Origin of the sequence: Brucella daejeonensis (assembly GCF_014199265.1) — a bacterium.
GTDB lineage: Bacteria > Pseudomonadota > Alphaproteobacteria > Rhizobiales > Rhizobiaceae > Brucella > Brucella daejeonensis.
In genome coordinates, this window is record NZ_JACIJG010000009.1 from 1 (window position 1) to 115,343 (window position 115,343).

The following is a 115,343-nucleotide window of genomic DNA, read 5'->3' on the forward strand; positions in this document are numbered from 1 at the left end:
ATCCACTAGATACATAAACTTACTAGTGGTCTGATTCCGACATTTGCTCGGCGCCTGTATCAGAGGGATGCAAATGTCGGAATCAGACCACTAGCAACATGGTTTCGCAGAAAACGCCATGTTCAGCTACTTCGGAATTATCTTCTTATTCACATATTTCCCCCACCAATCGCTCTCCCTTTCGTTTTTTTTCGATTTGGGTAATATCGTTTTCGGATTTATTCTGCCATTGGAGGATTCGAAGGTTGATCCTTCGATAAAAATTGCATTCATATAAGTGCAAGGAACAGACTGCAGATGCCGGGGCTTTCGGTCCATCGGAAGATGGGCTCCAATGGTCCGGCAATCTTACACCTGAGGAGGAAACATGCTTATCCGTCTGATCACGACTTCGGCGCTGACCAGCGCCCTCGCCCTCACCATCGGTTCGCAGGCATTCGCCCAGACGGAACTGGCGTGGTGGCACGGAATGACCGGCGCCAACAATGAAATGGTCGATGAACTCTCGAAGGAATTCAACGAAAGCCAGAGCGAATACAAGGTGGTTCCCGTTTATAAGGGCAGCTACCCTGAAACTTTGAATGCGGGCATTGCCGCTTTCCGCTCAAAGCAGCCTCCAGCGATCCTTCAGGTCTTCGATGCAGGCAGCGGCGTGATGATGGCTGCCGAAGGCGCCGTAGTTCCGGCCGCCGAAGTGCTTGAAAACGGCGGTTTCAAGTTCGACAAGTCCCAGTATCTTCCCGGCATCGTGGCCTATTACTCCAAGCCCGACGGCACGATGCTGTCTTTCCCCTACAATTCCTCATCGCCGATCCTGTATTACAACAAGGACGCCTTCAAGAAGGCTGGCTTGGACGAAAACAACCCGCCGAAAACCTGGCCGGAAGTTTTCGAAGCCGCCAAGAAGATCAAGTCCAGCGACGCTGCTGCGTGTGGCTTTACCTCGACCTGGTTGACCTGGATTCAGACTGAAAACTTCGCCGCATGGAACAACGTGCCCTACGGTACGAACGAGAACGGCCTGGGCGGCGCTGATGTAAAGCTTGAAATCAATTCACCGCTTTACATCGAGCACTTTCAGGCAATTGCCGATCTCGCCAAGGACGGTGCCTTCCGTTATGGCGGTCGCACATCGGAAGCCAAGCAGCTCTTCACCTCCGGCGAGTGCGCCATGCTGACGGAGTCCTCCGGCGGTCTGGGTGACGTCATCAAGTCAGGCCTCAACTACGGTATCGGCCAGCTTCCCTACTACGAAGGCCATGGCCCGCAGAATACCATCCCCGGTGGCGCGGCGCTTTGGGTTTTCGCCGGACTTAGCGACGAGCAATACAAGGGCGTCGCCCAGTTTTTCAATTTCCTTTCCCAGACCAAGATTCAGGTGAAGCTGCACGAAAAATCCGGCTATCTGCCGGTAACCATGGCGGCTTACGAAGAGACGAAAAAGTCGGGCTTCTATGAAAAGAACCCCGGCCGCGAAACGCCGATTCTGCAGATGATGGGCAAAGCGCCTACCGAAAATTCCAAGGGCGTTCGTCTCGTCAACCTGCCTCAGGTTCGCGACATCCTCAATGAAGAGTTCGAAGCGATGCTCGGCGGCAAGCAGGATGCCAAGACTGCACTGGATAACGCCGTAAAACGTGCCAACGAAGCCATCGCCGCAGCCCAGTAATTTATTGCATTAGCGCGACGCCGCCCGTCCTCATGGGCGGCGTCGCCCCCACGAGGAAGCTCCCCGTGCAGAAAGTCACCTTTCCGAATAAAATTCTGCCCTACCTTCTACTCGCGCCACAGATCGTTCTGACCGTAGTGTTTTTCTTCTGGCCAGCCAGCCAGGCGATCTATCAATCCTTCCTGCGGGAAGATGCATTCGGGCTCAAGTCAACCTTTGTCGGGTTTGCGAATTTCACTGCGGTTCTTTCCGACCCGAATTATCTTCATTCCTTCAAAGTCACGATCGTTTTCAACATCCTGACGGCCTTGCTCGCCATGGGCGTCGCCCTGTTGCTTGCAACCGCGGCCGACCGTGTCATCCGCGGCAAGACCTTCTACCGGACATTGCTGATCTGGCCCTATGCTGTCGCGCCCGCTGTCGCGGGTATGCTCTGGCTCTTCATGTTCAATCCGGCGATGGGCACAGTCGCCTATCTATTACGCCGTAACGGCATTGCGTGGGATCCTTTGCTCGACGGCAATCAGGCCATGGGACTTGTCGTTGTCGCGGCTGCATGGAAGCAGATTTCCTATAACTTCCTGTTTTTTGTCGCAGGCTTGCAGGCAATTCCCAAATCATTGATCGAAGCGGCGGCCATTGACGGTGCGCGAGGTGCGCGGCGTTTCTGGACCATAGTATTCCCGCTTCTGGCTCCGACGTCATTCTTCCTGCTCGTGGTCAATACGGTCTACGCCTTCTTTGACACTTTCGGCATCATCCACGCCGTTACCGGCGGCGGCCCGGCCAAGGCGACGGAGACGCTGGTCTACAAGGTTTACAATGACGGCTTCGTCAATCTGAATCTCGGCTCGTCTTCGGCGCAGTCCGTCATTTTGATGGCCATTGTGATCGCCCTGACCGCATTCCAGTTCCGCTTCGTCGAGAAGCGCGTGCATTATTCGTGAGCGAGGCGACCATGATCGAAAAACGCCCAGTCTCAAATCTGATCGGCCATCTGATCCTGATCCTCGGGATCGTCATCGTTGCCTTTCCGATCTATTACACCTTTGTCGCCTCGACGATGACCTCTTCGCAGATCATCCGTCCGCCGATCTCGCTTCTGCCCGGTGGCCATATGATGGAGAATTACAACGACGCCATTTTCGGCGGTGTCGAGCGCGTGGTAGGTGTCAGCCTCGAGCGACTGCTCTGGAATTCCTTCGTCGTTGCCATGGCAATCGCCATCGGCAAAATCATCATCTCGTTCATGTCCGCCTTCGCGATCGTGTTCTTCCGCTTTCCGTTGCGCATGTTTTTCTTCTGGATGATCTTCGTGACGCTGATGCTGCCGGTCGAGGTGCGCATTCTGCCAACCTATAAGGTGGTCGTCGATCTCGGCCTTATCGACACCTATGCGGGACTGACCCTGCCCCTGATGGCCTCTGCAACGGCAACCTTCCTGTTCCGCCAGTTCTTCCTCACCATTCCCGGAGAATTGGTGGAAGCCGCGCGCATCGACAATGCCGGACCGTTTCGCTTCATGCGCGATATCCTGCTGCCGCTTTCGAAAACGAACATCGCGGCACTCTTCGTCATTCTCTTCATTTATGGATGGACCCAGTATCTGTGGCCTCTCCTCGTTACCAATGACGCCAAGATGAACACCATCATCATAGGTCTACGCCGCATGGTTGACTGGGCCGATGCATCCACACCGTGGAACTACGTCATGGTAACGGCGATCCTCGCCATCATCCCACCGATCATTGTGGTCGTGCTGATGCAGCGCTGGTTCGTCAAAGGTCTCGTTGAAACGGAAAAGTAATGAGCAAAATCGTTCTTGATAACGTCCGCAAGAGCTATGGCGGCAATGTTGAAGTCATCAAAGGCGTTTCGCTGGAGATTGAAGACGGTGAATTCGTCGTTCTGGTCGGCCCATCCGGCTGTGGCAAGTCCACCTTGCTGCGTATGATAGCGGGGCTCGAAAGCATCACGTCCGGCGCCATTGCCATCGGCGACCGTGTGGTAAACGACGTCGAGCCTGCCGAGCGCGACATTGCCATGGTGTTCCAGAATTACGCGCTCTACCCGCATATGACAGTGCGCGAAAACCTGGCCTATGGTCTGAAAAACCGCAGAACGCCGAAAGATGAAATAGAACGCCGCATTGCAAAAGCGGCCAAAGCTCTCGAAATTGAACAGTTTCTGGATCGCAAGCCGCGCCAGCTTTCAGGCGGGCAGCGCCAGCGCGTCGCCATGGGGCGTGCTATCGTGCGCGAACCGGCCGCCTTTCTTTTCGACGAGCCGCTTTCCAATCTTGACGCCAAACTGCGCGTTCAGATGCGCGTTGAGATCAAGCGCCTGCAGCGTTCACTTGGCACCACAAGCGTCTATGTGACTCACGATCAGATGGAAGCCATGACCATGGCGGATCGTCTCGTTGTGTTGAACGCAGGTCATATCGAACAGGTCGGCACGCCGATCGAACTTTATGAAAAGCCGGCATCGACCTTCGTGGCGACATTCATTGGCTCACCTTCGATGAACCTGCTCCAGAGCGCGCAAGACACCGTCTGGCAACCGGGCACCGCAGTGAATCTGCCATCTGAAGGTTTCACTATCGGCGTGCGTCCCGAAGACATCCGCATCCTCGAAGATCGGGAGCCGGACAGCGATGGCTTCAACGCCAAAGTGCGTATCGAGGCAGTCGAACTTGTCGGAGCAGAAAGCTATATTCACGGTGCATTGTCAGATGGCAAGCCGCTCATATTCCGCGTCGCCGGGCGTTCCACACACAATGTCGATGAAACCGTCAGAGTGGGGTCCAGCGCCAAAAACGTGCACATCTTTAATGCCAATGGACGACGCGTGAACGACTGAACCTGCAAGTGATTGCGCGCCAACGAAAGTGCGCGGTCACTATAATATTCAATTTCTGTTTTGGAATTTATCGGATACACAAGGTGGATTGTTTTTTCCGCCCGTGAGGAACTTCCGATAGATGACTCATCCGCAGATTCTGTCCTTCACTGTCATTGCGCTTATGATGGGGGCATTTATCTGGGGGAAGTTTCGCTATGACGTGGTCGCGCTTTGCGCCCTGCTTCTGGCCATAGCAGTCGGAATAGTCCCCTTCGATCAAGCCTTTTCCGGCTTCAGCGACGATATCGTCATCATCGTGGGCAGTGCTCTCGTCGTCAGCGCGGGGGTAGCGCGCTCCGGGCTTATGCAGGTGGCGATTCAGCGTTTTCTGCCGGAACTGAACAGTGTACGCTTGCAGTTGGCGGTACTGGTAGCCCTCGTCACGATTCTTTCAGCCTTCGTGAAAAATGTCGGTGCGCTGGCGATCATGATACCGGTCGCCTTCCAGTTCGCGCGCCGCTCGAATGTTTCGCCCTCCACCTTTCTCATGCCGATGGCATTCGGCGCGTTGCTCGGCGGATTGATGACGCAGGTGGGCACCTCGCCCAATATCGTGGTTTCGCGCATACGCGGCGAAATGGTCGGTGAGCCTTTCACGATGTTCGACTTCACACCGGTCGGCGCCGTGCTGTCTGCCGTCGGAATCGTTTATCTCGTATCGTTCTACTGGCTCGTGCCGCAACGCACCCGCGAAAATATCTCGCTCGATGATGCGATTAAGATCAAGAACTACGCATCCGAAGCCCGTATAACGAAAAACTCCACCATAATCGGCAAACGTGTCACCGATCTTGTCAAGGCAGCTGAGGGCGAAGCGATGGTAACGTCCATCGTACGCAATGATCAGAGACTGACACCTCTCCCCGACACCGTACTGAACGAAGGCGACGTTGTATTGCTCGAGGGCGATCCCAAGGCCCTCGATACTGTTATCAGTACCGGAAAGCTGACCCTGTCGGAAAATCGCAATCCCTCAGAGACCAGCGGCTCCACCGACATTGAAGTGGTCGAGGCGGTGATCGGCAAGAATTCGAGACTGATCGGCCTCACGGCGCAACGGCTCGCTCTCTTTGCACGGTACGATCTCAATATGCTGGCAGTAAGCCGCCCGGGCGAACGCATTACAGAACGCCTCAGCGAGGTTATCCTCCGTTTTGGCGATGTGATCGTCCTGCAAGGCAGGCAGGCAAATCTTTCGACTTTCCTGCCCGAATTTGAGTTGCTGCCGCTCGCCCGCCGCAAACTGATGCTCGGTAGCGTCCGGCGCGGTTTGATCCCGCTTGCCATTTTGATCGCCGCCATTGGAGCAACCGCTTTCAGTCTGGTTCCCGTTGCAGTGGCATTTTTTGCGGCAGCTGTCGCAATGCTTCTGTTCAGGGTAATACCCCTCAACGAGGTCTATGACGAAATTGACGGTCCGATTCTCGTCATGCTGGCAGCACTCATTCCTGTATCGGATGCGCTCAGGACCACCGGAGGTACGGAACTCATCGCCACCGGGCTTGCCTCGATAGGTCACCAACTGCCACCAGCGGGTGCGCTGGCACTAATGCTCGTCGCAGCCATGATGGTCACACCGTTTCTCAACAATGCAGCGACCGTTCTTGTCATGGCCCCCATTGCAACCAGCTTTGCGTCGGGACTGGGGTTCAAGCCTGAAGCATTTTTGATGGCAGTCGCCATTGGCGCAGGCTGCGATTTCCTGACGCCGATCGGCCATCAATGCAATACGCTCGTCATGGGACCCGGAGGATACAAGTTCAGCGACTATCCGCGCCTGGGCCTACCACTTTCGATCATTATCGCCATTGTAACGGTGCCGACCCTGATGTTCTTCTGGCCGCTGAGATAAAGCGCCGATCTGATTCAATCAGCTCGAAACGCGCTCCAAGATCTAGGGTCAGGACCTATTAATTTGGTGGAAATGGTGTGAGGCCATCCGTCTGGATACGAGGAGAAAAGGCGAAGGAAATGTGGTTCATTTTCAAGCCTTTTCGACAAAGTAGCCGAGCGGATGGACCACATCCTTCGGACACCGAAATGACTGGTGATCTGCGGCGTCAAGCCGCTCAACCGGGGGAACCACCCCGTTTTTCGCGTCTTTCCTTGCAGCTCTTGTCATTTCAGGTGCCATTTTCATCAAATTAATAGGTCCTGACCCTAGACCTGAACCGAAGAAATCCAGTCGAGACTATCCGATACGATCTTCTCGACAGGCTCCGCAATATCCGCACGAAATACCAGCGGTTCGCCGACCGGGCTTTCGAGGGTTGCGATCTGACTTTCAAGCATCGATAGCGGCATGAAATGACCGGTGCGGTGTCCCATATGCTCATGCAGCACATCGAAACTGCCATCCAGAAAAACGATAAGCACCGGCGCTCCTGCAGCACTGCGCAGACGGTCACGATAGCTCTTCTTGAGTGCCGAACAGGAAATGATGATACCATCACTTGTCCCAGCCAGACGCTCGCCAATCTCGTCAAGCCATGGCCAGCGGTCGTCATCCCGCAAGGGAATACCCGCCGACATTTTATCTACATTGGCTTTGGGATGCAGGGAATCGCCTTCCAGAAAAGGAAGCGTCAGTGCCTCGGCAATTTTCTCACCTACAGTTGATTTACCGGACCCCGAAACACCCATTACGATAATACGCAGCATCAATTCCTCATACACTCGCGGTCATGCCGCCATCGACGTGCAGAACCTGTCCATTGACGAAAGAAGAGGCATCGCTGCTCAGGAACACCGCCGCGCCAACCAGTTCTTCGACATCGCCCCAGCGACCTGCCGGAGTTCGCTTTTCCAGCCATGCCGTAAATTCGGGACTTTCCACCAATGCCTGATTCAGCGGCGTCTTGAAATAGCCGGGCGCAATCGCGTTTATCTGTAATCCGTGACCAGCCCAGTCGGTCGCCATGCCACGCGTCAGGTTGCGGATCGCTCCCTTGGTCGCAGTGTAGGGTGCGATGGACGGTCGCGCGAGTTCGCTTTGAACCGAAGCAATATTGATGATCTTCCCGCGTCCGCGCGGGATCATGTGACGGGCGACCGCCTGCCCGGCATAGAATGCGCTGGAAACATTTGTTTCCAGAAGCTGCTGCCATTTCTCGATTGGAAAATCCTCAAGCGGCGCGCGATATTGCATACCCGCATTGTTTATCAGAATATCCAGTGGACCGATTTCTTCCTCAATTGCATCGACAGCCGCGCGGACTTCTTCAGCATCCGTGACGTCAAACACCGACGCGAAGACTGAAAAACCATCCTGTTCCAGAACAGTTACCGCAGAATCGACCTTGTTCCGGTCACGCCCGTTGATGATGACCGTCGCGCCGTGTTCGGCAAGCCCTCTGGCAAGAGCGAAGCCAATCCCCTGGCTTGAACCGGTTATCAGGGCGATACGCCCTTCCAGATTGAAAAGTTCGAAAGAGCGAGCCATCAGAAAGTTTCCAGTTTGAGACCGACGCGGCTTGCGGCCTCGACGATGTGGTGGCGCATTACTTCGCGGGCGCGAAGCGGATCACGGGAAAAAATTGCGTCTCTGATCGCGGTATGCTCATCAATGGTCACCGCAACGATCTGCTCCAGTACGGCACGCGCACGTGCAGCCTTTATGGCCTGATTGATGCGCTCAGCGATAAAGCCGAGAACGGAGGGGAAATACTCATTATGCGTAGCTGCGGCAAGCGCGCGGTGAAACGCCAGGTCGGCGGCAATACCCGCATCCGTCCATTTTCGCGCGCCGCTCATTTCATCGAGCGCTTCGTCCATTCGCGTCATGTCAGCAGCGTCGTGATGCACGGCGGCAAGGCCCGCCGCCTCAATCTCAAGCGCCATTCGCAATTGAAAGAGGCTTCTGAAATTATCGACATTGACGAGCGTCTCAGGCTCTATGCGGATTGCATGACGCCTGTCAGGCTCTGTCACGAAAGCCCCGACGCCTTGCCGGGTTTCGATAAGCCCCTCATTACGCAACTGCGCAATCGCTTCACGCACGACGGAACGACTTACCGCGAAGCTCTGCGCGAGATTGTGTTCGGTCGGCAATTTTTGCCCCGGGAGGAGACTCCCTTCGTTGATCTGCCGTGTGATTTCGGAAGCAATACGGCCGGGAAGCTGCTCATTGCGCCTGATTTCTCCAAACAAAATGATGAAGCCTCCCTGTTTCTCCGCGGAAAGGTGTGTCGTTAGCCTTTTGAAGAGTCAAGCAAAAGCTGGCAACCAGGGTTCATGATATTGTCAGGATCGATCACCTGCTTGATGCCTTCAAGGAGCTTCCTGCGCACAGGATCGAGACGTTTCTCGAAATCCTCCCGCTTCAACCGGCCGATGCCATGTTCAGCGCTGATGCTACCGGCGTAGCGATCCAGCACGGCATTGATCGTTTCCTTGGCGAGCTTGATTTTCTTGTCTTTGACAACCGTATCGATATCGCTTTCCGGAATGACATTGAGGTGCACATTACCGTCGCCGACGTGACCGTAGGAAACGGCAAGGCAATCCGGCAGTATCCTGGTCAGTTCGGCTTCCGCCTCCAGAACAAAGGACGACAGCTTCGAGAGCGGAACGGATATGTCCGTGCGCAGATGTTTGCCGCGCAATGCCTGGCCTTCATTCATTGCCTCCCGGAACATCCAGAGATTCTGTCCCTGAGCCCGCGACGACGCTATAGCCCCATCCAGAACAAGACCGTCTTCCATGGCGCTGCCAAGAAACCGCTCCATCAAAGAGGCTATATCCACCAATCCCGAACCTGAAATCTCCATCAGGACATAGGCGGGGTATTGTCCAAGCGGCATAGCGAGGTCGGGCATGGCTTCTTGTGCCAGCGTGAAAGCCATGGGCGGCATGAATTCGAACGCCGACATCAGATCGCAACATTGAACGCGGGCACGGCGATAAAGCGCTATGGCGTCCTCAAGGGAATCAAGGCCCAGCAGCGCCGTCTCCACCCTGTCAGGCAAGGGCATTAGCTTGATCGAAACGGCAGTCACGACCCCCAAAATACCTTCCGCACCGATGAACAACTGCTTCAGGTCGATACCGCGATTGTCTTTTCGCAGTGTGGACAAGCCATTGAATATGGTGCCATCAGGCAGCACGACCTCCAGCCCCAGCACCAGTTCGCGGGTCATGCCATAACGCAACACATTTACGCCGCCCGCATTGGTGCTGACATTTCCGCCGATCCGGCAACTCCCTTGCGCTCCGAGAGCCAAGGGAAAGAACATGCCTTCGGCCACAAGTTTGTCCTTCAGTTCCGACAGAATGCAACCGGCCTCGACAACCGCTGAAAAATCGTCTGGATCGATATGTCGAATGCGATTCATCCGTTCGAGACTCAAAATGACGAGATTATCGCGCCCATCCGGAACGCCGCCTTGAACGAGACCGGTGTTGCCGCCTTGGGGAATAATTGCCAAGCCCAGCGAGCCACAGGCTTTAACGGCAGCGGCCACTTCTTCCGTCGAACGTGGGCGAACAACAGCAACCGCACTATTTTCCACATCGCCGGGCCAGTCGCGACAATAGCGAAGCATGTCGGGCCTCTGGACCAGCACCATATTCTTCCCCAACATTGCGATAAGCTGCGCCAACCTGGCGTCAACCGAATCCCCCGAAACCTGCATTCTTGCCCTCCGGTCATGTTCTGGACGTCTGCTGCGTGCATCACGCAACTGTCCAACTAAAATTTTGACTGCAATCAGACTTACCCGGTCATTCTTGTGATTGGCCGGAGAAAACTGTTTTCAACGCCTACATATAAGGTTATCAGACAACCCTACAACATAAAATCTGTTGTCGGGCTGGGTCGGCGTCGCAAGAGGAACTGACAACGCCCGCAAATGAGCGGTTTCGAAACGGGGAGGATCAACCTGAAATGCATATCGCGATCATCGGCGCTGCTGGCATGGTGGGCCGCAAGCTCACGCAACGTCTGTCAAAAGAAGGAACGTTGGGCGGCAAACCTGTTGAAAAACTAACGCTCATCGACATTGTTGCAGCAGAAACGCCGGCAGATTTTGCAGGGGCCGCCGATATCGTTGCGACAGATATTTCCGCCGCAAAGACCGCAGAAGAGATCGTGTCGGGGCGACCTGATGTCATTTTCCATCTCGCCGCAATCGTCTCCGGCGAAGCAGAGCTCGATTTCGACAAGGGCTACCGAATCAATCTGGATGGAACGCGGCATCTTTTCGATGCGATCCGGCTCGCGCACGTCACCGATGGTTATAAGCCGCGTGTGGTTTTCACGTCTTCCATCGCAGTCTTCGGCGCGCCTCTCCCTTACCCGATCCCGGACGAGTTTCACACGACGCCACTGACAAGCTATGGCACGCAAAAAGCGATCAGCGAACTGCTATTGTCGGATTACACCCGGCGCGGTTTCTTCGACGGGATTGGCATTCGTCTGCCAACGATCTGCATACGGCCGGGCAAGCCGAATAAAGCGGCATCGGGCTTTTTCTCCAACATCCTGCGTGAACCACTATCCGGTCAGGAAGCTATCTTACCAGTTCCTGAAAGCGTTCGGCACTGGCACGCGTCCCCACGATCCGCCGTTGGATTTCTCGTCCATGCCGCGACGTTCGATACTGAATCCGTCGGACCACGTCGTAATCTTTCCATGCCCGGTCTCAGCGCCACCGTGGGAGAGCAGATAGATGCTTTGAGACGCATGGCCGGCGAAAAGGCCGTGAAGCTGATCCGCCACGAACCTGACGAAATGATCATGGGCATGGTTGCAGGCTGGGCACCCGGTTTTGAGGCCAAGCGCGCGCGCGCCCTCGGCTTCGTTGCAGAAACATCCTTTGATGAGATCATTCGCGTGCACATCGAGGATGAAATGGGGGGCAAGCTTTGACACGCAAGATCGCTTTTCTCGGAACCGGGCTGATGGGGACTCCGATGGCTACCCGTCTTCTGGATGCAGGCCTCGACGTCACAGTCTGGAACCGTGACAGCGCCAAGGCAGTTCCGCTCGTGGAGAAAGGCGCCAAGCTGGCCAAAACCGCCGCCGAAGCAGCCGAAAATGCCGATGTCGTCATTACCATGCTGACCGATGGTCCCGCAGTACGCGATGTTCTTTTTGAGCAAGGGGGAGCAAAGGCTTTGAACAAGGGCTGCGCGGTTATCGACATGAGTTCGATTTCGCCCGACTTCGCACGGGAACATGCCGAGCGTCTCAAAGCCGCAGGCGTCGGTCACGTGGACGCTCCAGTTTCAGGCGGTGTCGTCGGGGCTCAGCAAGGCACTCTTGCGATCATGGCCGGGGGTGACGAAGAGGTTGTAGCCCGCCTCGCAGATGTGTTCAAACCGATGGGACGCCTCACCCGTGTCGGCCCTTCGGGTGCTGGGCAATTGGCAAAGCTCGCCAATCAGCAGATTGTCGCCGTCACCATCGGAGCCATAGCCGAAGCGATGGTTCTGGTTGAAAGAGGCGGCGGCTCACGCGCCGCTTTCCGCGATGCCATTCGGGGCGGCTTTTGTGAAAGCCGCATTCTGGAACTTCATGGCAAGCGTATGATCGACCGGAATTTCCAGCCGGGCGGCAAGTCGCGCATTCAACTCAAGGATCTCGACGCCATCCTCAAAGCGGCAGGCGACTTGTCCCTGAACCTTCCCCTGACCGAAACGGTGCGGGAAGCCTTTGCCGCTTTCGTCGGCGAAGGTGGCGGAGACGCGGATCACAGCGCCCTGCTTCTTCATATCGAGAAACTGAACGAAGGTCGAAAAATCTAGCCATTACTGCATTCGAATTGCATTGGGAGGTGCAATGAAGATCACCGCTATCGAGACGATCCGGATCGCCGAACGGCCCAATCTGTTGTGGGTCGAGGTCCATTCGGATGAAGGTATTACCGGACTCGGTGAGACTTTCTTCATGTCGGAGACCGTCGAAACCTATCTGCATGAGTATGTTGCGCCACGTGTTATCGGTCGCGATCCGCTGCAGATCGATCTTCTGGCTTCCGATCTTGTCGGATACCTCGGATTCCGTTCGACAGGTGCGGAAGTGCGTGGCAATTCCGCATTCGACATTGCACTCTGGGACCTCTACGGCAAGGCTGCAAACCTTCCGATTGCCCAACTGCTTGGCGGGTTCAGCCGCCAGTCCATCCGGACCTACAATACCTGCGCCGGAACGGAATACATCAAAAAGGCCACCGGGCAGCGGTCGGCCAATTACGGGCTTGTGAATACCGGCGCTGATTATGACGACCTCAACGGCTTTTTGCACCGCGCCGACGAGCTCGCACTTTCGTTGTTGGATGAAGGCATTACCGCGATGAAGATCTGGCCATTCGATATGGCTGCCGAAAAGACGCGCGGACAATATATCTCGCAAACAGACCTGAAAGCGGCGCTCAGGCCTTTCGAGAAGATTCGCAGCGCGGTCGGCGACCGCATGGACATCATGGTCGAATTCCATTCCATGTGGCAGCTTTTGCCAGCCATGCAGATCGCCCGCGAACTTGCTCCGTTCAAGACATTCTGGCACGAAGACCCTATAAGGATGGACAGTCTGGGTAGTCTGAAACGCTACGCGGAAGCAAGCATTGCCCCGATCTGTGCATCGGAAACACTGGGAAGCCGCTGGGCGTTTCGCGATTTGCTTGAGACTGGTGCGGCAGGCGTCGTCATGCTCGACTTGAGTTGGTGTGGTGGATTGTCGGAGGCGCGCAAGATCGCGGCGATGGCTGAAGCATGGCACCTGCCGGTAGCGCCTCACGACTGTACCGGCCCCGTGGTCCTGTGCGCTTCGACGCATTTGTCGCTCAATGCGCCGAACGCCCTGATTCAGGAGAGCGTGCGCGCATTCTACAAGACCTGGTATCGCGATCTCGTCACGGCCCTCCCCAGAGTGACCGACGGCATGATCACGGTTCCACCCGGCGCAGGTCTTGGCATGGAGCTGAACCCCGAGATAGACAGAGCCTATACGGTCAGTCGTCGAAAAACAGATCGATCTAAATTTTGAGGAAAGCCGCATTCCGAAGGCTGGACTCAACCCCGGTCTGCTAATAACAATAGCGCCGCATTGTCAGACATCCTGACAATGCTGGTCGTGGGAACGGCCATAAAATGGGAGAATATTTGTGCAAAGTAAGCGTGAACTCACTGCGTCGGCGATTCTGCCCGAAGACAGCCAATCTGCAGTTTTGATCGGCCGTGTGTGGTCGAAAGCAGAAAACGGCCCCTGCCCCGTACTGGTTAAAGACGGCCATTTGCACGATATTTCCAGCCTGTCGGCCAGCGTCTCCGGCCTTCTGGAACGCAAATCGTTGGTGAACGAATTACGGGATACGCAGGATTTCGCGGATCTGGGTTCTCTTGACAGTTTTCTTTCCGGTGAGCCTGGCGAACTGCTGGCTCCCATCGATTTACAATCGATCAAAGCTGCGGGCGTCACGTTTGCCGATAGTATGCTCGAGCGCGTTATTGAAGAGCAGGCAAAGGGCGACCCGTCGCGCGCTCGTGAAATTCGTGAGCGTCTTGCCCCCGTGATCGGCGATAATCTCCGTGGTGTTGCAGCTGGCTCCGAAAAGGCGGCGAACGTCAAGGCGCTTCTTCAGGAGATGGGTCTCTGGTCCCAGTATCTGGAAGTGGGCATCGGCCCCGACGCCGAGATATTCACCAAATCTCAACCCATGTCCGCCGTTGGATGCGGCGCGACTGTTGGCATTTTGCCGATCTCGCAATGGAACAATCCGGAACCGGAAGTCGTGTTGGCCGTCGCTTCGGACGGTCGCATCGTCGGCGCCACGCTCGGCAATGACGTCAACCTGCGCGACGTTGAAGGCCGCTCGGCCCTCCTGCTGGGCAAGGCCAAGGATAACAACGCCTCCTGTGCCATTGGCCCGTTCATCCGGTTGTTCGACAACGACTTCACTATGGATGTGTTGCGCAAACTCAAACTGTCGTTGACCGTCCACGGAGCCGATGGCTTTGAAATGACCGGCGAAAGCCCGATGGAAGCTATCAGCCGCGATCCCGAGAACCTCGCGGCGCAGATGATGAACCGCAATCATCAGTATCCCGATGGTGCAGTGCTTTTCCTTGGCACGATGTTCGCACCGGTCAAGGATCGTCGCGGTGCCGGTCAGGGGTTTACTCATGAGATCGGGGATCGGGTGGAAATATCCACTCCCAAGCTCGGCAAGCTCGTAAACTGGGTTGATCGCACGGATAATTGTCCCGAATGGACCTTCGGCATCAGGGCATTGATTCAGAACCTGCAAGCCCGCAATCTGCTCCATAAGATTTGAGGTAGATGTATGACGAAAGCCATAGATTTCCTCTATAAGATACTTGGTGCAATTCTCGTCTTTCTGCTCGCCGGTATGGCGCTCATGGTATTTGTCAATGTGGTTTTGCGTTATGCGGCAAATTCCGGACTGACGGTATCGGAAGAGCTTGCCCGGTACTTTTTCGTCTGGATAACGTTTCTCGGCGCCGTCCTCACTTTCCGTGAAAACAGCCACCTTGGGATCGAGACTCTCGTCGCTCGCTTCGGAAAGCGAGGGCGCGTGAACTGCATGGCAACCAGCTATCTGATCATTATGTTGTGTTCCGGAATTTTCTTCTGGGGCACCTGGAAACAGTTCGATATCAACGCCAGCATGGTGGCGCCCGTCACCGGCATTTCCATGATCTGGGTATATGGCATCGGCCTGTTTACCGGCGCGGCAATGTTCATCATCGCTGCCGAACGCTTTCTCCGGGCTGTCACCGGTCGCCTGACCGATGAAGAGATTGCCATTTTTTCGGGCGAACATTCGCTCGACCACCTGATGGAGTAGAAGACATGACACTTGTCGTATTTGTCGGATCGCTCCTCAGCGCCATGGCAATTGGAGTGCCAATCGCATTCTCGCTTATGTTCTGCGGCGTGGTTCTCATGTGGTACATGGGAATATTCAACACGCAGATTATTGCTCAAAATATGATCGCGGGAGTCGATTCATTCACACTTCTGGCGATCCCCTTCTTCGTTCTGGCAGGCGAACTGATGAATTCAGGCGGTCTCTCCCGCCGCATCATCGATTTCGCCATAGCCTGCGTCGGTCATATTCGCGGCGGTCTTGGCGTCGTTGCCATTCTCGCTGCAATCATCATGGCCAGTGTATCGGGTTCTGCAGCCGCCGATACCGCTGCGTTGGCAACGATCCTCGTTCCTATGATGGCCAAGGCAGGATACAATATTCCGCGTTCAGCCGGACTTATGGCTGCCGGCGGTATTATCGCTCCGATCATTCCGCCGTCGATGGCAATGATCGTGTTCGGCGTGGCCGCCAATGTATCCATTACACAGCTTTTCATGGCGGGTATCGTGCCCGGATTGATGATGGGTGTAGCCCTTCTCATCACCTGGCAGATGGTCGTCAGGAAAGACAACCTGAAAGTGCTGCCGAAACGATCGGGGAAAGAACGCCTCCACGCAACGGGGCGTGCACTCTGGGCGCTCGGTATGCCGGCCATTATTCTGGGCGGCATTCGAATGGGCGTGATGACCCCGACCGAGGCGGCGGTTGTCGCAGCCGCTTATGCCCTGTTCGTCGGCATGGTCATCTATCGCGAACTGAAATTTGCCGATCTGTATGGCGTTTTCCTGCAAGCAGCCAAGATAACGTCCGCGATCATGTTCCTGGTCGCTTCGGCACTCGTTTCTTCGTGGTTGATAACGGCTGCAAACATTCCGGCAGAAGTCAGCAGTTACATCACGCCACTCATCGACAATCCAAAACTGCTGATGTTTGCGATCATGATCCTGGTGCTGATTGTCGGGACTGCGTTGGATCTTACTCCGACGATCCTGATCCTGACACCGGTTCTGATGCCGATCATCAAGCAGGCGGGAATCGACCCGGCCTATTTCGGCGTCCTGTTCATCATGAACACCTGTATCGGTCTTATCACTCCGCCAGTCGGCGTAGTGCTCAATGTGGTGAGCGGCGTTTCCAAAGTGCCGCTCGGCAAGGTAGTCACAGGCATAAGTCCGTTCCTGCTTTCACAGGTACTGGTGCTGCTGTTGCTAGTCCTGTTCCCGAACCTCGTTCTGGTGCCCATGCACTGGCTTCATTAGAACTGTATTAGGGTTTCGATCCGGTGAGAGCCGGTCGGAACGTTAATCCTCAACGTAACCGCATTCTGTCACGTCAAATGTTCTGGTTTGACGGCAAGTATTTTAACTTTGGGAGGAGATTTCTATGAGAAAACTGATCATGCTGGCAACGACCGCCCTCGTGGCGGGAGCGCTGACCGTACCCGCATTTGCCGAGTTTCAGGAACGCAACATCCGCGTTTCAAACGGCATCAACGAAGACCACCCCGTCGGCAACGGCATCAAGGCAATGAATGAATGCCTGGCCGAAAAGTCCGGCGGGAAAATGAAGATAACTGCCTTTTGGGGCGGAGCGCTCGGAGGCGATCTACAAGCAACGCAGGCTCTGCGTTCCGGCGTACAGGAAGGTGTCGTGACCTCGTCGTCGCCACTTGTGGGCATTGTTCCGGCGCTCGGCGTCTTCGACCTGCCTTTCCTGTTTGCAAACGATGAAGAGGCAGACAAGGTTGTCGACGGCTCATTCGGCAAAATGATGGACGAAAAGCTCGCCGCTGTCGGCCTCGTCAATCTCGCCTATTGGGAAAACGGGTTCCGCAATCTCTCCAACTCGAAGCGTCCGGTAAACAAGTGGGAAGACTTCAGCGGCATGAAAGTCCGCGTGATGCAGAACAACATCTTCCTTGATACGTTCCAGAATTTTGGCGCCAACGCCACGCCGATGGCTTTTGGCGAAGTGTTCTCGGCACTGGAAACCAAGGCTATCGACGCTCAGGAAAACCCTTACGTCACGATCGACACGTCCAAATTCTACGAAGTACAGAAATACGTTACCGAAACGAAACATGCTTACACGCCGTTTCTGTTCCTGTTCTCGAAGCCGATCTTCGACACCTATTCGCCGGAAGAACAGACCGCCCTGCGTGAATGCGCAGTCGTTGGCCGTGATGTCGAGCGCAAGGTCATTCGCGAACTGAACCAGAAATCGTTGGAAAAAATCAAGGAAGCGGGCCTTGAGGTAAACACTCTCTCGCCAGAGGAACATGCTCGCATACTGGAGAAATCCCAGCCCATCTACGAGAAGTACAAGTCCCAGATCGGCGAGGACGTCGTCGATGCGGTGCAAAAGCAGCTTGCCGAAATCCGCAAGTAATCGAAATTGAACATGATAAAAGGCCGCGCGAAATGCGCGGCCTTTTTAAATCATTGCGACGCGCGAACTGACTGCGGCAGAATGAAGGGCACGCCTTTTTCTGGCGACACGCCGACGCGCAGCGAACATTCATAGATGCGCTCAAGCCGCTCGTCGGTCAATGTATCCTGCGGCGATCCCATCGTATCAAGGCGGCCCTTGTTCATGACCGCGATACGATCGGCAAACATGGCGGTCAGATTGAGATCATGCAGGACCGCGACGACCCCGCCTCCAGCCATGGCGAAATCTCTTGCAATCTCCATCACGACAATCTGGTGACGGATATCGAGACTTGAAATGGGCTCATCGAGGAAGAGATAACGTGCTTCGCCGTCCACGACGGGTTTCCATACCTGACAAAGAACGCGGGCAAGCTGCACGCGTTGCTGTTCACCGCCCGACAGTTCCTGATAGAGCCGCCCACCGAAACCGTCGAGATCGACCTTGTGCAAGGCCATATCGGGCAGGTCTTTCTCTTCCTGGCGGGATACGCCGCTATAGCCGCCCGTAAGCCCGATCTTCACGATCTCGCGGACCGTAAAGGGGAAGGACAAAGCGCTTGCCTGCGGAAGAACCGCCCGACGCGACGCCATTTCCCATGGTTTGATCGCAGCAAAAGACCGACCATCGAGATAAGCCGATCCGGTGAACGGAATATCGCCCGACAATGCCCGCAGCAAAGTGGTCTTGCCCGAACCGTTTGGCCCGACGATTGCCGTCACCTCGCCACGCCGCGCGGAAAACGCGATATCACGAATGATGGTTTTCCCGGAAAGACTGACGCTCAATGCCTTCGTTTCGATCATGGCAGTCTCACAAGTCCAGAAGGCCGCGCTGGCGCAGCAATATCCAGAGGAAGAACGGCGCCCCGAAAAGCGCGGTGATGATGCCGATCGGCAATTCCGCCGGAGCCACAATTGTGCGGCTCACCGCATCGGCCAGAAGCAGGAGGGTTCCGCCAAGCAGCGCTGCCGCCGGCAAGAGATAGCGGTGATCCGGCCCGATGCTGAGGCGCAACATATGCGGCACCACTATGCCGATGAAGCCTATCCCACCCGCCACGGCCACTGTCGCGCCGGTTGCCGCCGCAACAGCCACGATAGCAACATTCTTGATGTATTGTACCTGAATGCCGAGATGTCCGGCAGCCGCCTCGCCGAGCGCCAGAGCATTGAGGCCCCGCGCCAGCAATGGCGAGACGACAAGCACGATGGCGATGACCGGCCCGGCTGCGGCGAACTTGGTCCACGTAGACCCCGCAAGCGACCCCAACCCCCAAAAGGTCAGATCGCGTAACTGCCGGTCATCGGCGATATAGATAAGTCCGCCCGTCGCCGCACCGGCCAAGGCTGCCAGCGCAATGCCCGCAAGCAGCATGGTTGCGACAGATGTTCGTCCGCGACGTGTTGCGATGCGATAAAGCAGTGAAGTCGTGGCAAGCCCGCCGGAGAAAGCGGCAAGCGGCAAGGCATAGACGCCAAGAAACGCAATGACCGGTGCGAGTAAGGTGCTGCCGCCCAGGACAATCATGGATACTGCCCCGAGTCCTGCTCCGGTTGAAACCCCGACGAGGGCCGGATCGGCAAGCGGATTGCGGAACAGGCCCTGCATAACAGCACCCGACACGGCAAGTCCTGCCCCGATCAACATGCCCATCACAACTCTGGGCAGTCGAATTTCCATGATGATCAGATGATCGCGACGAAACACCTCCGCGCCCTCCTCCGTCCCGGAGGTCAGGGAGTGCAATACGGAAAGCATAGACGCATCCGAGGCGCCAGCCGTGAGGCTGAATATTGCCGCGACACAGAGCGCAGCCACAAGAGACGCAATTGTCAGCCTGGCACGGGAAGCGCGATCCCCTGCTGCCTTGTTGCTCATCGCCTCGCTTTTTGCAATCTTCGTTTCGTCTGGTGAATGAGGCGCTGCTAAACGTTCTTCGCGCGCAGCCCGGCCCTGACTGGTCATTTCCAACTATCCTTGCGATCAGGCTTCGCGGCTGTTCCGCCCGGGAACCTGCCCATGCTAATGCTCTGCGGGAGCGGCATAGAGTTTTGCTGAAAGCTCCCGGATGGCCGATCCGGTACGCGGGCCGAAGCCAAGCAGATAGATCGCATCCATGGAGACGATATTTTTGCTTCGTCCGGCCGGGGTTGCAGCGATAACGGGATTCTTCAACAGCGCTTCGGGTGTAAGACCGTCAGCTCCGGTATCCATCGTCAGGATCATGTCGGGTGCGGTTTTCTCGATAGCTTCATCGGTCAACTGCTTGTATCCATGATATTCGCTGACAACGTTCACACCACCGGCCAGTTCGATCATGCCGTTAGCCGCTGTTCCGGCGCCCGAGGCCATCAGGCGACCACCTGGAGCCGACAGGATGAAGAGGATGCCCTTGCGCGGGTTTCTGTCGGCAGCGGCTTTTTTCGCCGCCTCGATATCCTGCGCGATGTTGTCCGCGAGTATTTTCGCCTTATCGTCGAGACCAAGCGCCTTGCCAACAATCTCGATTTTGCGGATCACGCCCTCACCGGTATAGGTTTCAGGAACCTCGACCATTGGCACGGAAGCTTTTTTCAGGACGTCCAGCGCATCTGGCGGGCCGCTGCCGTCAAGCAGCAGGATGCCGGTTGAATTGACCGACAGTACGCCTTCAGGCGCGAGCTGGCGCATATAGCCAATGTCGGGAAGCTTCTTTGCTTCTTCCGGATAGGTGCTTGTCTGATCGCGCGCGGCGAGCATCTTCCCGGCACCGAGAGCATAGACTATTTCCGTCAGCGAACCGCCAACCGATACAATCCGCGACGTATCGGCGAACCTTTCTACGGTCTCCGCACGTGCAAGGCCACCCGCGACAAGCGACAGAACAACTGTCGCCAGAACAACGCCACGTCCGCAGCGCATGGAAAGGAACGACATTGCGGTCATCCTTACGCAGCAGTCGATTGCGGCAGGCGTGGAAGATTTTCCACGATCATGCGCCAGTCAGCCAGTTCCGTCTCTCCTTCGTGACGCTCTCCAAAGAACTGAACGATCAGCTCACCCCGCGCGTCATAGGCCTCCAGAGAGGTCACGTGCCCGTCACTGGTCGGCTTGCGCACAACCCAGACGTCGGCAATGTGATCGGTACGCAGATGCATGTGGAAGGTCGGGTCAAGCACATTCAGCCACGGCCCCATCATCTTGATCTCGCGAATTCGGCCAGTGTGAATCTGGATGCAGCCGCAGCTTCCAACAAAACACATGATCGGAAGCTGTTCCTGCACGGCATGATTCATCATCGCTTCGACGGACGACCTATCGACCCGCCAGGCAAAATCACGTCCCGCGAGACTGACCGCCTGATGACGATCCACGCCGAAATCCTTCAGAAGACCGACGAACTGATGCACATCCGTAAGCGCGCTCCAGCGTTCCCGGAACGCGTCGATATCGAGAAGCGATGTGTCCGCCTTAGGACCTTTCGATGCTACAGTTTCTGTCTCGATGACGGGGGACTGATCGTCCAGAAGCAAATCCGCGACAAGCGTTTCATAGGCTTCCACATCCGACGCAAGGCGCAGGTGAATCTTGTGGACCGCCTCGCCGGTCGCATCGAAAAACTGCAGGCTGCGTCGCGTGGCTTCGCCATCCTGTTTGGTTACTGCAAAACCATGAATCCAATGCTTTGGGAAAATGCGGAGATCGATTTCCTTGCCAAGCGCCAGCGAAGCATGTGGCCCCCAGACAGTCTTCTCGAAAGGTCCGATCTTTTCGTGGACGACGCTTTCATTGCGTGTCAACGCCATGATCTCGCCGACCGCAGCGATGCGTTTCAGCAGTACTTCGACGTCGGCCCGAATACGACGCGCCGAAATCGACGCCCCATTATCGAGCCCGCAGTGCGCCGCAATGAAATCGGCTTCCGATATACCCAGGCTCTGAGCAAAATCCCGCTCGCGCATTTTCGGACTATCGGCCCGTGCCTTGAGAATCTGTTCCGCGGAAGGTCTGGTCTGGATCGTCATGAGAGATGCCTATTTGTTTAGGATGAGCTTGCCTTGGCGAGTAATTCTGAGACGATAGAGCGAGCCGCCGTGCTCTATACCGACCTCGCGCGAACCGTCGAAGAGTTCGCGACTGCCATAGGTTTTAAGCAGTGCTTCATGCGCATTCGCATCAAGCCGAGGCTGAGGCCGGACAGCGGTGACCGCGTCAGTTTTGCTGTTGGGAACGGGATTTTCGGCTCGTTCGCAAACCTCACGTCGGGGTAACCGCACCTGCATGTCGATATGGATCCGCCTGTTCATAACCTCGCCTCAGCGCCGACGTTTCACATGGCCACGTCTGCCAATTTGTTTGTTGACATAATTTGTCATGTTTACTAATCACTGCATTACTGGAATAAACGAGTCAAGTTTAAATCTCGTTTTTTCGACGCCAGCCAGAAAGAATGTTTTCTTCCCAGCCAGCACGCGGCCTTCGGTGAAGGCCGAAATCATAAACAGCTGAAAAATATAGGTTTCCCGTTGTTCTCAAACCAACAGGTTACGTATTGGCACGAAGGAAATATCTGAAATGCGGGCGACTGGTGGGGTTAGTAAGCGGTCATTCCAGGCGAGCACAGGGCTTGCTGTGATATTGATGGCCATGACATCGAATTCATTCGCGCAGGAGCAGAAAGCGTCGGAAGACGATGCCGGAGTTGCACTGAAGACAATCACGATTCGCCGGGCCGGAGGTGCACAGGATCCGACTGCCATCCCGGCTCCGGTCGGCAAGGTGGATCGCAACGCGATTGACCGCTTCGGCGGAGCGAAACTGGACGACGCTCTGCGGGGCACGGCAGGCGTTTTCACCCTGCAAAGTGCGTCCAACCCCGGTGTCGCCGTCAATATTCGCGGTTTTGAAGGCTCTGGCCGCATCAACATGATGATTGACGGTGTGCCGCAGAGTTATCGTAATACCGCGCATGACGCGCAGGGCTATGCCTATATCGACCCGAATCTGCTGTCCGAAATTGACATAGCGCGCGGCGCGGTCACAACGGAAGGCGGCACAGGACTCGCGGGAAGCGTCAATTTCCGCACATTGGGTGTGGATGACGTTATTCTCGATGGCAAGGACAAGGGCGTCCTCGGTCGCGCCTCCTGGGGCAGTAATGGAACCGGCTTCTCTGAAATGCTGGCTGGAGCGACGCGGGTGAATTCCATCGGCATTGTTGCAGCCATCAGCCGCCATGATGCCGATAATTACGAAAACGGCGATGGTGTCACGGTTCAAAAGTCCGGCGAAGAACTGACTTCCGGGCTATTCAAGGCCGAGTTCGGTCTTGGCGAGGACCAGAAGCTGACGCTTGGCGGTGTGCTCTACAACAACCACTACGGAACGTATGCTGTCGGCTATCGCCCCGGAACCTATACCACATACGATATGTTCCTGCAGAACCGCACCTTCTTCGCACAGTATAATTATAACCCGTCCGACAACGAGCTGATCGGGCTCGACGTCAATATCTACCACAATAGTACGCTACAGAACTGGGAAGACGGCAATGGCAGCTTTGTCGGCCGCCAGATATCAACCGAAACCACCGGCATGACGGCATCGAACACATCACGTTTCAATTTTGGGGATGTGGCAGTCGCGTGGAAAAACGGTTTCGAAATCAATCGTGACAATGCGAGCGGCAACAATACCGGCGTAAATCCGGCCGACGCCAAATCAAATCGCGGCGCGGTATTCTCGGAAGCGATCTGGAATTATCAGGCACTACAGGTCGTCACCGGCTTGCGCTATGATTATTTCAAGCTGGAAAATGAAGATGGGACGGTTTCCAATGACGACAGCACATTCAATCCCAAGGTCACCGTCGCCTATAATGTGACCGATTGGTTGCAGCCCTATGTCACCTACGCCCATTCCATGCGCTCTCCCAGCTTGCAGGAAACTTTTCTCGGCGGTGTCGCCCATTCCGGCCAGCAGCCAATGCACGGAAACCCCGATCTTCGACCCGAAAAACAACGCGGCTGGGAGTTCGGCGTGAACATCGCTCGCGACGGTATCTTCACGATGGAAGACGGCCTGCGCATCAAGGCGAATTACTACACGATGCGCGTCGAAGACTATATCACCGCCGCATCCGACTACAGCCAGTTCGTGAATATTGAAGGCACCTCCACGGTCAAGGGTTTTGAACTCGAAGCCAGATATGATGCCGGATTTGCTTTTGGTGGCCTCGCCTACACGCATTCGACCTCTGAATTGCCGGAACAGACAGCCGGTCTCGGCGCAAACCAGTACCTGCCGGAAGATGTGGTGACAATTACCGCCGGAGGACGCTTCTTCGAGCGTAAACTCGAAAGTGGTCTGCGCGTTCAACACGTTTCGAGCGGCAAGGCACTTGGAGGCGGAGAAAGTACCGATCCCTATACGCTCGTCGATCTCTTCGCGAAGTACAAGTTCACCGACACCGTCGACCTTTCGCTTCAGGTGCTGAACATCGCGGACAAGACCTATACACCTGCTCTGAGCAGCTACGGTTCGGGTCGCGGGCGGACCTTCCTCGTATCGACGCAGTTCCAGTTCTAAAACTTCGGGAGGCGACAAACCTCCCGGTCTTATCGTCACGTCTTCGAGGACCGACTATCCTGACCGCAGCGGCCTTCGAACCCCATGATGTGACGCGGCGAGTGCGGCCCTACCACCGCACTCGCCGGAAATTATATATAGTGGCGTCGGAACCCGATGAAAAAGGATCAGCAATGTTCATAGCCATGAATCGCTTCAAAGTTCGTGTTGGCAGCGAAGCCGATTTCGAAACCGTCTGGAAAAACCGCGATTCCAAGCTGTCGGAGCTCCCCGGCTTCGAAAGCTTTCATCTCCTGCGGGGCGCAACCAATGAAGAAGAAGGCTATACGCTCTACGCTTCTCATACCGTGTGGCGCGACCGCGACGATTTTCTTGCTTGGACCAGATCGGAACAATTCCGCGACGCCCATCGCAACGCCGGTCATAACAAACCTCTTTATCTTGGTCCGCCGCAATTCGAAGGTTTCAGCGCGGTTCTCGGTTCCTGATCGATCCAGTGAACGCTTATCCACATCATGCGGCGAAATAACGCATAGAGCGACGGCGGTCGTTTTGGCGACCGCTGTCGCCATGTGGAATAGTAATTGTCTTTTAAAGATGGGCAGTTAACTCATATTTAGAATAATTCCAAGCTATTGATTCTTAGAACATTTCAAAAACATAGAATTTGACAGATCCGAGCCTCAGCGGCCATAACCTGACCTAGTTTGACGGGTTTTGAAAACCCCGTCGTAGTAACGCCTTTAATGTTTGGGCCTTTAACCCTTGCAATTGGAGGAACCTTTGACCGGTTCAGTTCGGCCTCGTGCCACCAGTGTAGTAGTTCCGTCCTCGTCTGCAAGTAAACCGACAGCTAAAGCACAGAGCGCGCCGGTTGAAAATTTCCTTCTGACGGCAGTCTCTTCTGATATTTTTCTTGCACGCATGGGAGTTTCCTTCTCATGCTAGTCTGTAGTTGCAACGTTATTACCGATAAGGATATCGAGGCTGTTGTGATTGAGCTTCTCGATCAGGATTGCTGGCAACTTATTGTTCCGGGCACCGTTTATAATGTCATGTCAAAGCGCGGCCGCTGCTGTGGCTGCTTCCCAAACGTCATAGAAACCATCATAAGGGTGACTGAAGAGTATCATCTTCGTCATAACCAAATGGACGAAAACGTGGTCCAGTTCATGGATCGTGTACGTTCTCTACGTGACAAATTCGGGAGTTCATGGAATGAAAGGCGAACCAAAGGTCATCGAGCGGCTTAACGAGGCACTGTTTCTCGAGCTTGGCGCGGTAAACCAGTACTGGCTTCATTACCGCCTGCTCAACGATTGGGGATTCACGCGTCTTGCCAAGAAGGAACGTGAAGAATCGGTCGAAGAGATGCATCACGCAGACAAGCTGATCGACCGCATCATCTTCCTCGAAGGTCACCCAAACCTTCAGACCGTTGCTCCATTGCGCATCGGCCAAAACGTCAAGGAAGTTCTGGAAGCCGACCTTGCCGGCGAATACGACGCTCGCGCTTCCTACAAGAAATCCCGCGAAATCTGTGACGATCTTGGCGATTATGTTTCCAAGCAGCTTTTCGACGAACTTCTGGCCGATGAAGAAGGCCATATCGACTTCCTCGAAACCCAGCTCGACCTCCTCTCCAAGATCGGTGAAGAGCGTTACGGCCAGCTTAATGCTGCTCCGGCCGACCAGGCCGAGTAATAAAATCAGCGTTGCGAATAAAAGCCGGGGTCTTGCGCTCCGGCTTTTTTATTATCCCAACTTTACCGTTGCCCCTTTCTCGTGATATTGCGCGCCCAATTTTCCGAAATTCGCAGGTATTACCATGAGCGCACCGCGCGTCAGTTTCGTTTCACTTGGCTGCCCGAAGGCGCTTGTGGATTCCGAACGCATCATCACCAGCCTTCGCTCCGAAGGCTATGATATCTCCCGCAAGCATGACGGTGCCGATCTGGTGATCGTCAATACCTGCGGTTTTCTCGATTCTGCCCGCGATGAATCGCTCGACGCTATCGGTCTGGCGCTCAATGAAAACGGCAAGGTGATCGTAACGGGTTGCCTGGGGGCGGAACCCGACGTCATCCGTGAACGCCATCCAAACGTGCTCGCCATCACCGGCCCGCAGGCCTATGAAAGTGTGATGAGCGCGGTACACGAAGCAGCACCGCCCGCCCATGACCCATTTGTGGACCTTGTGCCGCCACAGGGCGTGAAACTCACCCCTCGCCACTACGCCTATCTGAAGATTTCCGAAGGTTGTTCGAATCGTTGCTCGTTCTGCATCATCCCCGCACTACGCGGCGATCTTGTCTCGCGTCCGATTGATCAGGTGCTGCGCGAGGCAGAAAAACTGGTCAATGCCGGGGTCAAGGAACTTCTCGTCATCTCGCAGGATACGAGCGCTTACGGCCTCGATCTCAAATATCAGGAAGCAATGTGGCAGGACCGGGCGGTTCGCACCAAGTTCCTCGACCTTTCACGGGAATTGGGCCAGATGGGTATCTGGGTGCGGATGCATTATGTTTATCCCTACCCCCATGTCGATGAGGTTATCCCACTGATGGCTGAAGGCAAGATCCTGCCTTATCTCGACATCCCCTTCCAGCACGCTTCACCAGCCGTCCTGAAAAACATGCGACGCCCAGCACATCAGGAAAAAACGTCGCGCCGCATTCAGGCATGGCGCGAAACCTGCCCCGATCTCGCCGTTCGCTCCACCTTCATCGTCGGCTATCCGGGTGAAACGGAAGAAGATTTCGAGATGCTGCTCGACTGGCTCGATGAAGCCAGGATTGAGCGCGCCGGTTGCTTCAAGTATGAACCGGTCAAGGGAGCGAAAGCCAATGATCTCGGCCTGGAACAGGTTCCGGAAGAAGTCAAGGAAGCCCGCTGGCATCGTTTTATGGCCAAGCAGCAGCAGATTTCCACCAATCTTCTCAAGAAAAAGGTCGGCAAGCGTCTGCCAGTCATCATCGATGAAGCGAATGGCACAGTCGGCAAGGGCCGCACCCGTTACGACGCGCCGGAAATCGATGGAAGCGTTCATATCCAGTCGCGTCGCCCGTTGCGTGTCGGCGACATCGTAACGGTAAAAATCGAAGCGAGTGATGCCTACGACCTGCACGGGATCGCGGTCTGATGGAGAAAGATGCAGCCATATTCATAAGAAAAGCCGGGCTCGCGGATGTGACGGTAATCGTCGCCATGCTTGCCGACGACGCACTTGGGGCGCAACGCGAAGACACACGCTTTCCGCTGCGCGATGAATATCGCAACGCCTTCGCCGCTATCGACGCGGACCCGAACCAGTTGCTTGCGGTCGTCGAGCGTGACCGTGAGATAATCGGCTGCATGCAGATCAGCTTCATTCCGGGCCTCTCCCGGCTGGGCCTGTGGCGCGGTCAGATTGAAAGTGTGCGCATTGCAAGCACGGTGCGCGGGGGTGGCATCGGCCGTCAAATGATCGACTGGGCGATCGCGCAATGCCGCGAACGCGGTTGCGGCCTCGTGCAACTGACCACTGACAAGTCCCGCGCCGATGCACTGCGCTTTTATCGCTCACTCGGCTTTGTCGATAGTCATGAAGGGCTTAAGCTGACACTTTAACAAGCGTTGCAATCATATTGTTAGACAAGAAAAAGGGCGCTTCAAGCGCCCTTCTCTCTATCGTGGCACGCGGCTTATTATTGCGGCAGCCTGTCGTCAACGCCTGCAACGTAGAAGTTCATGCCGAGCAGCGTCTTGTCATCGGCCTGTTCGCCGGCCTTCAGCCATTCCGATCCGTCCTGCTTCTTGATCGGGCCGGTAAACGGCTTCAGTTCCCCGGATTTGATCTTGGCTTCGGTTTCCTCAGCCAGCTTCTTCACGTCATCGGGCATATTCGTGTAGGGTGCCATCTTCACGAGGCCTTCCTTCATGCCCCACCAGATATTCTGGCTCTTCCAGGTTCCCTCGAGAACGGCCTTGGCACGGTCGATATAGTACGGACCCCATTCGTCCACGACAGCGGTCAGCTGCGTGTCCGGCGCGAACTTGATCATGTCCGAGGCCTGACCGAAGGCCTTGATTCCGCGATCATGCGCTACCTGAATAGCGGCGGTGGAATCGGTATGCTGCGTGATGATATCCACGCCCTGGTCGATCAACGCTTTGGCTGCATCGGCTTCCTTGCCCGGGTCGAACCAGGAATTGGCCCAGATCACCTTGACCTTGAAATCGGGATTGACGGACTGGGCTCCCAGCATGAAGGAGTTGATGCCCTGCACGACTTCCGGAACCGGTACGGAAGCGATATAGCCGGCCACGCCCTTGGTGGACATCTTGGCGGCGATCACGCCCTGCACATAACGGCCTTCATAAAAGCGCGCATTATAAGCGGACATGTTATCGGCGGTCTTGTAGCCCGTCGCATGTTCAAACTTCACGTCCGGGAACTTCTTGGCGACTTTCAGCGTCGGGTCCATATAACCGAAGGACGTCGTGAAAATCAGCTTGTTGCCGGCCCGGGCAAGACGCTCGATGGAACGCTCGGCATCCGCACCTTCCGGCACGTTTTCCAGAAAGGTGGTTTCAATCTTGTCGCCGAGCGCCTCGACCAGCTCTTTTCGGGCCTGATCGTGCTGGTAGGTCCAGCCAAAATCGCCCGGAGGGCCGATATAGATGAAGCCGATCTTCAGTTTTTCTTCCGCATGAGCGGCGTTACCGAGCATAAAGCTCGCCGCTGTGGCAATTGCCATAAGCGTCTTATTCATGATCCCTGCACTCCTTGTTGCACCCACTATTCCTTTGTTAACACAGCATTATCCTGTGCAAAGCGCCTCGCGCCTCCGCCAGAAATTTGCTGTGCGAAACACAAACCGTTGGGAGCCGGTCCGCGTTTACCCCTTACCCGCCTCATCGATCCGGCACGAACGGCTTGCCGAGTGATGCCGGTGTATTCATCATCGTCAGGCGCTTGTTGCGCGAGATGATGACCAGCACCGCGATTGTCGCAATATAAGGCAATGCAGACAGGAATTGCGATGGCAACCCGAAGCCAAGCGCCTGCGCGTGAAGCTGGCCAATGGTAACGGCGCCAAACAGATATGCGCCGATCAGCACCCGCCATGGTCGCCACGAGGCGAAAACGACAAGCGCCAGAGCTATCCAGCCACGTCCCGCCGTCATGTTTTCCACCCATTGCGGCACATAGACCAGCGATAACTGGGCACCGGCAAGACCAGCGCAGGCACCGCCGAACAGCACAGCCAGATAACGCGTACGTACCACATGCACGCCAAGCGCATGAGCCGAACCGTGGCTGTCGCCGATAGCACGCAAAGTGAGCCCCGCACGGGTGCGAAACAGGAACCATGCCACGCCTGCGACAAGTAGAATGGACATGTAGAAGATGGGGTCCTGGCCGAACAGAAACCGGCCCACCAAGGGAATGTCGGTCAGATAGGGAATGTGGATCGCGTTCAGCCGCACACCGGGAAGTCCGACGAAACTTTCACCCAGCAGAGCCGAGCCACCGACGCCAAGAATGGTAAGCGCAAGACCGGTCGCCACCTGATTGGTGACGAGCGTCAGGGTGAGAAAGCCAAAAACGGCCGCAAACATCATGCCGACCAGAATCGCCGCGAGAAGGCCAAGCCAGGCCGATCCCGTCATCTGCGCGATGGCGAAACCCGAAACAGCACCCATCAGCATCATGCCCTCGACACCGAGGTTGAGGACACCGGAACGCTCCACCACCAATTCGCCGATGGCCGCAATCAAGAGCGGCGTCGCTGCGGTAGCAATCGTGAGAATGATGGCCTGCGTCAAATCCATAAGATCAGGCCTTTCCTGTCTGGCGGTTCATTACCAATCGAACGCGATAGAGAATGAGCGTGTCGCAGGCGAGCACGAAGAACAGGATCATGCCCTGAAATACACGCGCGGACTTTTCCGAAATGCCGATGGCGACCTGCGCCGCTTCGCCGCCAAGATATGAAAGCGCCAGCACAAGCCCCGCCGCAATCGCTCCAAGTGGATTGAGACGCCCCAGAAAGGCAACGATGATCGCCGTGAAGCCATAGCCGGGCGAAATAACGGGACGCAATTGACCGATAGCGCCAGACGTTTCCGCAATGCCTGCAAGTCCTGCGAGCGCGCCGGACAGGGCGAAAACGAAAAAAACCATCCTGCCCGAACTGAAACCGGCAAAGCGCCCCGCCCTCGGACTTTGACCGATTACCTTGACCTCGAAACCTTTCAGCGTGTGCTTGAGCAGAAACCAGACTACAATCGCCGCCACGATCGCGAAGATAAAGCCCCAGTGAGCACGACCGGACGCGCTCCAGATTTCAGGCAGGACAGCGCTGTCGTTAAACTGGCGCGTTTCCGGAAAATTATAGCCTTCAGGGTTACGCCACGGCCCGCGCACCAGCCAGTCGAGAAAAAGCTGCGCGACGTAGACGAGCATCAGGCTGGTGAGGATTTCATTGGTGTTGAGGCGCACTTTTAATAGCGCCGGGATCGACGCATAGGCTGCTCCACCTGCCATGCCCATCAGCATCATCAGGGGCAGCACGATCCATGATTCAAGATCGGGGAACATGACCGGCAGGACCGAGCCGGCAATTGCCCCCATGATGAATTGGCCTTCAGCCCCGATATTCCAGTTATTGGAAACAAAGCAGACGCAAAGGCCAACGGCGATCAGGATGAGCGGAGCCGCCTTCACCAGAAGCTCGTGCCACGACCAGATGTCCAAAAGCGGCTCGATGAAGAAAACGTAAAGCGCGTGGAGCGGGTCCTTACCCATAATTGCGAAGGCGAGGCCACCAAAGACCAGCGTCAGCGCCAGCGCCAGTAAAGGGGAAAGTGTGCTGAACAATCTTGAAGGCTGGGGCCTTTTTACAAGCTCGATCCGCATTATGCCGCCCCCGCCTGCGTTTCGTTCGAGATGCCACCCATAAGCAACCCGATCTTTTCGAGCGTCACTTCGGCAATGGGCATCGGATCGGAGAGATGACCATGGTTCATGACGGCAATACGGTCGCTGATTTCAAGAAGCTCATCCAGATCTTGACTGATGACGAGAACGGCGGAACCCGAACGGGCAAGATCAACGAGCGCCTGACGGATATGCGCCGCAGCCCCCGCATCCACACCCCATGTCGGCTGATTGACCATCATGACGGACGGGGCTCGATCAAGCTCGCGACCAATGATGAACTTCTGCAGATTGCCGCCGGAAAGCGCTGAAGCGGGTGGATTTTCCACGCTTTTTCGCACATCCATCCGCTCGACGATACGCTTTGCGGCGAAGCGCAACGCACTTTCGGCAACAAGTTTCAGCTTACCGCCCCGAAGGAAGGCCCGCGCATCGGTCCTGTAGCGTGAGAGAAACAGATTGTCGGTGAGTGTCATGCCGGGCACGGCACCATGGCCGAGCCGTTCTTCCGGCACAAAGGCGGCCCCCATCATACGCCGCTCACTGATGCCGAGCCTGCCTGCATCCTTGCCGCGAATGCGTAGCGCTGATGGCGCCGATTGCAGCACCTCGCCGGAGATGGCTTCGAAAAATTCGCCCTGACCATTGCCTGCGACACCGGCAATGCCGACGACCTCGCCCGAGGCAACCGAGAGCGAGATATCCTTCAACGCCGTCGAAAAAGGCCCGCGCGGCGGTTGCGAGAGGCCCTTGATCTCGAAAAGCGGCGCGCCTGCCACATTCGCTGCAATCGGCGCGCGCGCGACGACATTGATGTCGTTGCCCACCATCATGCGGGCGAGCGACGCCGCCGTTTCCTGACGCGGGTCGCAATGCCCTACGACCTTACCGTGACGCAACACCGTTGCGCAGTCGCAGAGCCGCTTCACCTCTTCCAGACGATGGCTGATATAGAGAATGGACTTGCCCTCGGCCTTCAAACGCTCCAACGTTTCAAAAAGCCTGTCGGCTTCCTGCGGCGTCAGCACGGAAGTCGGTTCATCGAGAATGATGAGGTCGGGTTCCTGAAGGAGGCAGCGCACGATTTCAATGCGCTGGCGCTCACCCACCGAAAGATCCCCGACATGCGCTTGCGGATCCACTGGAAGGCCATAAGTCTTGCCCACTTCCCGCGCACGTTTGGCCACCTCCGCCAAAGACAGTGAGCGATCCAGCGAAAGCGCAATGTTTTCGGCTGCGGTCAGAGAATCGAATAACGAAAAATGCTGAAAAACCATGCCTATGCCAAGTTTTCTTGCCACGGCAGGTTCATGAATGACGACGCTTTGCCCTTTCCAGACGATTTCACCATCAAGCGGCTGCAAGGCACCGAACAGCATTTTTACGAAAGTGGATTTGCCTGCGCCGTTTTCACCCAGGAGCGCATGAATCTCGCCCTCGGCGATGGTAAGATCGACCCCATCGCAGGCTTTAAGCTGACCAAAAGCTTTCGTGAGCCGGCGGACATCCAGAAGAGGCCGGTCGGTTGAGCGCGCTGACATTGTTCCCCAACGTATTTTTGAGCGACCTTATCCAGCAAGTCTGCTCTTGAAAAGTCCAAAAGCAAGCTGCGGTGGATATATGCACACCGCCGCAACCTTTTCCCCATTTACGGCAGCAGGATACTCGTGCCCGTCGTCTTCCGCGCTTCCAGTTCCTCATGCGCCTTGCGCGCATCCTTGAGGGCATAGGTCTGATTGATTTCGATCTTCACGACACCGCTTGTCACCACATCGAAGAGTTCAGCCGCCGACTTTTCCAGATCGGCACGCTTGGCGATGTAATTGAAAAGTGTCGGGCGCGTCGCGAAAAGCGACCCCTTCTGTGCCAGAATACCGAGATCGAAAGGCGGAATGATACCAGACGACTGGCCGAAGCAGGCAAACATGCCAAGTGGCTTCAGGACGTCAAGCGAACCCATATAAGTGTCGCGACCGACCGAGTCGTAGACCACGTCCACGCCTTCACCGTTGGTAAGTTCACGCACCCGTTCGGCGAAGTTTTCCGTGCGGTAATTGATCACGTGATCGTAGCCATGTTTTTTGGCGAGTGCGATTTTCTCGTCCGAACCCGCCGTACCGATAACGGTTGCGCCAAGACGCCGGGCCCATTGCCCCGCAATGAGGCCCACGCCGCCCGCCGCCGCGTGAAACAGGATCGTCTGGCCGGGTTCTACACGGAAAGTACGGCGCAGGAGATATTGCGCGGTCATGCCTTTCAGCATCATCGAGGCGGCGGTTCTGAGATCGATTGCGTCAGGTACCCTCACCAGCCTGTCCGCCGGCAGGATACGTTCGTCCGCATAGGAACCGGGCGTTGCGACGTAGGCAACGCGGTCGCCCACATGCACATTTTCAACGCCTGCACCGACAGCGGTTACCGTGCCCGCACCCTCATTGCCGGGCGTGAACGGCATTTGCGCAGCTTTATAAAGCCCGCTGCGGAAATAGACATCGATGAAGTTCAGACCTATCGCCTCGTGACGAACCCTGGCTTCACCCGGCCCCGGCTCACCGATTTCGACGGTTTCATATTGGAGGACTTCAGGCCCGCCAGTCTGATGAACACGAATGGCATTTATCATGGTGCTTCTCCGGTCTTCTGCTTCTTCTCGACAACTTTTCTGGCCTTGGCGAGCGCCGCTTCACGGCCGAGGCTCGGGAAAAGCTGCATGATCGCGCCAATGAAATAGATGTATAGTCCGGTGACGGAAATGCCGATGCGAACCCAGAGCGGCGCATCAAGCATGTAATAAAGCGCGATGATGCCGGATGCACACCACAGCAGGAAAATCGTCAGATTAAGCGGGCGCAGCCGCACGACACGCACCGGATGGAGGAAATTGATCGGCAGGAAAGACAGGATCGCCGAGATCACAACCGTTGCAAAAGCGACCCATTCGCCCGGCTTGACGATAAAGAGCGTGAACACCACCATGTTCCAGACGACGGGAAAACCCTTGAAGAAGTTTTCCTTCGTCTTCATGCCCGTATCGGCATAATAGATCGCGCTGGAAACCACGATGATCGCACCGGATAAGAAGGACAGATTCGTCCCCATGAACCCGCTCTGATAGAGAGCGAAAGCCGGGATCAGAACATAGGTGACATAATCGATGATATTGTCGAGCATTTCGCCGGACCAGTTCGGCAAAACGTATTTGACTTCGAGCTTGCGTGCGATGGGCCCGTCGATGCCGTCCACGAACAGCGCCAGCCCGAGCCACCACCACATGGCCGTATAGCGCCCGTCGCTGGCTGCCACGATGGACAGAAACGCCAGAAACGAACCCGATGCCGTGAGAAGATGAACCGAAAACGCCTTGGCTTGCGGCGCGGTGACTTTCTTGGCTTTTAGTTTTCCGGTCAGTCTGGTTTTCACGCTGTCCGCCATTTCAAGTTGTCGCCGTGTAGATTCCGCCCAAATTGCTCCTAGAGACGGCGAATAGATACAATCTGTTGGACACGCATACACCAAACAATCCGACGTCCCCAATCTTCAAGACCAGTCATGTGCTTTTTTCCCTGAAAAAAGTCACCGATCTTGCAGAAGCTTTCACTGAATAAGAGCAAAAGAGCAAGTAAGGCATGAGGCAAATCCGCCATAATCCCACGGAAGAATGGCCTTTTGGCCGCAATTTGGTTTAAGTGCCGGTCAAAACTATCCGGCAGGAATCATCTCACCGCAGACAAGCGACCGCGAGTGATCACGGGACCGCCATTCTGGATCAGGGACGCAACACGATGAACGATCTGATTGTGAACAAGCCTCTTACCGATATTATCATCAGCGGCAGTGGACCAGCCGGAATGATGGCGGCTCTGGCGCTCGGCGAGAAGGGTTATCGAATCGTGTTGATCGGACCCGAAACGGACAAGGGAGACCGGCGCACGACCGCGCTCATGATGCCTGCGATCCGGTTTCTGGAAGGATTGGGCGTCTGGTCTGAGATAGAACCCGAAGCAGCACCACTGGCCTCCATGCGTATCGTCGATGCCACACGGCGCCTCGTAAGAAGCCCCGTCGTGACTTTCCGGGCCGGTGAGATCGACGAAACAGCTTTCGGCTATAATATTCCAAACGCCATCCTGAACGAGAAACTGGCCGAGGCTGTGGCGCGCAATGCGAATATCCAGCGCGTCAACAATACGGTCATCGAATACCGCCACAATGACGACCATGTGAGTATCACGCTTTCAGGTGGAGATACGCTGCACACGCGACTGGTTGTGGCGGCGGATGGGCGTAACTCCATGGCACGTGAAGCTGCGGGCATTCGTACGCGCCGCTGGAGCTATCCGCAAACGGCGGTCGTACTATCCTTCTCGCACACGATCGACCACGAAAACGTCTCGACGGAATTCCACACCGAAGAAGGCCCCTTCACCCAGGTACCGCTGAAAGGCAAGCGTTCCAGTCTTGTATGGGTGGTCAATCCCGACCGGGCCAAAAAGCTTCTGGCGCTTGACGATGCCGCGCTTGCCGCGCACATCGAGGACATGATGCAATCCATGCTGGGCAAGATCGAACTGGAAATCAGACCGCAGGCATGGCCCCTTTCCGGCCTCGTGCCGCATGTCTTTGCGGCAAAGCGCACGCTCCTGATCGGTGAAGCCGCGCACGTATTTCCGCCGATTGGCGCTCAGGGACTCAACCTCGGTTCGCGCGACGTCGAAACGCTGGTCAAGGCTGTCGAAAGCGACCCCGTCGACCCCGGATCGGATCGCGTCATTCGCGCCTATGATCGCGCGCGGCGCCCCGACATTCTTGCGCGCACCGGCTCCGTCGACGCACTCAATCGCTCGCTTCTTTCTTCGATGCTTCCTGCCCAGATCGTGCGTGGGGTCGGACTAGAAATGCTGCGTTCATTCGCGCCGCTACGCGCCTTCTTCATGCGTGAGGGTCTTCGTCCGGGTAGCGGTTTTGCCAATCTCATTCCGAAACTGCCGAGTCTGCCCGACCGGCGCGGCGGAAAACATACCGGCTAAGCGCGCCGCCTTCCAGAACCGGATACCGCGACCCGACAGGAATACTGGGGCCTGCCGACTTTAATTTGTCGTGCGGTGGACTACATTAGCTTGCATGGGCATGACACAAATAAAGCACGCGAAATTCCAGATCGGTCAGGTCGTCAGACACCGATTATTCCCGTTTCGCGGGATCATTTTCGATGTCGACCCGGAATTTGCAAACACGGAAGAATGGTATGCTTCCATTCCGGAGGAAGCGCGTCCGCGCCGAGATCAACCATTCTATCATCTTCTCGCCGAAAACGAGGAATCCGAATATGTCGCCTATGTCTCGGAGCAAAACCTCGTACCGGATATGAGCGGCGAACCCTTGCGTCATTCTCAGATCGACGAGATATTCGAGCGGCTGGATAATGGAACCTATCGCGTGAAATCGCAACATTCCAATTAGGCTGTGTTCTCAAGCGGTAGATTAAACAAAAAAGGGCGCTCAGGGCGCCCTTTTTTATAACATGCCGGACAGCGGATTAGTTGGCTGCGCCCTTGGCCTTGTCCTGTTCAGCCTTCATCTTGGCTTCAAAATCCTTCTGGCGCTTCTGGACCGCATCCTGAAGTTCCTTCTGGCGTTCTTCCAGTTCGGACTGCTTGAGAGCCGGACCGGTCAGCGCGTTGGAGAATCCCGTGAGAGCAACCGGAATCGGGTTCGGCTTGTTCTGATAGTTGACAGACGTCAGGGTCAGCTTGCCGCCCTTCTTGAGCGCATTGATGAGATCATCGGTCAGCGGAGCTTCCGCGATGCAGCGATCCGGGAAGCAGATGCCGTATTCGAGCTTGACCGGCTTGTTGCTGTCGATCTGGAGGCCGACACCGGCCGGAATCAGACGGCCGATGGGAACCGTCACCTGAAAGATCTTGCGGTTGATCTTGCCCTTGATCTCAATGAGGTTGACGGCCGTAAGGAGCTGGCCGGAATCGGCCGTGACGATGTTCTGCGTGTTGCAGATGTCATTGTCTTCCTGCTTCGAGCAGACCTTGAACCAGCCCTGCGGTGGCTGCTGCTGCGCAGATGCAGGCATCGTCGCGGTGGCAAGCAGGGCGAACGCGCCAGCAATGGCAGATGCGGCAGCGATTGTCTTCGTGCTGGACATGATCAACAGGTTCCTTTCAACGCTCTGATCTATAGTTCCCGTTCTGTGTTTTAAGTCAGCGATAGACCGTCACTGATTTGAAAATGCGGCAACAGCGTGACCTTTGAGGACTTCCGTCCCCATCCAGACCTAATTCGAAGCCGTGTTACAACGACTAGGGCCATGAATCCAGACAAGTTTCGACATTCACGTCCAGGAATCCGCCAGAATCTCTATTTTGGTCTCCACTGTCACGTGCCGGACACGCCCTAATTCCGCACATAATGTACGATCATGCTAGTTTCCTGTTTCGAATCGCCGCTGCTCAGCGACGACCATCAAACTTATTTACACTGGGCGACTGAAGTTGAACGGATTGATTGCCATTTTCCGCAGAGCTGTGTTTGCGAGTCTTGTCGGATCGGTCATCGGCATGACGGCAGCGCGGGCCGTTGCCCAGACGCAGCCAGATTACGCGCTCTCGATGCACGGAGACGTGGCGCTACCGGCGGACTTCAGCCATTTCCCTTATGCCAATCCCGACGCACCAAAGGGTGGCGCGCTCACGATGGGTGTTGTCGGCACCTTCGATAGCCTCAACCCGTTTGTGCTGAAAAGCATGCGCACGACGGCGCGCGGGCTGTTTCTCGACGGCGAATTGGGCAATCTGGTTTTTGAACCATTGATGCAGCGCTCCCGCGACGAGCCTTTCACACTCTATCCTCTGCTAGCTGAGAAAATCTCCATCGACCCGGATCGCAAGTGGGTCGAGTTCACACTGAACCCGAAAGCGAAATGGTCGGACGGCGAGCCGGTTACAGTGGACGACGTACTCTTTACCTATGACATTCTGACCGAAAAGGGACGCCCTCCCTACAACAACCGGGTGAGCCGCATCGAAAAGATCGAGAAGACTGGAGATCGTTCTGTCCGCTTCATCTTCAACGACAAGTCGGACCGTGAGTTTCCGATGCTCATCGCGTCCATCACGCCCGTGCTTCCAAAGCACGCCATCGATCGCGAAACATTCGGCAATTCCTCGCTGAAACCGCCTGTCGGAAGCGGTCCCTATATCGTGTCCGACGTGCAGCCCGGCCAGCGCATTATCTACAAGCGTAATCCCGATTATTGGGGCAAGGATCTGCCGACACAGACTGGCCTCAACAATTTCGATACGTTGAGCATCGAATATTATCGAAACGAGACGTCATTGTTCGAATCGTTCAAGAAGGGCCTGCTCGATGTTTTCATCGAAGCCAACCCTACCCGTTGGGAAAAGCTCTACGACTTCCCGGCGGTAATGCAGGGCAACGTCGTCAAGGACAGCTTTGAAAAAGGCACGCCCGTCAACATGCTGGGCTTCGTATTCAACACGCGGCGACCGATTTTTGCCGACCGTCGGGTGCGCCAGGCTCTCGGTTTGCTGTTCGATTTCGAATGGGCCAACCGCAATCTTTTTGCCGATCAATATCGCCGAACCCAGAGTTTCTGGGAAGGTTCGGAGCTTTCATCGGTCGGCAAACCAGCGGATGCACGTGAAAAGGAACTGCTTGCCCCCTTCCCGGATGTCGTTCGGGAAGATGTGATGAATGGCACCTGGCACCCGCCCGTGACGGACGGGAGCGGCCATGACCGGGCGCCCGCCAAGAAGGCCTATGATCTCTTGACAGAAGCCGGCTTCCGTTTCGAACGCGGTCTTGCGATCGATCCATCTGGCAAGCCATTCTCATTCGAGATCATGACGCGCTCGCCCGATGAGGAAAAAGTCGCGCTTGCCTATAAGCGCAATCTTGCACGTCTCGGCATTACTGCGGAGATTCGTACAGCGGATGACGCTCAATACCAGCAACGCCTCCAGACTTTCGATTACGACATGATCCTCGGCGCTCTGACAGGCTCGCTTTCGCCCGGCAACGAACAATGGATGCGATGGGGGGCTGCATCACGCGATATTCAGGGCAGTTTCAACTATGCGGGTGTTGCCGATCCCGCCGTCGATGCAATGATCGAAGCGCTGCTGGCCGCAAAAAGTCGCGTCGATTTCGTTAGTGCGGTACACGCGCTCGATCGCGTGTTGATATCCGGCGATTATTATATACCGCTTTATCATCTCCCTTATCAGTGGGTGGCAAGATGGAGCCAGATCGAACATCCCCGGAAGACACCGCTTTACGGTTACCAATTGCCGACATGGTGGCGCGCAAAGCAATGACTTGTCTTTAAGACAGCTGTAATCCACCCTACATGCTTCAACTATATTATGAATCTCATGCGGGAGTTGCGCTCTCGCACTCTGCTGCACGGAGACACCGCCATGGCTATCAGAAAGATTACAATCGATGTCGTTTCGGATGTCGTCTGCCCGTGGTGTTTCCTCGGGCGAAAGCGGCTGGAGGCAGCGTTGGCCATGGTGCCGGAGGTGGACGCCGAGGTTCGCTGGCGTCCGTTCCAGCTTGACCCGACCTTGCCGCCGCAGGGTAAGGATCGCAGAACCTACATGCGCGAGAAATTTGGCAGCGGCTCGAAGATTGACGATATCCATAAGCAACTGACCGATCTTGGCGAAGAGAATGATATCGTCTTCGATTTCGATGCGATCGCCCGAGCACCAAACACACTCGATGCGCATCGCTTGATCCATTGGGCGGCGCAGGCGGCTCCCGACACACAGGACCGTATGGTCGGACTGCTATTCTCGCTCTATTTCGAGCAGGGACAGGATATTGGCGATCATGAAGTGCTGGTCGATGCGGCTGCAAGTACAGGAATGGACGCAGCAGTCGTTGCGAGATTGCTCCAGAGCGATGCCGACAAGGCGACTGTCCGCGAGGAAATAGACACCGCCAGCCGTATCAGCGTGCGCGGTGTGCCCTGCTTCATCATCGATCAGAAATATGCCGTCATGGGCGCGCAAACCGCCGATGTTCTGGCCGACGCCATCCGCCAGACGGCCGAAGGTTTTGAGCCGGGAATTTCCGAAGATCGGTAAGATTCACTCCGCCGCGATTTTAGCAAGCTGTGTCATAATGACGGCTGAACCGTTGAGGCGCTTTTCCGGCGTCGGCCAATCGCGGATGAAAACGATGCTCTGATCCGGTCTGATCTTGGCCAGGGAACCCTGTTCGCCTATCATCTTCACCAGTCCAACCGGATTGTTGAAAGTCGCCTGACGGAACTGGATCACCACGCCCTTCGGCCCGGCATCGAGTTTTTCGACATTGGCGCGGCGGCACAACGCCTTGATATAGACGATCTTGAGCAAGTGCTGCACTTCGTCCGGCATCGGGCCAAAACGGTCGATGAGTTCAGCGCCGAAGGCGTCAATGTCCTGCGGTTCTTGCAGATCGGCCAGACGGCGATAAAGACCGAGGCGCAATTGCAGATCGGGCACGTAAGCTTCCGGGATCATGACCGCCGTGCCAATCGCAATCTGCGGCGACCACTGGCTGTCTTCGACCTCGATTGTGCCCTTGAGCGTCGCCACCGCTTCTTCCAACATTTGCTGGTAAAGCTCGAAACCGACTTCCTTGATATGACCGGACTGTTCTTCGCCCAAAAGATTGCCCGCGCCGCGAATATCCATATCGTGGCTGGCAAGCTGGAAGCCCGCGCCAAGCGTATCGAGCGATTGCAGAACCTTCAGGCGACGTTCCGCCATCTGGGTCAGCATTTTGCCGGCCGGTAGCGTGAACAGGGCAAAAGCGCGCTGCTTGGAACGCCCGACGCGACCACGCAACTGGTACAATTGCGCCAGACCGAACATATCGGCGCGATGCACGATCATCGTATTGGCGGTCGGAATATCAAGCCCCGATTCCACGATGGTCGTGGACAACAGCACGTCATATTGCCCGTCATAGAAGGCGTTCATAATGTCATCAAGCACCCCCGGCGCCATCTGCCCGTGAGCGGTCGCCACTTTCAACTCCGGCACATGGTCTTTCAGAAATTCCTCAATGTCAGTGAGGTCGGAAATGCGCGGGACGACATAGAAACTCTGGCCACCGCGATAGCGTTCGCGCAACAGCGTCTCGCGGATGACAAGCGGATCGAAGGGCGAAACGAATGTGCGCACCGCCATGCGATCCACCGGCGGCGTGGTAATCAGCGACAATTCGCGCACGCCGGTCAGCGCAAGCTGCAAGGTGCGTGGGATTGGCGTCGCGGACAGGGTCAGCACATGCACGTCGGATTTGAGTTCCTTCAGACGTTCCTTGTGCTTGACACCGAAATGCTGCTCTTCATCAATGATGAGCAGGCCGAGATTCTTGAACTTGATGGAAGAGCCCAGCAGCGCATGGGTGCCGACGACAATATCGACAGTCCCCTCTTCCAGCCCTTTTTTGGTAGCCGCCAGCTCCTTCGCGCCAACCAGTCGCGAGGCATGGGCAACATTGAGCGGCAGACCGTGGAAACGCTTGGAGAAAGTCTTGAAATGCTGGCGTGACAGAAGCGTTGTCGGCACGACAATCGCCACCTGAACGCCGCACATCGCAGCGATGAAGGCAGCGCGTAAGGCTACTTCTGTCTTGCCGAAACCGACATCGCCGCAAATCAGGCGATCCATCGGCTTGCCCAAGGCAAGATCATCGGCCACCGCCTCAATAGCATTGAGCTGGTCTTCGGTTTCGTCATAGGGGAAGCGCGCGGCAAATTCAGCATAAAGCCCATCCGGTGGCGTCATCACCGGCGCGCCGCGCATCTGGCGTTCGGCGGCAATCTGTATCAGATGACCGGCGATTTCCAGCAGGCGTTTCTTGAGCTTGGCCTTTCGTGCCTGCCATGCGCCACCGCCAAGCTTGTCCAGAACGGCATCGGAGCCTTCCGAACCATAGCGCGACAAAAGCTCGATATTTTCGACCGGTAGGAACAGCCGGTCATCGCCTGCATAATGAATTTCAAGGCAATCATGCGGCGCACCTGCCGCAGTGATTGTCTTGAGGCCGATGAAACGTCCGATACCGTGATCGACATGGACGACGATATCGCCAGCCGTCAGCGATGCGGCTTCGGCAATGAAATTCTGGTCGCGCTTGCGCCGTTTCGAGCGGCGAATGAGACGGTCGCCCAGAATATCCTGTTCGGCCACCACGACCAGATCGCCTGCGTCAAAACCGCTTTCGACAGCCAGTACCGCTGCGGTAACCTTGTCGCGCGACAGAGCCTTGACTGTCGAAAGACGATCCACTGTCTCGATCTTTTCCAGCCCATGCTCGTCGAGCACCTGTAGCAGACGGTCTAGCGAGCCTTCACTCCAGGCCGCGACCAACACCTTCTTGCCGGATGCACGCAAATCAGCGATGTGCTTTACTGCGGCTTCGAACAGATTTACGTCGGTGGCAGCACGTTCCTCGGCAAAATTGCGTCCCTTATGCGCGTCCGCATGGATGATCGTGCGTCCCGCCACATCCGGCACGCCAAAGGGCGTCAGATCGATACGCCGACCGACAATCGCATCCTCCACCGCCTTCGGCGTCAGATAGAGCGTTTCCGGCTTGACCGGCTTATAAGGAACCGCATCGCTGCCCGCCTCCTTGCCTTCGGCCTGACGCAGCCGCGCTTCATAATGATCGACCACCATCGTGTGGCGTTCGGCCAGTGCTTCCAGCACCAGATGATCGAACACCACCGGCATGTTGCCTGCATGGTCGAACACGGTTTCCAGATGATCGTAGAAGAGCGGTAGCCAATGCTCCATGCCTGCAAAACGGCGGCCTTCGCTGATCGCCTGATAAAGCGCATCGTCGCGCTGCGGCGCGCCGAATATGGCGACATAATTCTTGCGAAACCGGCTAATCATATCCGGCGTGAGCGTGATTTCGCTCATCGGCTGGAGCACGAATTCCTTGCGTGTGCCGATGGTGCGCTGCGATGCGGGATCGAAAGCGCGGATGGTCTCCAGCGTATCGCCGAAGAAGTCGAGCCTCAGCGGTTCTTCCGCGCCCGGCGCATAAAGATCGAGAATGCCGCCGCGCACCGCGAATTCGCCAATATCGCGCACGGTAGAAACGCGCTCGAAACCGTTGCGCTCCAGTCGTGCCGCCAGTTCGTTCATATCGAGCTGGTTACCCGGACGAGCTGAAATAACCTGTTCGGCGATAGCCGCCTGTGGCGGCAGTTTTTGCAGTACCGCATTGGCCGTGGTGAGCACGACTGCGCGATGCGGTGCTTTTTTGAGCGCCGCCAGCGCACCAAGTGCCGTGAGCCTGCGCGCCGCTGCATCCGCGCCCGGTGACACGCGGTCATAGGGCAGGCAGTCCCATGCGGGCAGATGCAGAACCGGCAGATCGGGAGCGACAAACCCCAGCACTTGCTCCAGATCTGCAATGCGTTGTCCGTCACGCACCACATACATGATAGGCCCGTTTTCACCGATCTCCTCCACCAGTCGTGCGAGACAGAACGCCTCGAAACCGTCGGCAACGCCGTCGATCACGGTATGGCGTCCAGTGGTGGATTTAAGACCGAGCTTGCTGAAAACGGGCATGGGTAATTTAAAACTCTATGCGGTCGCGGAAGGCAACAATATCGCGGAACAGCGGCGTATCATGTTCAGACGGGATTGGGCTTTCGCCGGTCACCCATTTAAGAAGGTCGCGGTCCAGCACTTCGAGAATCTGCTCGAACTCGTCAAGCTGGGCGTCTGTGAAACCGACAATATACTGATCGGCATATTGCCCCAGAATCAGATCCATCTCGCGCATGCCACGATGCCAGGCGCGAAACAGGAGCTTGCGCCGCCGCACGTCGAGAGTTTCAGTCGCAAGGGTGCTGCCAGTCATGTCGGAATTGCTCCATTATATAGATTGCAGCCGCTATATAGCATCTCTGCACCCTGTGGGAACCTCTTTTACACCTAGAACAAAAAGAGTACATAAATTGCTTTCCGGGCTTGCGTGCGGCTGCGAAGCAGTTAATGCTTATTATATGCGTCCATCCCAGCTCGACCCGTTTTTTGCGTCTGTTCGTTCACTTTCCGGCATTGGCCCGAAAGTATCGGTTCTGCTTGGCAAATTGCTCGGAACCGATGTGCCGGGCGCGGAGCCGAAAGTCGGCCAGCTTCTGTTTCTGCCACCGAGTAGCGTTATCGACCGACGCAATCGCCCCGGCATCGCTTTTGCGCAGGAAGGCGCCATCGTCACGCTGGAAGTCACCGTTGATCAACACCAACCGGCACCGCGCGGCGGCAATGTTCCCCATCGCGTCTTCGCTCATGACGATACCGGCGAAATCGCGCTGACCTTTTTCCATGCACAATTACCATGGCTGGAAAAAATGCTCCCGGAAGGCGAAACGGTGATCGTGTCGGGCAAAGTGGAATGGTTCAACGGACGCGCCTCAATGGTGCATCCCGACTATATTGCCAGCCTTGAAGATGCCGCCAGTCTGCCGCTGGTGGAGCCCGTCTATCCGCTGACGGCGGGCCTGTCGCCCAAAACGCTGGCGCGTGCCGTGCGCGAAGCACTGACCCGCGTGCCCGTGTTGCCGGAATGGATCGACGGCCCCTTGCTGACGCGGGAACGCTTTCCAGCCTTTCGCGATGCGCTTTCTACCCTGCATCAGCCGCAGGATCCGTCCGATATCGCGCTGGAAAGCATCACACGGCGCAGGCTTGCTTATGACGAGTTTCTGGCCGGACAACTGGCACTGGCTCTGGTGCGCGCCAAGACACGGCGGCTGTCCGGGAGACCGTTGGAAGGCACGGGGCGCATCGTTACTGAGATCATGCACCACCTGCCCTACCGCCTGACCAAAAGTCAGGAACAGGCGGTGCGCGAGATCATCACCGACCTCAAATCGCCGGAGCGCATGTTGCGGCTTCTCCAAGGCGATGTCGGGTCTGGCAAGACGGTGGTGGGGCTTTTATCCATGGCACATGCAGCCGAATCCGGCGGTCAGTCGGCGCTTATGGCCCCGACGGAAGTGCTGGCGCGTCAGCATTTTGCGACCATTGCGCCGCTGGCCGAAAAGGCCGGTTTAAAAGCCGCCCTTTTGACCGGACGCGAAAAGGGCAAGGAACGCGTTGCCGTCCTGGAGGGGCTGAAGAATGGTGAAGTCAATATCGTCATCGGCACCCATGCGCTGTTTCAGGAAAAGGTCGAATATCACGATCTGGTTTTCGTCATCATCGATGAACAGCACCGTTTTGGCGTGCATCAGCGTCTGATGCTGACCGCCAAGGGCGCGGCACCCGATATGCTGGTGATGACGGCAACACCAATTCCGCGCACCTTGGTGCTGACTGCCTTTGGTGATATGGACGTGTCAAAACTCACCGAAAAACCTGCCGGTCGCCAGCCGATTACCACGGCCATTCTCCCAATGGAGCGCATGGGCGAACTGGTGGAGAGAATTCGTAAAGCAGTCAACGAAGGGCAGAAAATCTATTGGATTTGCCCCTTGGTGGAGGAATCCGAGCATGTCGAACTGACCTCCGCCGAAGAGCGTTTTGAAAGCCTCAAATCCGTTTTTGGTGACCGGATCGGTCTTATTCATGGCCGCATGAGCGGCGCGGAAAAAGACGAGACCATGCACGCTTTCAAGCAAGGCGAAACGCGGCTTCTGGTGGCAACAACAGTGATCGAAGTTGGCGTGGATGTGCCCGACGCCACCATCATAGTCATCGAACATGCAGAACGTTTCGGCCTGGCGCAATTGCACCAGTTGCGCGGGCGTGTTGGGCGCGGCGACAAACCATCGACCTGTATGCTGCTTTATAAAGGCCCGCTTGGCGAAGTTGCGCAAGCACGGCTGAAAGTGATGCGCGAGACGGAAGACGGTTTCCGCATCGCCGAAGAAGACCTGAAACTGCGCGGCGAAGGTGAACTGCTCGGCACGCGCCAGTCCGGCTCGCCGGGTTTTCGTCTGGCTTCCATTGAAGCCCATGGCGATCTCTTGGAAATCGCCCGCAAGGATGCGCGCTATATTCTGGCAAGCGATACCGATCTTGAATCCGAACGTGGACAGGCATTGCGCGTACTGCTTTACCTCTTCGGACGCGACGAAGCGATCAGGCTTCTCAGAGCAGGATAGCAAAATGGCCGCATTCGCGGCCATCTCGATTAACATATCAGAAAAATTACATAATTATATGATTTTACTCAACAGTTACCGATTTCGCCAGATTGCGTGGCTGATCGACATCCGTGCCCATCAGGATAGCCGTGTGATAGGCCAGCATCTGGATCGGCAGCGCATAAACCAGCGGCGTGATGAATTCCGGCACGTCCGGCAGAACAATGGTCGCCATCGTATCGATGCTGGCGGATGCAGCACCCTTTTTGTCGGTAATCAGGATGATGCGACCGCCACGAGCAGCCACTTCCTGCATGTTCGACACAGTCTTTTCATAGAGCCGATCGGACGGTGCGATGACGATAACCGGCATGGTTTCGTCGATCAGTGCAATCGGGCCATGCTTCAATTCGCCGGCGGCATAGCCTTCGGCGTGAATATAAGAGATTTCCTTAAGCTTCAGCGCGCCTTCCAGAGCCAGCGGGAAGGACGTGCCACGACCCAGATAAAGCACATGATTGACCTTGGCGAGATCCGCGCAAACGGCCGCGATCTGGTCTTCCAGCTTCAGCACCTGATTGATGAAACGCGGCGCTTCGGAAAGCTCACGCACCAGTTCCTGCTCACGCTTGTCATCAATCGCGCCGCGTGCCTTGGCCGCAGCAATCGCCAGCGAGGCCATGGCCGAAAGCTGGCAGGTGAAAGCCTTGGTCGAAGCCACGCCGATTTCGGGTCCGGCAAGCGTCGGGAAAACGGCATCGGATTCACGCGCAATGGTCGAGCCAGTAACATTGACCACAGAGGCAATTTTCAACCCTTGCGACTTGCAATAGCGCAGCGATGCCAGCGTATCCGCCGTTTCGCCCGACTGCGACACGAACATCGCCAGCGAATCTTTTGATAGCGGCATTTCGCGATAGCGGAATTCCGACGCGATATCGCTATCGACCGGCAGGCGAGCAATCTGCTCGAACCAGTATTTGCCGACCGAAGCCGCATAGAAAGCCGTACCGCAAGCCGAAATCGTCAGGCGGTCGATCTTGCTGAAATCAACGTCGATGGCGTCCTGGCGCACTTTGCCAGTCGTGAAATCGAGATAATTGGCGAGCGTGTGGGAAATGACTTCCGGCTGCTCGAACATCTCTTTCTGCATGAAGTGGCGGTGATTGCCCTTGGAGACGAGCATATTGGCGGTCTGCGTCTTTTGAACGGGACGCTCGACCTGATTGTTGTTCTCGTCATAGACTGTCACGCCCTTGCGGGTCAGGACCGCCCAGTCGCCATCTTCCAGATAGGCGATGGTATCGGTGAAAGGCGACAGCGCAATCGCATCAGAACCGAGGAACATTTCGTCATCGCCGTATCCGACGGCCAGCGGAGGCCCCTGACGTGCGCCGATCAACAGTTCCTCATCACCCTCGAACAGGAAGGCGAGCGCGAAAGCGCCGTGCAATTGCGGCAGGCTATCGCGCACGGCTTCAACCGGCGATTTACCCTTTTCCAGTTCGCGCGTCACCAGATGCGCGACGGCTTCCGTATCCGTTTCTGTGACAAAGGTGCGGCCTTCGGCTTCAAGCATGGCACGCAATTCGGCAAAATTCTCGATGATGCCATTATGAACAACGGCAAGACGCGTCGTGATATGCGGATGCGCATTACGCTCCACCGGCTTGCCGTGGGTGGCCCAGCGCGTATGGCCAATGCCGATCACGCCCGGAAGTGGTTCGCCCGCAAGGCGCTTTTCCAGATTGACCAGCTTGCCTTCGGCGCGGCGGCGATCAAGTCCGCCGTTTTGCAAGGTGGCAATACCGGCGGAATCATAGCCGCGATATTCAAGCCTTTTCAGCGCATCGACCAGACGCGGGGCGACCTCGTCCTTGCCGATAATACCGATAATTCCACACATGCGCTTGCTCCAGATCCGTATGCCTGCTCTTGCCGGCCGGTTTAAATTTTTCAGCGCGAGACGGCAAGCCTGCTTGCCGTCTCGCGCATTAGCTGTTGGTTGAATTTATTTCGATGAGGTTTTTGCCGCTTTGATGGCAGCGTATTTTTCGCGCAGGACTTTTCCCCGACCTTCTTTCGTGTCCTGTCGTGCGCGACCAAAGGCCAGGGCGTCGGCAGGAACATTGGCGGTGATCGTGCTGCCCGAAGCAACATAGGCATTGTCGCCGATTTCCACAGGAGCCACGAGCGAGGAATTCGAACCGATGAAAGCGTTTTCGCCGATCACGGTCTTGTATTTGTTATAGCCGTCATAATTGCAGGTGATCGTGCCTGCGCCGATGTTGCTTCCCGCACCCACCGTCGCATCGCCGATATAGGTCAGATGGTTGATCTTGGCGCCCTTGCCGACTTCGGCATTCTTCACTTCACAGAAATTGCCGACCTTGGATTTTTCGCCAAGATTTGCGCCCGGTCGCAGCCGCGCAAAAGGCCCGATTTCGGCATTGAGCCCGACCTGCGCGCCTTCAATATGCGAGAAGGCACGGATCACCGCACCGGATGAAACATGGGCTTTCGGGCCAAAGAAAACGTTCGGCTCAACAACGACATCCGCCTCGATCAGCGTGTCATGGCTGAAAAACACGGTTTCCGGCGCAATCAGCGTCACGCCTGAAAGCATCATGTTGTGGCGCTTGCGGTTCTGCCAGATGGCTTCCGCCTCGGCCAGTTCAGCGCGATTGTTGATGCCGATGACGTTATCGACCGGCACTTCAAGTGCCGTCACATTGAGGCCCTTGCCATGCGCGATGGCAACAATATCGGTCAGGTAGTATTCACCCTTGGCGTTCTCATTGCCAACGGCATCCAGCAACGCCAGCGCGGGCTGCCCACGCACTGCCATCAGGCCGCCATTGCAGAAACCGATCTGCTTTTGCGCGTCCGTTGCTTCCTTTTCTTCGACAATGGCCACCAGCCTGTCGCCCTCCTCGACAAGGCGGCCATAGCCGTGCGGATTGGCAGGGCGAAAACCGATCACCACAATATCCGCACCATCCGCCAGCTTTGCGCGAGCTGCCTGCAGCGCCTCGGCCTCAATCAGCGGCGTATCGCCGAAGACAATCAAAAGATCGTCGTAACCACGCACGATAGCCTCGCGCGCCGCAAGCACCGCATGGGCCGTGCCAAGCCGCTCCTTCTGCTCATAGGCGGAAACAGAACCGGAAATTTTCTCGACCGCCGCCTGCACCGCATCCGCGCCGCGCCCGACCACCAGAGCCACATCGCTTTGGCCCGTGCCTTGCACAGCCTTGACCACATGACAAACCAGCGGCAGACCAGCGATCTGGTGCAGCACTTTCGGCTGGTTCGATTTCATACGTGTGCCTTCGCCAGCAGCAAGCACGATGGAAAGGCAGGTACGGTCAGTCATAACGTCATCCAAAATTTCGTGTGTTCGTCCGCTTTAGCACCAAAGCGTATATGGAAACTTACGAGGCTTTTATCCCAGTCGCCCCAGCGCTGGAAAGGTTTCCAGCAGCCAGAAGGAGAAGGATTGCATGCCGCCGGTCAGGAAAAGCACGCCAGCGATAATCAGCAGCACGCCCATGGTCTTTTCGACTTTTCCCAGATGCACCCGGAAGCGGGACAGAAAGCGCATGAATGCGCCGGAAAAAAGTGCCGCGATCAGGAACGGAATGCCAAGCCCCAGCGAATAGACGGCCAGAAGCAGCGCACCCTCGCCCACCGTGCTGCTGCCGCCAGCAAGCGTAAGGATCGGCCCTAGCACCGGGCCGATGCAGGGCGTCCAGCCAAAGGCAAAGGCCAGTCCCATGATATAGGCGCCAAGCGGCGAAGCGGGAGCATTACGTGCCTGAAACCGCGCCTCACGCGACAGGAAGGACAGACGCAGAACCCCAAGAAAATTAAGCCCCATCAGGATGATGACGATACCGGCTACAATGGCGATTTCCTGCTGCCATGCGCGCAAAAATGCGCCGATGGATGAGGCTCCAGCGCCAAGCGCCACGAAAACCGTGGTGAAGCCAAGCACGAAACAGACCGCTGCGAAAGCAAGCGAACGCCGTGCCGAAGGAGCTGCCTGAGCGACGAACTGCCTGTCCGCGCGAAAATCCTCCACGCTGACACCAGCCATATAACACAGATAAGGTGGCACCAGCGGCAGAACACAAGGGGAAAGGAAAGATAGAGCACCGGCACCAGCCGCTGTCATGTAGGAAATATCAAGCACCAATACCTCTTTCGTCAACCAAATCGTTTACGCCCAACCCAACCACAGGCTTATATAGACCAACTTCGGCTCTACTCAGAATATTTTCAATGCGGCATCTCGCTCGAACACAAGTTCGCTCCAAAGCGAGACCGTGGCGCATTTCATAATATATTGCTCCAATCAGGCGACGTGCCATAAGCCTACTTGATGATAATGCGCGCCCGCCCCACAGGAAACGCCGACGCGATGTTTCGATCTGTTCAGACACTACCGGCATCTAGAGCGCCAGACCGTTTCAATCAGATCGAAACGCGTTCTAACGATCCGTTCCAAGGAAACCATTTACCACCTTGCGCGTTAAAACAATAAGGCCTGAAAACAAGCAGTCTGGCCTGAATGAGTCAGCAACGGAGCGAGGGCCGTATAACAATAATTCGGGAGGAACTTATGTGCAGGGACTATAATCTGCAGCAGTGTGGAGACGGTACGTGGTCAATCGTAAGCAAGGCAACGCAAACCCCGATCACGTTCAAGGGCCGGATGCAGATTGCGCTGACTGAAGAGGCCGCCCAGAAAGCGTTCGCGATACTCGAAAGGATAGAGGTCGAAAACGACCAGCAATCAAAAGACGGACGACAGTATTGAGACTCTCTGTCCTGAAACGTAAAACAATACCGTTTAATGAGAGAGCGAAGTTCAAGCGCTCCTGATAGAACATACGCAAAATGTGTCTGTAAAATAGCACAGTTTGTTCCGCTTCTCCTAAGCGGGCATTCGTGAATGATGTTACCTAGCGTAAAGTGACATATAATAGAGTGGCGCTAAGTCATTGATTTTGGTGAGCGCGCAGGGGTTCGAACCCTGGACCTACTGATTAAAAGTCAGTTGCTCTACCGGCTGAGCTACGCGCTCCCAATTGGAGCAAATCGCCCCGGAAGTGCGGCGGAACATAAGGGCGACTTACGAATTGGTCAACACCATAAAATCACGTTTATCCAACATAAAACCAAAAAATGACGGTGCTGGGACACTCTGAGACATGCCCTGCTCCGCCATCGCGGGGCAACGCATGTTTTCGCGTGTCTCATCAAACACCGAAAGCACTTGGAACTGTTACCGATTCTCCGGAAGCCAGAATCGTTTCTGTGCTGCATCTCACACAGAAACCAGGGCTCATCTGATCATAGCGGGAGCGGAAGTCAGCCCCTTGAGCTGACTTCTTCGCATAGACGTTCCACATTTTCCGGGACGCACCCTGATAGCCAAATGCCTTCTACTGTGATTGAGAGCCATTGAGGTTCAGCATCGGAACTGCCCCATTAGGCACCATCGTGGTCGGCAATTGGCCATCCCATTTCTCCGCTTGCGTGAGCGCAACAAGAGCCGGATTGCTACGGAGCGCATCACCGCGTGCCTTGATGGCGGCGGCTTCCGCCTCACCCTTGATCCGGATGGCTTCGGCATCGGCTTCAGCCTGAAGGCGAACGGCGTCCGCCTGCGCCCGTGCTTCCGCACGGCGCGCATCGGCCTGAGCATTTGCCTGTGTCACAGTGATTTCGGCCTGCACCTTTTCACGCTCTGCATTCTGGCGAAGACGCTGCACTTCGACCTCGGCCAACATGCGCTGCTCGATGGACTGCTCGTAGGCGTCCGAAAAGTCGATATTCTCAATCTGTACCGTATCGATGATGACGGGACCATGGACACTGTTCTGAATGGCTTCGGCAATTTCCTGATTGAGACGGCTACGCTCCTGTATGGCAGTAACCGCATTGAATTTACCAAAAACCGTTTTACTTTCCTCGAACACACGCCGCTCCACAAGACGCGAAAGCAGGCCTGCCTCTCCACCATAAGTCGCGTAAACCTCCTCCACCCTGTCGGGCGGAATACGGTAGTTTACGGAAAGGTTCATCGTCGCGGGCTGCTGATCGCGGCTGTAAGCTTCCATGCTGTCGTAAATTGCCGCCTTGGATTGCACCGATATCCGGACAATGGAATCGATGACGGGAATTTTGAACCCGAGACCCGGCTGGGCTACGCCAGCGACCGCACCATAGCGCAAAACAACACCACGCTCACCCTCGTCAATCGTATACCAGGAGCCAAGCACTACGCTTAGTATTGCGAGGATGGCGATACCAGCCAACATTCTAGGTAAAATCTGGCGCATCTCGTCTCCTTCAGCCCTAAAAACCGTGAAGTTATTTTGATCACGCGGCCATTTATCAACGACCGCGACGAGGGGCTTCTAGAAGGTGGCGACTAAAATGACAATTACTCACTTCTGCGCTTAACAGAACTTATACATATCCAGCGCAATCGCGCTTTATTACACTCCAATATTTTATAGTAGCGCTCACAGGCCAAGCCTGGATATCGATCCAAAACGAAAGCCGCCCATAAAGGGCGGCTCGTCGGCTTCGACCATCATTGGTTTTCAGTAGGGCGAATAGCACTGTTGGCGCGGGCCATTATAGGGTTGGAACGTATTGTCCGACGCGCGGTAGGAACGGTAGCGATTATAGCACCACTGAACATGTGCGTTACTGTAGGCAGGCGCGCGGTACACAGGTCTTGCGGGAGCAGCGAGTGCACCGCCAACGATTGCGCCAGCACCAAAGGCTGCCAGCGGGTACCACCAGCCATCATTGTAGCGACGATAGCCGGGGCGGTAATACCGGTAGCCGCGATGGCCGTTCCAATAACCCGGTCTGTGACGATACGGACGATGTCCCCAGCCGGGACGCGGTCCCGGACGATAGCCGCCCCAATGACGCGATCCCCGGTGGCGATCACGCACGTTTTGGATATTCTCATTTGTCGCAGTGGGAGCGTCGGGCACAATGGGTGCCGCCGAGACCGGAACCATTGCGCCGATCAGAAAGCTCGCACCAACAAGGCCGACCATCATCTTTTTGAAGGTGTTCATCCTGTGCATCTCCATTTCTATGCTGCCATCATTGCCGAACGATTATGAATGCACGCTGAATATTGCTGCCAATTTACATATATGAATAAATTTCAAATATCTAGCATCCCTAACCGTCTCTAAACAACAAGAAGAGTATTTGATTTATCAAAAGACGTATCTTTTACTTTCATCATATAAATATTACAAAAGAGCGGCGACAACGTTCACCACTCTTCGTTTTGGCTTTGACGCCTCCGAAATCGGCGGCGCGGCGTGCACCCCATGCCGCGACCGCAACGATAATCTACCTGAACGACCTTTCCAGCATCGGAAATATCCACCCGCAATAGGTAGAGAATAGCGGTTACGGGTAAAGTCACTTAATTTTACGCAGATCTATCAATCTCGATCGGGCATCGGAGCAAACTCTCCTCGCGATACCTTGAACGTAGAGGCATTTTGACATCTGGCGGCGGCGAGGGAAAAACGCCATATCGTACATCATGACGAACAGCCCTGCCTCCTCCCTCCCCGATACTGCAACGCCAAAGCCTCGCGAGCGCGATGCGCTTGAAGCGAACTTTTTTCCCACATCAGCGAATGCGTCGCCGGTGGAATGGATCGTGGCAGACGGCCTGACAGACTATGAAGAGGCGCTTGCCTTCATGGAAACGCGTGTGCAGGCCATTCGGGACGGCACGGCCAACGAACTCGTCTGGCTGGTCGAGCACCCGCCCCTGTATACCGCTGGCACGAGCGCGCGGGCGGAAGACCTGCTTGCGCCCGATAGCCTGCCGGTTTTCAACACAGGACGCGGTGGAGAATATACCTATCACGGTCCCGGTCAGCGCGTGGCCTATGTCATGCTGGACCTCAAGCGCAGACGCGAAGACGTGCGCGCCTTCGTGGCCGCCCTGGAACAATGGATTATCGAAAGCCTCGCCGAATTCAATGTGAAGGGTGAACGCCGTGAAGACCGTGTCGGCGTATGGGTCGTGCGCCCGGAAAAGCCGCGTCTGGCCAATGGCGGCACGTGCGAGGACAAGATCGCGGCCATCGGTATCCGGCTTCGCCGCTGGGTCAGTTTTCATGGCATCGCCATCAATGTAGAACCCGATCTCAGCCATTATGGCGGCATCGTTCCCTGTGGCATTTCCGAACACGGCGTCACCAGCCTTGTGGATCTCGGGCTTCCGGTCACGATGGGCGACGTGGATGTCGCGCTTGGCAAGACATTTGAGAATATATTCGGCCCTCGGCAGGCCAGATAACGTCAGGACGACGCCTGCTCGGCCTTTATCTTGCTCTCGCGCATGAAAACGTAAAAGCCCGAACCTATGATAATCGCAATACCGAGCCATTTGGACGGCGTCGGGAAATCGCCGAAGACGATCAGGCCGACGAGAACGGCATTTACGATTTCGAGATATTGAAACGGCGCCAGCACGGATGCGGGTGCAAGCTTGAACGCCTGCACCACCATCAGATGGCTGACTGTGCCGATCGTTCCCAGCAACACGAGAAGCAGCCACGGCTGCACGCCGGTTGGCAGGCCGAAGCGCATGTCCTCAAGTCCCGTGTTCGCGGCAAGCAGCATCGCGACACCAACGAACAGCCAGCCGCCCAGCCCGGCATAAAGCTGCATGGCAAGCGGACTTTCCTTCGCTCCGTATTTGCGGTTGAGGATCAGATAGATCGCGAAAGTGACGGCAGTAGCCAGTGGCAGAAGCGAAACCGCGCCGAAAATCTCAAAACTCGGCTGAATGACGATCATCGTTCCGATCAAACCGATAGCGACCGCGCTAAAGCGCCTCCACCCCACCTTTTCCTTCAAAAAAAGAGCCGAAAAGAGCGTGAGGATCAACGGCTCGGCGAAAAAGACCGCCATGGCGTCCGCGAGCGGCATATATTTGACGGCCGTAAAGAAACACAAACCGCCGAAGCCCATCAACGCACCACGCACCAGGTTGCCTGTCAGATGTGATGTGGCGAGCGCCCTGAAGCCGCCGACGGCGAGAATGATGAAAAACATCAACCAGGATTGCACGAAAAACCGCATGAAGGTGACGGTTGCGGGCGGCATGTCGTCCATCATGGCGAGCCACTTTCCGATCGCGTCCATTAGCGGCAGCATGAGAACGGAAAGGACCATGATGCCCATCCCTTTTACGTGTGCTTCCACACCAACCGCCGCTGTCTTCTGCATAGTCGCATATTCCCACAGGGGACAGTCTTCGCCCCTCAAGAAGCTCTATTCCAAGCCCGGATCGCTTTCCATCGACCTTTTGTAAAGAAAGCACCGCCAGTTTGACTTTCGCCTTCTTTCTGGTGCAAATCCTGCTCGCTGAGAGCGAAATCCTTTGATAAAGCTGGCCAAGCGCGGAACGTAAAGCGAACTTCTGTCGCCTTTCAGTTTGTGGCATGGCATCATCTATGTGATTCGCAGGCGCGTTAATTTGGGGCCGTATCGTGCTTCTGGCCGTACATTCCCTTGAAGAATTCTGACAGAAAGCTTTTCGGACACGATGGACGACAGCAACGATCTCTTTTCAAGAGTAGTGAACAATGCAAGGGAACGGCAGATTGAGCGGCAAACGGTTGAAAGCACCGCGCCACAGCCTGTCGGCCAGCTCGCAGCAGTGCCGTTGCCATCCACACCGAAACCCGCACCCGTTGCCGCCAAGGCACCGCCGGCGTCAACGGGTGGCGACGATTATAATGCCTCTTCGATCCGCGTCCTTGAAGGGCTGGAGCCGGTGCGTCTGCGTCCCGGTATGTATATCGGCGGTACGGACGAAAAGGCCCTGCACCATCTCTTTGCCGAAGTCATCGACAATTCGATGGACGAGGCCGTAGCAGGACATGCCAATTTCATCGAGGTCAGCCTCAACGCCGAAGGCTTTATCACCGTCACGGATAATGGACGCGGCATTCCCGTGGACGAACATCCGCAGGTACCCGGAAAATCCACGCTCGAAGTCATCATGACCAAGCTTCATGCGGGTGGCAAATTCGATGGCAAGGCCTATGAAACATCCGGTGGTCTGCACGGCGTCGGTGTTTCGGTCGTCAATGCGCTGTCCGACGTGCTGGAAGTGGAAGTGGCGCGTAACCGTCGGCTCTATCGTCAGCGTTTTTCGCGTGGTATCCCGCAGGGCGGTCTGGAAGATGCGGGCGAAGTGCATAATCGCCGCGGCACGCGCGTTCGTTTTCACCCCGACCCGGATATTTTCGGCAAGACGGCCCGTTTCGATCCGCACCGGCTTTATCGCATGGCGCGGTCCAAGGCCTATCTGTTCGGCGGCGTTGAGATTCGCTGGAATTGCGATCCGGCTCTACTCGATCCGAAGAAGGAAACGCCGGAAAAGGCTGTTTTCCATTTTCCCGGCGGGTTGAAGGACTACCTTGCTGCTTCACTGGGCAAGGAACATCAGGTTACGCGTGAGATTTTCTCTGGCAAAACCGAAAAACAGGGCGGACATGGTGCGGTCGAATGGGCGGTATCATGGTTCGGCGGCGACGGTTTTGTTCATTCCTACTGTAACACCATTCCAACCGGCGACGGCGGCACACATGAAGCAGGCCTGCGCATTGCGCTGACACGCGGCCTCAAGGCTTACGCCGAACTGACAAATAACAAGCGCGCTTCGATTATCACCACGGATGACGTGATGGTGTCGGCAGCGGGCATGTTGTCCGTCTTCATCCGCGAGCCGGAATTTGTCGGACAGACCAAGGACAAGCTGGCGACTGTGGAAGCGCAGCGCATCGTGGAAAACGTGATCCGCGATCCATTCGACCACTGGCTGGCGGCATCGCCGCAGGAGGCCTCGCGTCTCCTTGACTGGGTAGTGGATCGCGCCGAGGAACGCCTGCGTCGCCGTCAGGAAAAGGAAACTGTCCGCAAGAGTGCGACACGCAAGCTGCGCCTGCCCGGCAAACTCGCCGACTGCACGCAGAATGCGGCAGCGGGCGCGGAACTGTTCATCGTCGAAGGCGATTCGGCAGGCGGCTCAGCCAAGCAGGCGCGCAATCGCGCCATGCAGGCTATTTTGCCATTGCGCGGCAAGATTTTGAACGTCGCCAGTGCGGGACGTGACAAGCTGACCGCCAACCAGCAGATCGCCGATCTCATTCAGGCGCTGGGCTGCGGCACGCGCAAGAATTATCGCGAAGACGATCTGCGCTATGACCGCGTGATCGTCATGACCGATGCCGACGTGGACGGTGCGCATATCGCGTCGCTGCTTATCACCTTCTTCTATCAGGAAATGCCGGAACTGATCCGCAACGGCCACCTCTATCTGGCCGTACCGCCGCTTTATCGCCTGAGCCAGGGCGGCAAGACCGCCTATGCACGCGACGATGCGCATAAGGACGAATTGTTGCGCACGCTATTCACCGGTCGCGGCAAGGTGGAAATCGGGCGTTTCAAAGGTCTTGGTGAAATGCGCGCCGATCAGCTCAAGGAAACCACGATGGACCCGGCCAAGCGCACGCTTTTGCGGGTACAGGTGGACGAGGACTATATCGACGAAACACGCAACACGGTCGATGAATTGATGGGTACCAAGCCGGAAGCCCGTTTCCGCTTCATCTCGGATCGTGCGGCTTTCGTGGAAGAGCTGGATATCTAATCAGGCTGAAACACTATAGCGCGGCGGTGAGGCTGATGCCCGCCGCCGTTTGTTTTATTTATAAACAAGACTCTCTATCTATATGAAAAGATAAGGTTTCAGGCCTTCACATCAATCCCCAGTTTCGTCTCGATTTCTTCAATCGACTCTTTCACGAAAAAAGTCTGATCGGTACTCAGGGTCACGATGCGAGTGCCCGTCCCATAGGCATTATAGGACAAGACGTGATTGAAATTGACCGCGAGCTTTTCGCCGCCCACATCCGTCAGCATGATCCACATGGCTTGCCCTCCTCATGAAAACCGGGTTTCCTACAAAGGATAGGCACATCTCATGAACTGGCAATAGCGTCTCAAAGCTTTGCTTGCATCCTGACTTTTTCGACGTCACGGCCAAGACTGACAGACATTTCAGAACCGCGCCATTCGATCCGAAAACCCATTTTTTCATAGAGCCTGATGGCGCGAAAATTATCGGCATGGGTGCCGATTTCTGCTTCACTAAAACCATCTAGCAGAATTTGCGCCATCAGCGCATCGAGAAGACCTGTGCCAATCCCCTGCCCCTGATAAGGCGGATCAATCCATAGATCTGCAATATAATTGCTTTTGGGAATTCGTGCGCCCCAGCCACAGGCAATTCCATCCCTTTCAGCAACCAGAACACCGTCGGCATTCTCATGCAAATAACCCAGAAAATTTTCTTCCATGGCGGAGCGGCGTTCGTCGCTTAAAAAATCGATGCCAACAGAGGTTTCCCACGCCCTGACTGAAAGCGCGGCTATCGATACAAATTCGCCGGGGAGACCCCGGCGAACAAGATAATCAAATTTTACCACCACTTTGCCGGGGTAAAGCGCCCGGCAGCCTGTTCGATGGCATGAGCCGCCTGAAACAGCGTCTCTTCCTCGAACGGGCGTCCGATCAGTTGCAGACCGAGCGGCAAGCCTTGCGCATTGATGCCAGCAGGCACGGAAATGCCCGGAAGACCGGCCATATTGACCGTAACCGTGAAGATGTCGTTGAGATACATCTTGACCGGATCGTTGGCGAGCTCTTCATCCGCCAGACCGAAAGCCGCCGACGGTGTCGCAGGCGTCAGGATCGCGTGAACGCCCTTGGCGAAAACGTCCTCGAAATCCTTCTTGATCAGCGTGCGGACCTTCTGGGCGCGCAGGTAGTAGGCGTCATAATAACCAGCCGACAGAACATAGGTGCCGATGACGATGCGGCGCTTCACTTCTTTGCCGAAACCGGCAGCGCGGGTCTGCTCGTACATGTCGGCAATGTCCTTGCCCGGCACACGCAGACCATAACGCACGCCGTCATAGCGGGCGAGGTTCGATGACGCTTCGGCAGGCGCGACAATATAATAAGCAGGCAGTGCGTACTTCGTATGCGGCAGCGAAATATCGACAATTTCCGCACCGGCATCCTTCAGATACTGAATGCCCTTCTGCCAGAGTTCCTCGATTTCACCCGGCATGCCATCAACGCGATACTCCTTCGGAATACCGATCTTCATGCCCTTGAGCGACTTGCCGATGGCAGCTTCATAATCCGGCACCGGCAGATCGACCGACGTGGTGTCTTTCAGGTCGAGCGAGGCCATGGATTTCAGCATAATAGCGGCATCGCGCACGTCGCGGGCAATCGGGCCAGCCTGATCGAGCGACGAAGCGAAGGCGACCGTGCCCCAGCGCGAAACGCGGCCATAGGTCGGCTTGATACCGACCGTGCCGGTAAAGGCTGCTGGCTGGCGGATGGAGCCGCCCGTGTCGGTTGCGGTTGCGCCCGCGCAAAGCTGTGCGGCAACGGCAGCGGCGGAACCGCCCGACGAGCCGCCCGGCACCAGATCGGCATTAGAGCCATTGGCGCGCCACGGATTTTTCACCGAACCGTAAAAGGAAGTCTCGTTGGACGAGCCCATGGCGAATTCGTCCATGTTGAGCTTGCCCAGCATGACCGCGCCATCGGCCCACAGATTGGCGGTGACGGTCGATTCATATTCCGGCTTGAAGCCGTCGAGAATATGCGAACAAGCCTGCGTATGCACGCCCTTGGTCGCGAACAGATCCTTCACGCCCAGCGGAATGCCTTCCAGTGCGCCCGCTTCGCCCTTGGCGATGCGTTCATCCGACGCTTTCGCCGTGTCCCGCGCCTGATCGTGGGTCACAGTCACATAGGCATTGATGGCTTCATTGGCGCTATCGATAGCGCTGAGATAGGCTTCTGTCAGCTCGGTCGCGGTGATGGCTTTGGCCTTCAGCTTGTCACGCGCCTCGGCAATGGTCAGTGCGGTCAATTCGCTCATCGTCTAATCCTGTCAATGCGCCTCTGTGAGACGCTTTTCAAAAAAGGCGCTGTATTCAGAGTCCGGATAATCCAGGACCACACCGCAGCGCGTAAAACCCGAATTCTCATAAAGTCGCCACGCCCCAGCAAAACTGGAACCGATCCCCGTTTCCAGAACGAGATGAGAAACACCCTTGGCTTTCGCGAGGTCCTCAATCGCATCCACGAGAGCCGAGCCAACGCGATTGCCGCGCACTTCGGGACGCGTGAACATACGTTTCAACTCGCCGACGCCATCGTCGTGCATTTTCAGGGCGCCGCAGCCGACAGCCTTGCCTGCTTCGTCACGGGCCACGAGAACTGTAGTATGAGGTTCGGCCATTTGCTCGACGGTCATCCTGAACTGAAACTCCCGCGGGGAAAGCGGCTGTAGATGCGCGTTCAGTTGTTCGATCAACTCACGCACATCGTCCTGCAATGGGGTCTCGATCGAAACCCGAACAGCCATGACTTACTCCACGACCTTCGGCACGACAAAAAAATCCTCTTCCGTCACCGGCGCATTGGCGACCACGGCGGCAGCGATTCCGCCGTCGGTCACCTTGTCTTCGCGCAGACGCATCGTCATCGGCGTCACCGAGGTCATCGGCTCGACGCCATCGACATTGACTTCATTCAATTGCTCGACGAAGCCCAGAATTGCATTGAGCTCACCGGTCATGCGTTCGGCATCGTCCTCGCTGACGGCAATGCGCGCAAGATGCGCAACCCGCTTGACGGTGGAAATATCGACGGACATCCTGTTCTCCGCAAAAACTAAATCAATGAACGCTGGACAGGGGCGGCAAACTGCCACCCCAGAGGTTCTTTGTTATGGCTATAACGGTGCGCTTGTTGAAGCGCAACATTTCTTCAATCAGAAGCTATGAACGGTCCCTACCGGATCGGCCAGCACTTTTGTGCCCGGATGATCAGCCATGCCTGCAATGAATTTATCTGCTGTCTGGTCGATGATCGGGAACGAACCGTAATGGCAGGGCAGCACGGCCTTGAAGTTGAAATAGCGCTGGCATGCGAGCGCTGCAACCGCGCCGCCCATGGTGAAGCGGTCGCCAATCGGCACGATGCCGATTTCCGGCTGATGCAATTCGTTGATCAGCGCCATATCGGAGAAAATATCGGTATCACCCATATGATAAAGCGTCGGCGCATCCTCGAAATGGAACACCAGACCGTTCGGGTTACCCAGCGAATGCGACACGCCATCTTCCGTCTGCGTGGCGGAAGAATGCAGCGCATTAACGAAAGTGACCGTAAAGCCGTCATGCGCCTGCGTGCCGCCTGTATTGCCGGGATCGACTTTTTCCACGCCCCGGCGGGCAAGCCAGCTTGCCAGATCGGCATTGGCGATGACCGTCGCGCCCGTTTCCTTGGCAATGGCAATTGTATCGCCGGTATGATCGCCATGACCGTGGGTCAGCGCGACATGGGTGATGCCTCTGGTCGCTTCCTTGAGGTCGATCCCTTTCGCGCCCGGATTACCATTGATAAAGGGATCGATCAAAATAACTGCTTTGTCGGTTTCGACACGAAAGGCGGAATGGCCGAGCCAGGTGATTTTCATGAGCGTGCTCCTTACGTCTCGATTTCCATGTTCGGAACAGATATGACGCTTGCATATTTATAAGCAAGGTTGGATCACTTCAAAATCCGATGAGGACCAATGGCCGTTGTAGAAATCGATGAAATTCCGGCGCTCCTGAAGCCGGGGCAAACAATCGCAGGTCTGGATCTGGGCACCAAGACCATTGGGTTTGCCATTTCCGACCTTGGCCTTTCCTTCGCGCATCCCCGCCCGGTTATTAAACGCACCAAATTCACAATCGATGCACAGGTTCTGCTCAAAGCGCTGCAAGCCGACCGGGTGGGCGTCATTGTGATCGGTCTGCCGATGAATATGGACGGCAGTTCCGGTCCCCGCGTTCAGGCGACGCGGGCCTTCGTGCGCACCATGCAGCCGCTGACCGACCTGCCCTTCGTCTTCTGGGATGAGCGGCTTTCGACGGTCGCCGCCGAACGCGCATTGATCGGCATGGACGTATCGCGCGGCAAGCGCGCCGAACGCATCGATTCGGCTGCTGCCGCTTTTATCCTGCAAGGCGCGCTCGACCGGCTGCACGCGCTGCGTCGGCAGAGTGATTACGACGCCGGATAAAGCTGATCGAGAATGCGCACCGCATCGTGGCGCGCATCCAACATGCCATAGGTGCTGCGCCACTGACCACCGAGCCGCGTTTCGATGAAGGCGTCGGCAACATCATCCGCGCCAAGCTGGCGCAGTTCGGCAGCAGCCGCCGCATAAGCAAGCTGCTCCGTCAAAAGCCGCGCCACGCCCTGATCGCTTTCGGTCAATTGCAAGGCCGCACGCAACACGTCGATGGTGCCCTGCCCGCGAGGCCCAAGCTGTCCACCGATCCATTCCAGCACATCATCGAATAGCGACGGCGCACGCGACAGAACGCGTGCCACGTCCAGCGCCATGACATTGCCGGAACCTTCCCAGATGGCATTGACCGGCGCTTCACGATAGGCTCGCGCCAGATTTCCGTCCTCGATATAGCCATTGCCGCCAAGACATTCCATGGCTTCATAAAGCAGCGCGGGCGCTGTCTTGCAGACCCAGTATTTGACCACCGGTGTCATGGTGCGGGCAAAGGCCGCCTCGGCACGGTCGCTCGCGGCCATATCAAAGGCACGGGCGAGCCTCATCGAAAGTGCGGTCGCGCCGGCTACATCGAGCGCCATATCGGCCAGAACGCGGTTCATTAGCGGCTGTTCGATGAGCGGTTTCCCGAATACCTGACGGTGACGGCTGTGATGCACCGCCTCGGCGAGCCCCACCCGCATCAATCCGGCAGAGGCCACCGCACAATCGAGCCGCGTCAGCGTCACCATATCCATGATAGTCTTCACGCCATCGCCCGGATTGCCGATCATATGGCCGAGCGCGCCGTCGAATTCGACTTCCGACGAGGCATTCGATCTATTGCCGAGCTTGTCTTTCAGGCGCAGGAGTAGAAAACCGTTGCCAGTTCCTTTCTCCGTCATGCGCGGCACGAGAAAGCAGGATAAGCCCTCTTTCACTTGCGCCAGCACCAGAAAAGCGTCTGACATCGGCGCAGACATGAACCATTTATGGCCGGTCAGCCGCCATGCGCCGCCAATAGCCGGTTCGGCGCGAGTCGTGTTGGCACGCAAATCCGTACCGCCCTGCTTTTCCGTCATCGCCATGCCGAGCGTCACGCCATGCTTGGCGAGTGCCGGCTTCTGCGCAAAATCATATCTGCGCGACATCACCGCAGGCGACCATTGCTTATAAAGCTCCGGCGAGGCCATGAGAGCCGCAAGCGATGCGCTTGTCATGGTCAGTGGGCACAGGTGCCCTGCCTCCAGTTGCGCAGTCAGGTAAAAACGTGCGGCGCGGGCCTGATGGCGGCGACCGCTTTCCAGCGGGTTGTCTTCCCAGATCGAGCAATGCAACCCCTGCGCAATCGAGCGGCGCATCAGCGCATGATAGGCCGGGTGGTATTCGACCACATCAATGCGGTTGCCCTGCCGGTCATGCGTGCGCAACTTCGGCAATTCCGTATTGGCCAGACGCGCCATGTCCTGCGCTTCCACCGAAAGGACGAAACGCCCGGTCTGCTCCAGTTCGCCATGCAGTTCCTTCGGAAAACGGGCTGCCATCTGCATCAGAAGCGGATCGCCCAGATATGCATTGGTGCCGGTCATCGGCGGCGTCTGGTTGGTAACTTCGTGCGTTTTCAAAGGTTCGTCCCGTCCGTCTTGAATCAAATCGTTGCAAGCTTCTTGCATCTAATCGCTAAAATTACGTCATTCCAATCTCGATTCCGACCTCAAAGGCGCAGCTTTTTCTTGGGGAATCGCTCATCGCCGTTATAAGGGGAGTTGCGGGGCCTGTCTCATGGTCCTATAGGGGTGACTTGCCATGATAAAAGAACCGGCCTCTCCGCTTTTCCTTCACCGCCACCTGCTTGGCATCAAGGGCCTATCGCCCCTGGACATTCTCTGCCTTCTTGATCTCGCCGATCAGGAAATTGCCGTTTCCCGGCAACCGGAGAAGAAAAAGTCCGTGCTGCGCGGTCGCACGCAAATCAACCTTTTCTTCGAAGCATCGACGCGAACGCAATCCTCGTTCGAACTGGCCGGAAAACGGCTGGGCGCTGATGTGATGAATATGTCGGTCGGCAATTCGTCGGTCAAGAAGGGCGAAACCCTGATCGACACCGCCATGACGCTGAACGCGATGCAGCCGGATATTCTGGTGATCCGCCATGCCTCGGCAGGCGCTGCCGCACTTCTGGCGCAAAAAGTCGGCTGCTCGGTGGTCAATGCCGGCGACGGCGCGCATGAACATCCAACTCAGGCCCTTCTCGATGCGTTGACCATCCGTCGCGCCAAGGGGCAAATCGAAAATCTGGTCGTCGCCATCTGCGGTGACGTGCTGCATTCTCGCGTGGCGCGCTCCAACATCATTCTCCTTAACGCGCTGGGCGCAAGGGTGCGGGTAGTTGCGCCTTCCACGCTTCTGCCCTCCGGCATGGCCGATATGAGCGTCGAGGTCTTCAATTCCATGGAAGAAGGGCTGAAAGACGCCGATGTCGTCATGATGCTGCGCCTTCAGCGTGAGCGTATGGCTGGCTCCTTCGTGCCTTCGGTACGCGAATATTTCCACTTCTATGGGCTTGATAAGGAAAAGCTCAAAATCGCCAAACCTGACGCACTCGTCATGCATCCCGGCCCGATGAATCGTGGCGTCGAAATCGCTTCCGACGTCGCCGACGGACCGCAGAGCATGATCCAGCAACAGGTGGAAATGGGCGTCGCCGTGCGCATGGCCGTAATGGAAGCGCTGCTCGACCCGCGCCGCAATGGAGAACAGTCATGAGCGCCATCCTGTTTGAAAATGCGCGTATCGTTGATCCCTCGCGTGGTCTCGATGAAACCGGTAGCCTGCTGATCCGCGACGGCAAAATCGTGGCCGCTGGCAGCGATGCTCGTAATCAGGGCGCGCCGGAAGGTGCCGAAATCGTCGATCTCAATGGCATGGCCATCCTGCCCGGTCTGGTCGATGCACGGGTTTTTGTCGGCGAACCCGGTGCCGAGCACCGCGAAACCATCGCCTCGGCCAGCCAGGCGGCGGCGGCAGGCGGCGTCACCTCCATTATTATGATGCCCGATACCGATCCGGTCATTGATGATGTTGCATTAGTGGAATTCGTCAAGCGCACCGCACGTGACACCGCTATCGTCAATGTGCATCCCGCAGCGGCCATTACCAAGGGCCTGCACGGCGAGGAAATGACCGAATTCGGCCTGCTGCGTGAAGCAGGTGCGGTTGCCTTCACCGATGGCCGTCATACGATTGCCAACACTCAAATCATGCGTCGTGCACTGACCTATGCGCGCGATTTCGGCGCTGTCCTCGCTTGTGAGGCGCGCGATCCTTATCTCGGCGCAAACGGCGTCATGAATGAAGGGCTGTTTGCAAGCTGGCTCGGACTTTCGGGAAGCCCGCGTGAGGCGGAAGTCATTCCGTTGGAGCGCGATTTGCGACTCGCCGCGCTGACCAACAGCAATTATCACGCCGCGCAACTTTCCTGCGCCATGTCGGCGGATGCCATGCGCCGCGCCAAAGAACGAGGCGGACAAGTCACGGCAGGTGTTTCCATCAATCACCTGTCGCTCAACGAGAACGATATCGGTGAATTCCGCACCTTCTTCCGTCTGTCACCGCCATTGCGCAGCGAGGAAGATCGGCTTGCCATGGTCGAGGCGGTGAAAAATGGCACCATCGACATCGTGGTTTCCGCGCATGATCCGCAGGATGTCGACACCAAGCGCCTGCCGTTTTCGGACGCGGAAGCGGGTGCCATCGGACTGGAAACCCTGCTTGCCGCAGCGCTCCGCCTTTACCACAATGACAGCATTCCGTTGTTGCGTCTCGCAGAAGTGTTATCCACCGCGCCTGCAAAAATCTTCGGTCTCGATGCCGGTACGCTGAAACCCGGCGCAAGCGCCGATCTCGCCATCGTCGATCTGGACGAACCGTGGGTCGTGCGGGAGGAGGACCTGCATTCGCGCTCGAAGAACAGTTGTTTTGAAAACGCACGCTTTCAAGGACGGGTTGTCCGCACGATAGTCGCTGGCAAAACCGTTTACTCAGCTTGAAAAACACCGCATAACCCGAAACAATCAATCGTGAATTCCGGGCAGCGGAATCAAAATAACAGGGGACGTTCATGGCAGAACCAGGATTCCTAAGCGTGGCGCTCTTGGGCGCATTCGTCTTTGGCTATTTTCTTGGCTCCATTCCGTTCGGGTTGATTTTGACGCGACTTGCGGGTCTAGGCGATGTGCGGTCCATAGGTTCGGGCAATATTGGCGCAACCAATGTGCTGCGCACCGGAAACAAGAAACTCGCCGCAGCAACGCTGCTTCTCGATGCGCTCAAGGGAACCGCCGCAGTTCTCATCGCTTCGCGATTCGGCCCCTATGCAGCCATCTGCGCGGGCTTTGGCGCCTTTATCGGTCATCTTTTCCCGGTCTGGATCGGGTTCAAGGGCGGCAAGGGTGTCGCTACATATCTGGGTATCCTGATCGGGCTGGCCTGGCCCGGCGCGCTGGTTTTCGCGGCTGCATGGATCGTAACCGCACTCCTGACGCGCTACTCGTCTCTGGCCGCGCTCATCGCCAGCGTCATCGTTCCGGCGGCTCTTTTTCTCAGGGGCGACCACGCGATTGCAGCCTTGTTCGCGCTTATGACCGTGCTCATTTTCATCAAGCATCGGACTAATATTTCCCGGCTTTTAAGCGGCGCCGAAAGTAAAATCGGAGCCAAGGGATGAAGGAAGGTGCGAATTCAAAAGCAGGAATTCGCCTTTCCCATCGTCAGCGGCTCAACTGGCTGCGCCTCATCCGGACCGACAATATCGGCCCAGTCACTTTCCGTGATCTGATCCTGTTTTGCGGATCGGCGTCCAGCGCGATCGAAATGCTGCCGGATTTGAATATTCGTGGTGGCAGCGCTCGTCCCATCCGGGTCGTGTCCATGGATGATGCGGAACGGGAACTCGAAGCCATCGAACGCGCGGGCGCCCGCCTTGTCGGGATGGGCGAACCGGATTATCCGCCACAACTCAAAAACTGCGAAGCGCCGCCGCCCCTTGTCATCATCAAGGGAAATGCTTCCGTTTTTCACAAGCCTCCCGTGGCCATAGTCGGTTCACGCAACGCGTCCGTGGTAGGCGCGCGATTTACAGAACAACTGGCGCACGATCTGGGCGAATCAGGGTTTGCCATTATCTCCGGCCTTGCACGGGGTATCGATGCTGCCGCCCATCGCGCAAGCATCGATACCGGAACCGTGGCCGTACTTGCAGGGGGGCTTGATCGCCCTTATCCGCCTGAAAATCTTTCACTCTATCATGCCATCGCGGAACAGGGCGGCGCCCTGATAACCGAAATGCCCATGGGGGCCGAACCGCGTTCGCGCGATTTCCCGCGTCGCAATCGCATTATCGCTGCGCTTTCACTCGGACTGGTGGTCGTCGAGGCCGCCGAACGTTCGGGATCACTGATCAGCGCACGAATGGCCGGAGAAATGGGGCGTACAGTGTTTGCCGTTCCCGGATCGCCGCTCGATCCACGAGCCAAGGGGACGAACCTGCTCCTCAAACAGGGCGCGACACTCGTGACCGGGGCCGCCGACATTATCGAGACGGTGATGCCGCTCACAGGGGCTTACGACAAGACCTCCCATCTGTGCGAACAACCCGCTCTACCGATCCAACTTGCACCAGAGCCGGAACAGTTCCAGGCAGTTGCCAGCGAGAACGAGCGCGACATCATCGTGGATGCGTTGGGACCGGTTCCGACAGATATCGATTCACTGGTGCGCCATACAGGAATAGAAACCGGCACAATCCAGCTGGTTTTGCTTGAACTGGATCTCGCGGGACGGCTGAACCGCTATCCCGGCAATCGGATTGCCCTGGTTCCGATTACAGAGAACCATTAGCACCAAATTAACAGGTCCTGATCCTAATGCTGGTTTCTGTGTTGCGCGTCTCCCGCGCTTCGAGCAGCGCCATTTCGATCATATATGCCAGCAACGGTTGGTCGGCATTCTTTGCCATATCCCCAAGCTGCTCCAGCATTTGCTCTATATATAGCAAAGTGTCATAGTGAGTCGTTGTTCCGATTTTTCCATCGTTCTCGGCATTGGGTGTGCCAGCCATTTCATTCATGAAAATCTCCGACGGATCGATTCAGGCATACTTTATCGCGTGTAAAACTACCACTGGTTACATATGTCGTAATAGCAATCATAAGTTGTATTTGCTGAATTTTGTCCTCTCGCTCTTGACCAAACGCCGCCCGCTGTTCATGTGATGGCAACGAATTTCTCGCGGGAAGGAGGTATTTTATCTCCATGGGACGCGAATCTGGGTTGCTTTAAATGAACGTCGTTGTTGTCGAATCGCCTGCCAAGGCTAAAACCATCAATAAGTATCTGGGCTCGGACTATAAAGTCCTGGCCTCGTTCGGTCATGTCCGCGACCTGCCGGCCAAGGACGGCTCCGTACGGCCCGACGAAGATTTTGCCATGTCGTGGGAGGTCGATAGCAATTCGTCCAAGCGGCTTGCCGACATTGTCAGAGCGCTGAAAGACAGTGACGGCATCATTCTCGCAACCGACCCGGATCGCGAAGGTGAAGCCATCTCATGGCATGTGCTCGAAGTGCTCAACCAGAAGAAGGCGCTCAAGGGCAAGACGGTAAAGCGTGTGGCTTTCAACGCCATCACCAAGAAAGCCGTTCTGGACGCCATTGCCAATCCGCGTGATATTGACGAGCCCTTGGTGGATGCCTATCTGGCCCGCCGCGCCCTCGACTATCTCGTCGGCTTCACGCTCTCTCCCGTTTTGTGGCGCAAGCTTCCCGGCGCTCGCTCGGCTGGCCGTGTTCAATCCGTTGCGCTGCGACTGGTAGCCGACCGTGAGGCGGAAATCGAACGCTTTATCCGCGAGGAATACTGGAATATCGCCGCGCTTTTGAAAACGCCGCGCAACGACAGTTTTACCGCCCGCCTCACCGTCGTTGACGGCAAGAAGCTCGGCAAGCTCGACATCAAGAACGGCGAGCAGGCGACTGCGATCCGTACCATGCTTGAAGGCGCGAGCTTCAACGCCCTTTCCGTTGAAGCAAAGCCGACCAAGCGCAATCCCGGCCCTCCTTTCACCACCTCGACGCTGCAACAGGCAGCATCCGGGCAGCTTGGCTTTACGGCATCGCGCACAATGCAGGTCGCGCAGCGTCTTTACGAAGGCGTCGACATTGGCGGCGAAACAGCCGGCCTCATTACCTATATGCGTACGGATGGCGTGCAGATGGCGCCGGAAGCCATCAGTGCGGCCCGCGACGCCATCGGCAAGAGTTTCGGTGCGAAATACGTACCTGAAAAGCCGCGCTATTATTCCAGCAAGGCGAAAAACGCGCAGGAAGCCCACGAAGCCATCCGCCCAACGGACTTCTTACGCCATCCGAAGGATGTGCGCCGCTATCTCGATGATGATCAGGCCCGGCTTTACGAACTGGTCTGGAAACGCGCCATCGCCAGCCAGATGCAGGCAGCCGATATCGAACGCACGACCGTCGATATCGAAGCCGTCAACGGCTCGCGTTCCGCGATGCTGCGCGCCAATGGTTCGGTGACGAAATTCGACGGCTTCCTCGCTGCTTATATGGACCATCGCGAGGAAGAGGACGACGACGAGGATAGCGCAAAGCTGCCGGAAATCCGCTCCGGCGAAGCTGTGGCGCGGGAAAAAATCGATGCGACCCAGCATTCGACAGAACCGCCTCCGCGTTATTCCGAAGCCTCGCTCATCAAGAAAATGGAAGAGCTGGGCATCGGTCGCCCTTCGACCTATGCGGCAACGCTGGCAACCTTGCGTGACCGTGAATATATCACGATAGACAAGCGCAAGCTTATTCCCGAGCCGAAGGGGCGACTGGTCACGGCGTTTCTCGAGAGCTTCTTCGAACGCTATGTGGAATATGACTTCACGGCGGATCTCGAGGAAAAGCTCGACCTGATTTCCGATGGCAAGCTTTCCTGGAAAGACGTGTTGCGTGACTTCTGGCGCGATTTCTCCGGCTCGGTCGATGATATCAAGGAGCTGCGTGTCACCAATGTTCTGGACGCGCTGAACGAAGAGCTTGCACCGCTTGTGTTCCCGGCACGCGAAGACGGCAGCGATCCCCGCTCCTGCCCGACTTGCGGTACAGGCACACTGTCGCTGAAGCTTGGCAAATACGGCGCATTCGTTGGCTGCTCCAACTATCCGGAGTGTAAATATACGCGTCAGCTCGGCGGTGACGCCAACGGTGAGGCGTCGGCTTCCGACGAGCCAAAATCTCTCGGCAAGGACCCGTTCACGGGCGAAGAAATCACTGCGCGGACGGGACGTTTTGGTCCTTATGTCCAGCGTGGCGAAGGCAAGGAAGCCAAGCGCGCAAGCCTGCCGAAAGGCTGGACGCCGGATTCGCTCAATCACGAAAAAGCCGTAGCGCTTCTGTCGTTGCCGCGCGATATCGGCGCACACCCGGAAACCGGCAAGATGATCTCCGCGGGCATCGGGCGCTATGGTCCCTATGTCAGCCACGATGGCACCTTCGCCAATCTGGAAAATGCAGAGGAAGTCTTTTCGGTTGGCCTCAACCGCGCTGTCTCCGTGCTCGCCGACAAACAGGCGAAGGGCGGCGGTCGCGGCCGGTCGACACCCGCCGCTCTTGCCACGCTCGGCGATCACCCGGATGGTGGTGCCATCACTGTGCGCGACGGTCGTTACGGACTCTATGTCAATTGGGGCAAGGTGAACGCCACTCTGCCGAAGGGCAAGGACCCGGCCAGCGTGACATTGGAAGAAGCGCTGGAACTGATCGTGGCAAAGGCAGGCTCGAGCAAGAAAAAGGCTCCCGCACGCAAAGCTGCGGCAAGTTCGGAAAAGAAAAGCACCGCGAAAAAACCGGCTGCGAAAAAGGCGCCCGCAAAGGCCAAATCGAAAGTCAAGGCCAAGGCTGGAGCCGAGGCAGCAGAGGAGTAGCAATTGGCACGCCGCTTTCCCAAATCCGATACCGGCCGGTCCGCACGGACCGAACGGCGTGCTACCAAGGCAAGGTCGGGCGACGTCAGGAACGATCCAACCGCGTTTCTGCCGACCCGTGAAGAGGTCCTTAAATATATTGAGGAAAATCCAGATCGAGCAGGCAAGCGCGAACTGGCGAAAGCCTTCAACATCAAGGGCGATGCGCGGGTCTATCTCAAGGATCTTCTACGCGAACTGGCCTATGAGGGGCTCGTTGAAAAGCGTGCGCGCAAGCTTTCGCGTCCTGGCTCACTGCCTTCCGTCACGGTTCTCGACATCACTGGTCGCGACGAGGATGGTGGCCTGCTTGCCCGCCCGTCCGAATGGGACGAAGCCGGACACGGCAAGCCTCCGCTCGTTCTGATCCGCCGCACCCGGCTCAACAAGGCTTCCGATGGCGGCCCCGCGGTTGGTGTCGGCGATCGCGTACTGGCAAAAATATTTCGCAATGAGGACCGTGAAGGACCCGACTATACCGCCCGCGTGATGAAGCGCCTCGAACATCGCACGAATGCGGTGCTCGGCATTGTGCGCAAGCTTGACAGCGGTGAATGGCGTCTGGAGCCTGCGGACCGAAAGCAGGCGGAAGTGCAACTTGATCCAGCACAGCTCGCCAACGCCGAGAGCGGCGATCTGGTCGAGGTGGAGCTGCTTTCTTCCCGCCGCTACGGTCTGCCGCGCGGCAAGGTCCTGCAGGTGATCGGCTCGATCGACAGCGAGAAGGCTCTGTCGATGATTGCGATCCACGAGCATGAAATCCCGCATATTTTTCCGAACGAGGCGATCAGCGAAGCAGAATCGGCGAAACCCGCGACACTCGAAGGACGGGAAGACTGGCGCGACATTCCGCTCCTTACCATCGACCCTGCGGACGCGAAGGACCACGACGACGCCGTCTATGCCGAGCCGGATAAAGACCCCGAAAATCCCGGCGGGCAAATCGTGATCGTGGCGATTGCCGATGTCGCTGCCTATGTCCGTTCCGGTTCCGCGCTAGATCGTGAAGCACGAAAGCGCGGCAATTCCGTCTATTTCCCCGACCGCGTCGTGCCGATGCTGCCGGAGCGGATTTCGAACAATCTCTGTTCGCTGCGTGAACAGGAAGAACGCCCCGCTCTCGCGGTGCGTATGGTTTTCGCCGCCGATGGACGCAAGAGATCGCATAAATTCCACCGCGTCATGATGAAATCGTCGGCAAAGCTTAGCTATACGCAGGCGCAAGCCGCGATTGATGGCGCACCTGACGAGAAGACGTCTCCGATTCTCGACGGCATCCTGAAACCGCTGTGGGACGCCTATGCCGTACTGAAACGCGGACGGGAAAAACGGGAACCGCTTGAACTCGATCTGCCCGAAAAGAAGATACTTCTGACACCAGAAGGCAAGGTAGACAAGGTCATTGTGCCCGAACGGCTCGATGCGCATAAGCTTATCGAAGAGTTCATGATTCAGGCCAATGTTGCCGCCGCCGAAACACTGGAAGCGCGTCGCCAACCACTGGTTTTCCGCATTCACGACGCCCCTGCGCTCGCCAAGCAGGAGACCCTGCGCGAGTTCCTGCGCACCCTCGATCTGAGCCTCGCCAAGGGCGCGGAGCTGCAGCCCGCGCAATTCAACCGGATTCTTGAGGCTGTGGAAGGTTCCGACCATCAGGAACTGGTCAATCAGGTGGTGCTGCGCACACAGAGCCAGGCTGAATACAGCCCCGATAATATCGGGCATTTCGGCCTTCATTTGCACCGCTACGCACATTTCACTTCACCTATCCGACGCTATGCGGACTTGATCGTGCACCGGGCCTTGATCAAGGCCCTGAACCTCGGAAACGACGGTCTGACCACGGACGAGGAAGCCAACCTGGAAGAAATTTCAGCGTTGATCTCGTCAACGGAGCGCCGCGCCATGCTGGCCGAACGCGAAACAGTGGACCGCCTGATTGCGCATTTTCTCGCTTCGCATCTCGGCGACGAATATGAAGGGCGCGTTACAGGCGTTACAAGAGCCGGTCTTTTCGTCAACCTTGCGACATATGGCGCGGATGGTCTGGTACCCATTTCAACTTTGGGACAAGAATACTATCTATATGATGAAGCGAACCATGCGATCGCCGGGGAGCGGAGCGGCAAAGGCTTCCGGCTTGGCGATACGGTTACGGTTCGGCTTGTTGAGGCGCTCCCCGTTGCGGGCGCGCTTCGTTTTGAGATGGTTTCGGAACCGCACCCTCTGCCAATGTCGACGCGCTCGCACCACAAGGCCAGCCGGACGATGCGTGGGAGAAGGGGCAAACCCGCGGGCATACCGCGTCAGAAGAGAAGAGGTCGCTGATGAGCACGCTAGAGGCCAATTCCACCCAGAACGTTCAGGTGTTTGGCATGGAAAGCTCCAAGGCAGCGCATCCAAAGCGCGCTTTGGGCGAAGCCATGTGGCGCGGTTTCCGCAGCCGCTGCCCCCATTGCGGCGAAGGAAAGCTTTTCCGCGCATTCGTAAAGCCGGTGGCGCAGTGTTCGGTCTGCAATGAAGACTATACAGAACAGCGTGCCGACGATCTTCCCGCCTATCTTACCATTCTGATCGTCGGACACATAGTCGTGGGCGCGTTCATGGGCGTGGAAGCGACGACCAACCTGCCCCTCTGGGCCCATATGGCGATCTGGGGTCCGCTGACCGTTATCATGTCGCTGCTGCTGTTGCAGCCGATCAAGGGGGCGACCATAGGTCTGCAATGGGCGCTGTACATGCATGGGTTCGGGGGCAAGGGCGAAGGCGAATACGGCGACGTGACCTGAACGCCGCCATGGTTCAGTCATCATCTACCCCAGCCGGTCCCGCAAAGACGCTGCGCCCTCGTGACGCGGCATCCCTGCTTCTCGTGGACAGATCCGGGAAGACGCCGCGTATCCTCATGGGACGACGTCATCCAAGCCTGGTCTTCATGCCGGGGAAGTTCGTTTTTCCCGGCGGACGGACAGACCGGGCCGACGGCACGATCAGGGCTGCGACCGAATTGTGTCCCCCCGACGCCGAAAAGCTTCTGGCCGGGATGGGCGTTCGGGCATCCATGCGCCGGGCGCGAGCGCTCGGTCTTTGCGCCATTCGCGAGACATTCGAGGAAACCGGGCTTCGTCTCGGCTACGCAGCCCCGGAGCCGATTACGCCTCCGGGGCAAACCGACTGGCGAGCCTTTTTCGATAACGGCATGTTGCCGGCGCTGGATAGCTTGCGATATTTCGCGCGAGCGGTAACTCCGCCTGACAATGTCCGCCGCTTCGATACGCGCTTTTTCATGGCTTTTCGTGATGATATCCCGGAACTGGACCGGCAGCCCCTTGTTCCCAGTGGCGAACTGGAAGATCTGGACTGGGTTTCCATCGACGATACCGATAAACTCGACGTTGTACACATTACTCAGGCGATCCTGAAAGAGGCCCGCGCGCTCCTGACGGATAACAGCCTTCAACTACCAGCCATTTTACCCGTGACACAATATAGCAAGCGACATGGCCGCTTTGTTCGCGAAGTGATCTGAACCCGATGAATAAAGAAATTCACCCCGCCGATCTTGTCCCGCAGGAGCCAGTTGGCGGGCCGGCGCAGGGCCAGATGCATTGGCGTTCACTTGCGGCCGCGATCGCAACGATCAGTGCCGTGGGAGCCGCAATCGGCCTGGGCATCCCCCTGTTGAGCGTTCTCCTGGAAAGCCGCGGCCATACGGCAAGCCTGATCGGTGCCAATACGGCGGTAGCAGGCCTGGCGTCCATTGCCGCCGCGCCCCTTGCCGCCCCGATTGCCGCGCGACTGGGCGTGGTCAAAGCGATATTTCTGATGCTTCTCATCGGGAGCGCGGCCTTTCTCGGCTTTCACTTCTTTCAGCCGCTCTGGGCATGGTTTGCGCTGCGCATCGTCCTGCATTTTGCGTTAACGGTGCTTTTCGTGCTCTCCGAATACTGGATCAATGCCTCCGCGCCGCCAGAAAAGCGTGGGCTGGTGCTCGGAATCTATTCCACATCGCTCTCGCTTGGCTTTGCACTTGGCCCCTGGCTTTTCTCGAAAATCGGAAGTACCGGTGGCCTGCCTTTCTATGTCGGCTTTGCCATCATCATGATCGCCCTCATACCGGTCGCAATCGCATGGCGTGACAGCCCGGATTTCGAGGAGGGCGAACACGTCCCGTTCCTCCCCTTCATATTTGCCGTCCCGACGGCGACAATGGCGGTCTTCGTCTTCGGCGCGGTGGAGACTGGCGGCTTCGCGCTCTTTCCGGTTTTCGGTGCGCGCATCGGCTATCCCGAGGCCGACGCTGCCCTGCTGTTGACCATGATCGGCCTTGGCAATGTGTTGTTGCAGATTCCTCTCGGTATCGTCAGCGACCGCATTTCCGATCGCCGCAAACTTCTGTTTTTCTGCGCAGCGACCGGGTTGATCGGTATGATCGCCCTGCCTTATCTCATGCAGCACTGGTATCTGATGGCCGGCATCCTGTTCCTGTGGGGCGGTGTGGTCGCCGGTCTCTATACGGTCGGTCTCGCCCATCTCGGTTCGGAACTGACGGGACGTGAACTTGCGTCGGCCAATGCGGCCTTTGTTTTCTGCTACGCCATCGGTATGCTTGCAGGACCGCAGGCAGTCGGTGTTGGAATGGATATGCTGGGGCCGAAAGGTTTCCCCATGACGCTCAGCATATTTTTTGCGGCATATGCGCTCTTTGCAGCGGTAAGGTTGCTTTTGCGGAAGAAGCGGACTTGACTTTTCGCCACCAATACGTAGTGTCGCGCAAAATTTCCGCTGCCGGATGAGATTACCGGAATCGCTGGAGGTTTCCATCCATTGAGCATGATCCCGAAAACTGGGAACCGGTCTTCGGTAAGGTCATGCTCCGGCAAAGATACAGAGCAGGTAATTCGATATGGCCAAGGCTACGACGATCAAGATCAAGCTTTTGTCGACCGCTGACACCGGCTTCTTCTACGTAACGAAGAAGAACAGCCGCACGATGACGGAAAAGATGACAAAGACCAAGTACGACCCGATTGCGCGCAAGCACGTCGAGTTCAAGGAAACGAAGATCAAGTAATCCGTTTCCGGTCGTCATCCACGACGATTGAATGGAAAAAGCCATCCCTTTGGGATGGCTTTTTCGTTTCATACGGGTTGGGTTAACGTCTGGAACGCGTTACTCGAGTACAATTCAGCGTAATACGCTTCAGGCAGCGGAGGCCACAATGCAATTGCGGCCATTTTTCTTTGCCTGATAGAGGGCTGCGTCGGCCCGTGAGAGAAGAGCGTCCGGGCTATCTCCGACCAGCCTCAGCCCGCCAATCCCGACACTGATCGTCAGATTAACCTTGTGCTTGCCGTTTGCGATCACGAAAGGCATATCCGATACGGCGGAGCGAACGCGCTCTGCAACGGCCCTGGCGGCCTCCACATCCGTATCCGGAAGGACAACCACGAACTCCTCACCGCCATAACGACACATCAGATCCATGCCGCGGATGTTCTTGCGCAGCCGTGTTGCAAATTCTCGCAACACATCGTCGCCGGCCTCGTGCCCGAATTGATCGTTCACGCGCTTGAAATGATCGAAGTCGAGCATGATGATCGACAATGGCCGTTCGCGGCCCGTCGCACGAGCCAGAAAAATCGGCATATGCGTGTCGAGATAGCGGCGGTTATGGAGTCCGGTAAGACTGTCCGTCACGGCCATGGCTATGCTGCGATTGAGGCTCTGCCGCAGGAGATCGTTGTAGCACTTGCGTTTGATCTGCGTACGCAGACGCGCGAAAAGTTCGAGCTTTTCGAGTGGCCGCATCAAATAATCATTGACGCCAAGCTCAAGCGCGCGGACGACCAGAGCGCCCTCGTCCTCACGCACGACAAGAATGATCGGCACTAGGCGCGTGCGTTCGATTGTACGCAGCTGCGAGCAAAGGCGAAGCGGGTCGTAATAGGTAAAATTGGCGGAAACGACGATGCTGTCATAATCCGTTTCTATGGCCCGTATGAGTGCAGTATTGGGATCGCAGGCAATATCGACGCGATAATACTCGCCAAGGATCAAGCGGAGACGGGCTGCCGCCAGTTCATCTTCGTCAATAACGAGGACACGCGCCGCCTCGTCCTTATCTCCATAGTCCTGCCCCATCTTGCTCGCCAGCAATGCCTCGACATCCGCCTCGGCCACGGTACCCGTTCTCTGGAAAAGCTCATCGGAGACAAGCTTCAGCCGTGCCAGGCTTTTCACGCGGGACATGAGTTGGAGATCGCTGACGGGTTTCGACAGAAAATCGTCTGCACCGGCTTCCAGCCCGCGAATCTTGTCTTCCGGACCGTCGAGCGAAGTCACCATGACGATCGGTATATTCGAAGTATGGGGATCGGCCTTCAATCGCCGGCACACTTCGAACCCATCAATATCCGGCATCAATATGTCGAGCAGAACCACATCGATTTGCCCTCCCTGGCAAATCTCGATGGCCTCCAGCCCGTTATAGGCAACAACGACCTCGTAATATTCCGAAAGAAGTCGGGCTTCGAGGAGCTTTACGTTGGAATCCACATCGTCAACGACGAGAATTCGTGCTGTCATAATGCCCCTCCCCGCCCAACCATCACATACTGGGACCAAACACCTAATGGTCTGATTCCGACATTTGCATCCCTCTGATACAGGCGCCGAGCAAATGTCGGAATCAAAAAGACCACTAGTAAGTTTATGTATCTAGTGGATTTTTCGAATTTGACGTTTGAAACAGCATCTCATTCAGTCGGCATTCAAACGTCAAATTCAATCCACTAGTGGTCTGATTCCGACATTTGCATCCCTCTGATACAAGCGCCGAGCAAATGTCGGAATCGAAAAGACCACTAATCACTTTATGTATCTAGTGGATTTTTCGAATTTGACGTTTGAAACAGCATCTCATTCAGTCGGCATTCAAACGTCAAATTCAATCCACTAGGCGTCGCCCAAATAGGATTTTATCGTCTCTATGAAGCGAGGAACAGAAATCGGTTTGGATATATAAGCCTCGCAACCACCCTGCCTGATACGTTCCTCGTCACCCTTCATCGCAAATGCAGTCACCGCGATGACCGGAATATGCCGCAATTCGTCGTCGTCTTTCAGCCATTTCGTGACCTCAAGGCCGGATACCTCGGGAAGCTGTATATCCATCAGAATCAGATCGGGCCGATGTTCGCGCGCAAGGTCCAGCGCTTCAAGCCCGTTTCTTGTCCGGATCGTCTCGTATCCGCTGGCTTCAATCAGATCGCGAAACAACTTCATATTGAGCTCGTTGTCCTCGACGATCATTACGCTTTTCGGCATCGGATGTTCCTTGGCATCGTTTCCTGTGGCAGCTCGGCATTGCCTTGTTTTCACGCGAGCCGGAAGGTCCCCCAATTCTCAGGTTGCACCAGCTTAACCTCATTTCATTGATGAAACGCAAATAATTCCGTTGTTCCTCGGCATGACGACCGTTACATAATCGCCCAAATCTATACAATAAATGGAGAATCCGCATGAAGACGCTCATGAGCCAGACAGATGCGGAAGCTGTCGCAATCGAAGCGCTGGCATGGCTCGCACAGGACAAGGATCTCCTGCCGCGCTTTCTTGCCCTGACGGGAATCGAAGCAAGCTCCATCCGGCAGGCAGCCCGCGAGCCTGGCTTTCTGGCGGGCGTCTTGCAGTTCTATCTGGCACACGAACCGACATTGCTGCGATATTGCGAGGATATGGGCCGCGATCCCGCAACGATCGAGAAAGCTTTGGCGCTCCTGCCCGGAGGATTGAACCAGCATCTCTGAAACACGTCTGCTGTTAAAAGACAAAAGAGCCCGGAATTGCCGGGCTCTTTTCCGATTATTCGGCCGCAGGGCTCACAACGGGTGTTTCGGCGTCGTTCGAGACCGTCAGAACGTTCAACTCATGCGGCTTGCCGTCCCGTGCCGTCCATGAAATGGACTGACCGGGAGCAAGACCGATCAGGGCCGTGCCGATCGGGGTCAGGATCGAAATCTTTCCCTGAGCAATGTCGGCTTCGCCCGGATAGACCAGTGTTACGCGGCGCTCCTGCCCGTCATTGGAGCGGAACTCCACCGTGGAGCCCATATGAATCACGTTCTGCGGCAAGCGTTTCGCCGGAACCACCTTGGCGCGATCAAGCTCCCGCATCAGTTCTTCGGCTATTTCCTCGAACCGTTCCGAAACACTGGTGGCCAGCCCCATAAGGCGTTCGTAGTCGACTTCGCTGACGACGATATTGGGCTTCTTGCGATTCTTTCCGCTCATGGCGCGTGCTCACTATTGACAGATAATAAATCTTCGCACCTCTCAGGCACGAAGCTGTTCCAGATTGAATGTTGGTGAAAGCGCTTTCTCTAAATCCGCTTTCGGGAAAGCGGCATCCCATCCCCCAGAGTCCCCCTGCGCCAGGCAGAACTCGAGGGTCGCTATCCCGTGATCGGGTAAATCCGATGGAGTATTGAAGCGAAACGGTTGTTCATGACATTAAACTTGGTGATATTCCCGCTAATGTCAAGTGTAAGGCGGACAGGTAGCACACTCCCCGTGGCGCTTCGCCTGAATGATGCTATAAGAGGATGTTCCTTATATGTTCATTGGACGACGCGCTTCCCATGGCAGACTCGATTGCAGCAAACAGTCCGGAAAAAGGCATTTGCCGCGATTGTCTTGCGCTGCAAAAATCTGTCTCGATCAGGCGCTGCCACGCATGCGGCAGCCCACGCCTTCTCCGTCACCGGGAACTTTACAGCCTTACCCTCGCACATATCGATTGCGATGCTTTCTATGCGTCGGTCGAGAAGCGCGACAATCCCGAATTGCGGGACAAACCGCTGATTATCGGCGGCGGAAAACGTGGTGTCGTGTCGACAGCATGTTATCTCGCCCGTATTCACGGCGTCCGATCTGCCATGCCGATGTTCAAGGCGCTGGAAGCCTGCCCCGATGCCGTCGTGGTCAAGCCCGACATGGAAAAATATGTCCGTGTGGGCCGCGAAGTCCGACAAATGATGCGCGAACTGACGCCGCTGGTCGAGCCTTTGTCCATTGACGAAGCCTTCCTCGACCTTAGCGGGACAGAGCGCCTGCACAAAGCACCGCCAGCGATAGTGCTCGCCCGCTTTGCCAAGCGCGTGGAGGAGGAAATCGGCATCTCCGCCTCGATCGGCCTCTCCTACTGCAAATTCCTGGCCAAGGTGGCTTCGGACATTGAAAAGCCGCGCGGTTTTTCCGTCATCGGCGAAGCAGAAGCCCTGACCTTTTTGAAGGAACAACCCGTCAGCACGATCTGGGGTGTCGGGAAAGCTTTCGCGAGCAAGCTTGAGAGTGACGGGATTCGCACTATCAGCCAGCTTCAGACCATGGAGGAGAACGCCCTCATGAAGGCCTATGGCACCATGGGGCAGCGTCTCTACCGCCTGTCTCGCGGACTGGACAGCCGCAAGGTCGAGCCAGACCATGACATGAAGAGCGTGTCTGCCGAGACGACTTTCAACAGCGATCTTTCGGAGGCAGGCGATCTCGTTCCGGTTCTCCGCGCCCTGTCCGAAAAAGTTTCCCGCCGCCTGAAAGCGGGGGAAATCTCGGGACGAACCATCGTATTGAAGCTCAAGACACAGGACTTCAAATTACGGACGCGCAATCGGCAGCTTGCCGACCCCACCCAACTCGCAGACCGCATCTTCCGCACCGGGCTGCAACTTCTCGAAAGGGAATTGGACGGAACACGATTCCGCCTGCTTGGAATAGGTGTTAGCGATCTTTCCTCAAGCGATCTTGCCGATCCGCCCGACCTTGTTGACATACAGGCGGCAAAGCGCGCGGTGGCGGAAAGCGCCGTCGACCGTCTACGGGGTAAATTCGGTTTGAACGCCGTGGAAACGGGTTACACCTTTTCGAAGGGCAATCTTGCCCGTCCGCAAATGCCGCCAGATCGCGACGAGCAATCGTGAGTTCACCATTGCAAGGGAAAGCTTTGTATAAATTTTCCACATTTGTCGCTAACAGCTTGACGAGAAGGGTCTGTATCAATATTGGAACGGACCAAGGCGCAGCCAAGTGATTTGGCAATAGCCTTACGGATGGCCTCGTGGCGGAGTGGTTACGCAGAGGACTGCAAATCCTTGCACCCCGGTTCGATTCCGGGCGAGGCCTCCAATAAAATCCAGAAAACACAATGAACGCTCGAAACCACCTTGATGTTTTTCAAGGTGTGACAATTCATTCGGCATTTTTCCCTTTGATCCATACGTTCTCATGGCTTCGGAAGCTCTCCTGCCCCAATTTTGGGCGCAACGGAACAAGAATATCGAAATCCTCTGTTCAAGCTAACGCAACTAAAGCATATTTCATCGATACTAGAGGGACTAATCATGATACCCGCACTCAACACGACTGTTGTTTCACTATGGCTTGGCGGCTTGGTGACCGTCCTTTCTCCGTTTGTCACGCCGGCGTCTGCGGCCGAACTACAGCGCTGCGCAAGCGAGAATGGAATCTGCCAGCTGCCTTACCCTGCTGAAGTGGTCTACGGCACCGGCGGACAGAATACGTCGCGCTTCATCGACCGACCGCAAGTTACCTGCTCGAACCGTGTCTTTGGCGATCCGGCCCCCGGCAAAAAGAAGAGCTGCTCCTTCGTGGTGCAAGATCGCTGGAACAGGCCGGATCGTCCGCGCCGTTATGATCGCTACGACGATCGCGATTGGAGTCGTTGCGCGAAAGAAGGCGGGTTCTGCGATTTCTACGGTCGCAAGCGCGTCCGCTATGGCGCAAATGGTCGTTTCACGGAAGGTGTCTTCCGCAACGGCGTTCCGTGCGATAACCGCGCCTTCGGCGACCCTGCACGCGGCAAGGCCAAGGCTTGCTACGTCCTCGATTGACAACATAATGGCTGAATACAGCCCCCGACTTCCTCACAAATGTCGGAGCGTGGGCTTTTGCCTTTTGAGGGGCTTTGTCGCACAACTGATAGGCCTCACGCTCGGTAAAGCGAGCCGCATCTTATACGATGCCTTGCGCATCTTGGATGCTCATTCCAAACAGTGTGAAACGGTTTTTGGGATGCGCGCAAAAACAAATAGTTAGAGCGCCGATCTCATTCAATCAGATCGAAACGCGCTCTAACGTCCGATCTGTTCGAGGTCGTATGGTGTGGACTGGTACATCTCGTTGATCCAGTTTCCGAACAGCAGATGTGCGTGGCTGCGCCAGCGGTTTTCGGGCTGGCGGGTGACATCGTCGCCGGGGAAATAATTCGCCGGAAGCCTCGTCTCCGGCTGTGCCTGAATATCGCGGAAATATTCGTCGGCCAGCGACGTCGTATCGTATTCCACGTGATTGAACATATGCAACGAGCGATGGCGCGGATCATCGAGCAGGCAAAGGCCGCTCTCCGGGCTGTCGACCAGCACCTTAAGGCCGCTTTCGGCAGGAATATCGCTCTTTCGCGCCTCGGTCCAACGCGATACCGGAATCTTGAAATCATCCGAAAAGCCGCGAAGATAAGGTGATGAAGGTGAAAGGTTGTGCTGGCTATAGACGCCGAATGCCTTGCCCGACAGCTCGTACTTGCCCATACCGTGAAAGTGATGAACGGCAGCCTGCGCGGCCCAGCATATGTTCAGCGTCCGGTGCACATGCGTCTGCGTCCAGTCGAAGACCCGCTGCATTTCATCCCAATAGGTCACTTCCTCGAATTCGAGGCGCTCAACGGGCGCTCCGGTAATGACGAACCCGTCAAAACGTTCGCTGCTTACCTCTTCCCAGGGGCGGTAGAATGAAAGCATATGATCGGCTGGCGTATGACGCGCCACATGATTGGTGATACGAACGAGGGTCAGCTCCACCTGAAGCGGCGTCGCACCGAGCAGGCGTGCAATCTGCGTTTCGGTGGCGACCTTGTTAGGCATGAGATTGAGGAGACCGATCTTCAGCGGGCGGATATCCTGACGGACGGCATCCGCTTCGCGCATGACCATAACGCCCTCGGCTTCGAGCACACTGGTCGCCGGCAGATCATCAGGAATTTTAATCGGCATGGTCGCATCGGTCCCTAGTTTGTGTCGGAGCGGACGCGAGTGGCTTGATCCGTATAATTGCCGGTTGGCCACATCCTCCCTTCAAAGAGAGTACCACCTTGCCCGGAGAGGCAGGTTGGCGTTGGGCGTCGCCCCAACTCTTGATGTAGCGATACTTCTACTCAAACTCTTGTGGAGTGGCAATAGGGTTTGGATATGCTTGCAACACCGCGCGAGTTTCATTTCCCTGATGTAGCCTGCTGATAGCTGCCCCAGTGCTTTGCGATCACTGCTTTCAGGGCACGGACCTTCGAGGCAGATGTCCGTGAGGATCGTGCGGAAGCAAATCCGAACGCGATGGCGCGTTTATCCTTTTCCCCGGCGTTCTCACGGCAGGACGCATGTATCTCCGTGGCGCACGTAGCCTGCAATATCCGCCCGACATTCTCCGGATTAACGCCGCAACCCGGCATAATTCCGATACGTCCGCCAGCCATCCCGGCCAACCGCTGTAGAACGTCCACCCCCTGCTCCGCCGTCCCGGACTGGCCCGATGTCAGGATTCGCTCGAAGCCGAGCGAAATTGCCTGTTCCAGAGCGATCCCCACATCTGGAACGAGATCGAAGACACGATGCAGCGTGGTTCCGAGTCCCTGCGCTTCGGCAGTCAGTTTTTTCAGCATGGCAAGATCGAGCGAACCGTCGGACAAGGAAGCTCCCAACACTACTCCGGCCAGACCCGCGTTTCTCGCATTGCGAATATCGGCCAGCATGAGGGCTTCATCACGGGCAGAGAAGCAGAAGCCGCCAGCCTGCGGCCTTATCATCGCATAAACAGGAATTGGAGCTCTTGCTGCAACATCCATCAGTGCCCGGGAAGGCGTCAGTCCGCCGAGTTCCAGAGCGGAACAAAGTTCGATACGGTCGGCACCGCCTTCAATTGCCGCATGAAGGCCATCGGCGCTATCGACACAGATTTCGAGTATCGCGCTCACTGCCGATGCCCCATTATCGCCGCCCCGATCAATCCGCCTTCACTGCCGAACTTGCCGGGCACAACGACCGGGCTGTCTGTCTTTCGCAGGATGCGCGCCCGCACCGCAATGTCGAGCGCCGAAATCAACCCGGCCGCAGTAGCAAGTCCGCCACCGACCGGAATGATGGAAGCGCCGGTTATATTGACCACAGCGGCAAGCGGATCGGCCACCAGTTGCAGATAGGCCTCGACGGTCCGGTTTGCCTCACGATGCCCGTCCTGCCATTGCCGCAGGATGGCGCGGCTGTCCGCAGCGCCGCCATTCAGAAAATGGTGCAGTTTTTCGATTCCCCGCGCCCCGCCTATCGTATCGACACAACCGCTTTGCCCACAACCGCACCTGAAGCGTGGAACGGATACAGGTTCGCCCTCAATCTCCACCACCGTATTCAAGATAGGGCCATGCCCCCATTCGCCAGTCAACCCACCGCCCCCCCGGACCAACTGTCCATTGACAATCAGGCCACCACCGACGCCTGTGCCCAGGACGGCGCAAAAGACAATCTCGTGCCCCTTGCCAGCACCTTCAACCGCTTCGGCAAGCGCCAGACAATCCGCATCGTTTGCCGCGATCACCTGCCTTTGCAGGATTTCACCAAGCTCTACGCTCAGTCGGTGACCGGAGATGCAGGGAATATTGGCGGAAAAAGCAGCAGTCGTGACAGGATCGACCAGCCCGGCAATGGAAAGCGCAAGCGGTCCGAGATCGTCCGGCGCGTGGGCTAGAAGCGCCATTGCCAGCGCCTCGCAGAATTTCTCCCAGCTGTCCGCCGGTGTCGGCAGTTTTTCAAGCAGGATAAGGTTTCCATCCTGCTTTGACCGCGCCAGCCTGATGAACGAGCCTCCGATATCGGCGGCGTAGGCTGCTCCCGCCGGTTGAGAATGGCCCATCCGTCTCTCATGCATATGTATGTTCCGCCGGTACATTTCGATGTTCTATCCATTCATCGCAAATGTACCGGCAGTCAATCGGAAGAAGCCATCTTATTGCTTCGGCGCCACAAGCGAAAAACTCACGCCCTGCGGGTCGCGGCACTGGACGACCCATTCGCCGTTCGGCACCTCCATCGGTCCGTTCTCAACTGTTCCGCCTCGGGCCTTCACGCGCTCGGCGGCGGCATTGATCGCATCCACCATGAAATAGAAGCCCCATCCAACCGGGACACCGGGCGGAGCCGTCATGATGCCACCGTGATCGGCGCCATCGACACTGAATACCTTATAGTTTCCCATCGGCCCCATGTCGAAATCTCTCGAAAGCTTCCAGCCGAACACCTTTTCGTAAAAAGGAAAAACTTTCTCGCAGTCCTGTGCCTGCAATTCGTGCCAGCCCGGATGCCCCGGCTTGCGCGATCCATAATCGGCTGGCGGAGCAGTATCGTCTTTCGGCTCGAAGAGCGCAAAAACACCGCCCTGCGGGTCGGACACGATAGCGAAGCGGCCAATGTCGGGAATGTCCTGTGCTGCCCGGAGAATCTTTCCTCCCTCGCCTTCCACTTTCCGGGCATATTCATCGGCGCTTGAGACGCCGACATAGCCGATCCAGCCGGGCTGACCGCCGCAATCGTCCTTCGGCAGATCGGCCACGGACATCATGCCCGCGATCATGCAGCCCGGCACTTCGAGCAAGGTGTATTTCATGCCCGGAACACCGGCGTCTTTTGCAGTCCAGCCGACCACATTCGTATAGAATTCCTCGGCTTGACCCGCATCGTTCGTCATCAGTTCGTACCAGACGAACGGAGATGTACTATTATTCATCGGATATTCTCCCTGAATTGCCTGCGTGAACCAGCGATCAGGCGCAGCAACTGTGTTTGGAGGTGTTGGCCGCATATTCGTCGTGTCTCTTGACGAAATGCATCGTCCCGTTCTCATTGCGCCCTTTCGGTGCGCGGTCGAGTATCATCAATGTGCCGATCCACTCCTCGATGCCGCGAGCGTAGCTCGAATAGGTGTGATAGATCGCGCCGGTTTCATCCTTGTAGAAGGCGCTCATGCCGGGCAGTTCGTCGAAGGCATCTTCAGGCGCAAGCCTGTCAAAATTGTAGAACACGCGATCATTTTCAAGTTCGTCCTTCGTGAATGAAACGTGGAAGTCGAAATTGAAATCGCTGCCTTCGGACGACACCCATGGGAAGTGCCATCCCATGCGCTTACTGTAGGCTTCCAGCTTGGATAAAGGACCGCGGGAAACCGCTACCAGCGTCACGTCGTGATTGTTGAGATGAGCTACCGTGCCGTCGAGACTGTCGGCAAGGAAGGAGCATCCCGTGCAACCCTGCTCCCAATCGGGGCCGAACATGAAATGATAGACCATAAGCTGGCTGCGCCCGTCGAAAAGATCGGAAAGCGATTTGCGTCCCGACGGTGTATTGAATGTATAATCCTTATCCACCCTGACCCACGGGAGCGCCTGTCGCTCACGGTTGACCCGGTCCCGCAGATGAGTGGCTTCCTTCTCCCTGGTCAGAAGCGTGCGCCGCGCCTCCAGCCATGCTTCTCGGGATACGACCTCGTTCATGGTGCAAGCCCTCCTCCGGCTTTTGCCCCTGCCTGTGTCTATACAAATCTTCCCGCTTGACGATTTGCATTGATATCAATATTAATTGAGCATGTCAAATACCCTCGATGTGCCTTTTGAAACAACACTTCTGGTCCGGGACACCTGCCTCTGCCTGCATGTTCAGCGCGCCGCGCGCGCTCTCGCCCGCCAGTTCGATGAAGCTCTGCGCCCCGTCGGCCTGACCAATGGCCAATTCTCCCTGATGATGTCGCTCAACCGTCCGAGCCCGCCGCCAATGAAACCGGTCGCCGAGCTTCTGGCCATGGACCAGACAACCCTGACGGCAGCATTGAAGCCCCTTCAAAGGCAGGGATGGGTGGAAATCATTGTCAATCCCAACGACAGGCGCGAAAGGCTCCTGCAATTGACGCTTGCCGGAAAGGCAACGCTGGCCGCGGCGGTTCCAATCTGGAAAACGACACATGCCGAGGTCGAGCGAAAGCTTTTCAGTGCCGACCAGTTGCGCCAAGACTTACTGGCATTATCCAGCGTTTGATGCTCCCGGCATTTGCAGCCATATATGGCGACTTTTGGAACAGGCTCCAAGAAGTTCCGCGCTGGCGCCCTGCCTACGCCTAATGGAAAAGGATTTCGGCTGACTTATCTACAATGCCACAGTACAGTCACTCGTGTGACTTTGAATCCGAAATTCATTCGCAACACCGCTCCAAAGTAATACGGATTTCGGATTCGCCACACTGGCTGTGTCTCTTGAGGTCGCTCTCGTTTTTACGAACGGGAGGATAAGCGAGGTAGGATGGCGGAAAGCAGCGAAGTTCATATTGTCGTCGTCGGCGCCGGTTTTGGCGGCCTGCAACTCGTTCACGATCTGAAAGGTACGAATACCCGAATAACGCTGATCGACCAGCGCAACCACCATCTTTTCCAGCCCCTGCTCTATCAGGTCGCGACGACCATTCTGGCCACGTCGGAAATCGCCTGGCCTATCCGTCATCTGTTTCGGGACCGCAAGGAGGTCGCGACGCTTCTTGGAACCGTGACCGGCGTCGACACCCAACGCCGTCAAGTCCGTCTCGAAAATGGCGCTGAAATCTCTTATGACATGCTGGTGCTCGCGACCGGTGCGCGTCATGCCTATTTCGGCAACGATCAGTGGGAAGCGCTCGCACCCGGACTAAAAGCGCTTGAGGACGCAACCACGATCCGGCGTCGCCTGCTGCTCGCCTTCGAACAGGCCGAGCGCGAAACGGATGAAGCGAAGAGAAAGGCGCTCCTGACATTCGCCATCGTCGGAGGCGGTCCGACCGGTGTCGAGCTTGCGGGGATCATCGCCGAGCTTGCCAAACAGACCATCTGGCCGGAATTTCGCAACATCGACACACGGCAGTCGCAGGTCATGCTGCTGGAAGCGGGACCGCGCATTCTCGCGGCATTTCCGGAAGACCTTTCGAACTATGCGCTGAAAGCGCTCGAGAAACTGGGCGTCGAAGTACGCCTGGGTATTCCGGTGAAAGATATTCGTGCCGAAGGCGTGACGGTAGGTGACGCGTTCGTCCCCTGCCGAACAGCAATCTGGGCCGCAGGTGTAGCCGCCTCTCCTGCGGCGGTGTGGCTAAATGCGGAAAGCGACCGCGCCGGGCGCGTGAAAGTGCTCTCCAATCTCAACGTGCCGGGCCATGACAATATTTTCGTCATCGGCGACACCGCATGGGTCGAAGGAGAAGACGGCAAACCAATCCCCGGCATCGCGCCTGCTGCCAAACAGCAGGGTGCTTATGTTGCCAGGGTCATCAAAAGCCGTATCGAAGGAAAGACGCCGCCAATGCCCTTCCGCTACAGGCACCAGGGCAATCTGGCCACTATCGGCCGCGGTGCGGCGGTGGTCGATATGGGGCGTTTCAGGTTAAAGGGAATCGTAGCGTGGTGGTTCTGGGGTATCGCTCACATTTTCTTTCTCATCGGAACTCGCAGCCGTGCCGCGGTCGCGTGGAGCTGGCTTTGGACCTATCTCTCCGGGCAGCATAGCGCCCGGCTGATAACCCAGGGCAAGCCGGTCGATCGCTGAAAGCGCAGACGGCCCGCTTTGAGCGGGCCGTCCCATTTTACACGCGCTTCTCGGTTAGGGCGCGTTTCGCTCCGGTCGGATCATGCTGCTATTCGGCCGGTTCAAGCTGCGGAATAGCGTCCGTAACCATGGGAGCACCGCTCATCGCCGCAGCCAGCTTGTCGGTATCGAGTTCGTTTTCCCAGCGGGCGACGACAATGGTTGCAACCGCATTGCCGACAAGATTGGTCAATGCGCGGCATTCCGACATGAAGCGGTCGATACCGAGGATCAGAGCCATGCCTGCAACCGGAACAGCGGGTATGACCGAGAGCGTCGCCGCGAGCGTGATGAAACCCGCGCCCGTAATGCCGGCTGCGCCCTTCGAACTCAGCATTGCCACCAGCAGCAGCAGTATCTGGTCACCCAGTGACAGCGGAATGTCGGTCGCCTGCGCGATGAAGAGAGCGGCCAGCGTCATGTAAATATTCGTGCCATCCAGATTGAACGAATATCCGGTCGGGATGACAAGACCGACCACGGACCGCTTGCAGCCCGCCTTTTCCATCTTTTCCATCAATGATGGCAGCGCCGCTTCCGACGAAGACGTGCCCAGAACCAGAAGCAGTTCCTCTTTGATATAGCGGATAAGCGCTGTGATCGAAAAACCGTTATAACGGGCGACCACGCCGAGGACCCCGAGCACGAAAAGCAGCGATGTCAGGTAGAACGTTCCGATCAGCATCGCGAGGTTGGCAATCGAACCGATACCATATTTGCCGATCGTAAAGGCCATGGCGCCGAAAGCGCCGATCGGAGCGGCCTTCATGAGAATTGCCACCAGTTTGAAGACCGGGGCGGTCAATACATGGAGGAAATCGACGACCGGCTTGCCCTTGTCGCCGACCAGCGCAAGCGAAATACCGAACAGAACCGAGAAGAACAGAACCTGCAGAATATCGCCTTCAGCGAACGCGCCGACAATCGTGGTCGGAATGATATTGCTCAGGAAGCCGGTAACAGTCTGTTCGTGTGCCTTGGCGGCATAGTTAGCCACTGCCTTCGGGTCGAGCGAAGCCGGATCGATGTGCATACCTGCACCCGGCTGCACTACATTGGCGATTATGAGGCCGATGACCAAAGCCAGCGTCGAAAACGTCAGGAAATAGAGCATCGCCTTGCCGGCAACGCGACCGACTTTCTTCATGTCGCTCATGCCGGCAATACCGGTGGCAACAGTCAGGAAAATGACGGGCGCGATGATCATCTTTACGAGCTTGATGAATGCGTCGCCAAGCGGCTTCAGCTGCGTGCCCAGTTCTGGGTAGAAATGACCGAGCAGAATACCGGCGGCAATCGCCACCAATACCTGCACATAGAGGTGTTTGTAAAATGGGATTGGACCGCGCGGCTCCGCGGTGCCAGTTGATACTGCAATCATGGTATCCTCCGTTCGGCTCAGTCCGGATCTCTTCCAGCCCCCCGAGCCTCAGTCTCGAATTCCAACGGCCTGCGCCGCTGTTCGATTTCCTGATTGCAACCTTCGTGCCAATTTGCGACCATTGACATAAGTATATGATTTTAAATGTATTACCCTATTTTTTACCCTGTCAAATCAGAAAAAAGTGCGAAATTTCGCACATTCCGTATTCTCAAATGTGTGAAATAATGCACAATAGGGATGATGAACACGAAAGCAGCCACAACCGACAATCATGACGGCTCCAACCGCCGTGCATGGATAGTATTCGGGTTGATCTGCGCTGCGATTTTCGCGTTGGCGTTCTGGATCGTCGGCAACGCGGCGCAAGACAGGGCGGTTCTGGCGCTGAGCGAACAAGCACGGATCGACGCCAATCTCAACAGCGCCTTGCTACGCGCCGTTCTCGAAAAGCAGCGGGCTTTGCCGCTGGTTCTCTCGAAGGACGAGGCGCTGGAAGCCGCCCTTCAGGATAAAACACCGGCGACTATCGATCCCCTGAATGAGAAGTTTGAAACACTTGCCGAAGGCACGCAGGCGGCAGTTATCTATCTTGTCGATCTGAGAGGTATCGCCATCGCCGCCAGCAACTGGCGCGGGCCGGTCAGTTTCGTCGGGAACGACTACACGTTTCGCCCCTATTTCCACGATGCGCTGAAAAACGGCAGTGCAGAATATTTCGCCCTTGGAAGTGTCAGTTTTCGTCCCGGTCTCTACATATCCCGGCGCATCGACGGCCCCGATGGCCCGCTTGGCGTCATTGTCGTTAAGCTGGAATTCAACCGGCTGGAGAGCGACTGGAACGATGCGGGGCGCCCCACCTTCGTTGCCGACGAACGCAACATCGTGCTGATCACCAGTCTTCCATCCTGGCGGTTCATGACAATCGGTCCGATGACGCCCGCGCAGCTCCAGCCTATTCGCGACAGCCTGCAGTTCGGTGACGCACCGCTGCAGCCCCTCCCGCTATCGGTGAAATCGATCGACGGCGACGATGTGCTGTCGATGGCCGCACTGTTGCCAGGCAACACACGGCAGACAGACTTTCTTGCCATACGTTCCGCAGTACCGTCCACACCGTGGCAGATGTACAGTCTCGCACCGATACGCCCGCAAATTCCCTCCGCAGTTCGCGAAGCGCGCCTGTTCGCCTTTATCATTCTTGCGGCCCTCGCCGCCCTTGCCGCCCTGCTGATGCGGCGCAGACAGAAGCTCGCGGCGCGCATAGCCAATGCCCGACGCATTCGGGCGGAACTGGAAAAGAACGTTGAAGAGCGGACCCGCGACCTCAGCCTTGCGCGCGACCGGCTGCAAGCGGAAGTAAGCGGTCACCGGCGCACGGAAATCATGCTGCAGGGGGTGCAACAGGACCTCGTTCACGCCAATCGGCTCGCTATCATGGGACAGGTTGCGGCGGGCGTGGCGCACGAGATCAACCAGCCCGTCGCCACGATCCGCGCTTATGCGGACAACGCCAGGACCTTCATCGAACGTAACCGAATTGCCGACGCCACCGAAAATCTGAACGAAATCGCCGCCTTGACGGAACGCATCGGAACCATCACCGGAGATTTGAAAGCGCTTGCCAGAAAAGGCCGGTCCCCGTCCGAACCCACACCGCTCGCACAGGTCATTTCCGGCGCGCTCGTCTTGTTGCGCAGCCGCTTCTCCGGGCGAATGGATCAGCTCGATATCGAACTGCCGCCGCCGAGCCTGCGTGTCGCGGGCCACTCCATCCGGCTCGAACAAGTCTTCATCAACCTGTTCCAGAACGCTCTGGAAGCCGTTGATTCAAAAGAAAATGATGGACTGGTAAAAGTTCGCGTTCACGAACGGGAGGAAAAGGTGGTCGTGACCGTCTCGGATAACGGTCCGGGTATGCCGACGCACATTCGCGAGAATCTGTTCTCGCCCTTCAACACCTCCAAGGAAAAAGGTCTTGGCCTCGGCCTCGTGATCGTGAAGGAAATCGTCACCGATTACGGCGGGACCATATCTGCGGAAAGCAGCGCGGCGGGCACGGCTTTCTGCGTCGAACTGAGAAAAGCATGATGGAAAAATTGCCCTCCGTTATTCTGGTGGATGATGACACGGCTCTGCGTCGCGCCACGCGCCAGACACTGGAGCTTGCCGGTTACAATGTTGCGGATTTTGCCAGTGCCGCCGACGCGTTGGAGGTAATCGGGCCAGATCAGGACGGCATCATTGTCACAGACGTTCGGATGCCACATATCGACGGACTACAGTTTTTCGCCCGTATCAAAATAATCGACGCGGATTTGCCAGTAATCCTGATTACCGGCCATGGCGATATTCCCATGGCTGTGCAGGCGATACAGGATGGCGCTTACGATTTCATCACAAAGCCGTTTGCCGCCGACCGGCTTGTGCACAGCATTCGCCGCGCATGGGAAAAGCGCCAGTTGGTGCTGGAGAACCGCGTGCTTCGCCAGGCCGTGGAAAACGCCGAAGGCGATCTGCCGCTGATCGGGCAGACGCCGGTCATGGAAAATCTGCGCCGCACGCTGCGTGATATCGCCGACACGGATGTCGACGTGCTGGTAGCCGGCGAAACAGGAAGCGGCAAGGAAGTCGTGGCCCAATTGCTGCATAATTGGGGCCGTCGTCGCAAAGGCAATTTCGTTGCCCTCAATTGCGGAGCATTACCGGAAACCGTCATTGAAAGCGAATTGTTCGGGCATGAAGCGGGCGCCTTTACCGGCGCCCAGAAAAAACGCCTTGGCCGCATCGAACACGCGAGCGGCGGCACGCTGTTTCTCGACGAAATCGAAAGTATGCCCGCTGCGACACAAGTCAAACTGCTGCGGGTTCTTGAAATGCGGGAAGTTACCCCGCTCGGCACCAATGAGATACGTCCCGTCGATCTGCGCGTCGTTGCAGCGGCAAAAATAGATCTCGGCGACCCGGAACAAAGAGGCGATTTTCGCGAAGATCTCTATTACCGGCTGAATGTCGTCACCCTGTCCATTCCTCCCCTGAGGGAAAGACGGGAGGACATTCCGCTACTTTTTGCACATTTCCTGACGCAAGCCTCTAAGCGCTTCAATCGTGACATTCCGGTGATCGATGCGGCGACCCACCGCCATCTCATGAGCCACAACTGGCCCGGAAATGTCCGCGAACTGGCGCATTTTGCCGACCGAATGACCCTTGGCGTCTGCGAGGCGTCTCCGTCTTCCGGCCCGGCGCCCCACAAACAGGAAAGCCTTCCGAAACGCCTTGAGCACTATGAAGAAGCGCTCATCCGTGAGACGCTCGCGGCTCACAACGGCAATGTTCAGGAAACGATTGAAGCACTCGGCATTCCACGCAAGACCTTTTACGATAAGATGCAGCGGCACGGCATCAATCGCGCGGATTATCGCGCCGGCAACGATTGAATACGCTCAAGCAAATTCGAAGTCGCTGGCCGCTGAGACGGCCTTTCCGCCACCTGTTTCCGCTTGGCGCACCGGAGGGTAGAGACTAAAACTCCAGGCGCTCAGGCCACTCCGGAGCTTTCAAAGCGACTGCATGAATTCGTGCAGAACTACGGCCTGATTATGCTCTTCATCCTTCGCACCATAGAGAAGCGTCAATCGTCCGCCCTTGGCTTTGGCCTTGGCGATCAAGTCCATCAGGGCGGGCTTGTTGCCTGCCAGTTCCTCGCGATATCTTTTCTGAAAATCGTTCCACTTCGCAGGGTCGTGGCAAAACCATTTACGAAGATCGGCCGAAGGCGCGATATTCCTGGCCCACAGATTTATATCGGCTTTTTCCTTCGTCATGCCACGGGGCCAGACACGATCCACGAGCACACGATAGCCGTCATCCGGCGAAGGAACCTCATAGATGCGTTTCAATGCAATAGCCATGGAACCTTTCCCTGCTGCCCTGCCGACAGATATGGCGAATGAAACAGCTTCGGCAAGGCCTCAGAGCCTGAAACAAGCAGCCGCTCATGGCGACCTTTGGAACAGATTCTCACAAAAAATAAGCCGTCGTGGTAGCGCTGCCCGGTATCCGAGGATGACCTTCAGGCAGGAGTGACGAATTATCAGCAGAGAAATGCCGCAGAAGCGGCACCTCTCGTGTCATGTCGTTATCAGGCCGCCTTGCCCAACAGGCCGTGCGGGTCGAGAACGAACTTCTTTGCCGCCCCCTGATCGAAACTTTCATAGCCCTGCGCTGCGTCTTCCAGCGAAATGACCTGAGCATTGACGATGTCCGCAATGTTCAGCCGCCCATGAAGGATGGCCTGCATCAACTGGCGATTATACTTGAGAACCGGGGTCTGGCCTGTATGAAACGACTGTGCCTTGGCCCATCCGAGTCCGAAACGCAGTGAAAGACTGCCATGTTTTGCTGCCTTGTCGACCGCTCCCGGATCTTCGGTGACATAAAGCCCCGGAATACCGATCGAACCGGCCGGACGGGTGATTTCCATCATCTGGTTCAGGACGATTGCCGGCTGTTCTCCACCGCCATGTCCACGCGCTTCGAAGCCGACGGCGTCGATAGCGCTGTCTACCTCGTTACTGCCCGTAACTTCGGCAATCATGTCGCCCAGCCGGTCGCTCGCCGAGAGATCGATCGGCTCGAAACCGACATTGCGGGCATGTTCGAGACGTTCCTTGTTGAAGTCGCCGATCATGACGACAGCGGCTCCAAGAATACGCGCCGATGCGGCGGCAGCAAGCCCAACCGGCCCGGCCCCTGCCACATAGACGATCGACCCGACGCCGACACCGGCCTTGACCGCGCCGTGGAACCCTGTCGGCAGGATATCGGAAAGCATGGTCAGATCGCGGATTTTTTCCATCGCCTGTTCGCGATCCGGGAATTTCAGCAAATTGAAGTCCGCATATGGCACCATCACATAACGTGCCTGCCCGCCGACCCATCCGCCCATATCGACATAACCAAAGGCACCGCCGGCACGCGACGGATTGACCGTCAGGCAGACGCCCGTGTCCTGCGACTTGCAGCAACGGCATCGTCCGCACGCGACATTGAACGGCACCGAAACGATATCGCCCACGTCGAGCATCTCGACATCGCTGCCCTTCTCGATGACTTCGCCGGTAATTTCATGACCGAGAACAAGACCCGGCATGGCCGTGGTGCGCCCGCGAACCATGTGCTGGTCCGAGCCGCAAATATTGGTGGAGACAACCTTCAGTATGACGGCATGTTCCAGCTTCCTCCCGTCTGGTGCCGCCAACGCTGGATCATCGATATCGCGCACTTCGACTTTCCCGGGTCGCAAATAAACGACGCCACGGTTCTTGCTCATGTCTACCTCCTCCAGGTCGAACAACACTGACAGATTTCAAGCAATGCAATGATCGATAATTGTCCGGGCAAGAATGGAATTTCCCGGTAGAAGGAGGTTACAGGCAGGAAGATGGTCGCTCAGTCTCAATCGCGACACGTCTCGTTCAAATTGGCCTTGGACGAGACGTATATTTTCATTCAGCGGAGCTGATTACCGGATGGCTCCGGCCCCGTCATCGAAAATGAATGCCGGACCGACAACGCGCACGGTGCGCTCGGTAATCGGTGCGAAAGATGTTGTCTGAACTTCAGAATCGCTATTGCGGGCGGGTCTGCTGTCCGGCATCGGAACAACTACGTTTTTCAACATGCGGGTTCCTCTGCTATTGGCCCGCAACTCACTGATCTTGCCGATATAGCCCGCCCAGTCGCATTTTCTGAAATTCCCGTCGCCATGATAATTATATGCCGTCGGCAGCTCGATATAAGGCTTGCCGGTGGAAACCGACACCATATCGCCCGTTTCGCCATTCGGATCGTTCAGGACATAGAGATCGACATTCTGGCCCTCGCAGATGTACCGGCACTGCGCCATCGTTTCGGCTACATTGTCGGACTTCTGAAACTGGGAATGCGGAGCGGGGAAAAGGTAACCGTCCGACAGGCGCACGCAATAGGTCAGCGCTCCTTTCCTGCCCGTCGCAGGCGTTCGTGACTGGCTGTCCGCCGCAGTCGGCGCAGACGGTCTGGAGCGGTCAAGCTTGGCTTTGACGGCTTTCCGCACGGTGCGCTCGCTACAGCCGCGAGACGCAAGCGAACTGCTAGAGAGCTGACGCTGGATGTTTGCCATGCGCAGGGTCAGATCGCGACATGCATTGAAGAAGCCGCCCCGATCATCGCCTTCCTTGCATCCTCGGCTCCGGGCTATCGCCCGTATGGCCGAAAGCTGGCGTTGCGCCATCAGATCCCCCGCGCTCGCCGTCCGCGTACAGGCGGCAACAGCCAATTGCGGAAAGCCGAGCAACCCAATCAATAGGAGCAAGACGAAAGATTTTGTCACGGCACCCCCCGGAACCTGTTGCTGTTGTCGCTACCTTACCGACACTAGGGAAAGTGGGACCTCCGCTTCCGAAGGCCGATCAGCCGCATTGAGCACCTTGTCCGGGTCCATTTCGGACACCAGTGCCGCCAACGCCAGACGCAGATAAAGAGGGGCATCGGCGCGATCTATCGATTTCAGCGCCACTCGCGAAATGCCGAGGGAATAGGCCAATTCCTGTTCGGATGTGTTCAGGGATGCACAGATCTTCGCGAGTTTTTCATATGCACGTCTACCCATTAGTATTGTTCCCTCCTCCATTAACGCGACCCGTCAAGCCGCTTTTAAAATCATCCTCGGTCCGGATTACCGGCCTGTTCCTCTTCGCGCCGTATGCGGACTTGCCCCGAGATACAAAACGGCATTCGGAGAAGGGACAGGATGCGCTCCAGACAGCGTGCCGCCATCACCTTTGCTGAATGTCTCGAAACGGGATCGTCATCCCCATTGGAAAACGGCGCCGCAAACGGCACGGAAAGACATCACGGCTGCACTTGACAGATAAACAACGGAAAACAACTCCAAATTGCGAAAACGCACCGAAACGCCTCGTTTTCTGCAGTGCCATAGAATAACAATAGAATGTATTTTCTTACATTAGGCAATCTCAAACATTATCCCAATTGAAAACTACTTATATTAGATATGAGTAATCAATATAAAATCCGTGCGATGTTCAATTTTTGGAAACAGTCCCCGCATCAGCCCCGAAAATTCATCGAATTTATATTTTCGCGCCTAACCTGCGAATTTTATTCGCATAATCGTCCTATCCCCCTGAACGGGGGAATAGCCACCGCTCAGAATGAGGCGTCCATAGGTTGAATTATAATGTTTTATATACCGCAATAGTTGCTTTTCATCAGCACGTCGCAGCCTGGCGAGCCGTTAACCCTGTTTGAAAAAGATTGCAGCGATAGAGAAGTTCCGGCCCGGAAATTACAAGCCAACCGTACCACCTCCGCACCGTCGGCAACCTATTTGCTTCCGCGAGGCACCGCGCTGCTTCAATTCTGGCAGGACAATCCTACTACCTTTAGTTGCCTCTCCGAAAAGCAACTACGGTCAAAATAATTTCAGGCACAACCCGATCCCCGCGAACGTCGCGAGCGACTGGCTCTAAAAGTCGTCCCTATGGCGGATCGACTGGAGATAGGCATATGCCGTGCCCAGCAGTATCGGCACGATCACTAAAGCGGTCCAGAACAGAATATTGCTCATCTCGGCCCTCCCTCCCGGCATGTGCTGCGATGTACAGCCTTATATTAACACATTCAGACCCTTCGCGTTCCGAATATTAGCAAATAGTTAACGACGCCATGCGCCAACCCGCCTCGACCGGATAGGGGCCATCTTCATCAAGGTGAGCGTCAACAGAAATGATGAGTGGGAAAAACTTCGTCGCCTTGACAGTTTATTGCGAGCCCGCTTCTCATGAACCTGATTTTTTTCGTCTTTTCCGTTAAGCTATGGAATGGCACTGGCCATCTTGAGGGGATGCAAATGCGTATTGGCTTCAATCGGCTTTTCTCAGCCTTTGCGATCGCGCTCTGTCTGACCGCGGTTCCGTTTGGTGGTCAGGCTGCCGAGACCCGGCGCGTCGAAACCACCGCCGATGGCGATTATTTCGGCTTCGATCTGCGCACCGAGAAGAATGTCTCGCTCGACCAGTGCAAGAACGCCTGCCTGGGCGATGAGGCCTGCCGGGCTTTCACCTACAATCCCAAGGCCAAATGGTGCTTTCTCAAGTCAGATTTCAACAAGCTCCACCAGACGGTTGGCTCCATCGCGGGCAAGATCGTGGCTGAAGGCTCCGCCGGTGCCGACATAGGTGCACCGCCCTCCATTCCGTTCTTTGGCGAGAACCTTGTCGATGAAGCCCGTCGCCTGAAAAGAGGACTGACCGCGGGCGACAGTACCGAAAGATTAGACACACTGAAGGCCGAAGCGGCATCTGCCGGCCTGAACGGCGATCCGCGCACGGCGATGGGAAAATTCGGCCTCGCTGCGGGCCTATCGCCGGATGACAGCGAATTGTGGACCGGGCTTTCTGTTTCGGCTCTTGCGACAGAACCGTCAAACGGTCAGGAGCGGTGGAAGCTCCAACGCGACGCCACATCGGCATCCTGGTTCGCCTACCAGACCTCCCGGACCACCGAAGACAGGGCGGCGGCTCTGGTCGTGATGGCGCAGGCACTCGAAAAGCGCGAACTCTCCCGCCCTGCCCTGCAAGCCTATGAGGCGAGCCTCAATCTGGTCAATTCCGCGTCCGTTCGCGCAGCCTATGAGGATCTCAAGGCGCGCAAAGGATTCAGAATTGTCGATCATACGGTCGATAACGACAACGCCGCGCCACGCATCTGCGCGCAGTTTTCTGAAGAGCTGGTCAAGAGCGGCATCGATTATTCGAGCTTCGTGACCCTCGACAGTGACGCCCCACAGGCTATCGACGCCAAGGATCGCCAGATCTGCGTCGAGGGACTGGAACATGGCCGCACCTATAGCGTGACATTCCGCGCCGGTCTGCCAGCGGCCATTGGCGAAACATTGCCTGCGCCGGTCACGCTCTCGGTCTATGTGCAGGATCGCGCGCCTTCGGTACGCTTCACCGGCGACAGTTTTGTGCTGCCCGCCAAGGCGCGCCACGGCATCCCGCTGGTCAGCGTCAATATGGATGCGGCCAAGGTAAAACTTTATCGCATCGGCGACCGCTCGCTGGCGCAGCTTCTTTCCGGCTACCAGTTCCTGCGCCAACTCGATGGCTACGACATCAGCACGGTTTCCGACCAGATGGGCGCGCCGGTCTGGGAAGGCGAAATCGATATCGCGGCACACGAGTTGAACAAGGAAACCACGACCAGTTTCCCCATCGACGAAGCGCTGCCGCAGCGCCAGCCCGGCGTCTATGTGCTGACCGCCGAAGCGCTCAAGGCGTCCGGAGAGAGTTACGACACCAAGGCCACGCAATGGTTTGTCGTCTCGGATATCGGGCTTTCCACCTATACGGGTCAGGACGGCATCAATGTCTTTGCGCGCTCGCTTGAGACGGCGGAGCCGCTTTCCGGTGTCAAGCTGACACTGCTTGCCCGCAACAATGAAGTGCTGGGCGAAGCCACCACCGACAGCGACGGCCGCGCCACCTTCACGCCGGGCCTTGCGCGCGGCACGGGCGGCATGGTGCCCGCCGTTCTGATGGCCAGTCAAGGCGAAGACGATTTTGTCTTTCTCGACATGGCCCGCGCCGGTTTCGACCTGTCGGATCGTGGTGTAACAGGTCGTGCAGCCCCCAAGGCGCTTGACGTTTATGCATGGACAGAACGCGGCATCTATCGCGCCGGTGAAGTGGTGCATGCCGCCGCGCTCGCCCGCGACGACGCTTCCCTTGCCGTGGACAATTTGCCGCTCACCTTCATTTTCACCCGGCCCGACGGCGTGGAAGATCGTCGCCTTGTCTCCGATACGTCGAAGGCAGGCGGGCATTCGGTCGATCTGACGCTTTCGCCCAATGCGATGCGTGGTACGTGGAACCTCAACATCTATACCGACCCCAAACAACCGGCGGTCGCCACGCAGATGTTCCTGGTCGAGGATTTCGTCCCCGACCGCATTGAATTCGATCTTGCCTCGGACAAGCCGGAAATCGCCGCCGGTGAAACGGCCAATGTCACGCTGGACGGGCGCTTTCTCTATGGCGCGCCCGCAGCAGGGCTTGCGCTCGAAGGCGAAGTGACGCTCTCCACCAAGCGAGACTGGGACCGGTTCAAGGGCTATTATTTCGGTCTGGCCGACGAGGAACAGGGCGAAGCCACCCGCATTCCGCTCGGCAACCTTCCCAATGTTGGCGATGACGGCAAGGCGACATTCCCGGTCGCCATTGATGAACTGCCCTCGACCACGCGCCTCATCAACGCAGCAGTGACCGTGCGTATGCGCGAAAGCGGCGGACGCGCCGTGGAACGCAAGCTCGATCTCGCTGTCCAGCCGCAAGGCGCGATGATCGGCATTCGACCAGACTTTTCCGGCGACGAGGTGCCCCAAGGCGGTACCGCGAAATTCAGCCTCATCGCCGCCGACGCCAAAGGCACCCGCTCGGCGCTGAATGGCGCGGTCTGGTCGCTGGTCAAACTCGAACGGAATTATCAGTGGTATCGCAACGGTAATAGCTGGAACTACGAGCCGGTGACGTTCACCAAATCGGTTGCCACCGGCAAGATTGACCTGAAGGCCGACGCGGAAGCCGTTATCACCGCGCCAGTGGACTGGGGCCGCTATCGGCTCGAAATCGAGACTGCGGATGCCTCCGGCCCGGCCACCAGCTATGAATTCGATGCGGGCTGGTATGTGGCTGCCACGTCCACCGAAACGCCGGACGGGCTCGAAATCGCGCTCGACAAGGATCATTATGCGGCGGGCGAAACCGCGCAACTGAAAGTAAGTCCGCGCTTTGCCGGTGAACTTCTCATCACCATCGGCGCGGAAAAGCTTTTGACGACCATCACCGAAAGCGTAGCGGCAGAAGGCGCGACCATCGACATTCCGGTCGGCGAAGATTGGGGTGCCGGGGCCTATGTCACGGCAACGCTGTTCCGTCCCGGCAGCGCCGAGGAAAGCCGCATGCCCGCCCGCGCCATTGGCCTGAAATGGCTGAAGGTCGATCCGGCGGACAAGCAACTCGCGGTCAAGCTGACGCAGCCGGATAAGATCACGCCGCGCGGCACGCTTTCCATTCCGGTTTCGGTCGAAAATGCGGGCGGCGAACAGGCCTATGTCATGGTCGCGGCGGTCGATGTCGGTATTTTGAACCTCACGCGCTACCAGCCGCCGAACCCGGAAAACTGGTTCTTCGGCCAGCGTCAGTTGGGTCTGGAACTGCGCGATATGTATGGCCGTCTCATCGACGGTTCGCTGGGCACCACCGGTCGCTTGCGCACCGGCGGCGACGGCGGCAATATGGCAGCGGAAGGCAGTCCGCCGACCGAAAAGCTGGTGGCATTGTTCTCCGGCCCGGTCGAACTGGACAGCGACGGCAAGGCGAGCGTCGATTTTGACATTCCGCAGTTCAACGGCACGGTTCGCGTCATGGCCGTGGCATGGACGAAGAAGGCTGTGGGCCATGCCGCAAGTGATGTGATCGTACGCGATCCGGTCGTTATCACCGCCGGTCTGCCGCGCTTCATGGCACCGGGCGATCAGGCGAAGATACAGCTCGACATCGCCAATATCGATGCACCGGACGGCACCTATCGCCTCAGCGTCGAGACGAGCGACAATCTTGGCACCGAAATCGGCTCCTATCCCGATAGTCTGACGCTGACCGGTGGCAAGCGGCAGTCCGTCGCCGTTCCGCTCACCGCGCAGGCAACCGGACAGGGTAATGTCACCATTCGTCTTGCCAATGATGGCGAGCTTACGGTCGAAAAAAATCTGTCGCTACCTGTGCGCCCGGTCGATCTGCCGGTTACCACGAGACAGGTTGTCAGCCTTCCCGCCAAGACCGGCAGCCTCAAGATCGACGGCGGGCTTTTGTCGGAAAGCCTGCTTGACGGCGCTTCCGTCAGCGTCGGCGTGACGCGTAGCGCGGCCTTCGATGTGCCTGCACTTCTGATGGCGCTGGATCGTTACCCCTATGGCTGCACCGAACAGACGACCAGTCGCGCCTTGCCGCTGCTTTACTTAAGCGAAATGGCGGCGGGCTCCGAAGAAAGCGCCGGTCTTGGCGATCAGGACGAACTGAAAAAGCGCGTACAGGATGCCATTTATCGTGTCCTGAACTATCAATCCTCGACCGGCTCGTTCGGCCTGTGGGGACCGGGTTCCGGCGATGTGTGGCTCGACGCCTATGTCAGCGACTTCCTCACCCGCGCCCGCGAAAAGGGTTACGACGTTCCGCAGCAAGCGCTCGTTTCCGCGCTGTCGAATCTGCAAAACGCGCTCGGCTACACCACCGACGCCAAGGATCGCGGCAACGAAATCGCCTATGCGCTTTATGTGCTGGCGCGCAACAAGAAGGCGTCGGTCGGAGATCTGCGTTATTATGCCGACAGCCAGCTCGACAATTTCACCAGCCCGATGGCGATAGCCCAGCTTGCCGCCGGTTTGGCGCTTTACGGCGATCAGCAGCGTTCGGACCGGGTGTTCAGCGCGGCTCTGGAACGCGCGAGCGCCAACACCGCCTTCAACTATGCCCGCTCCGATTACGGCTCGCCGCTCCGCGACGGCGCGGCCATGCTGGCGCTTGCAGCCGAAAGCAAGCCTGCACCCAAAGTGCTGCCTTCGCTCGTCACGCTCGTCGGGTTTGAGCGCGACCGAGCCAAGTATCTGAGCACGCAGGATCAGGCCTGGATGCTGCTTGCGGCACGCGGGTTGAAGGAGAACAATGCCGCGATCAGCCTCGACATCAACGGCGCGGCGCATGAAGGCGCGTTCTCCGAGCGCCTCAATGGCAAGGCGCTGGAAGCGCAGCCGCTCGTCGTGACCAACAAGGGCAGCGAAGCCGTCGATGCGGTGGTGACGGCAGTGGCCCCGCCTGCACAATCACTGCCCGCCGGTGGCGACGGTTTCAAAATCGAGCGCGCCTATTACAGGCTCGATGGGCAGGAAGCGAACATCACCAGCATCGGCCAGAACGAGCGTCTTGTCGTGGTGTTGAAGATCGATGATCTTGAACAATGGCAATCGCGCCTGCTGGTGACCGACCTTCTGCCTGCGGGCCTCGAAATTGACAATCCGGGCCTCGTTTCGAGCGCGAATCTCGGCAATTTCCCATGGCTGGAAAACACCGAGGCCGCGCATCTCGAATTCCGCGATGACCGTTTTGTCGCCGCTTTCGACCGCTCGGCGGGCGAAAAGAAGCAGATCGTGCTCGCCTATGTCGTGCGGGCGGTGACGCCGGGGCTTTACACCCATCCAGCGGCTACCGTCGAGGACATGTATCGCCCGCAATATGCGGCGCGTACCTCAACCGGCATGATGGAGGTAACTGCGCCCTAGCGCGTAATCTGTCGAATGAAAAGGCGTTGGAAAATAGCGATTGGCGGTGCCGGAATTCTCGGCATCGCCGCCGTTGCGACGGTTGGGCTTGACTGGCTCGACCGCGCTTTTCCGCCGCCTTTGCCGGAACGGCTGACCATTTCGACCGAGGTGATGGATCGCGACGGCGAATTGCTACGCGCCTATGCGACGCCGGATGGCTATTGGCGTCTCAATACGCGCATAGAGGACGTCGATCCGAAATTCGTGAAAATGCTGATCGCTTATGAGGACAAGCGCTTTTACGATCATGGCGGCATCGATCTGCGCGCCCTTTTGCGCGCCGCCGTGCAGCTTGCGGGCAATGGCCGCATCGTTTCCGGCGGATCGACGCTTTCCATGCAGCTTGCGCGCCTTATCGAGCCGCGTGAAAGCCGCAGTTTCGGCTCCAAATTCCGCCAGCTTGCCCGCGCCGTGCAGATCGAACGGCGTCTGAGCAAGGATCAGATTCTGGAGCGTTACCTGACGCTCGCGCCCTATGGCGGTAATCTGGAAGGCGTGCGTTCGGCTTCGCTTGCCTATTTCGGCAAGGAACCGCACCGTCTGACCACATCGGAGGCGGCCCTGCTCGTTGCCCTGCCGCAATTGCCCGAACGCCGCCGCCCGGATCGGGCCGCCAGCACGGCGCGGGCGGCACGCGACCGTGTTCTGATGCGCATGGTCGAGGCGGATGTCCTGACCGCAGACGAAGCCAATCGCGGCACACGGGAATCCATTTCGACCATCCGTCACCCGCTACCCGCGCTCGCGGCGCATTTTGCCGATCTGGCCTTGAAGAAAGCCCCGACCGAAGCGCGCCACAAGCTCACTTTGAAAAAATCCGTGCAAAGCGGACTGGAGGCGGCGGCACGCGACGCCGCTTCGCGGTTGGGGCCGAAAGTTTCGGCGGCAATAGTGCTGGCCGATAGCCGCAACGGCAATATTCTGGGCGAAGTCGGCTCAGTGGATTATTTCGACGGCAGGCGGCAGGGCTGGATCGACATGACCCGCGCCGTACGCTCGCCCGGCTCGACGCTGAAACCCTTCATCTATGGCATCGCCTTCGAGCAGGGTCTGATCGCGCAGGAAACGATCATCGAGGATCGTCCGGTCGATTTCGCAGGCTATCGCCCGCGCAATTTCGACATGAGCTATCAGGGTGATGTCAGTATCCGGCAGGCGCTGCAAATGTCGCTGAATGTGCCGGCCGTCAGCCTGCTCGACGCCATCGGCCCGACGCGCCTGACCACGCGCATCCGGCAGGCAGGCGTCAATCTGCAACTGCCCAAGAACGAAGCGCCGGGGTTGGCCATCGGCCTTGGCGGCGCTGGCATCAGCTTGCGCGATCTGGTGCAGCTTTATACCGGGTTGGCCAATGGCGGGCGCGGTGTTGCCCTTCGTGATGGCACCGAATTGACGGAGCCGGCCCAGCCTTCCGGCGCGCTCCTCACCGAACAGGCGGCTTGGCAGATCGGCGATATTCTGGGCGGTGTCGTGCCGCCGCAAGGCGCGCCACGCCGTGGCCTCGCCTACAAAACCGGCACGTCTTATGGCTACCGCGATGCATGGTCGGTCGGCTATGACGGGCGCTATGTGCTGGGCGTCTGGGTTGGCCGCGCCGATGGCGGCTCGGTGCCGGGATTGGCCGGCTATGCCTCCGCCGCGCCCATCCTGTTCGATGCTTTTGTCAAATCGGGTGTGGTGTCCGTGCCGCTGCCCCGCGCTCCGGCAGGCGCATTCCGCACCGCCCGCGCCGATCTGCCGGTGACGCAGAAGCGGTTTTCATCGGCCAGCGATCCGCTACCCGTTCTGAAGGCCGCGACAGAACCGGCCCCGCGCATCGTGTTTCCACCCGATGGCGCGCATGTGGAATTGAGCGGCTTAAGGGCGTCCGCCTCGCCGCTCGTACTGAAGCTGCAAGGCGGGCGGGCGCCGTTCCGTTGGCTCGCCAATGGCAAGCCAGTCGCAGAACCCGAACGCCGTCGCACTGCAACTTGGCAACCGGACGGAACTGGCTATTCCACATTGACCGTCATTGACGCCGCCGGACGTGCGGCGAGCGTCAAGGTCTTCGTCGAGTAGTTATTGCGCGGCTTCTGCGATCACTGCGCTTGCCGTTTTCTTTTCCAGCGACATGACTTTCAGATTGCCGGAAAACAAAATGCCGGTGATCGGCAGGACAGGCTCGGCAGGCATTTCGTCGTGGCGTGTGCTGTCCTTGGGAACATGCAGCTTATGCTCCACGCCCTCTTCACCACCCGACAGGGTCAGCGCCACATTGCCCCGCGCATCGAGCAGCTTTGCCCCATAGAGAAATTCGAAGCTCAACATCGAAACGAGGAACTTGTAGGTTCCATCGCGCACACCGCCCTTCATCATCGCGGCGCGGTGCACTTCATCGCCGATGGCAACGTCGAGCGGCGGAATGCGCGGATCGCAGACATAACCAACCGACAGCAATTGCCCGTTATCGACCTCGAAACGCATGCGGTCCTTGCCAAGATCGAGCGCAGAAATCGAAAAGCGGCGATTGCTATAGACCACCGGCGTGCGGCCCAGACGCTTGCAAAGCTGTTCGCCGCTCAGCGCCCGCGCATTGGCGAAATGATCGGGATCGATGGCCTGCGGCAGCGCTTTCGGGCGATGGGGAGCTGCGAGTGCCGGTTCCAGAACATCGGCCACCAGATTGGCGACGATAGTAGTCGAGACGGGTCGCGCATAATGACCCTGATCGAGATAGAAGGCCGGATTGCTCACGACATCGCGGCCATATTGCTGCATCAGCATGCGCGAAACATCGGCGCAGATCGTGCCATACCATTGCGAGATATAGTTGATGCCCGCGTCGATGGACGGAACCGAATTGAGGAAAGAACCGTTGCGGGCGCCAAAAACCAGCGTCGCAATATGCAGGTTCGGATTGCGCTCCAATGCGTAGCGGATGATGCCTTCATAGAACCGCGCCCAATGGCGGAACGGTCGGCGCTCGTCGCCATAAACGAAAGCGTCGTTGATGGCATATTCGATCACCAGAAGTTCGCATTCCTCCAGTTGCTCGAAAATCTTGAGCTGATAGAGGCCAAGCGCGCTCGTCGTGCCGCCGACCGCGAGGTCGGCCATGACGTCGAGTTCAATGCCGCGCCGCGCCATCGTCGAAAGCAGGGTCGGCAGATAGCCAGGCAGCATGACGGTGTTGGAACCGCCGATGATCACAGTCTTGAGTTTCATTTTGTCACCGTTGCGGCTTGTCCGGCGGGGGTCAGCGCCCCGCATCGCCATACGCCGTAAGTTCCCTCATCCCAATTGAAATAATAAGCGGCGGCGATCTGGCCGTTCTCCATCATCCGACGGAAGCGCTCATAGACCGTCTCGACCAGTTTTTCGCGGTTGTCATCCCGCGCCGGGCATGTTTTGGCTGTGTTGGCAAAGCCCCATTCGGTCACCCAACAGGGTTTACCGCCGGTGACACAAAAGGACAGCGCATTGCCTATATGCTTTTCGCGTGCGGCGGGCGTGCCATCGCTGCCCGGATAGATGTGAATCCCATAGCCATCGGCGACCTTGTCCAGACCGTATTTCTTCATGAGATCGGTGAAACTTGCCGGATCGACGCTATCGATCCCGCGCCGGTCGGCATAGGCGAACGGAATATCCGAAAGCCCCGCCGACACGACCTTGGCATTGGCGCTATGCTTCGTCTTCGCCAGCTCGGATCGAACGACGCGCAGCAACTCGACATATTTTTCCGCGCCCTTTTCGACGAGAGGTCGTTCTTCAACTTCATTCAAAGAACGGGCGGTTTTGGTCTTTTCCTTGGGCAGAATGGCCAGATCGCCATTATAAGCGCCCCAGTTGATCTCATTACCGGTCTCGACGCCGACAAGCGGCACGCCAAGCGCATCGATCTTCTGCAAGGCAGCCGCAATCACAGTCTGGAAGCGTTCCGGTTCTATGTCGGAAAGGCGATACATATCCCAGATGCGTCCGCGCCCGGAACGAGGCTTTGTGCCCGCTGGATAGAAATCCGCATTGTTGAGCGATATTTCGAGAAGGATCGAGAGGTTTTTCTCGTGTGCAAGACGCACGGCATCGATGCTCTTGTCGATAGGGCGCGACAGAGAAAGGCGCACCGCTGTCACGCCATTCTCCACCATCTGGTCGAAAATCTTTTCGCGCTCCGCCGCCGGCAACCAGGCCATGTTCATCCGGTTGACGCCGAAGCGCGTTTCGGCAAGAGCATCGACAGGCAAGGCAGAAAGCAGAGCGCCGACAAGCAACGCCGCCCCTACCCGTTTTCTGCCTTCGACGCTCTTGACCGCCTTTATCATCGGATACCGATATCCTTCAGCGCGCCGTTAAAATTGGCTTCACATTCCGAATAACGATTGATGGCCGCGGGCACGTCGATCTTCGATAGAAAGTCGCGCAGATAAGCCTTTTTCTGCGGTTCGCGATTCCAGACACTGGCCTCGATATGCGGAAAGCCGACAAAGCCCAGCATCTCGCGCATGCGGTCATCGACGGCGATCATCAGCCCCGGAACACCCGATTGCATACCGATAATCGTGCCGTGGAAACGACGGCTCAGGCCGAAATCCTGACTGGAAATCCAGCTACGCCATTTATGCGTATCGAAAAACACCAGATAATCGCGCTTGCGCTGCCATTTTTCGGCGTGCTTGTATTCGGTCGGCGCGGTGATGCGGCTTGCCGCCTGATCATAGGCTTCCGCATGGTCATCGACAGCCATGTTCATATTGTAGACGATCACTTCGTCCTGAATGACGTAGCTCGCAACACTGTCCTTTTCCAGAAGCGCATGGGCATCGACAATCGTGTCGGCCACGCTGCCGAGATAACCGCCGAAAGAAATCTTCTGCGCATCGGCAAGACCGGGATCGGCAAGACGGCTCAATGAGCGCTTCATCTGGTCGGGCGCATAATAAAGCGACGGACAACCGGTCGGGCGCACATATTTCATGCCCGCATCCTTGAGGAATTCAGCCGTAAAATGCCCGCGCGTGAGGAAAAAGCTTTCCTTGCGACGCAGGATTTCGAGGAAACGGCGTGTGCCCTCGGGCAATTCCTCTTTCAGGTTTTCCTTCTTCTGGATGCCTATACCCATCACGACGATCGGCATGTTCAGCTTTTCAAAGACGAAGGATTCCGTTGTCGCCGCATAGCCGGGGCGCAACAGGTTCGCCGATGCAAACAGGCACAGATCGAAGCTTTCATTGAGCTGCGCATAGGTGTCGGGCGAATTGAGGCTGTTGGCCAGATGCCAGAACGGCACATAGGTCACGTCATGGCCGCGCACGGAATTGGCCGCGCCCTCGCCGATCAGATAATTGCCGGTATTGGCAATTTTCTTGACCTGATCGATCACATCCTTCTTCGTGCGGATGGGTTCGAAATAAGGGCGATGTTTGACGCTTGCCCCGGAAACGCTTTCGACAGTCCGCATCAGATAGGACGGGATGCCGGTGATCATTATGCGCATGGTGATCCATCTTGGCTGGAGTTATAGAGCGGCACGGATCGGGAGTTATCCCCCAGAATTACCCAATGCCGATTTCTGAGAGCACGCCGCGAAAATTGCGTTCGCGTGCGGAATATTTCTCGACCACATCGGGAATGTTCATCGCCGCGATATGATCGCTCACGAAGGCGCGCCGGTCATTGGCGGCATTGAGATCGCGGGCATCGATCTTCGGCAGGCCGGAAAAATTCAGCATCTCGCGCATACGGTCATCGACGGCGACCATCAGGCTCGGCACGCCGGCCTGCATGGATATGACATTGCCGTGGAAGCGGCGCCCGAACGAGAAGTCCATGGCCGAGCACCAGGCCCGCCACTGGTTGGTGTCGAGGAAGGCATGAACCTTGATCTTCTTTTTCAGGTCGCCCGATCCCTTATAGGTGAGCGGCCCGACCAGTTCGCCAGTCGTCGAATCGTAGGCGCGGCCGTTTTCATCCGCTTCGAGCTGCATGTCGAAATGAAGAAGTTCGTCCTGCACGACATAGGCCGAGCGACCGTCATCGGAACCAAGCGCATTCATGTCGCCGATGGTTTCCAGTTCCGCGCCCATATAGCCGGTGAAGACGGTACGGCCTTCCCCGACCTTGACGTCGGCCAGACGCCGGATGGCCTTGCGCATATTGTCGGGGCGGAAATAGAGCGACGGGCAGCCGACCGGCTTGACGAAGGAAAAGCCCTGATCGCGCAGATAGCCTGCGGCATCCTCGCCGCGCGTCAAGAAATAATGCTCACGCCCCTTCAGCACTTCCAGAAGCTTCTTCGTGCCTTCCGGCAGTCCGTCGCCGCTCTCGATGTCGGGGCGATTCTGGATGCCGATGCCCAGCATCACCACCGGCATGTTCAGTTGAGACAGAACCAGCGCCTCCGCCTCCGCCGAAAGCCCCTTGCGTAAGAGATTGGCACAGGTGAAGACGCAGATGTCGAATTCCTTGTTGATCTCGTCCAGACCAGTTCCGTTATTGATGCAATTATAAAGGTGCCAGAACGGCACGTGTTTCGCCGATGGCGAAAGAGCCGTCATCGCGCCCTCGCCGATCAGATAATTGCCGGTATTGCTGATGTTCTTCAGTTCCTGGATGAAATTATCCCTGGATTCGGAATCCCTCTGCTTTTCCGAATAATGGACCTGAGCCTTCTCCGCACGCTGGATGAGACGCGTCAGATGGCTTGGAATACCGGTCACGAGAATTCGTGGATTCTTGCTCATAGGTTGCCTTTCTGCACTGTGCTCCGACCTATTCAGGCGACTGCGCGGCCGGGGAGGACGGCTGCGGCGGTGCTGACATCATCGGGAATTTGCGGCGACGTGCGCCGGGACTTCGGGTAGACGGGGCTGATCTTGTTCGCCCAGTCCGTGAACTCGGAGAAAGCCGCGCTCCATGTGCGGTGAGCCGCTGCCGCAAGCGCGCCTTCGGCTGTGCGCTGCAATGCTTCGCGGTCCTGCGCCAGTATGGTCAGGATGCGCGTCATGTCGGACACGATCTGCGCATCGTTGCCGTTGCGGATGAGAATACCGTCGCGGCCATGGTTGATCAGCTCATCGACGGCCCCGACAGCGGTCGCAACCGGCACGCAACCAAGCTGCTGCGCTTCGGCAATCATCAGCGGCGCACCTTCCCAGCGCGACGGCATGAGGAGCACATCGGCCCATGCCAGATGGTTCGCGATGTCCCTGCCGTCAAAGACGGGGGGCGAGACTTTCACACCCGCTTCCTTCAGGCGCGTCATCCATGATGCGCTCGGGTCGTCGGAAAGGATTTCCCCACCGATGGCCTGCGCCTCGAAAGGAATGCCCTGCTCCTTGAGCTTCACGATGGCATCGTGCAGGCGGTCGATCCCCTTCTGACGGTCGAGACGTCCCATATAGAGGATGCGCATGGGCTCGTTCTTGCGAATCTTTTTGCGCGATTCGGTCACTTCGGCGCGCAATTCCTCATCGATGGAGAAGCTTGCGCCGTTCGGCACCGAGAAAACCTTCTCGAAAGGCACACCGAAACTGTGCAGATAAATCTTCAACTGATCCGAACAGGTGAGGAAGGCGTCATAAGCATGTTCGAAGGCGATCCCCGCATAGGGTTGCCCGGCCGGGCGACGGAATACGGTCTCGTCCACCACATGCAGATAGCAGGCCGTTCGTGTGCCCTCCGAGCGAAGCTTGCCCATCAGCGGATGCGCGGCCATGACATGGTTGTTCACCACCAGATCGAAGCCTGAAAGCTGGCCGCGCAGGATGCTCCAGTCCAGCGGATGATCCTCGGTAATGAAATCCTGCCCCAGAAAGCGGTTCGTATCGCCCCAGGCGGGAATACCGTCCTTCCAGAAATGGAGATAGTCGAAGGACTGGTCGAACTCGTCGAGCACGTCCATGCGCTCGTTTCCAAGCACGAAAAGATGGGTTTCAAAACCCTGGTTCTTCAGTTCCCGCCCCGCGGCATAGGCAACCTTTTCGGCCCCGCCGAAGGATGCGTTCGGCACCAGCACCGCCGCCGTCTTCCTTCCGGTGGAATTATGACCGAGGGGCAGAACCGGCCCGCCGCCAAGCTCGTTGCGCAGCACCTGATACATTTCCGACAGGGCGGGCAGGCGACGCGGGCGCCATGTCCACCGGGTCGCGGCGCTCTGCTTCAGCGGGTTTGTGGCAATCGACGTTACCAGATTGAGCATGGACTGTTCGGGCCGGGACAATGCCCGGCGTTGACGCACACGCGGGAACGGGAAACGCACTTTCATGCGCGCCGATGTCGGCCATAATTGCTGGGTGCCCAGCGACGAGAACCAGTCCAGCGCATCGTTTTCGATGATATCGCGGATCAGCCTCGTCGAAACGAAGATCAGGTCGGCGTGAGGCTGGCGTGCGCCGGAGGGCATGAGTTCCGTATCGATACGCCGCTCGCCTTCGACATTGGTCAGTTCCACGAAGACGACATTGGCCTGCTCCGCGAGTTTCTCCAGCCGCGACAGGATGTTTGGCAAGAGTCGCGAACGGGCAAGAAGCTTCAGCGTCTCGGTGTTAGACGAGGCAAGGAACGGCGGAAAGTGGAAATTGTCCGGCTCTGAAGCGCTGCCCCAGAATGCACGGATGGCATCATCGAATTTGAGATCGGTGGTGCCGAGGCTGAGATCGGTGAAGAGACTGACTGTTCCCTCACCCGCGCGGATTACACCATAGCGCGGACATTCCTCATGCTCGAAACCGACAAGCGTGGGCCTGCGAAACAGCGCCTTGTGCCGCTTGCGAAGAAAATTGATGGAGCCCGAGCGGTCGCGATTGGCTTCCTTGAAGCGGCTCTCGGCTCGCAGGCGATATTCGAAGCCGGTATCGTGACAAGGTGTGCCGACAAAGCCCGCCTCGATGGCCGAGAGCCAGAATTCCCAATCCTCGAACCCGTTCTGGCGGTCGTCGTCGAAGCGCACGCCACTGCGGAACACCTCAGCGGAGATCATCGAACCGGTATCGCAGATATTGTCGGTGATGCAGTGGATGAGCCGCGAATAGCTGTCGCCGTAATGGGCGCGCCAGTTGACGGAGAATGTATCGATATTGGTGTAGACCCAGCCTGCATCGCTCGCCAGCAGCCTGCGGTAGAGCGTATCGATCGTATGCGGCTGGACGCGATTATCCGCATCGACGAAATAGACGGCTTTGACGTCCGGCATTTCCTCCAGAATGTACTCGATGGCACGATTGCGCGCGCCGCCGGGGCCTGCATTCTCGCCGAAGATCACGTGAATGTTCGGATGCGCCGCCGCATAGAGCGTCAGACTGTCGAACACTTCCCGTCGCGGGTCGCCGTCCACCGACACGACGATCTGTATCTGGAAAACCGTTTCCGATGCCAGCACGGTTTCCAGCGCTTCGAGCGCCAGCGCCGCATGCCCGTATAACGGCATGGCAACGACGATCAAATCCTTCGATCTATCGTACATTGGCAGCCTCTTTGGCTGGTTCCTGAACGGAACTGGCCTCGATGTGCTTGACCAGGCGGAAGTTGAACACCTTGAGCCAGGAGAAATCGACGGAATCCCCTGCCGCCTTGCTCAACACGACCAGGTCCATGGTGCGATCGATCGGTTCCTCCAGCATGAAATTGATGTCGATCGGACGGTTGGGAGCAACTTCCGACCAGCCACTGAACAGCACCTGGTTCCGGCGGCGGTCGAGATTGGCGATAGCACCGATCTCCTCCTTAACATCCGAAGCCAGATTGACCAGAAGCAGGCCTACCGCACAGGGCTTGCCTTCAGGGTGATCGATCACGGCGCGCGCCGATATGCGGATCGTGCCCGGCGCCACCACCCGGCGGATCGCAGCCGCGGTGATCCCCTCCTCGAGCGGATGGCAACCGATGGCATCCTCATGTTCCAGGAAACGCACCGTCGGGAAATCGGGAGTAAGCGGCGTAACCGACACGTCCGCCACATTGCGCAGCAGTTCGACCGGCAGGCGATAATCGTCCACCTTGCGACCGTTGATGAGCGAAGTCGGCACGATGGCGTTGGGCAGCGATGCCGGCCGCACGCCGGGCAAGCCGGTGAAAATACGTAAAGCCAGCGGGCGCATGTCCAGATCGCCATGCGGTATGCGCGCGCGCGCGGCATAGCGCTCATTGGCTATAACATTGCCGAGCGACAGTTCCGGCGGGACGCCGCCCGTCGCGGAAATGCGCAGCCGCAGGGTGCGGTGACTACCGTCGCAGGCTTTGGGGAGGGAAAAGAAATTCCACTCCGAATGAAGCTTTGCATATGGCACAAGCCACTCGGCGATCCCCTCGCCGTTTTCAAGATAATCCAGTGTGATGATCAGCTGGCCGTTACGGTTTGCGGGCAAATCACGGAAATGCAGCGCAAATCCCGAGACGGCATAGCTCGAAACCGGGAAGAGCTGCTCGATTTCCGATTCGCGCAGCAAGCGGGCAAAACCTTCGTCCTTGGGATCGACCAAAGGCGCATGGCTGAAAATTTCGGTCGAGGAATCCCAGTTGCGCGCGTGGAACGCATCTTCGATTGCCCGATAGTTCTCAAACATCGTCTCGCGCTCGCGGCGCAGCATGGCAAGCTCGGCGTGAACCTTGCTCACGTGACCGACGAGCCTGTCCAGACTGCCTTCAAGCAGTTGGGCGACCAGCAAAGGCACCGATTCTGGCGCCGCGTCATCGATGCGTATGATGGGCAGTTCGGGAACGGTGCTCAGGCGATAAAGCTGCGGCAAAACCTGTTTCAGCTCATCCTCGCCCTCCTGCGAGGCGGCAACCGCAAGGAGGGGGAATGTGTTTGCCAGACGAAGCCGTTTTCCATCGCCTTCCACGAAAGCGGTCAGTTCGCCCAGAGAGGTCGCTTCCAACGCTTCGCGATCGCGCATGGAAGCTATGGCATACCGGCGGGATTTCCGCGCCGAGATCGCAGGAAGTGGTGTGCTCAACATAATCATCCATTGTGTGGGGGCCGGTTGGGAGGTTCGGCCTGCAAGCACAATGAGAAAATACAGATCAAGTATTGTCAACCGCCATACAGCATCAACTATATGATAATATTACGAATATTTGGGTATGATT

96 protein-coding genes, 2 tRNA genes and 1 riboswitch are annotated in these 115,343 nt (G+C 57.0%); of the genes, 46 read left to right on the plus strand and 52 right to left on the minus strand.

Annotation, left to right across the window (positions count from 1 at the left end):
- Positions 1–367 precede the first annotated feature (367 nt).
- From ugpB to FHS76_RS12680, 5 genes are all read left to right on the plus strand, one after another.
- Positions 368–1,669, plus strand: coding sequence for a sn-glycerol-3-phosphate ABC transporter substrate-binding protein UgpB (ugpB, locus tag FHS76_RS12660; protein WP_183653001.1), 1,302 nt, complete (start codon positions 368–370; stop codon positions 1,667–1,669).
- Between the two features lie 65 nt (positions 1,670–1,734).
- Complete coding sequence (gene ugpA / locus FHS76_RS12665) at positions 1,735–2,616, plus strand: sn-glycerol-3-phosphate ABC transporter permease UgpA (RefSeq protein ID WP_183653003.1); 882 nt, start codon at positions 1,735–1,737, stop codon at positions 2,614–2,616.
- A gap of 11 nt (positions 2,617–2,627) precedes the next feature.
- Complete coding sequence (ugpE, locus tag FHS76_RS12670) at positions 2,628–3,476, plus strand: sn-glycerol-3-phosphate ABC transporter permease UgpE (protein WP_183653005.1); 849 nt, start codon at positions 2,628–2,630, stop codon at positions 3,474–3,476.
- Positions 3,476–4,531 carry a sn-glycerol-3-phosphate import ATP-binding protein UgpC gene (locus FHS76_RS12675; protein WP_183653007.1) on the plus strand — a complete coding sequence of 352 codons (1,056 nt, stop codon included), beginning with the start codon at positions 3,476–3,478 and terminating at the stop codon, positions 4,529–4,531. Before ugpE ends, FHS76_RS12675 begins: the two co-directional genes overlap by 1 nt.
- Positions 4,532–4,652: 121 nt before the next feature.
- Entirely contained in the window at positions 4,653–6,425 is a 1,773-nt protein-coding gene (locus FHS76_RS12680) for an SLC13 family permease (protein ID WP_183653009.1), read from the plus strand.
- Between the two features lie 308 nt (positions 6,426–6,733).
- Here FHS76_RS12680 and FHS76_RS12685 read toward each other — a convergent pair whose 3' ends face one another.
- From FHS76_RS12685 to FHS76_RS12700, 4 genes are read right to left on the minus strand one after another with little or no spacing between them, the layout of a single operon-like run.
- Positions 6,734–7,234, minus strand: coding sequence for a gluconokinase (locus FHS76_RS12685; RefSeq protein WP_183653011.1), 501 nt, complete (start codon positions 7,232–7,234; stop codon positions 6,734–6,736).
- A 7-nt stretch (positions 7,235–7,241) separates the two neighbouring features.
- Entirely contained in the window at positions 7,242–8,015 is a 774-nt protein-coding gene (locus tag FHS76_RS12690) for an SDR family oxidoreductase (protein ID WP_183653013.1), read from the minus strand.
- Positions 8,015–8,722 (minus strand): FadR/GntR family transcriptional regulator, encoded by a 708-nt coding sequence (locus FHS76_RS12695; protein WP_183653016.1) that lies wholly within the window; start codon positions 8,720–8,722, stop codon positions 8,015–8,017. The genes FHS76_RS12690 and FHS76_RS12695 overlap by 1 nt, the downstream gene beginning before the upstream one ends.
- Before the next feature lie 41 nt (positions 8,723–8,763).
- The gene (locus FHS76_RS12700) at positions 8,764–10,155 is read right to left on the minus strand and encodes an FAD-binding oxidoreductase (protein WP_374828596.1); all 1,392 of its coding nucleotides are present in this window, start codon (positions 10,153–10,155) and stop codon (positions 8,764–8,766) included.
- A 302-nt stretch (positions 10,156–10,457) separates the two neighbouring features.
- On the opposite strand from FHS76_RS12700, the gene denD reads away from it, so the two are divergent.
- From denD to FHS76_RS12735, 7 genes are all read left to right on the plus strand, one after another.
- A complete protein-coding gene (gene denD, locus FHS76_RS12705) occupies positions 10,458–11,441 on the plus strand; it encodes a D-erythronate dehydrogenase (protein ID WP_183653022.1) in 984 nt (327 codons plus the stop codon).
- On the plus strand, positions 11,438–12,319 hold the full coding sequence (locus FHS76_RS12710; RefSeq protein ID WP_183653025.1) for an NAD(P)-dependent oxidoreductase: 882 nt from the start codon (positions 11,438–11,440) through the stop codon (positions 12,317–12,319). Before denD ends, FHS76_RS12710 begins: the two co-directional genes overlap by 4 nt.
- A 34-nt stretch (positions 12,320–12,353) precedes the next feature.
- Positions 12,354–13,559 carry a mandelate racemase/muconate lactonizing enzyme family protein gene (locus FHS76_RS12715; protein WP_183653028.1) on the plus strand — a complete coding sequence of 402 codons (1,206 nt, stop codon included), beginning with the start codon at positions 12,354–12,356 and terminating at the stop codon, positions 13,557–13,559.
- A 118-nt stretch (positions 13,560–13,677) separates the two neighbouring features.
- Positions 13,678–14,847, plus strand: a complete 1,170-nt coding sequence (locus FHS76_RS12720; protein ID WP_183653031.1) for a fumarylacetoacetate hydrolase family protein — start codon at positions 13,678–13,680, stop codon at positions 14,845–14,847.
- 9 nt (positions 14,848–14,856) lie between these two features.
- Positions 14,857–15,381 (plus strand): TRAP transporter small permease, encoded by a 525-nt coding sequence (locus FHS76_RS12725; RefSeq protein ID WP_183653033.1) that lies wholly within the window; start codon positions 14,857–14,859, stop codon positions 15,379–15,381.
- Between the two features lie 5 nt (positions 15,382–15,386).
- Complete coding sequence (locus tag FHS76_RS12730; RefSeq protein ID WP_183653036.1) at positions 15,387–16,664, plus strand: TRAP transporter large permease; 1,278 nt, start codon at positions 15,387–15,389, stop codon at positions 16,662–16,664.
- 124 nt (positions 16,665–16,788) lie between these two features.
- Positions 16,789–17,793: a TRAP transporter substrate-binding protein gene (locus FHS76_RS12735; protein WP_183653039.1), complete on the plus strand. Its 1,005-nt coding sequence runs from the start codon at positions 16,789–16,791 to the stop codon at positions 17,791–17,793.
- A gap of 50 nt (positions 17,794–17,843) precedes the next feature.
- Here FHS76_RS12735 and FHS76_RS12740 read toward each other — a convergent pair whose 3' ends face one another.
- The 5 genes from FHS76_RS12740 to hemP are packed head-to-tail and all read right to left on the minus strand — an operon-like array spanning position 17,844 to position 22,124.
- Positions 17,844–18,641: a heme ABC transporter ATP-binding protein gene (locus tag FHS76_RS12740; RefSeq protein ID WP_183653042.1), complete on the minus strand. Its 798-nt coding sequence runs from the start codon at positions 18,639–18,641 to the stop codon at positions 17,844–17,846.
- Between the two features lie 7 nt (positions 18,642–18,648).
- Positions 18,649–19,803, minus strand: coding sequence for a FecCD family ABC transporter permease (locus FHS76_RS12745; RefSeq protein ID WP_183653045.1), 1,155 nt, complete (start codon positions 19,801–19,803; stop codon positions 18,649–18,651).
- A gap of 57 nt (positions 19,804–19,860) precedes the next feature.
- Positions 19,861–20,754 (minus strand): heme/hemin ABC transporter substrate-binding protein, encoded by an 894-nt coding sequence (locus FHS76_RS12750; protein WP_183653048.1) that lies wholly within the window; start codon positions 20,752–20,754, stop codon positions 19,861–19,863.
- A gap of 11 nt (positions 20,755–20,765) precedes the next feature.
- Positions 20,766–21,842 carry a hemin-degrading factor gene (locus FHS76_RS12755; protein ID WP_183653051.1) on the minus strand — a complete coding sequence of 359 codons (1,077 nt, stop codon included), beginning with the start codon at positions 21,840–21,842 and terminating at the stop codon, positions 20,766–20,768.
- Positions 21,843–21,851: 9 nt separating this feature from the next.
- Positions 21,852–22,124, minus strand: coding sequence for a hemin uptake protein HemP (gene hemP, locus FHS76_RS12760; protein ID WP_183653054.1), 273 nt, complete (start codon positions 22,122–22,124; stop codon positions 21,852–21,854).
- A 340-nt stretch (positions 22,125–22,464) separates the two neighbouring features.
- Here hemP and FHS76_RS12765 point away from each other — a divergent pair, with 340 nt between their 5' ends.
- The 6 genes from FHS76_RS12765 to FHS76_RS12790 all read left to right on the plus strand — a co-directional run bounded on the left by FHS76_RS12765 (position 22,465) and on the right by FHS76_RS12790 (position 28,014).
- Positions 22,465–24,405: a TonB-dependent receptor domain-containing protein gene (locus tag FHS76_RS12765; protein ID WP_235992657.1), complete on the plus strand. Its 1,941-nt coding sequence runs from the start codon at positions 22,465–22,467 to the stop codon at positions 24,403–24,405.
- Between the two features lie 173 nt (positions 24,406–24,578).
- Positions 24,579–24,893: an antibiotic biosynthesis monooxygenase family protein gene (locus FHS76_RS12770; protein ID WP_183653060.1), complete on the plus strand. Its 315-nt coding sequence runs from the start codon at positions 24,579–24,581 to the stop codon at positions 24,891–24,893.
- 453 nt (positions 24,894–25,346) lie between these two features.
- Entirely contained in the window at positions 25,347–25,658 is a 312-nt protein-coding gene (locus FHS76_RS12775; RefSeq protein ID WP_183653063.1) for a (2Fe-2S)-binding protein, read from the plus strand.
- Complete coding sequence (gene bfr, locus FHS76_RS12780; RefSeq protein WP_183653065.1) at positions 25,624–26,109, plus strand: bacterioferritin; 486 nt, start codon at positions 25,624–25,626, stop codon at positions 26,107–26,109. The genes FHS76_RS12775 and bfr overlap by 35 nt, the downstream gene beginning before the upstream one ends.
- Positions 26,110–26,233: 124 nt before the next feature.
- Complete coding sequence (gene rimO / locus FHS76_RS12785) at positions 26,234–27,547, plus strand: 30S ribosomal protein S12 methylthiotransferase RimO (RefSeq protein ID WP_183653067.1); 1,314 nt, start codon at positions 26,234–26,236, stop codon at positions 27,545–27,547.
- A complete protein-coding gene (locus FHS76_RS12790; RefSeq protein ID WP_183653069.1) occupies positions 27,547–28,014 on the plus strand; it encodes a GNAT family N-acetyltransferase in 468 nt (155 codons plus the stop codon). Before rimO ends, FHS76_RS12790 begins: the two co-directional genes overlap by 1 nt.
- A 77-nt stretch (positions 28,015–28,091) precedes the next feature.
- On the opposite strand, the gene FHS76_RS12795 is transcribed toward FHS76_RS12790, so the two are convergent.
- From FHS76_RS12795 to pcsA, 6 genes are all read right to left on the minus strand, one after another.
- The gene (locus FHS76_RS12795) at positions 28,092–29,159 is read right to left on the minus strand and encodes a BMP family ABC transporter substrate-binding protein (RefSeq protein WP_183653072.1); all 1,068 of its coding nucleotides are present in this window, start codon (positions 29,157–29,159) and stop codon (positions 28,092–28,094) included.
- A 142-nt stretch (positions 29,160–29,301) separates the two neighbouring features.
- A complete protein-coding gene (locus FHS76_RS12800) occupies positions 29,302–30,222 on the minus strand; it encodes an ABC transporter permease (RefSeq protein ID WP_183653074.1) in 921 nt (306 codons plus the stop codon).
- A 4-nt stretch (positions 30,223–30,226) separates the two neighbouring features.
- Positions 30,227–31,309 (minus strand): ABC transporter permease, encoded by a 1,083-nt coding sequence (locus FHS76_RS12805; RefSeq protein ID WP_183653076.1) that lies wholly within the window; start codon positions 31,307–31,309, stop codon positions 30,227–30,229.
- Positions 31,309–32,871, minus strand: coding sequence for an ABC transporter ATP-binding protein (locus FHS76_RS12810; protein WP_183653079.1), 1,563 nt, complete (start codon positions 32,869–32,871; stop codon positions 31,309–31,311). The genes FHS76_RS12805 and FHS76_RS12810 overlap by 1 nt, the downstream gene beginning before the upstream one ends.
- A 107-nt stretch (positions 32,872–32,978) precedes the next feature.
- On the minus strand, positions 32,979–33,953 hold the full coding sequence (locus FHS76_RS12815) for a quinone oxidoreductase family protein (protein ID WP_183653081.1): 975 nt from the start codon (positions 33,951–33,953) through the stop codon (positions 32,979–32,981).
- Positions 33,950–34,762, minus strand: a complete 813-nt coding sequence (pcsA, locus tag FHS76_RS12820) for a phosphatidylcholine synthase (protein WP_183653084.1) — start codon at positions 34,760–34,762, stop codon at positions 33,950–33,952. The genes FHS76_RS12815 and pcsA overlap by 4 nt, the downstream gene beginning before the upstream one ends.
- A 350-nt stretch (positions 34,763–35,112) precedes the next feature.
- Here pcsA and FHS76_RS12825 point away from each other — a divergent pair, with 350 nt between their 5' ends.
- Positions 35,113–36,357 carry a UbiH/UbiF family hydroxylase gene (locus FHS76_RS12825; RefSeq protein WP_183653087.1) on the plus strand — a complete coding sequence of 415 codons (1,245 nt, stop codon included), beginning with the start codon at positions 35,113–35,115 and terminating at the stop codon, positions 36,355–36,357.
- Between the two features lie 94 nt (positions 36,358–36,451).
- Complete coding sequence (hspQ, locus tag FHS76_RS12830; protein WP_183653090.1) at positions 36,452–36,790, plus strand: heat shock protein HspQ; 339 nt, start codon at positions 36,452–36,454, stop codon at positions 36,788–36,790.
- 76 nt (positions 36,791–36,866) lie between these two features.
- On the opposite strand, the gene FHS76_RS12835 is transcribed toward hspQ, so the two are convergent.
- Positions 36,867–37,487, minus strand: a complete 621-nt coding sequence (locus FHS76_RS12835) for an invasion associated locus B family protein (RefSeq protein WP_183653093.1) — start codon at positions 37,485–37,487, stop codon at positions 36,867–36,869.
- A gap of 412 nt (positions 37,488–37,899) precedes the next feature.
- On the opposite strand from FHS76_RS12835, the gene FHS76_RS12840 reads away from it, so the two are divergent.
- A complete protein-coding gene (locus tag FHS76_RS12840) occupies positions 37,900–39,678 on the plus strand; it encodes an extracellular solute-binding protein (RefSeq protein ID WP_183653460.1) in 1,779 nt (592 codons plus the stop codon).
- 102 nt (positions 39,679–39,780) lie between these two features.
- The gene (locus FHS76_RS12845; protein WP_183653096.1) at positions 39,781–40,455 is read left to right on the plus strand and encodes a DsbA family oxidoreductase; all 675 of its coding nucleotides are present in this window, start codon (positions 39,781–39,783) and stop codon (positions 40,453–40,455) included.
- Between the two features lie 3 nt (positions 40,456–40,458).
- Here the strand turns inward: FHS76_RS12845 and mfd are convergent, their stop codons facing one another.
- The gene (mfd, locus tag FHS76_RS12850) at positions 40,459–43,953 is read right to left on the minus strand and encodes a transcription-repair coupling factor (RefSeq protein WP_183653098.1); all 3,495 of its coding nucleotides are present in this window, start codon (positions 43,951–43,953) and stop codon (positions 40,459–40,461) included.
- 7 nt (positions 43,954–43,960) lie between these two features.
- Complete coding sequence (locus tag FHS76_RS12855; RefSeq protein WP_183653100.1) at positions 43,961–44,248, minus strand: FAD assembly factor SdhE; 288 nt, start codon at positions 44,246–44,248, stop codon at positions 43,961–43,963.
- A 145-nt stretch (positions 44,249–44,393) separates the two neighbouring features.
- Here FHS76_RS12855 and recG point away from each other — a divergent pair, with 145 nt between their 5' ends.
- On the plus strand, positions 44,394–46,499 hold the full coding sequence (recG, locus tag FHS76_RS12860; protein WP_183653103.1) for an ATP-dependent DNA helicase RecG: 2,106 nt from the start codon (positions 44,394–44,396) through the stop codon (positions 46,497–46,499).
- 64 nt (positions 46,500–46,563) lie between these two features.
- Here recG and glmS read toward each other — a convergent pair whose 3' ends face one another.
- The 6 genes from glmS to FHS76_RS12890 all read right to left on the minus strand — a co-directional run bounded on the left by glmS (position 46,564) and on the right by FHS76_RS12890 (position 53,590).
- A complete protein-coding gene (gene glmS / locus FHS76_RS12865) occupies positions 46,564–48,387 on the minus strand; it encodes a glutamine--fructose-6-phosphate transaminase (isomerizing) (RefSeq protein WP_183653106.1) in 1,824 nt (607 codons plus the stop codon).
- Positions 48,388–48,492: 105 nt separating this feature from the next.
- Positions 48,493–49,857 (minus strand): bifunctional UDP-N-acetylglucosamine diphosphorylase/glucosamine-1-phosphate N-acetyltransferase GlmU, encoded by a 1,365-nt coding sequence (glmU, locus tag FHS76_RS12870; RefSeq protein ID WP_183653109.1) that lies wholly within the window; start codon positions 49,855–49,857, stop codon positions 48,493–48,495.
- 69 nt (positions 49,858–49,926) lie between these two features.
- Positions 49,927–50,676, minus strand: coding sequence for a cytochrome c biogenesis CcdA family protein (locus FHS76_RS12875; protein ID WP_183653112.1), 750 nt, complete (start codon positions 50,674–50,676; stop codon positions 49,927–49,929).
- An 818-nt stretch (positions 50,677–51,494) separates the two neighbouring features.
- Positions 51,495–51,570, minus strand: a tRNA-Lys gene (locus FHS76_RS12880).
- Positions 51,571–51,931: 361 nt separating this feature from the next.
- Positions 51,932–52,831 (minus strand): prohibitin family protein, encoded by a 900-nt coding sequence (locus tag FHS76_RS12885; RefSeq protein ID WP_183653115.1) that lies wholly within the window; start codon positions 52,829–52,831, stop codon positions 51,932–51,934.
- 267 nt (positions 52,832–53,098) lie between these two features.
- The gene (locus FHS76_RS12890) at positions 53,099–53,590 is read right to left on the minus strand and encodes a BA14K family protein (protein ID WP_183653118.1); all 492 of its coding nucleotides are present in this window, start codon (positions 53,588–53,590) and stop codon (positions 53,099–53,101) included.
- A 485-nt stretch (positions 53,591–54,075) separates the two neighbouring features.
- On the opposite strand from FHS76_RS12890, the gene lipB reads away from it, so the two are divergent.
- On the plus strand, positions 54,076–54,843 hold the full coding sequence (gene lipB / locus FHS76_RS12895; protein WP_183653120.1) for a lipoyl(octanoyl) transferase LipB: 768 nt from the start codon (positions 54,076–54,078) through the stop codon (positions 54,841–54,843).
- A gap of 2 nt (positions 54,844–54,845) precedes the next feature.
- On the opposite strand, the gene FHS76_RS12900 is transcribed toward lipB, so the two are convergent.
- A complete protein-coding gene (locus FHS76_RS12900; RefSeq protein ID WP_183653122.1) occupies positions 54,846–55,778 on the minus strand; it encodes a DMT family transporter in 933 nt (310 codons plus the stop codon).
- Positions 55,779–56,097: 319 nt separating this feature from the next.
- On the opposite strand from FHS76_RS12900, the gene parE reads away from it, so the two are divergent.
- Entirely contained in the window at positions 56,098–58,209 is a 2,112-nt protein-coding gene (gene parE / locus FHS76_RS12905; RefSeq protein ID WP_183653124.1) for a DNA topoisomerase IV subunit B, read from the plus strand.
- Positions 58,210–58,307: 98 nt separating this feature from the next.
- On the opposite strand, the gene FHS76_RS12910 is transcribed toward parE, so the two are convergent.
- The 6 genes from FHS76_RS12910 to FHS76_RS12935 form a co-directional block, all read right to left on the minus strand.
- A complete protein-coding gene (locus FHS76_RS12910) occupies positions 58,308–58,490 on the minus strand; it encodes a hypothetical protein (RefSeq protein ID WP_183653126.1) in 183 nt (60 codons plus the stop codon).
- 71 nt (positions 58,491–58,561) lie between these two features.
- Positions 58,562–59,047, minus strand: coding sequence for a GNAT family N-acetyltransferase (locus FHS76_RS12915; RefSeq protein ID WP_328700495.1), 486 nt, complete (start codon positions 59,045–59,047; stop codon positions 58,562–58,564).
- Positions 59,041–60,522: an Asp-tRNA(Asn)/Glu-tRNA(Gln) amidotransferase subunit GatA gene (gene gatA / locus FHS76_RS12920; protein WP_183653131.1), complete on the minus strand. Its 1,482-nt coding sequence runs from the start codon at positions 60,520–60,522 to the stop codon at positions 59,041–59,043. The genes FHS76_RS12915 and gatA overlap by 7 nt, the downstream gene beginning before the upstream one ends.
- A 12-nt stretch (positions 60,523–60,534) precedes the next feature.
- Complete coding sequence (locus tag FHS76_RS12925) at positions 60,535–61,011, minus strand: GNAT family N-acetyltransferase (RefSeq protein WP_183653133.1); 477 nt, start codon at positions 61,009–61,011, stop codon at positions 60,535–60,537.
- A 3-nt stretch (positions 61,012–61,014) separates the two neighbouring features.
- Positions 61,015–61,302 (minus strand): Asp-tRNA(Asn)/Glu-tRNA(Gln) amidotransferase subunit GatC, encoded by a 288-nt coding sequence (gene gatC, locus FHS76_RS12930; protein ID WP_183653136.1) that lies wholly within the window; start codon positions 61,300–61,302, stop codon positions 61,015–61,017.
- Between the two features lie 117 nt (positions 61,303–61,419).
- Positions 61,420–62,127 (minus strand): metal-dependent hydrolase, encoded by a 708-nt coding sequence (locus tag FHS76_RS12935; protein ID WP_183653138.1) that lies wholly within the window; start codon positions 62,125–62,127, stop codon positions 61,420–61,422.
- A 99-nt stretch (positions 62,128–62,226) separates the two neighbouring features.
- Here FHS76_RS12935 and ruvX point away from each other — a divergent pair, with 99 nt between their 5' ends.
- Positions 62,227–62,718 (plus strand): Holliday junction resolvase RuvX, encoded by a 492-nt coding sequence (ruvX, locus tag FHS76_RS12940; protein WP_183653140.1) that lies wholly within the window; start codon positions 62,227–62,229, stop codon positions 62,716–62,718.
- Here the strand turns inward: ruvX and FHS76_RS12945 are convergent.
- On the minus strand, positions 62,703–64,331 hold the full coding sequence (locus tag FHS76_RS12945; protein WP_183653142.1) for an acyl-CoA dehydrogenase family protein: 1,629 nt from the start codon (positions 64,329–64,331) through the stop codon (positions 62,703–62,705). The genes ruvX and FHS76_RS12945 overlap by 16 nt on opposite strands.
- 181 nt (positions 64,332–64,512) lie before the next feature.
- Between FHS76_RS12945 and FHS76_RS12950 the strand changes: the two genes are divergently transcribed.
- The 4 genes from FHS76_RS12950 to dprA all read left to right on the plus strand — a co-directional run bounded on the left by FHS76_RS12950 (position 64,513) and on the right by dprA (position 68,604).
- Positions 64,513–65,472, plus strand: a complete 960-nt coding sequence (locus FHS76_RS12950; protein ID WP_183653144.1) for an aspartate carbamoyltransferase catalytic subunit — start codon at positions 64,513–64,515, stop codon at positions 65,470–65,472.
- A complete protein-coding gene (locus tag FHS76_RS12955; RefSeq protein ID WP_183653147.1) occupies positions 65,469–66,755 on the plus strand; it encodes a dihydroorotase in 1,287 nt (428 codons plus the stop codon). The genes FHS76_RS12950 and FHS76_RS12955 overlap by 4 nt, the downstream gene beginning before the upstream one ends.
- Positions 66,756–66,826: 71 nt before the next feature.
- Positions 66,827–67,432 (plus strand): glycerol-3-phosphate 1-O-acyltransferase PlsY, encoded by a 606-nt coding sequence (gene plsY, locus FHS76_RS12960; RefSeq protein ID WP_183653149.1) that lies wholly within the window; start codon positions 66,827–66,829, stop codon positions 67,430–67,432.
- Entirely contained in the window at positions 67,429–68,604 is a 1,176-nt protein-coding gene (dprA, locus tag FHS76_RS12965; RefSeq protein ID WP_183653152.1) for a DNA-processing protein DprA, read from the plus strand. Before plsY ends, dprA begins: the two co-directional genes overlap by 4 nt.
- A 7-nt stretch (positions 68,605–68,611) precedes the next feature.
- Here dprA and FHS76_RS12970 read toward each other — a convergent pair whose 3' ends face one another.
- Complete coding sequence (locus tag FHS76_RS12970; RefSeq protein ID WP_235992658.1) at positions 68,612–68,833, minus strand: hypothetical protein; 222 nt, start codon at positions 68,831–68,833, stop codon at positions 68,612–68,614.
- A gap of 212 nt (positions 68,834–69,045) precedes the next feature.
- Here FHS76_RS12970 and topA point away from each other — a divergent pair, with 212 nt between their 5' ends.
- From topA to rpmG, 6 genes are all read left to right on the plus strand, one after another.
- Positions 69,046–71,694, plus strand: coding sequence for a type I DNA topoisomerase (topA, locus tag FHS76_RS12975; protein WP_183653155.1), 2,649 nt, complete (start codon positions 69,046–69,048; stop codon positions 71,692–71,694).
- A 3-nt stretch (positions 71,695–71,697) separates the two neighbouring features.
- Positions 71,698–74,061, plus strand: coding sequence for a ribonuclease R (rnr, locus tag FHS76_RS12980; RefSeq protein WP_183653158.1), 2,364 nt, complete (start codon positions 71,698–71,700; stop codon positions 74,059–74,061).
- Positions 74,061–74,522 (plus strand): DUF983 domain-containing protein, encoded by a 462-nt coding sequence (locus FHS76_RS12985; RefSeq protein ID WP_183653161.1) that lies wholly within the window; start codon positions 74,061–74,063, stop codon positions 74,520–74,522. The genes rnr and FHS76_RS12985 overlap by 1 nt, the downstream gene beginning before the upstream one ends.
- Before the next feature lie 8 nt (positions 74,523–74,530).
- Positions 74,531–75,262 carry an NUDIX hydrolase gene (locus FHS76_RS12990; RefSeq protein WP_183653164.1) on the plus strand — a complete coding sequence of 244 codons (732 nt, stop codon included), beginning with the start codon at positions 74,531–74,533 and terminating at the stop codon, positions 75,260–75,262.
- A 74-nt stretch (positions 75,263–75,336) separates the two neighbouring features.
- Positions 75,337–76,479 carry an MFS transporter gene (locus FHS76_RS12995; protein WP_183653466.1) on the plus strand — a complete coding sequence of 381 codons (1,143 nt, stop codon included), beginning with the start codon at positions 75,337–75,339 and terminating at the stop codon, positions 76,477–76,479.
- A gap of 160 nt (positions 76,480–76,639) precedes the next feature.
- Positions 76,640–76,807 (plus strand): 50S ribosomal protein L33, encoded by a 168-nt coding sequence (rpmG, locus tag FHS76_RS13000; protein WP_002966024.1) that lies wholly within the window; start codon positions 76,640–76,642, stop codon positions 76,805–76,807.
- A gap of 129 nt (positions 76,808–76,936) precedes the next feature.
- On the opposite strand, the gene FHS76_RS13005 is transcribed toward rpmG, so the two are convergent.
- Positions 76,937–78,322, minus strand: a complete 1,386-nt coding sequence (locus FHS76_RS13005; protein ID WP_183653167.1) for a PleD family two-component system response regulator — start codon at positions 78,320–78,322, stop codon at positions 76,937–76,939.
- Between the two features lie 369 nt (positions 78,323–78,691).
- Positions 78,692–79,063, minus strand: coding sequence for a response regulator (locus tag FHS76_RS13010; RefSeq protein WP_010658876.1), 372 nt, complete (start codon positions 79,061–79,063; stop codon positions 78,692–78,694).
- 194 nt (positions 79,064–79,257) lie between these two features.
- Between FHS76_RS13010 and FHS76_RS13015 the strand changes: the two genes are divergently transcribed.
- Entirely contained in the window at positions 79,258–79,545 is a 288-nt protein-coding gene (locus tag FHS76_RS13015; protein ID WP_183653170.1) for a DUF3572 domain-containing protein, read from the plus strand.
- Between the two features lie 55 nt (positions 79,546–79,600).
- Here the strand turns inward: FHS76_RS13015 and rnk are convergent, their stop codons facing one another.
- Complete coding sequence (rnk, locus tag FHS76_RS13020) at positions 79,601–80,029, minus strand: nucleoside diphosphate kinase regulator (protein ID WP_183653173.1); 429 nt, start codon at positions 80,027–80,029, stop codon at positions 79,601–79,603.
- A gap of 347 nt (positions 80,030–80,376) precedes the next feature.
- Here rnk and FHS76_RS13025 point away from each other — a divergent pair, with 347 nt between their 5' ends.
- The 3 genes from FHS76_RS13025 to FHS76_RS13035 all read left to right on the plus strand — a co-directional run bounded on the left by FHS76_RS13025 (position 80,377) and on the right by FHS76_RS13035 (position 82,644).
- Complete coding sequence (locus FHS76_RS13025; RefSeq protein ID WP_183653176.1) at positions 80,377–81,714, plus strand: DNA polymerase IV; 1,338 nt, start codon at positions 80,377–80,379, stop codon at positions 81,712–81,714.
- Between the two features lie 131 nt (positions 81,715–81,845).
- A tRNA-Cys gene (locus tag FHS76_RS13030) sits at positions 81,846–81,919 on the plus strand.
- A 215-nt stretch (positions 81,920–82,134) separates the two neighbouring features.
- Positions 82,135–82,644 (plus strand): hypothetical protein, encoded by a 510-nt coding sequence (locus FHS76_RS13035; RefSeq protein WP_183653178.1) that lies wholly within the window; start codon positions 82,135–82,137, stop codon positions 82,642–82,644.
- Positions 82,645–82,884: 240 nt separating this feature from the next.
- Here FHS76_RS13035 and FHS76_RS13040 read toward each other — a convergent pair whose 3' ends face one another.
- The 5 genes from FHS76_RS13040 to FHS76_RS13060 all read right to left on the minus strand — a co-directional run bounded on the left by FHS76_RS13040 (position 82,885) and on the right by FHS76_RS13060 (position 87,341).
- Entirely contained in the window at positions 82,885–83,802 is a 918-nt protein-coding gene (locus tag FHS76_RS13040) for a homoserine O-succinyltransferase (protein ID WP_183653181.1), read from the minus strand.
- A gap of 43 nt (positions 83,803–83,845) precedes the next feature.
- A riboswitch (SAM-I-IV-variant riboswitch) is annotated at positions 83,846–83,954 on the minus strand.
- 66 nt (positions 83,955–84,020) lie between these two features.
- Positions 84,021–84,776 (minus strand): copper homeostasis protein CutC, encoded by a 756-nt coding sequence (locus FHS76_RS13045; protein WP_183653184.1) that lies wholly within the window; start codon positions 84,774–84,776, stop codon positions 84,021–84,023.
- On the minus strand, positions 84,773–85,708 hold the full coding sequence (locus tag FHS76_RS13050; protein ID WP_235992659.1) for an ROK family protein: 936 nt from the start codon (positions 85,706–85,708) through the stop codon (positions 84,773–84,775). The genes FHS76_RS13045 and FHS76_RS13050 overlap by 4 nt, the downstream gene beginning before the upstream one ends.
- Before the next feature lie 93 nt (positions 85,709–85,801).
- A complete protein-coding gene (locus tag FHS76_RS13055) occupies positions 85,802–86,578 on the minus strand; it encodes a VOC family protein (protein WP_183653190.1) in 777 nt (258 codons plus the stop codon).
- A 37-nt stretch (positions 86,579–86,615) separates the two neighbouring features.
- The gene (locus FHS76_RS13060; RefSeq protein ID WP_183653194.1) at positions 86,616–87,341 is read right to left on the minus strand and encodes a DUF899 domain-containing protein; all 726 of its coding nucleotides are present in this window, start codon (positions 87,339–87,341) and stop codon (positions 86,616–86,618) included.
- A 91-nt stretch (positions 87,342–87,432) separates the two neighbouring features.
- Between FHS76_RS13060 and FHS76_RS13065 the strand changes: the two genes are divergently transcribed.
- Both FHS76_RS13065 and FHS76_RS13070 read left to right on the plus strand, forming a co-directional pair.
- Positions 87,433–87,879 carry a MarR family winged helix-turn-helix transcriptional regulator gene (locus tag FHS76_RS13065; RefSeq protein WP_183653197.1) on the plus strand — a complete coding sequence of 149 codons (447 nt, stop codon included), beginning with the start codon at positions 87,433–87,435 and terminating at the stop codon, positions 87,877–87,879.
- 261 nt (positions 87,880–88,140) lie between these two features.
- A complete protein-coding gene (locus FHS76_RS13070; RefSeq protein ID WP_183653199.1) occupies positions 88,141–89,409 on the plus strand; it encodes an NAD(P)/FAD-dependent oxidoreductase in 1,269 nt (422 codons plus the stop codon).
- An 88-nt stretch (positions 89,410–89,497) separates the two neighbouring features.
- Here the strand turns inward: FHS76_RS13070 and FHS76_RS13075 are convergent, their stop codons facing one another.
- The gene (locus FHS76_RS13075) at positions 89,498–90,829 is read right to left on the minus strand and encodes a dicarboxylate/amino acid:cation symporter (RefSeq protein WP_183653203.1); all 1,332 of its coding nucleotides are present in this window, start codon (positions 90,827–90,829) and stop codon (positions 89,498–89,500) included.
- 243 nt (positions 90,830–91,072) lie between these two features.
- On the opposite strand from FHS76_RS13075, the gene FHS76_RS13080 reads away from it, so the two are divergent.
- Positions 91,073–92,920: an ATP-binding protein gene (locus FHS76_RS13080; protein WP_235992661.1), complete on the plus strand. Its 1,848-nt coding sequence runs from the start codon at positions 91,073–91,075 to the stop codon at positions 92,918–92,920.
- Positions 92,920–94,269: a sigma-54-dependent transcriptional regulator gene (locus tag FHS76_RS13085; protein WP_183653469.1), complete on the plus strand. Its 1,350-nt coding sequence runs from the start codon at positions 92,920–92,922 to the stop codon at positions 94,267–94,269. Before FHS76_RS13080 ends, FHS76_RS13085 begins: the two co-directional genes overlap by 1 nt.
- A gap of 120 nt (positions 94,270–94,389) precedes the next feature.
- Here FHS76_RS13085 and FHS76_RS13090 read toward each other — a convergent pair whose 3' ends face one another.
- The 4 genes from FHS76_RS13090 to FHS76_RS13105 form a co-directional block, all read right to left on the minus strand.
- Positions 94,390–94,743: a DUF488 domain-containing protein gene (locus tag FHS76_RS13090; RefSeq protein ID WP_183653209.1), complete on the minus strand. Its 354-nt coding sequence runs from the start codon at positions 94,741–94,743 to the stop codon at positions 94,390–94,392.
- A 230-nt stretch (positions 94,744–94,973) separates the two neighbouring features.
- Positions 94,974–96,164: a formaldehyde dehydrogenase, glutathione-independent gene (fdhA, locus tag FHS76_RS13095; protein WP_183653213.1), complete on the minus strand. Its 1,191-nt coding sequence runs from the start codon at positions 96,162–96,164 to the stop codon at positions 94,974–94,976.
- Positions 96,165–96,356: 192 nt separating this feature from the next.
- The gene (locus FHS76_RS13100; RefSeq protein ID WP_183653216.1) at positions 96,357–97,205 is read right to left on the minus strand and encodes a DUF2865 domain-containing protein; all 849 of its coding nucleotides are present in this window, start codon (positions 97,203–97,205) and stop codon (positions 96,357–96,359) included.
- Between the two features lie 30 nt (positions 97,206–97,235).
- Complete coding sequence (locus FHS76_RS13105; RefSeq protein ID WP_183653218.1) at positions 97,236–97,484, minus strand: hypothetical protein; 249 nt, start codon at positions 97,482–97,484, stop codon at positions 97,236–97,238.
- 1,263 nt (positions 97,485–98,747) lie between these two features.
- On the opposite strand from FHS76_RS13105, the gene FHS76_RS13110 reads away from it, so the two are divergent.
- Together FHS76_RS13110 and pbpC are read left to right on the plus strand one after the other, a co-directional pair.
- Entirely contained in the window at positions 98,748–104,234 is a 5,487-nt protein-coding gene (locus FHS76_RS13110; RefSeq protein WP_183653221.1) for an alpha-2-macroglobulin family protein, read from the plus strand.
- A gap of 15 nt (positions 104,235–104,249) precedes the next feature.
- Positions 104,250–106,334, plus strand: a complete 2,085-nt coding sequence (gene pbpC / locus FHS76_RS13115) for a penicillin-binding protein 1C (RefSeq protein ID WP_183653224.1) — start codon at positions 104,250–104,252, stop codon at positions 106,332–106,334.
- Here pbpC and FHS76_RS13120 read toward each other — a convergent pair whose 3' ends face one another.
- Genes FHS76_RS13120 through FHS76_RS13145 form a run of 6 tightly spaced genes read right to left on the minus strand, consistent with a single transcriptional unit; the run spans position 106,335 to position 115,213 of the window.
- Positions 106,335–107,480, minus strand: a complete 1,146-nt coding sequence (locus tag FHS76_RS13120; protein ID WP_183653227.1) for an SGNH/GDSL hydrolase family protein — start codon at positions 107,478–107,480, stop codon at positions 106,335–106,337. It lies immediately after the preceding gene.
- The gene (locus FHS76_RS13125) at positions 107,477–108,580 is read right to left on the minus strand and encodes a glycoside hydrolase (protein ID WP_183653230.1); all 1,104 of its coding nucleotides are present in this window, start codon (positions 108,578–108,580) and stop codon (positions 107,477–107,479) included. The genes FHS76_RS13120 and FHS76_RS13125 overlap by 4 nt, the downstream gene beginning before the upstream one ends.
- Positions 108,577–109,752, minus strand: coding sequence for a polysaccharide pyruvyl transferase family protein (locus tag FHS76_RS13130; RefSeq protein WP_183653231.1), 1,176 nt, complete (start codon positions 109,750–109,752; stop codon positions 108,577–108,579). Before FHS76_RS13130 ends, FHS76_RS13125 begins: the two co-directional genes overlap by 4 nt.
- Positions 109,753–109,810: 58 nt before the next feature.
- On the minus strand, positions 109,811–110,998 hold the full coding sequence (locus FHS76_RS13135) for a polysaccharide pyruvyl transferase family protein (protein ID WP_183653234.1): 1,188 nt from the start codon (positions 110,996–110,998) through the stop codon (positions 109,811–109,813).
- A 32-nt stretch (positions 110,999–111,030) separates the two neighbouring features.
- Complete coding sequence (locus FHS76_RS13140; RefSeq protein ID WP_183653237.1) at positions 111,031–113,718, minus strand: glycosyltransferase; 2,688 nt, start codon at positions 113,716–113,718, stop codon at positions 111,031–111,033.
- Entirely contained in the window at positions 113,708–115,213 is a 1,506-nt protein-coding gene (locus FHS76_RS13145) for a DUF6212 domain-containing protein (RefSeq protein WP_183653240.1), read from the minus strand. Before FHS76_RS13145 ends, FHS76_RS13140 begins: the two co-directional genes overlap by 11 nt.
- Between the last annotated feature and the right edge of the window lie 130 nt (positions 115,214–115,343).

Excerpts from the sequence above, each read along its gene's own strand:
- bfr (WP_183653065.1), top strand. The coding sequence starts at position 25,624 with ATGAAAGGCGAACCAAAGGTCATCGAGCGGCTTAACGAGGCACTGTTT.
- FHS76_RS12735 (WP_183653039.1), top strand. The coding sequence starts at position 16,789 with ATGAGAAAACTGATCATGCTGGCAACGACCGCCCTCGTGGCGGGAGCG.
- pcsA (WP_183653084.1), bottom strand. The coding sequence starts at position 34,762 with ATGGCGGACAGCGTGAAAACCAGACTGACCGGAAAACTAAAAGCCAAG.
- mfd (WP_183653098.1), bottom strand. The coding sequence starts at position 43,953 with ATGCCCGTTTTCAGCAAGCTCGGTCTTAAATCCACCACTGGACGCCAT.
- FHS76_RS12840 (WP_183653460.1), top strand. The coding sequence starts at position 37,900 with ATGACGGCAGCGCGGGCCGTTGCCCAGACGCAGCCAGATTACGCGCTC.
- glmS (WP_183653106.1), bottom strand. The coding sequence starts at position 48,387 with ATGTGTGGAATTATCGGTATTATCGGCAAGGACGAGGTCGCCCCGCGT.
- FHS76_RS12690 (WP_183653013.1), bottom strand. The coding sequence starts at position 8,015 with ATGGCTCGCTCTTTCGAACTTTTCAATCTGGAAGGGCGTATCGCCCTG.
- FHS76_RS12925 (WP_183653133.1), bottom strand. The coding sequence starts at position 61,011 with ATGGCTGTTCGGGTTTCGATCGAGACCCCATTGCAGGACGATGTGCGT.
- FHS76_RS12845 (WP_183653096.1), top strand. The coding sequence starts at position 39,781 with ATGGCTATCAGAAAGATTACAATCGATGTCGTTTCGGATGTCGTCTGC.
- FHS76_RS12900 (WP_183653122.1), bottom strand. The coding sequence starts at position 55,778 with ATGCAGAAGACAGCGGCGGTTGGTGTGGAAGCACACGTAAAAGGGATG.
- lipB (WP_183653120.1), top strand. The coding sequence starts at position 54,076 with ATGACGAACAGCCCTGCCTCCTCCCTCCCCGATACTGCAACGCCAAAG.
- dprA (WP_183653152.1), top strand. The coding sequence starts at position 67,429 with ATGAAGGAAGGTGCGAATTCAAAAGCAGGAATTCGCCTTTCCCATCGT.
- ugpE (WP_183653005.1), top strand. The coding sequence starts at position 2,628 with ATGATCGAAAAACGCCCAGTCTCAAATCTGATCGGCCATCTGATCCTG.
- FHS76_RS13050 (WP_235992659.1), bottom strand. The coding sequence starts at position 85,708 with ATGGGCCATTCTCAACCGGCGGGAGCAGCCTACGCCGCCGATATCGGA.
- FHS76_RS13105 (WP_183653218.1), bottom strand. The coding sequence starts at position 97,484 with ATGGGTAGACGTGCATATGAAAAACTCGCGAAGATCTGTGCATCCCTG.
- FHS76_RS12825 (WP_183653087.1), top strand. The coding sequence starts at position 35,113 with ATGAACGATCTGATTGTGAACAAGCCTCTTACCGATATTATCATCAGC.
- FHS76_RS13090 (WP_183653209.1), bottom strand. The coding sequence starts at position 94,743 with ATGGCTATTGCATTGAAACGCATCTATGAGGTTCCTTCGCCGGATGAC.
- FHS76_RS12775 (WP_183653063.1), top strand. The coding sequence starts at position 25,347 with ATGCTAGTCTGTAGTTGCAACGTTATTACCGATAAGGATATCGAGGCT.
- FHS76_RS13015 (WP_183653170.1), top strand. The coding sequence starts at position 79,258 with ATGAAGACGCTCATGAGCCAGACAGATGCGGAAGCTGTCGCAATCGAA.
- rnk (WP_183653173.1), bottom strand. The coding sequence starts at position 80,029 with ATGAGCGGAAAGAATCGCAAGAAGCCCAATATCGTCGTCAGCGAAGTC.
- FHS76_RS12770 (WP_183653060.1), top strand. The coding sequence starts at position 24,579 with ATGTTCATAGCCATGAATCGCTTCAAAGTTCGTGTTGGCAGCGAAGCC.
- FHS76_RS12885 (WP_183653115.1), bottom strand. The coding sequence starts at position 52,831 with ATGCGCCAGATTTTACCTAGAATGTTGGCTGGTATCGCCATCCTCGCA.
- FHS76_RS13035 (WP_183653178.1), top strand. The coding sequence starts at position 82,135 with ATGATACCCGCACTCAACACGACTGTTGTTTCACTATGGCTTGGCGGC.
- FHS76_RS12950 (WP_183653144.1), top strand. The coding sequence starts at position 64,513 with ATGATAAAAGAACCGGCCTCTCCGCTTTTCCTTCACCGCCACCTGCTT.
- FHS76_RS12995 (WP_183653466.1), top strand. The coding sequence starts at position 75,337 with ATGCATTGGCGTTCACTTGCGGCCGCGATCGCAACGATCAGTGCCGTG.
- FHS76_RS13025 (WP_183653176.1), top strand. The coding sequence starts at position 80,377 with ATGGCAGACTCGATTGCAGCAAACAGTCCGGAAAAAGGCATTTGCCGC.
- FHS76_RS13040 (WP_183653181.1), bottom strand. The coding sequence starts at position 83,802 with ATGCCGATTAAAATTCCTGATGATCTGCCGGCGACCAGTGTGCTCGAA.
- FHS76_RS12985 (WP_183653161.1), top strand. The coding sequence starts at position 74,061 with ATGAGCACGCTAGAGGCCAATTCCACCCAGAACGTTCAGGTGTTTGGC.
- FHS76_RS13005 (WP_183653167.1), bottom strand. The coding sequence starts at position 78,322 with ATGACAGCACGAATTCTCGTCGTTGACGATGTGGATTCCAACGTAAAG.
- FHS76_RS13085 (WP_183653469.1), top strand. The coding sequence starts at position 92,920 with ATGGAAAAATTGCCCTCCGTTATTCTGGTGGATGATGACACGGCTCTG.
- FHS76_RS12725 (WP_183653033.1), top strand. The coding sequence starts at position 14,857 with ATGACGAAAGCCATAGATTTCCTCTATAAGATACTTGGTGCAATTCTC.
- FHS76_RS12810 (WP_183653079.1), bottom strand. The coding sequence starts at position 32,871 with ATGTCAGCGCGCTCAACCGACCGGCCTCTTCTGGATGTCCGCCGGCTC.
- FHS76_RS13145 (WP_183653240.1), bottom strand. The coding sequence starts at position 115,213 with ATGTTGAGCACACCACTTCCTGCGATCTCGGCGCGGAAATCCCGCCGG.
- parE (WP_183653124.1), top strand. The coding sequence starts at position 56,098 with ATGGACGACAGCAACGATCTCTTTTCAAGAGTAGTGAACAATGCAAGG.
- FHS76_RS13120 (WP_183653227.1), bottom strand. The coding sequence starts at position 107,480 with ATGAAACTCAAGACTGTGATCATCGGCGGTTCCAACACCGTCATGCTG.
- FHS76_RS12715 (WP_183653028.1), top strand. The coding sequence starts at position 12,354 with ATGAAGATCACCGCTATCGAGACGATCCGGATCGCCGAACGGCCCAAT.
- FHS76_RS13070 (WP_183653199.1), top strand. The coding sequence starts at position 88,141 with ATGGCGGAAAGCAGCGAAGTTCATATTGTCGTCGTCGGCGCCGGTTTT.
- FHS76_RS13140 (WP_183653237.1), bottom strand. The coding sequence starts at position 113,718 with ATGTACGATAGATCGAAGGATTTGATCGTCGTTGCCATGCCGTTATAC.
- ruvX (WP_183653140.1), top strand. The coding sequence starts at position 62,227 with ATGGCCGTTGTAGAAATCGATGAAATTCCGGCGCTCCTGAAGCCGGGG.
- recG (WP_183653103.1), top strand. The coding sequence starts at position 44,394 with ATGCGTCCATCCCAGCTCGACCCGTTTTTTGCGTCTGTTCGTTCACTT.
- FHS76_RS12740 (WP_183653042.1), bottom strand. The coding sequence starts at position 18,641 with ATGATCGAAACGAAGGCATTGAGCGTCAGTCTTTCCGGGAAAACCATC.
- FHS76_RS13010 (WP_010658876.1), bottom strand. The coding sequence starts at position 79,063 with ATGCCGAAAAGCGTAATGATCGTCGAGGACAACGAGCTCAATATGAAG.
- FHS76_RS12765 (WP_235992657.1), top strand. The coding sequence starts at position 22,465 with ATGACATCGAATTCATTCGCGCAGGAGCAGAAAGCGTCGGAAGACGAT.
- hemP (WP_183653054.1), bottom strand. The coding sequence starts at position 22,124 with ATGAACAGGCGGATCCATATCGACATGCAGGTGCGGTTACCCCGACGT.
- FHS76_RS12800 (WP_183653074.1), bottom strand. The coding sequence starts at position 30,222 with ATGGATTTGACGCAGGCCATCATTCTCACGATTGCTACCGCAGCGACG.
- FHS76_RS13110 (WP_183653221.1), top strand. The coding sequence starts at position 98,748 with ATGCGTATTGGCTTCAATCGGCTTTTCTCAGCCTTTGCGATCGCGCTC.
- FHS76_RS12680 (WP_183653009.1), top strand. The coding sequence starts at position 4,653 with ATGACTCATCCGCAGATTCTGTCCTTCACTGTCATTGCGCTTATGATG.
- glmU (WP_183653109.1), bottom strand. The coding sequence starts at position 49,857 with ATGACTGACCGTACCTGCCTTTCCATCGTGCTTGCTGCTGGCGAAGGC.
- FHS76_RS13055 (WP_183653190.1), bottom strand. The coding sequence starts at position 86,578 with ATGAATAATAGTACATCTCCGTTCGTCTGGTACGAACTGATGACGAAC.
- rpmG (WP_002966024.1), top strand. The coding sequence starts at position 76,640 with ATGGCCAAGGCTACGACGATCAAGATCAAGCTTTTGTCGACCGCTGAC.
- FHS76_RS12890 (WP_183653118.1), bottom strand. The coding sequence starts at position 53,590 with ATGAACACCTTCAAAAAGATGATGGTCGGCCTTGTTGGTGCGAGCTTT.
- denD (WP_183653022.1), top strand. The coding sequence starts at position 10,458 with ATGCATATCGCGATCATCGGCGCTGCTGGCATGGTGGGCCGCAAGCTC.
- pbpC (WP_183653224.1), top strand. The coding sequence starts at position 104,250 with ATGAAAAGGCGTTGGAAAATAGCGATTGGCGGTGCCGGAATTCTCGGC.
- FHS76_RS12730 (WP_183653036.1), top strand. The coding sequence starts at position 15,387 with ATGACACTTGTCGTATTTGTCGGATCGCTCCTCAGCGCCATGGCAATT.
- FHS76_RS13075 (WP_183653203.1), bottom strand. The coding sequence starts at position 90,829 with ATGATTGCAGTATCAACTGGCACCGCGGAGCCGCGCGGTCCAATCCCA.
- FHS76_RS12750 (WP_183653048.1), bottom strand. The coding sequence starts at position 20,754 with ATGTCGTTCCTTTCCATGCGCTGCGGACGTGGCGTTGTTCTGGCGACA.
- ugpB (WP_183653001.1), top strand. The coding sequence starts at position 368 with ATGCTTATCCGTCTGATCACGACTTCGGCGCTGACCAGCGCCCTCGCC.
- FHS76_RS13130 (WP_183653231.1), bottom strand. The coding sequence starts at position 109,752 with ATGCGCATAATGATCACCGGCATCCCGTCCTATCTGATGCGGACTGTC.
- FHS76_RS12745 (WP_183653045.1), bottom strand. The coding sequence starts at position 19,803 with ATGACCAGTCAGGGCCGGGCTGCGCGCGAAGAACGTTTAGCAGCGCCT.
- FHS76_RS12795 (WP_183653072.1), bottom strand. The coding sequence starts at position 29,159 with ATGAATAAGACGCTTATGGCAATTGCCACAGCGGCGAGCTTTATGCTC.
- FHS76_RS12755 (WP_183653051.1), bottom strand. The coding sequence starts at position 21,842 with ATGACGATCCAGACCAGACCTTCCGCGGAACAGATTCTCAAGGCACGG.
- plsY (WP_183653149.1), top strand. The coding sequence starts at position 66,827 with ATGGCAGAACCAGGATTCCTAAGCGTGGCGCTCTTGGGCGCATTCGTC.
- FHS76_RS12935 (WP_183653138.1), bottom strand. The coding sequence starts at position 62,127 with ATGAAAATCACCTGGCTCGGCCATTCCGCCTTTCGTGTCGAAACCGAC.
- FHS76_RS12685 (WP_183653011.1), bottom strand. The coding sequence starts at position 7,234 with ATGCTGCGTATTATCGTAATGGGTGTTTCGGGGTCCGGTAAATCAACT.
- FHS76_RS12910 (WP_183653126.1), bottom strand. The coding sequence starts at position 58,490 with ATGTGGATCATGCTGACGGATGTGGGCGGCGAAAAGCTCGCGGTCAAT.
- FHS76_RS13125 (WP_183653230.1), bottom strand. The coding sequence starts at position 108,580 with ATGATAAAGGCGGTCAAGAGCGTCGAAGGCAGAAAACGGGTAGGGGCG.
- topA (WP_183653155.1), top strand. The coding sequence starts at position 69,046 with ATGAACGTCGTTGTTGTCGAATCGCCTGCCAAGGCTAAAACCATCAAT.
- FHS76_RS12970 (WP_235992658.1), bottom strand. The coding sequence starts at position 68,833 with ATGAATGAAATGGCTGGCACACCCAATGCCGAGAACGATGGAAAAATC.
- gatA (WP_183653131.1), bottom strand. The coding sequence starts at position 60,522 with ATGAGCGAATTGACCGCACTGACCATTGCCGAGGCGCGTGACAAGCTG.
- FHS76_RS12675 (WP_183653007.1), top strand. The coding sequence starts at position 3,476 with ATGAGCAAAATCGTTCTTGATAACGTCCGCAAGAGCTATGGCGGCAAT.
- gatC (WP_183653136.1), bottom strand. The coding sequence starts at position 61,302 with ATGTCCGTCGATATTTCCACCGTCAAGCGGGTTGCGCATCTTGCGCGC.
- FHS76_RS12815 (WP_183653081.1), bottom strand. The coding sequence starts at position 33,953 with ATGATAAATGCCATTCGTGTTCATCAGACTGGCGGGCCTGAAGTCCTC.
- FHS76_RS13060 (WP_183653194.1), bottom strand. The coding sequence starts at position 87,341 with ATGAACGAGGTCGTATCCCGAGAAGCATGGCTGGAGGCGCGGCGCACG.
- FHS76_RS12790 (WP_183653069.1), top strand. The coding sequence starts at position 27,547 with ATGGAGAAAGATGCAGCCATATTCATAAGAAAAGCCGGGCTCGCGGAT.
- FHS76_RS12955 (WP_183653147.1), top strand. The coding sequence starts at position 65,469 with ATGAGCGCCATCCTGTTTGAAAATGCGCGTATCGTTGATCCCTCGCGT.
- fdhA (WP_183653213.1), bottom strand. The coding sequence starts at position 96,164 with ATGAGCAAGAACCGTGGCGTCGTTTATTTGCGACCCGGGAAAGTCGAA.
- FHS76_RS13080 (WP_235992661.1), top strand. The coding sequence starts at position 91,073 with ATGAACACGAAAGCAGCCACAACCGACAATCATGACGGCTCCAACCGC.
- FHS76_RS13065 (WP_183653197.1), top strand. The coding sequence starts at position 87,433 with ATGTCAAATACCCTCGATGTGCCTTTTGAAACAACACTTCTGGTCCGG.
- FHS76_RS13135 (WP_183653234.1), bottom strand. The coding sequence starts at position 110,998 with ATGAGCAAGAATCCACGAATTCTCGTGACCGGTATTCCAAGCCATCTG.
- FHS76_RS12855 (WP_183653100.1), bottom strand. The coding sequence starts at position 44,248 with ATGACTGGCAGCACCCTTGCGACTGAAACTCTCGACGTGCGGCGGCGC.
- FHS76_RS12835 (WP_183653093.1), bottom strand. The coding sequence starts at position 37,487 with ATGTCCAGCACGAAGACAATCGCTGCCGCATCTGCCATTGCTGGCGCG.
- rimO (WP_183653067.1), top strand. The coding sequence starts at position 26,234 with ATGAGCGCACCGCGCGTCAGTTTCGTTTCACTTGGCTGCCCGAAGGCG.
- FHS76_RS12805 (WP_183653076.1), bottom strand. The coding sequence starts at position 31,309 with ATGCGGATCGAGCTTGTAAAAAGGCCCCAGCCTTCAAGATTGTTCAGC.
- FHS76_RS12990 (WP_183653164.1), top strand. The coding sequence starts at position 74,531 with ATGGTTCAGTCATCATCTACCCCAGCCGGTCCCGCAAAGACGCTGCGC.
- hspQ (WP_183653090.1), top strand. The coding sequence starts at position 36,452 with ATGGGCATGACACAAATAAAGCACGCGAAATTCCAGATCGGTCAGGTC.
- FHS76_RS12700 (WP_374828596.1), bottom strand. The coding sequence starts at position 10,155 with ATGTTGGGGAAGAATATGGTGCTGGTCCAGAGGCCCGACATGCTTCGC.